The sequence below is a fragment of the Streptomyces sp. NPDC057271 genome (assembly GCF_042668715.1).
GTDB lineage: Bacteria > Actinomycetota > Actinomycetes > Streptomycetales > Streptomycetaceae > Streptomyces.
This window is the reverse complement of the sequence record NZ_JBHUYJ010000010.1, coordinates 51,567-135,366: the sequence shown is the minus strand read 5'-3', so window position 1 is coordinate 135,366 and position 83,800 is coordinate 51,567. Positions and strand designations below refer to the sequence as shown.

The following is an 83,800-nucleotide window of genomic DNA, read 5'->3' as shown; positions in this document are numbered from 1 at the left end:
CGCGCTGGTCCTGGCGGACGCGGTCGTGGAGAAGTTCGGCGGCGACAGCGTGCCGGAGACCCGCCGTAACGTGCGGTCCTACCTCGACAACCTCCGGATCCGGTGACGGGCGGCCGTACGCCCTGCGAGGTCGCGGACGCGGTACTCGATGCCCTGTCCGCTGCGGACGGGGCCGTACGGGCCTCCACCGGTGGGTGACCGCGCACCCGGCGGGCCCGTGTGGTGGTCCGGCCACACCCCCTCGGACCCCGCCGGATCCCTGCCGAAGCCCTGTCCGCCGCCGGGTTCTCCGACGCGCCGCATGGCCGAATCACCAGTGGTCCGGAACGCACGAGCGACGGGAGGCGGGTGCCGTGGACACCTCGTCCGCGGGCCCTTGCCGGAGCGATCGTGGGAGGGCAACAGAGCAGGCCACCCCCCATGGTTGGAGTGTCGTGAACACAGCTGTCATCAGGCGACGAGAACCGGTCCGACCGCTGACGGTGCCTCGCCGGAACCGGCGTCTCACCGACCCGGCCATGGCCGACGACGCCGTCTCCGAACTCTGCGCCACGCTGTTCTCCTCCTTCCCGAGGAAGGACCAGCGACAGCGCGGGGAGCAGTACCTGCGCGGGCTGCTCACCACCGAGGGACGCAAGACCGCGCGGAACATCGCGGCCCATCTGGGGTCGCCTGCCACGGAGCAGACTCTGCATCACTTCATCGCCGACTCCACCTGGAACTGGCAGCCGCTGCGCGCCGCGCTGGCCGCCCATCTGGAGCGGAAGACGGCGGTCCAGGCGTGGGTGGTGCGCCAGATGTCGATCCCGAAGACCGGTGAGCACTCGGTCGGTGTCGACCAGGGGTTCGCCCCGCACCTGCGCCAGACGTTCCGCGGGCAGCATGCCTTCGGCGTGTGGCTTGCCTCCCAGGAGCTGAGCGCGCCCGTCGACTGGCGTCTGGTCCTGCCGGACCAGTGGGTCCACGATCACAGGCTGCGCGACCGGGCGGGCGTGCCGGCGGAGGCGTGGGCCGAGAGCCCGGAGGAGTGCGCCGTCGCCGTCGCCCTGGAGGCCGCTCGGCGCTGGGGGCCGCGTAGACCGGTCCTGATCGATCTGCGGGACGGTGACCTGTCGGCGGCGGTGGCACCGCTCGCGGCGGCCGGTGTTCCCTTCCTCCTCCGGATCAGCGGCACCCAGCGGCTGTCCGTCGCGGACCGCGCCATGCCCGGCTTCCGGGGCGGCCCGCTGCCGGCTCAGCGGATCCTGCAGCTGGTCAGGGGGGTTCGCCGGCCGGTGCCGTGGCAGGACACGGCATCCGGACTCGCCCCGCGTACGTCGCTCGCCGCGATGGTCCCGGTGGCGCTGTCGGATCCTTCCGGGGCGACGCGCGGACTGTCCCTGCTCGGTGAGTGGGGCGACCCGTCCCGTCCGCCGTCCGCGCTGTGGCTGACGGGGATGACGCAGCCGGGCCCCGGTCCGCTGTTGCGCCTCACCAAACTCACGCGTCGCGTGGACGCGGACTTCGTCAGCGTCGGTGAGGAGACCGGGCTACGGGACTACGTGGGCCGTTCCTTCCGGGGCTGGCACCGGCACATGACGCTGGCCTCCGCCGCGCACGCGGCCGTCGTGCTGTCCGGTGGCGGGTACGAGGGCGGCTCGGAGGACGGCTCGGGCGAGGGGTACGGCGGTGGCGAGGGGTACGGCTCCGGCAAGGGGTACGGCGGTGGCTACCACGGCGATTCCGAGAGGGGGCGCCCGTCCGAACTCGCGTCCGCCTGAGCATCCGTGACGGTGACGTCCGTAACATCCGTAACATCCGTAACGTCCGTAACTTCCGTGAAGTCCGTGACGCCGGCGACGTCCGTGGTGTGCCTGGAGTCCGTGGCGTCCGCGGCCGTCCGGCGCTGTCGGCGCAGCACCTCGCGGGAGCGGTGCAGCCGCAGCGCGAGCTGCACCTCCAGTGTTCCGCCCGGCTGTTGCCACGCGTCGCCGAGGAGGTCGGTGACCCGGTCGAGTCGCCGGGACACCGTGTTGGGGTGGACGTTCAGCACCTCGGCCGCGCCGGCCTGGCTGCAGCCGGAGGCGAAGTACGCCTCCAGGGTGCCGGTCAGGTCGGTGAGCCGGTCGCGGTCGTAGCCGAGGACCGGGCCGATCGCGCACCGGATGAAGCCGTCCACGTCGTGGTCGTCGGAGAGCAGCAGGCCGAGGAAGCCGAGGTCCTTGGCGGAGGCGGTGCCGCCCGCGCCGTCGAGCGCGGTCAGCGCGTCCAGGCAGCGCACGGCCTCCTTGTGCATCCGGCCGATGTCGGCGGCGCCCCGGCCCGGTCCGGCCGCGCCCACCGACACCGGGTGGCCCAGCAACGGTGGGAGCTGGTCGGCCACGGCTCGGGCCGCTGCCGAGGCGTCCGTCCCGGGCAGCAGGAGCACGATGTTGCCGCTGTGGACCGTCTTGAGCCCGGTCATCCGGTGCGCGTAGGAGGAGGCCCACACCACGGCCCGTCCCTGTTCGCCGCCCTCGGGGTGGACGACGAGGAGGACGTGGGGCGCCTCCAGCTCGATGCCGAGGCGGCGCGCACGCTGCACGAGGTAGTGCGTCTGGTGCCCGCTGCGGGTGCCGGCCGCGAGGAGTTCGTCGAACAGGTCGTCGCGTACGGGCCCTTCGGCGACGGCCGTGCTGCGCCGCAGGAGGAGCTGGATCGCGAAGGTCTGCGCGGTGAGCTGGAGCAGCCCCTCGTCCTCCCCCACCAGCGCCGTGGTCGGGCGCAGCACCAGCACGCCCAGGTCCTCGGCGCCCGCGGTGACCGGGGCGACCCAGGTGCCCTGGGCGGTGACGACGGGCCGCAGATGGGCGTGGGCGTCCAGGGCCGCCTCGGCCACGGCCGACTCGTCCAGATCGCCGAGGTCACCGCTGGCGGCGAGCGGCCGCCCGGCCGGGTCGCGCAGTTGCAGCGCCGCGTCCAGCGCGTCGCCTGCCGCCTTCGCCACGGTGGTGAGGTCGGCGCCTGCGAGCAGCAGGCCGAGGGTGTGGCTGTGGGCCTCGTTGAGCTGTTGCAGTCTCACCAGGCTCGTACGGGTGCGGAAGCCGTCCAGTTCGAGTCGGCCGACCTCGCCCCTGGCCTGTTCGAAGCTGCCGGCCCGCTCGATGGCGACGGCGGCGAGCGCCGCCAGGGAGCAGACGAGGCCTATCTCGTCCGGGCTGAAGTGGCGTACGGAGCGCGCGGCGCCGTAGAGCACGCCGACTGTCTGGTCGCCGTTGCACATCGGCACGGCCATCATGGCGTGCAGGCCTTCGGCCCGTACGACCGCGTCGGCTCTCTCGTCGTGCGCGAGCGTCTCGTCGTCGAGGTAGTCGGCCGTCCACAGCGGCGCTCTGGCCGCGAGGGTGGGGTGGCCCAGGCCGTAGGGGGCGGGGATCGTGTGGCCGGTGGCGAGGGCGGTGGTCGAGCCGTCGGAGACGTAGACGCGCAGGTCCCCCTCCGGCTCCAGGAGGGCGATGGACGTCATGTCGAAGTTGAGGAGCCGTTTGACCCTCCGGGTGACCACGTGGAGCAGGGACTCGACGTCATGGGGGGACGTCAGGTCCCGTGCGGTGTCCACCAGGTCGGCCAGGCCGTCCTCGCGCTGGCGGCGCTGCCCCTGCCAGGCCTGTACGCCACGGGCCAGATGCACGGCGCGCTCCAGGCGGGCCAGCTCCTGGTCCGTGCCGCCGTCGCGCCGGGCTCGCTGCAGCACCTCGTCGAAACGGCCCGACGGAGCCTGCTCGGCGAGCAGTTCGAGGACGGCCATCAGGCCGGTGTCATGGGTACGTGAGACCGTCATGATGTGGGAGCCCCCAGCCCGTCGCGCGCGTTTCGCCCGTTATCGGTCAGAAGCTAGTTCGACGGTGATCTTCCGGTCAACTGGCGACGGGGAGGCGGCGACGGGCGGGAAGCGGGTGGCGCGTCGCTTGCAGAACGGTCCCGACCCGGACCCTCGCGGCCGCCTCCAGGTACGGCCGCGTCCCCCGCCCACGGTCGGCGCCGCGTTCCAGCTCCGCCACCATCGCCTCGTACCGGGACGGCGAGTTGCGGAACCGGGAGAGGAAGACGGACAGGCCGGTGTAGAGGTCGCGTCGGCGACCGAGCCTGCGCTGCGCCTCGACCCACTGGTCGAGGGCCCGCAGCCGCGACTGTTCGAGGCGGGCGATGTGGGCCCGCAGATGGGGTCCGGTCACCACTCCGGTGTACGCGTCGGCCGTCCACAACTCCAGTGCCTCGCCGAGCCGTTCGGCTGCCGTCTCGTAGTCCTCCAGCTCCATGGCGCGGTAGCCCGCACCGGCCGAGCGCTGGAAGACGCGCAGGTCGGAGGTGCCGCCTCCGGTGCCGAGCCGGTAGCCCCCGGACAGGGTGACGAGGACATCCCGCGCGGTGACGCGTCCGGAGGCGGCGGGCGTGCCCGCCGCCTCCTCGCGGCGGAGGCCCAGCGCCGTGTCGATCAGCTCACGCAGCCGCCGGACGTGGGTCTCGATCATCTCCCCCGCGTACTGCGGCGGGCCTTCCGGCCAGAGCTCCTGCGTCAGGACGGCCGTCGGCACGATGTGGTCGGCGTGGGCCGCGAGCAGTGCGAGCAGCTGACGGGCCGGCGCCTCGGCGGGAACGATGGGTGTTCCGCTCTCCTGGACTGTGAGCAAGCCCAGCACCTTCAGATCCATAGCGCCCCCTCCATGGTTCACGTCCTGCGACCATAAGATAATAATGACCACTTCTTTTTTAGGGAAGATAAATCTTGACGCCGAGGAACCACTCGGCGAACAGAAGTCGTCAGCAGTGAGCAGGCGGATCGCGCGGCCCAGACGCCGCGCGTCGTCCTCCGACAGGTCGGGCCCGCGTCAGGCCCCCGCGGCCTCCACTCCCAGCCATACGGCTCCGAGCCCCGCCGCCAGGCTCCCCGCCACGTTCGCCGCCGCGTACCCCTTCGCCCCGCTCTCGTACAGCTTCAGCGTCTCGTACGAGAACGTGGAGTACGTCGTCAGCGCCCCGCACAGGCCCGTGGCGAGGAGCAGCCGGGCGTGGGCCGAGGAGACTCCGGTGAGCAGGCCGAGGACGAACGAGCCGACGACGTTGACCGTGAACGTGCCCCAGGGGAAGACGGAGTCGTGGCGCGCCTGCACGGCCCGGTCGGTGAGGTACCGCAGGGGCGCGCCGACGGCCGCGCCGGCGACGACGAGCAGCCAGTTCACTCCTGCTCCTCCCGGCCCACGTACCGGATCACCTCGCAGTCGTCGAGGATCACCAGACCCTCCGTCACCAGCGTGTCGAGCTGGGGCAGGAACTCCCGGACCCGGTCCTCGGTGTCCACGATCACGATGGCGACGGGCAGGTCCTCGCTCAGCGAGAGCAGGCGCGTGGTGTGGACGCGCGAGGAGGCTCCGAAGCCCTCGATCCCCCGGAAGACGGATGCGCCGGCGAGCCCCGCCTCGTGGGCGCGATGCACGATCTCGGCGTACAGCGGCCGGTGGTGCCAGGTATCGCTCTCGCCGACGAGGATCGTCACGCGCAGGGCCCTCCCCACCAGTCTCGTCATCGTGTCCTCCTTGCCAGAGCGCCACGGGTCGCGAAGGTCGCGGCCCCTACGGCGGCCATCGCGGCCGCCACCGTCGCTCCCATGTATGCCACGCCGCGGGCCGCGTCCCCCGCGCTCAGCAGCCGCTGCGTGTCGAGGGTGTACGTGGAGAAGGTGGTGAAGCCGCCGAGGACGCCCGTACCGAGGAAGGGGCGGGCGAGCCGGTGGGGCGGGGTGGCGACCTCGATCACCAGGACCATCAGGACGCCGATGGCCGCGCAGCCGGACGCGTTCACGGCGAGCGTGGTCCAGGGGAACGCGCCGGCCGGGGTGGGCCACGCGAGCGAAGCGCCGTAGCGGGCCGCCGCCCCGACGGCCCCGCCGGCGGCCACGGCCCCGACGATCGGCAGCTCTCTGCGGAAGTCCATGGAGGTCAGGCTATGACGGAACGCGGCGCGGCACTCGGCCCGAGCGCACGGAACCGAGCGAGGCGGACAGGCTCGGCGCCCGGCCTGGGGCGTTCGACCGGGGCCGGCCCGCCGCCTCGTCCGCGCGACGGCCGGGCCGGGTCCCGCGCCGGTCGAAGTCCGGCCGGAGAATGTGTCAGATCCGTTCCTCAACCGAGGGTGGCGGCGATCAGCAGCCCGAACGCGGCGAGGATCAGCACCGTGCGGACCAGGTGGAAGCTGTTCCAGCGCTTCTCGAAGGCCCCCCGGACGGCGGACGCGGGCTCGCCCGTGCGCTCCGAGGCGGCCAGCGCGTTGTTGAGGGGGACGTTGCCCGCGACGGTGACCAGGTGGTTCGCGGCCGCGCAGACGAGGCCGGCCAGGATCAGCCACTTCTGGGTGTCGGAGCGGTCGTCGACCGGCACGAGGAACGCGGCCAGTGGGAAGGCGACGACACCCAGGAACACGAGCAGGAACACCGGCTTGGGCACGTACGTGTTGATCCGCCGCATGGCGTCCACGAACGCGACGTCGTCGAGCCGCGCGAGAGCGGGCATGATCCCGGTCAGGAAGATCAGCATGAACCCGGCGTAGAGGCCGGTGCAGGCGACGGCGAGGGCGAGCGACGTGGTGGCCATGAGGCCATCATGGCCGGACACCCGCCCTCGCGCAGGGCTTCCGGATCAGCCGCTGTACGGATCGCCCGAACCCTCGCCGGCCTCCCGGCCGAGCAGCCTGTCCGCCTGTCGGATCGCCTCGGTCAGCTCCCTCACGACCTTCGAGCCCGACCGGTCGGCGATCGCCCCGGAGCGCTCCGCGAGTACCGAGAGCCGGGGCGCGCCCGGCAGTTCGCCGCCCCGCAGCCGGTCGGCGAAGTAGGCGGCGACGGCGGTCAGTTGCAGGCTGTCGTGGCCCGGCGCCCAGAGCGAGCCGGTGAGCGCGTTCGTGGTGACGCTCCCGGAGTTCTCGTGGGGCGCGCGGCTCTTCGGGTCGAGCCAGCGGACCGTGGCCGTGGCCAGCCGCCCGGTGCGGCCGGGCCGGGTCTTCACGGCGTACAGCGCGGTGACGGTGTGGCCCGCGCCGACCTCGCCGCCGTCGACCCGGTCGTTGCGGAAGTCCTCGTCGGCGACGTCCCGGTTCTCGTAGCCGATGAGCCGGAACCGCTCGACGGTCTCCGGGTCGAAGGCGACCTGCGCCTTGGCGTCGCGGGCGAGCAGCTCGATGTTCGTGGGCAGCTGGTCCACGAAGACCTTGCGGGCCTGCTCGGTCGTGGAGACGTACGTGGTGTTCCCGTCGCCCTTGTCGGCGAGCTGCTCCATGAACGCGTCGCCGTACTCGCTGCCGACGCCGACCCCGAAGAGGGTGATGCCGTACTCCCGGCGTTCCTCGTCGATCCGGTTCAGGATCGACTGCGCTTCGGTGTCACCGGTGTTGGCCAGGGCGTCGGAGAGCAGGACGACCCGGTTGGTGGCGCCCTCGCGGTGGCCCTCGACGGCGACGTCGTACCCGGTCCGCACCCCCGCCCCCACGTTGGTCGAGGAGGCGGTCGCCAGCTCGTCGACGATGCCGTGGATGCGCTCGCGCTGTCCCTTGACGCGGGTCATGGGGAGTCGGGTCTCGGCCTCGTCGCTGAAGGTGACCACGGCCACGGAGTCGTCGTCGCGGAGCTCGTCGGTGAGGATGCCGAGGGACTCCTTCACCAGGTCGAGGCGGCCGGGCTCGGCCATCGAACCGGAGATGTCGACGACGAAGGTGAGGGCGGCGGGCGGGCGTTCGCCCTTCCGCTCGGCGGCCGCGGTGGCGAGCCCGACCCGGACGAGCGACCAGCCCTCGTCGTCGGTCCTGGCACCGTCGACGGTCACGCTGAACCCGGCGCCCTCGGGCCGCGGATAGTCCGGGCGGAAGCTGTTGACGAACTCCTCCGGCCGTACGGACGTCGGGGTGGGCAGCCGGCCCTCGGCGAGGGTGCGGCGGGCGTACCCGTACGAGGCGGTGTCCACGTCCAGGGCGAAGGTGGAGAGGTAGTCGGCGGACGGGCGGGGGGAGCGCTGCTCACCCTCGGCGGCGTCCTCACGGCCCGCGTCCGGGCGGGGTGCCTCGAACCTGGGCACGTCCGGCGCGTGGTTGCCGCCGCCCTCCCGGCTCGACGTCCGGTCGCCGTTCTGGCCGCCACCACAGCCCGTCAGGACCAGTCCGGCGGCCAGGGCCCCGGCCGCCAGCCGTGCGCGGTGTCGTCGGTTCATGTCGTCTCCCCCCTCGGTGTCCTTCACTTGTGAATGTGACGTCCGAGAGGCCGTGCCGGAGCCGACGAAGGAGTTGCGGATAGATCTCGATGCGGCAACGGAGGCCGGGTCCGAGGCGCGTGGCATGGACTCGCCATCCTTCTCAACAGGGGTTGTCACCGTGTGCAGTCGCATGCGTACATGGAGTGGCACACCGATGGGGCGGGGGTGGTCAGCGGTGGCAGAGACTGCGGGCTCCGTGATGCTCGCGCGATCGGCGATGAACAGAGCCGTGCCCGAGGCACAGCGACCTCCGGGGCGGCCCGTCCGTGGCACGAGACGGATCAGCGCGGCGCTGGCCGGGCTGGCCGCCTCGACGCGGCACGAGCTGCTGACCTTCGACGACCCGGCCGCGTCCGTGGGCCGTGCGATCCCCGAGCCGTTCCTGGAGTTGGCGGGAGCGTGCATGCGGGCCGCGGCGGAGCGGGCCCCGGAGGTCAGACGGATCGTGCCGCGCCACGCCCTGGCCCATGTGGCGGGGGCGGTCCGGAGGCCGGGCAGCGCCCGGCTCACGGACACGATCCCGTTCAAGATGATCGTCGTCGACCGCACGGTCGCGGCGGTCCCGCTCGATCTGGAGCTGCTGTACAACGGGGTGCTGCTGATCCGCGACCCGGTCGTCGTGGAAGCTCTGGTCCGCGCCCACCAGGCCAGTTGGGATGCGGGCGAGGAGCTGACCCGGGCGACGGAGGGAACGCGCGGCCAGCTTCCTCCTCAGCTCCGCCCGGTCCTCGAAGCGCTCCTCGCCGGGCTCACGGACGAGACGGCCGCCGCCCGCCTCGGCATGTCCGGCCGCACGTACAGCCGGCGAGTCGGTGAGCTGATGCACGCCCTGGGCACGACGAGCCGCTTCCGCGCGGGTGCGGAAGCGGCTCGAAGGGGGTGGCTGTGACCGGGTGCGGGCCGGCCTCCTGTGGGCCTACGACACGATGTCCTTGCGCGCGAAGCCCCGGAAGGCGAGGGCGAAGAGGATCAGCGCGTACGTCACCGAGATCGCGGTGCCCTTCAGCATCCCGCCCCACTCCAGTTGAGGCTGGAGCGCGTCCACCCAGGCGTACTGCCAGTGCGCGGGCACGTAGTCGCGCCAGGATCCGAGCGCCGTGACGGCGTCCAGGACGTTGCCGATGATCGTCAGTCCGACCGCGCCTCCGACGGCGCCAAGCGGCGCGTCCGTCTTCGTGGAGAGCCAGAACGCGAGCCCGGCGGTGACCAGTTGGGAGACGAGGATGAACGCGACGGCCAGACCGAGCCGGGGCAGGGTCTCGGCGGCGGGCAGAGCGCCGCCGGTGGGGAGCTGCAGCGGCCCCCAGCCGTAGGCGAACGTGCCCGCGACCAGTGCGACCGCGGGCAGCAGGACCATCGCCGCCGCGCTGAAGCCGAGCGCCACGGCCAGCTTGGACCACAGCAGCCGGGCCCGGGGCACGGGTGCGGCCAGCAGATAACGCAGCGAGGACCAGCTCGCCTCGGAGGCGACGGTGTCCCCGCAGAACAGGGCCACCGCCACCACGAGGAGGAAGCCTGCCGAGACGAAGAGACAGGTCGCGGCGAAGTTCGCCGCCGACGCCGTCGCCGTGTCCATCAGCGTGATGCGGCCGTTGCCGCCGTCACCGTCCTGGTCCCCGCCGATCGCGAAGGCGATGATCAGGATGAAGGGCAGTGCGGCGAGCACCGCGCCCATGACCAGGGTGCGACGCCGCTTCAGCTGCCGTACGGCCTCGACGCGCAGCGGCAGGGTGCGCCGTGCCCGGTAGCCGGGGGCGGTCTCCACGAGCGCCGCCGGTCCCGGGTCGCCCGTACCGGTGCTTGTGCCGGGGCGGGTGCCGGGGCCGGTTGTGCCTGTGCTCGTGCTCATGCGGAGCCACCTCCGATCAGGGTCAGGAACGCGTCCTCAAGGCGCCGGTGCGGTCCCACGCCGGTCAGGGGCACGTCCAGGCGGACGAGTTCGCCGATCAGGGCGGTCGCGTCGGCCCCGTCGAGACGGACCAGGAGCCCGCCCTCGGTCCGTGCGGCCGAACCGATCCCGGGCAGCGCGCCGATCTTGTCGACGAGCGGGTCGGGGACGGTGTCCCCGAGCGTGACGAGCAGGGTGTCCCCGCCGCCGGTGATCTCGCCGACCGGGCCGGCCTGCACGAGCTGCCCGCGGTCCATCACCACGAGGTGGGTGCAGGACTGCTCGACCTCCGAGAGGAGGTGGCTGGAGACGATGACGGTCCGGCCCTGCGCCGCGTACCGGATCATCACGTCCCGCATCTCGCGGATCTGTGGCGGGTCGAGTCCGTTGGTCGGCTCGTCGAGGATGAGCAGGTCCGGCAGGCCGAGCATGGCCTGGGCGATCGCGAGCCGCTGCCGCATGCCCTGCGAGTACGTCCGTACGGCGCGGGCCAGGGCGTCGCCGAGGCCCGCGATCTCCAGGGCCTCCTCGATGTGCGCGTCCTCGGCGGGGCGGCCGGTGGCCTTCCAGTACAGCTCCAGGTTCTCCCGCCCGGAGAGGTGCGGCAGGAAGCCCGCGCCCTCCACGAAGGCGCCGACCCGGGACAGGACCGGCGCGCCGGGGCGGATGGCCTGCCCGAAGACGCGGATCTCCCCGTCGTCGGGGGTGATCAGACCCATGAGCATGCGCAGGGTGGTGGTCTTCCCGGCGCCGTTGGGCCCGAGCAGGCCGAGGACCTGTCCCTGCTCGACACGGAACGAGAGGTCCCGCACGGCGTACCGATCCGAGGACCTGGCGTACTTCTTCGTCAGGCCCGTGATCTGCAGCGGTACGGCGGCGAGTTCGGGGTCGGGGGCGGGAGCCGCGGTCCGGCGCCGGGACGTCAGCAGCAGAGCGGCGGCGATCAGGGCGCCGGCGAGCGGAAGGCCCCAGACCCACCAGGGCATGGCGGCGGCCTGGGTGTCGACGGCGGGCGCCGTCGGCACGGTCAGCGGGGACTCGACGGCCACGGTGTAGCCGGCCGGTGTCGCCGGGGAGGCGTAGCCGAGGTCGGTGGCGGAGAGCACGAGCCGCAGCCGGTGGCCGGCCTCGATCTCGTGGTCGATCGCGGGCAGCGTCAGCGCGAGGCTCCGGCCCTTCGCGGCGCCTTCGACGCGGACGGGGGCGACGAGCTGCGCGGGCAGCACCTGCTGCCGTCCGTCCGGCGCGACGTCGTAGACCTTGGCGAAGAGGACGGCCGAGCCGTCCGGGCTGTCCGAGGTGACGTTGACGCGGACGGTCGGCGTGCCGGTGATCCGTACCGGCTCGGTCCGCGGCTTCGCGTCGAACCGGGCGTGCTGGCCGGGGAAGTCGAGCGACAGGCCGACGCCGAGGGAGGAGAGCTGGGAGAGCCCGCCGCCGATGCCGGGGACGGCCGAGATGGCGGGCGGGCCGGCTCCGGCGGGGTTGGCGAAGGTCTGCGGCCGGGCGGCGTCGAGCGGCACGGAGAGCGGGTCGCCCGTGAGTCCCGGGTAGCGGTCGGAGCTCGCCCCGCGGAGCTGTGCCCGGCCGTCGGTGGAGTCGACCCCACCGGTGCGGCTGACGCGGAACGCGGGTCCGGTGTCGGCTCCCTCGTCCTGCTTGAGGTGGCGGTCGAACCAGGCGCCGATCCGGGCCTCGACCCGGTCCGTCTCGCGGTCACCGCCGTCATGGCCGCCCGCGATCCAGTCGACGGCGACGGGCGCGCCGTTGGCGGCGATCGTCTTCGCCATGGCGTCGGCGTGCGTGAGCGGGAAGAGGGAGTCGCTCTGCCCCTGGACGATGAGGGCCGGGACCCTGATCCGGTCGCCGACGGCGGAGGGGCTGCGGGATTCGAGCAGCGCCCGGGCGGCGGCGTCGGGCTTCCCGGAGACGGCCACGCTCTCGTACATCGCGCACAGCTCGGCGGTGAACCGCCCACAGCCGGCCCCGCCGGTCCCGGCGGCGGCCGGGCGGGCGCCTGGCGGGGCGGCGCTCTCGGCACCCGGATCGGCACCCGGATCGGCACCCGCGCCGGTACCCGTTCCGGGGCGCGTCCCGGAGTCCGTCCCCTCGCCCGGATCGGCGCCGCGGCCGGCACCGTTCCCGGCGCCCGTCTCGGCGCCCGCGGAGAAGAAGAGCCCGGCCCAGAGCTTCTTGAAGACGCCGTCCGGGAAGAGGGCGTCGGCGAGGTTCCAGTACGTGATCTGGGGGGCGATCGCGTCGACGCGGGTGTCATGGCCGGCGGCGAGCAGGGCGATCGCCCCGCCGTAGGAGGCGCCGGTGACACCGACCCGCGGGTCACCTGCCTTGTCGAGCTGGACCTCGGGGCGCTCGGCGAGCCAGTCGACGAGCCGCCGGACGTCCTTGACCTCGTGGTCGGGGTCGTTGAGTCCGATCTCTCCCGTCGAGGCGCCGAAACCGCGCGCCGACCAGGTCAGGACGGCGTAGCCGTCGCGGGCGAGCTTCTCGGCCTGGGCGCGGACGTCGTCCTTGGAACCGCCGAAGCCGTGGCCGAGCAGGACGGCCGGCCTGCGGTCGGCGGCGGGTCCCGAGGTGAAGTACGAGGTGTCGATCCGCGCCCCGGGCATGTCGAGCACCTGGTCCGCGCGGTGCACGGGTGGCGATTCGTCGGAGGCGACGGCGGTCCAGGTACCGGCGCCCGCGAGCACGGCGAGGGCGGCGGCGACCGCGGCCCACCGGGGAAGTCGGAGTGGCATGGTCCCGAGCCTAGGCGGCCCGTCCGTGCGGCTCGGCTGTCCACGGGCGGAAATCGGCGGCCTCCTGGAGTCGTACGCCGTACCGTCCCGTACACCAGGCGCGGTATGCGCGGCGCGAGGAGAGGGGTCGTGGATGGAGATCAGGCGGGCGACGACGGTGGCCGAACTGCTCGCGGCGCGGCATCTCTACGACGGCCCGCCGAGGGAGTCGTGGGCGGAGGCGTTCCTCGCCGCCGCGGGGCATCTGATGCTGATCGCTTACACGGAGGACGGATTCCCCGCGGGGCTGGTGTCCGGGATCGAGATGCTCCACCCGGACAAGGGGGCGGAGATGTGTCTCTACGAGCTGTCGGTGGACGAGGGGTACCGGCGGCGGGGTGTGGGGCGGGCGCTGACGGAGGCGCTGGTGGCAGAGGCCCGGGAGCGCGGCTGTTACGACGTGTGGGTGGGCGTGGAGCCGGACAACGAGGCGGCGTTGCGGACGTACCGGTCGGCGGGGGCCGGGGACGAGGGCGGGTTCGCGATGCTGACCTGGGAGTTCGAGGTGAAGGACCGGTGAGGGGAGCCGGCCCGCCCTTGTACGACACATGACAACACGAGACTCTGTGGCGCACCACGCACACCCGTACTTGCCGGTAACCCGGGTGCCGAAAGGTTCAGGTGCCCCACCACATGACCCGTATACCCCGCCGCGCCGTGGCCGTCGTGCCCGTCCTCGCGCTCACCGCCGGTCTGCAGTTCGCCGCCTCCCCCACGGCACGGAGCGCGACCGTCGGCGACCTGCGCCTCGCCCCTGCCTCGCTCGCCGTCGACGACAGCTGGATCGTCGTCCTCAAGGACGGCTCGACCCGCGCCGCCGACCTGGGTGTGACGCCGAGGCACGAGTACCGCTCGGTCCTGAAGGGCTTCTCCGCCTCCATGTCCCAGGCCAGGGCCGCGGCCCTGGCCTCCGACCCTCGCGTCGCGTACGTCGAGCAGAACGCGACCGTACGGATGGCCGACACGCAGCCCGGCGCGACGTGGGGTCTCGACCGGATCGACCACACCGCCCTGGTGAACAACGCCACGAGCGGCAAGGTCCAGAACGCGTTGTCGGGCTCCCCGAACAAGCTGCTGCACTCGATCTTCTGGGCGGCTACCCCACCAGATGCCCGAGGAGCTCCGGCCCCGCCGGATAGGGCCGCTCCTCGGGCATCCGCGCCCGCGCCTCGTCCACCCGCCCCGCGCGCACGAGGGCGTGGAGCGCGTGCGCGAGCGGTGTGACGTCCCGTACCGAGACGGTCCACTCGTCCGCGTACCGCCGCGCCGCCTCCCTCGCGAGCCCCAGCTGGAGGGAGCGGTACGGAAGGGCCGCCAGTTGCGGATCGCGCTCGGGATCCCACTGCACCCGCGCCGGGGACCGGCACAACTGCCGCTTCCAGGCCGCCTGGTCGGGGTGGAAGCCCCGGACGTAGTGGGAGAGGCAGGCGTTGCGCAGCGCCCACTCGAACCCCTCGCGGGTGATCTCGATCGCGAGGACGGTCTGCTGACCTTCCTTCAGACCCCAGCCGCAGCGGTACATCATCCACAGGAACGACGGCTTGATCCACGTCATCCGGTCCCGCTTCCAGGCGGGCGGGAAGCGGCCCTCGCGGGCTGTCGGGAGGCCGATGGACGGGTCGTACGCCTGGTAGACGGTCACCGTCGAGTCGGTGTGCAGGGCGCGGATCTGGTACTTCGGCGGAACGACGGACATGGCCCCCAGGGTGCGCCGTCGCGCGCCCCGGGGGCCAGTCGTTTTACGGCGCCGCCGGGCGGTGTCGACGGAAGATTCCGGTGACGACAGGATGGGCCTCACCTCCGGGCACGCGGCCAGGATCCGTGAGGCCGTCGTCCACCGCCGAGAAGGAGAACCGGATGCTCGTCGCCGTCGACCATGTGCAGCTCGCCGCCCCAACCGGCAGCGAAGACCGGTTGCGGAGGTACTACGGGGAGGTGCTCGGCATGGTCGAGGTGGCCAAGCCCCCGGTTCTCGCGGCTCGGGGCGGCTGCTGGTTCCAGGCCGGCCCGGTCCAGCTGCACCTGGGCGTCGAGGAGGACTTCCGTCCCGCGAGAAAGGCTCACCCGGGGCTGCGCGTCACCGGGATCGAGGAGTACGCCGCCCGCCTGGAGGAACGCGGCGCCCTGGTCGTCTGGGACGACAACCTGCCCGGCCACAAGCGCTTCTACTCCGAGGACCCGGTGGGCAACCGGCTCGAGTTCCTCGAACCGGTGCAGCCGCCGGTGTCGTGACGGAGCGCGTGCGGCGGACAGCGGCAGAACCCCCGGCCGTCGAGGGACGACCGGGGTTCTGCCGCTGTGGCGGCGGTTGTGGCGCCGCTCGGACGCCGTCCGTCAGTGGTTGCGCGGGAAGCCGAGGTCCACGCCCGCCGGGGCCTCGGAGGGGTCCGGCCAGCGGGTGGTGACGACCTTGCCGCGGGTGTAGAAGTGGACGCCGTCGTTGCCGTAGATGTGGTGGTCGCCGAAGAGCGAGTCCTTCCAGCCGCCGAAGGAGTGGTAGCCCACCGGCACCGGGATCGGCACGTTCACGCCGACCATGCCCGCCTCGACCTCCAGCTGGAAGCGGCGGGCCGCACCGCCGTCACGGGTGAAGATCGCGGTGCCGTTGCCGAACGGCGAGGCGTTGATGAGGGCGACGCCCTCCTCGTACGTCTCGGTGCGCAGCACGCAGAGCACCGGGCCGAAGATCTCGTCCTGGTACGCCGCCGCGGTCGTGGGCACGTGGTCCAGGAGCGACAGGCCGATCCAGTGCCCGTCCTCGAAGCCGTCCACCGTGTAGCCGGTGCCGTCGAGGACGACCTCGCAGCCCTCGTCAGCCGCGCCCTTCACGTACGAGGCGACCTTGTCGCGGTGGACCGCCGTGATCAGCGGGCCCATCTCCGAGGTCGGGTCGTTGCCGGGGCCGATCTTGATCTTCTCGGCGCGCTCGCGGATCTTCTGCACCAGCTCGTCGCCGATCGCGCCGACCGCGACGACCGCCGAGATCGCCATGCAGCGCTCACCGGCCGAGCCGTACGCCGCCGAGACCGCGGCGTCGGCCGCCGCGTCCAGGTCCGCGTCCGGCAGGACCAGCATGTGGTTCTTCGCGCCACCGAGCGCCTGGACGCGCTTGCCCGCCGCGGAGGCGGTGGTGTGGATGTAGCGGGCGATCGGCGTCGAGCCGACGAAGGAGATCGCCGAGACGTCCGGGTGCTCCAGGAGCCGGTCGACGGCGACCTTGTCACCGTGGACGACGTTGAAGACCCCGTCCGGCAGGCCGGCCTCGGCGAGCAGCTCTGCGATCTTCAGCGACGGCGAGGGGTCCTTCTCGCTCGGCTTGAGGATGAAGGTGTTGCCGCACGCGATGGCGAGCGGGAACATCCACATCGGGACCATCGCCGGGAAGTTGAACGGCGTGATGCCGGCCACCACACCCACGGGCTGGCGGATCGCGGCCACGTCCACCCGGTTCGAGACCTGGGTGGACAGCTCGCCCTTGAGCTGCGTGGTGATCCCGCAGGCCAGGTCCACGATCTCCAGACCGCGGGCGACCTCGCCCAGCGCGTCCGAGTGGACCTTGCCGTGCTCGGCGGTGATCAGCTCGGCGATCGCGTCCCGGTTGGCGTCGAGCAGCGCGCGGAACTTGAAGAGGATCGTGGTGCGCTGCGCGAGCGACGCCGTGCCCCAGGTCAGATACGCGGTCTTCGCCGCGGCCACGGCCGCGTCGACCTCGTCGACCGACGCCAGCGCCACCTTCGTGGTCACGGCACCCGTGGCCGGGTCGGTGACCGGGCCCCAGTTGCCCGACGTGCCCTCGACGGTCTTGCCACCGATCCAGTGGTTGACGGTCTTCTCGGTGTTCGTCATGCCGGAATGCTCCTTCAGAGATGGCGGCGTCGGGCGGTGACGTGCCGGTCGTACTCCTCCCGGGCCTTGGCCGCCGACGCGCGGGTCGAGGTCTCGGCCACGGGCACATCCCACCACGCCTGGGCGGGGGGCGCGCCCGACACTGTGTCTGCCGTTTCGGTCTCGACATAGACACATGTGGGAACGGTCGACGCCCGCGCGTCGGTGAGGGCTTCCCGCAGGTCACGTGCGGTACGTGCAGTGAGCACCCGCATCCCGAGCGAGGCCGCGTTGGCGGCCAGGTCGACGGGGAGCGGGTCCCCGGTGAAGGTGCCGTCCGGCGCGCGGAAGCGGTATGCGGTGCCGTACCGCTCACCGCCCACGGCCTCGGACAGTCCTCCGATGGAGGCGTACCCGTGGTTCTGCAGGATCACCACCTTGATGGGCAGTCCTTCCTGCACGGCGGTGACGATTTCGGTGGGGTTCATCAGATACGTACCGTCGCCCACGAGCGCCCAGACCGGCCGCCCGGGCGCGGCGAGGGCCACCCCGATCGCCGCCGGGATCTCGTAGCCCATGCACGAGTAGCCGTATTCGACGTGGTACTGGTCGGCGGAGCGGGCCCGCCAGAGCTTGTGGAGGTCTCCGGGGAGCGAGCCGGCGGCGTTGATCAGGATGTCGTCCTCGGTGACCAGGGTGTCGAGTGCGCCGAGGACCTCCGGCTGGGTGGGCCGGGCCTCCTCGTCGGCCGGGGTGCAGGCTGCGGTGACGCGGGCCTCCCAGCGGTGCTTCTCCTCCGCGTACTCGCGCGCGTAGTGAGCGGTGACATGGTGCGGGTCGAGCAGCGCGTGGAGCGCCTCAAGGCCCTCGCGGGCGTCCGCGACCAAGGGCAGCGCGGACAGCTTGTGCGAGTCGAAGGCCGCGATGTTGAGGTTGACGAACCGCACGTCCGGGTGGGTGAACAGGGTTCCGGAGGCGGTGGTGAAGTCGGTCCAGCGGGTGCCGACCCCGATCACCACGTCGGCCGTACGCGCCAGGTGGTCGGCGGCGGCGGTGCCGGTGTGGCCGACGGCGCCGACGTCCTGCGGATGGTCGTGGCGCAGCGCGCCCTTGCCCGCCTGGGTGGAGGCGACCGGGATGCCGGTCAGGGAGGCGAAGGTGGCGAGCGCCTCCTCGGCGCCGCTGTACTTGACCCCGCCGCCCGCGACGATCAGCGGACGGGCCGCCCGGCCGATCGCCGCGACCGCCGCCTCCAGTTCGGCGTCGTCCGGCACCGGCCGCCGCACGCGCCAGACCCGCTCGGCGAAGAACTCCTCGGGCCAGTCGTACGCCTCCGCCTGGACGTCCTGCGGCAGGGCGAGCGTCACCGCCCCGGTCTGGACGGGGTCCGTGAGGACCCGCACGGCGGCGAGCGCTGCGGGGATCAGCGCCTCGGGGCGGGTGACGCGGTCGAAGTACGCGGAGACCGGCCGCAGACAGTCGTTGACCGACACGTCGCCCGCGTAGGGGACTTCGAGCTGCTGGAGCACGGGGTCGGCGGGGCGGGTGGCGAAGCTGTCGCCGGGCAGCAGCAGCACCGGGAGGCGGTTGATCGTGGCGAGCGCGGCGCCGGTGACGAGGTTGGTGGCGCCGGGGCCGATGGAGGTGGTCACGGCGTGCGCGGAGAGCCGGTTCGACTGGCGGGCGTAGCCGACGGCCGCGTGCACCATGGCCTGCTCGTTGCGCCCCTGGTGGTACGGCATCTCCTCGGCGTGCTCGACGAGCGCCTGGCCGATGCCGGCGACGTTCCCGTGACCGAAGATGCCCCAGGTCGCGGCGATCAACCGACGGCGTACGCCGTCGCGTTCGGTGTACTGCGCGGCGAGGAACCGCACCAGCGCCTGCGCGACGGTCAGAGTGCTCACGTGTACCCCTCCGAGTGGTCGGGGTGGAAGCAGATCTTCCACTCCCGCTCCGGTCCTGGTCCCGCCATCACGTTCAGGTAGTACATGTCGTGCTCCGGCTGCGCGATCGACGGGCCGTGCCAGCCGTCGGGCACGAGGACGGCGTCACCGGTGCGGACCTCGGCGAGGAGGTCGGCGCCGCCGGGACGGGAGGGGGAGATCCGCTGGTAGCCGACTCCGCCGCCGGCGATCTCGAAGTAGTAGATCTCCTCCAGCTCGGACTCGGCGCCCGGGCGGTGCTCGTCGTGCTTGTGGGGCGGGTAGGAGGACCAGTTCCCGCCGGGGGTGATCACCTCGACGGCGATGAGGCGGTCCGCCTCGAAGACGTCCGCGGCGGCGAAGTTCCGTACGTTCCGCGCCCGGTTGCCGGTGCCGCGGGCCTCGACGGGTACCTCCGGCGCGGGGCCGTAGCGAGCGGGGAGTCGTCGCTCGCACTTCGCTCCTGCCAAAGCGAAGCGGCCTCCCGCACCGGAGGCGATCTGGACTCGGGCGTCGCGCGGCACGTACGCGAAGTCGGACACTCCGCCGAACACGCCCTCGCGGCCCAGGAGTTGAAGCGTCTGGCCGTCGACGTGCACCGTACAGCCGCCGGAGAGCGGAAGCACGATCCACTCGCTGTCCCCGGTGTCCAGGAGATGGGTGGCTCCCGGGCCGAGTTCGAGGACGCGCAGTGCGGAGTGCGCCCAGCCGGCCCGGTCGGGGTCGACGTGGAGCGCGTACGACCCGTGGGAGGCGGTCCCTGCGGGCAGATGGAGATCGTTCATGGGTGGTGCGTACTCCTTCCTACCGCTTCCCGCAGCAACCGCGCAGCGGTATCGACGGCTCCGGCCACATCGCCGTCCGCGGGATAGAGGAGGGTACGGCCGACGGCCAGGCCCCGGACGGTGGGCAGGCGCAGCGCGTCGCGCCATCTCGCGTACGCGACGTCCTGGGCGTCCGGGCCCGGCCCGGGGTCTCCGCCGAGCAGGACGGTGGGCAGGGTGGTGGTCTCCAGGACACGGGCCATGTCGTCGGGGTGGTCGGTGACCGGGACCTTGAGCCAGGTGTAGGCGGAGGTGCCGCCCAGGCCGGAGGCGACGGCGAGGGAGGTGACGACGGCCTCGGCGGAGAGGTCGTTGTGGAGCCTGCCGTCGCGGTCACGGTGGCAGAGGAACGGTTCGACGAAGACGGGCAGCCGCAGGGCGGCCATCTCGTCGACGGCGCGGGCGGCGGTGTGGAGGGTGGAGAGCGATCCGGGGTCGTCGGGATCGATCCGCAGGAGGAGCTTTCCCGCGTCGAAGCCGAGCCGGGCGAGGTCCTGGGGGCGGTGGCCGGTGAACCGGTCGTCGAGCTCGAAGGAGGCCCCGGCGAGGCCGCCGCGGTTCATCGACCCGATGACCAGGCGGTCGTCCAGGGCGCCGAGCAGGAGGAGGTCGTCGAGGATGTCGGCGGAGGCGAGGACCCCGTCGACACCGGGCCGGGAGAGCGCGAGCCGGAGCCGGGCGAGGAGGTCGGCGCGATCGGCCATCGCGTAGGGCCGCGCCCCGACGCCGAGCGCGCCGCGGGCGGGGTGGTCGGCGGCGACGATCAGCAGCCGCTCGCGGCCCTCGAACCACGCCCGTCTCCGCCGTGTCGCCGCGGCCTCCGCCACGGCCTCGGGCCGCCGGGCCCGCAGTGAGACGAGCCGCTCGACGTCGACGGGCTCGGCCCCGTCGGACCCGCCGACGCCCCGCACGGCCCGGGCGAACCGCCGCGGAGGCGCGGGGTGCGCGGCGCGGCGAAGGGGGTCGGCGGCGGGAGACGTCTCGCGCGTGGGGCGGGGTGGCGCGGGCGGTTGCCCCGGACCGGACGGGACGGGCGCCTCGGACGGGACGGGCGCCTCGGACGTTGCCCCGCACGGGGCGGGCGTCGTCCCGGGACCCGGCGAGGTGGACGCGTGCTCGGCGCCCGGTGGGGTGGGGTCGGCGGTGGGCAGGCCGCCCGGTGGGGCCGAAGTGGGCGGCGGTGGGGCCGAAGTGGGCGGCGGTGGGGCCGAAGTGGGCGGCGGTGGGGCCGAAGTGGGGGGCGGTGGGGCCGAAGTGGCGGGCGTGGGCGGGCTCTTCGGGCCGCTCGCGCGGCGGTGAGCGGCTCGGGTACGCCAGCTGTCGGTGGGACGGGCGGTCATGGGGTGCGCTCCGGGAGGGTGCCGGTGCCGACGGACAGGGCGCGGTCGATCTCGTCGGCGTAGGGCATCGCCGGGGAGCAGGCGAGGCGACCCGCCACGATGGCGCCGGCCGCGTTGGCCCTGCGGAGAGTGCGGTCCAGGTCCCAGCCGGCGAGCAGCCCGTCGCACAGCGCCCCGCCGAACGCGTCGCCCGCGCCGAGGCCGTTCACCACGTCGACCGGCAGGGGCGCCACCTCCGCGCACTCCCCGTCGGCGGTCATCGCGAGGACCCCCTTGGGGCCCTGCTTGACGACCGCGAGCCGGACTCCGGCGGCGAGCAGCGCGCGGGCCGCGGCGTACGGCTCGCGCTCCCCCGTCGCGACCGCGCACTCGTCCAGGTTGCCGACCGCGACCGTGGCCGATCTCAGGGCCTCCCGGTAGAGCGGTCCCGCCTCGTCCGGGTCGGGCCAGAGCACCGGGCGCCAGTCCAGGTCGAGCACGGTCAGCTCCGCGCCGCCCCGCTCCCGCAGCGCGCCCAGCGTCGCCGCCCGGCTGGGCTCGGCGCTCAGCCCCGTCCCGGTCACCCAGAACGCCCTCGCCGCCCGGACCGCCCCGAGGTCCAGCTCCGCCGGATGGATCTCCAGGTCCGGCGCCCGGGGGCGGCGGTAGAAGTGGATCGGGAAGTCGTCGGGCGGGAAGATCTCGCAGAACGTGACCGGTGTCGGATACGCCTCCACCGCCGTCACCCAGCGGTCGTCGACCCCGAACGCGGCCAGCTCCTCGTGGAGGTACTCCCCGAACGGGTCCGCTCCGGTCCGGCTCACCAGGGCCGTGCGCCGTCCGAGCCGGGCCGCCGCGACCGCCACGTTCGCGGGCGAGCCGCCCAGGAACTTCCCGAAGGTCTCCACCCGGGAGAGCGGAACGCCGACCTGGAGGGGGTAGAGGTCCACGCCGAGTCGCCCCATCGTGATCAGCTCGTACGGCTCCGCATCCACGCGCGCCACCTCTCGCCTCGGCCCCGCACCCAGGTCTAGCCGTCCGCCCCGAACCCTGTCAACGCTATGTCCTTACATTCGGACGAGCGTCTTGACGCGTCGTTCCGGGCGTGGTCAAGGTGGCTCTCATGACGAAGCCGTCGCCGCTGTCCCGTATCCGTATCGGCTCCGCCCCCGACTCCTGGGGCGTCTGGTTCCCCGACGATCCCCGGCAGGTTCCCTGGCAGCGCTTCCTCGACGAGGTCGCCGGCGCGGGCTACGCGTGGATCGAGCTCGGACCGTACGGCTATCTGCCCACCGATCCCGCCGTCCTGGCCGAGGAGACGGGTCGCAGAGGTCTGCGGGTCTCGGCGGGCACGGTCTTCACCGGGCTGCACCACGGTCCGGCCGTCTGGGAGAAGACCTGGGCCCATGTCGCCGACAACGCGGCGCTGGCGCAGGCGATGGGCGCGGAGCATCTCGTCGTCATCCCCTCCTTCTGGCGGGACGACAAGACGGGCGAGGTCCTGGAGGACCGCACTCTCACCGCCGGACAGTGGCGCGATCTGACCGGTCTGACGGAGCGCCTCGGCCGCGAGGTCCGGGACCGCTACGGGCTGCGGATCGTCGTCCATCCGCACGCGGACACCCATGTCGACAGCGAGGAGAACGTGGCCCGCTTCCTGGACGCGACCGATCCGGAGCTGGTCTCGCTCTGCCTGGACACAGGGCACTACGCGTACTGCGGGGGCGACAGCGTCAAGCTGATCGAGACGTACGGCGAGCGCATCGGCTACCTCCACCTCAAGCAGGTCGATCCGGAGATCCTCGCCGGGGTCGTCGCCGACGAGGTGCCGTTCGGACCGGCCGTGGCGCGGGGGGTGATGTGCGAGCCGCCCTCCGGGGTGCCGGCTCTGGAGCCGGTCCTCGCGGCGGCACAGGCGCTCGACGTGGAGCTGTTCGCCATCGTCGAGCAGGACATGTACCCGTGCGAGCCCGACAGGCCGTATCCGATCGCGGTCCGCACGCGCCGCTTCCTGCGCTCCTGTGGAGCATAGAAGCCCCGATAACACCATTCGGCGCGCCGTTGTGACCATGCGTCACTTACGTCACGTCCATCCCCTTGTTGTCACAGATTTCTCCATTACGCGGGCTTCACGTCACAGCCGGTCGACAGCGCCTCCCTTTCCGTTGGAAGGGGTCGTTGCATGGGGCACAGGCTCAGTGATCGCCAGCGTTTGCCCCGCAGCTCCCCCGAACGGCACCCCCGCCGCCGCTGCGAGGCGCGCAGGGAGGTGCCACGCATGACGGACAGAAGGCTCTGGTCGTACAAGGACATCGCCGTACACATCAAGGTGCAGCCGGACACCGTGCGGTCCTACCGGAAGCACGGCCTCCTGCCGGCGCCCGACCATGTCGAGTCGGGCAAGCCCTACTGGTACGCGGACACGATCCACGCCTGGGTGGCCAACCGACCGGGCAACAGGACCCGTCGGGAATGACCTCCCGGCACGGGCTCGTGGCACCACCTCGTGCGCACGAGCCGCCGGCCCGCGGAGCCGCAGCACGAGGGCCCCGGCCCCGAGGGCCGCGCGAGGGCCCCGCACCCGGTGCGGGGCCCTCGGTCCGCCCATGGCGATCCGGCCTTCCGCGCCTACGACACGACCTAGCGGCCGACGGACTCCTTGTCCCGGACGTCCTCGTCCGCCCGCCCCGTCCGTTCCGCTCGGCTCGATCCTTCGGCCTGTTCCGACCCCCCGGCCCGCTCCGGCGCCGCGGTCGGGGCCTTCGCCGTGTCCTCGCCCTCGCTGACTCCGAACCGGTCGTGGAAGCGGCGCAGCGGACCCGGGGCCCACCAGGTGAGGCGGCCGGTCAGCTTCATCACGGCCGGTACGAGCAGGCTGCGGACGACCATCGCGTCCATCAGCACGGCGAGCGCGACGCCCAGGCCCAGCATCTTGGTGTTGGTCACCCGCGAGGTGCCGATGGCCACCATGACGACGGCGAGGATGACGGCGGCGGCGGTGATGAGGCCGCCCGTACGGCGCAGGCCGAACCGGACCGCGTGGTCGTGGTCGCCCGTCGCGTCGTACTCCTCCTTGATCCGGGATATCAGGAACACGCCGTAGTCCATCGAGAGGCCGAAGGCGACGCAGAACATCAGCACCGGAAGGGTGGTCTCGATGTCACCGGTCGGGGTGAAGCCGAGGAACCCGGAGAGATGGCCTTCCTGGAAGACCCAGACGACCGCGCCGAACATGGCGGTCAGGCTGAGGCCGTTGAGGACGACGGCCTGGATCGGGATGAGCACGCTGCCGGTCAGCAGGAAGACCAGGAGCAGCGTGACGACCACGATGATCGCCCCCGCCCAGGGGAGCCGGTCGCCGATGGCGTCCTTGGAGTCGACCAGGAGGGCGGCGGCTCCGGTGACGGACGTGTCGAACGGGGCTGTCTCGGCACGCAGTTCGCCCACCACGCGCTGGGCTGCCTCGCCGACGCCCTCACCCTCCGGGATCACCGTGAAGTACGCGGGCGTTCCGGCGCCGGGACCCGCGGTCACCGGTCCGTCCACCCGCATGACCCCGTCGAGGGCCGCTATCCGCTCGCGGTAGCCGGCGTACTCGGCGGGGGTGGCGGCACCCTCGGCGAGGACCGTGAGCCCGCCGCCCGGGCTGCCGGGGAAACCGTCGCGCAGTTCGTCCTGGACCACCCGGGACTCGGCGGTGGTGGGGAGCTGCCGGTCGTCGACCGTGCCGAACTTCGCTCCCAGGAAGGGGAGACCGAGCAGGACGAGACCCGCCGTGGTGGCTACGGCGAAGACCGGCGCGCGCCGCATCACCAGCGTCGCCGTCCTCGCCCAGCCTGCCCCGGGCTCCCTGGTATCCGCGCCTGCGGCGCCGCGCGGCTCGGCGCCTTCGGCGGTACGGCGACGGCGCTTGAACAGGCGCCGCAGGTCCAGCGCGTTGACCCGCTCCCCGAGCAGCATCAGGGCGGCGGGCAGCAGGGTCAGCGCGGCGGCCGCGGCGAGCAGCACCACCGCGATGCCCGCGTAGGCGAAGGAGCGCAGGAAGTACTGCGGGAAGACCAGCATCGCGGAGAGCGAGGCCGCCACGGTCAGGGCGGAGAAGAGCACCGTCCGCCCGGCCGTCCGCAGGGTCGTGGCGACGGCGGTCCGGGTGTCGGCCCCCCGGGCCAGCTCCTCGCGGAACCTGCGGACCACGAACAGGGCGTAGTCGATGGCGAGTCCGAGCCCGAGGGCTGTCGTCAGGTTCTGCGCGAAGACGGAGACGTCGGTGAGTTCGGTGAGGCCCCGCAGCACCGCGTTCGTACCCAGGATGGCCACGATGCCGACGCCCAGCGGCAGCATGGCCGCGACCGCGCTGCCGAAGACCATGACGAGCAGGACGAGCGTCACCGGCAGTGCGATCAGCTCGGCGCGCAGCAGGTCCTCCTCGACGGTCGACTGCATCTCGTGCTGCACGGCCAGCTGACCGCCGATCGAGACGTCGACGGGGCCGTGGGCGCCCCGGAAGTCCGGGGCGATCCGCTCCAGGATCTCGCCGGCCGCCTTCTCGTCGCCGTCGACCCTGGCGACGATCACGGCCTGCCGGCCGTCCTCGGAGCGCAGGGCCGGGGAGCCGGTCCCCCAGTAGGAACCGATGCCGCCGACACCGTGCTCGGCGTCGAGCCGCTCGGCGAGCCGCCGCGCCTCGGCGGCCACGGCGGGATCGTCGACCCCGCCCTCCCGGGCGCTCACGAGCAGGAGCAGATTGGGCTGGGAGGCGGGGAACTCCCGCTCCAGAACCTCTGTCGCATACGTGGATTCGGCGTCCGGGACCTCGAAGCCGCCGCTCCCCATCCTGTCGGCGACACCGCTGCCCGCGAGAACGGTGAGCGCGGTGATCACCAGCGCGACCAGCAGGGACAGGCGTGGCCTGGCCGTCACGAACCGGGTCCACCCCCCGCCCGGTGCGGGCCCTGAATTCTTGACTTCGGCCATGACGCGGTGTCCCCTTCACCATGACCCATGCGCTCGCTTCCCGGCAGGTCGCATGGGTCGCCCGTTGCCATAGACTGGCAAACACGAGTCATCGCTCGCGTTTCACAAGAATGCGAGCGACGTCTCGTGTTTGTCAAACATGCTGAGAGAGCTGGGGACAGTCATGTCCGAGGAGAGGTCCGAGAGTTCGGCGGAGCAGAAGCCCCGCCGTCGGCAGGCCCGCGGCGAGCGCCGCATCGCGCAGCTGCTCCAGGCGGCGGCAAGCGTCTTCTGCGCGAACGGCTACACGGCGGCCAGCACCAACGCGATCGCCCGTGAGGCCAGCGTCTCCCCCGGCACGCTCTACCAGTACTTCCCCAACAAGGAGGCGATCGCCGTCGAGCTCGGCGGCCGCCTGCTGCACCAGATGCGCGAGATGCACGGACAGGCGTTCACCCCGGCCAACCTCGCCCTGCCGCTGCCCGAGCTCGTGGACGCGGTGCTCGATCCGATGATCGAGTTCAACTGCTCGAACCCGGTCTTCCTCGCCCTGATGCACGGCTCCGAGATCCCGGGCCGGATCGCCGAGGAGCACGACGCCCTGCACGCCTCGCTCCTGGCCTCGGTCCAGAGCCTGTTCGACCACCATCTGCCGGACCACACACCCGAGGACCGCACCCTCAAGGCCGAGATGACCTTCGCGGTCGTCAAGGGCGGTCTCACCCTGATCCTCGCCGCCGACGAGGGGCCGGCACGGGACGCGGCGGTCGCCGAGCTGAAGACGCTGCTGCTGGGCTACCTCGGCCCGCTCATCGAGGGCTCCCCCGCCCCGGCCGGCAGCGGCGGCGCGCTCACCACGACTCCGCCCCGCTGACCGACTCCCCGACCGCGCCCCCGCGTCCCGCGCCCCCCTTCGCCCGGATCTTCATCGCGAGGATCGGGAAGGCGAGGACGGAGAGCATCCCCGCCCCCACGAGCGCCGCCGCCTCGCCCGCCGTCAGCGCCTTGTCGTCGACCCCGATGGTGGTGATCGCGACGACGAGCGGCAGGGCCGTGGACTGGTAGAGCACCAGCGCACTCCGGTCCCCGCGCCCCAGGTCGCCCGGGGCGAGGAACCAGACCGGTCCGCCCCGCACCACCACGAACAGCAGCAGGAAGACCGGCAGCAGGAGCAGCGTACGGCCGCCGTCGAGCAGTGAGTCCAGGTCGAACTCGATGCCGGTGACGACGAAGAAGACCGGGACGAGGAAGCCGAAGCCGACCGCCTCGACCTTCTCCAGGATCGCGGGGCCCGACTCGGGCGCGGCGCCGGTCAGGACGAGCCGGGTGATGAGTCCGGCGGCGAACGCGCCGAGCAGCACGTCGAGACCGAGGGCCTGCGAGGCGCCCAGCATCAGCGCGAGCAGCAGGAACACGAAACGGACCGCGAACTGGCCGCTGGTGTGCATGGTCCTGGCGATGATCCGGGAGAACCACGGCGGTCTCGGCCGCAACGCCCAGAGGACGGCCGCCGCCGTCAGGACGGCGAAGACCGCGAGGAGCACCGTGGACTGGGCCGCGCTGCGGCCGCTCAGGAGGAGGGTCATCGCGATGATGGGCCCGAACTCCCCCACCGCGCCGAAGGCCATCACCACCGTGCCGAACCGGCCGTGCAGATCGCCCGAGTCCCGCAGCACCGGCAGGACGGTGCCGAGCGCCGTGCTGGTCAGCGCCACCCCGATGAAGACACCGTGGTGGAATCCGTCGGCCAGCAGCGCCCCGGCGACGAGCCCGAGCGCCAGGGCGACCAGCCATGCCCCCACCGAGCGCTTGAGGGTGTCGCCCCGCACCTTGCCGAACTCGATCTCGTAGCCCGCGAGGAAGATCAGCATCGCGAGGCCGAGCTCCGAGAGGCCGTCGATCAGGGGGCCCGTGTGCGCCCAGCCGAGGACGTCGGGGCCGACGACGATGCCGAGCAGGATCTCGAAGATGACGAGCGGAACGGGCAGTCGACGCCCGACCGCGTAGGCCAGCAGCGGCGCCAGGACGGCGATCGCCATGATCAGGATCAGAGTGGTGCCGGAATGCGACATGTCGGGTATCTACCATGGGTCGCACCGCCTCACGAGACACAGCCCCGGCAGGGCGCCGGCGTACGACTGGATTCATACCCCCTAGGGGTATAGACTGTGTTTCAGTACGACCCCGCACCCGCACGCCCTCGAAGAGGAGACCGTCATGACCGCCGAGACGCCGACCGCACTCACCACCGTGTACCAGGTCAAGGGAATGACCTGCGGGCACTGCGAGGGCGCGGTCACCAGTGAGATCTCCGAGATCGCCGGGGTCTCCTCCGTCAAGGCTGTGGCCTCCACCGGCCAGGTCACCGTGGTGTCCCAGGCCCCGCTCGACGAGGAGGCCGTCCGCGCCGCCGTCGACGAAGCGGGCTACGAGCTCGTCGGCCAGGCCTGAGACACCCGGGGTCCCCTGCCCGGCGCCCGGGACTCGGGCATACGCCCCCGGCACGCACGGACGGGGCCGTACCGTTACCGGTACGGCCCCGCTCTGGTTTGGAACGGCACACATGACATCGAGCACCGCGCCCACCGTCACGACCGAGCTGGTCATCGGCGGGATGACCTGCGCCTCCTGCGCGGCCCGCGTCGAGAAGAAGCTCAACCGGATGGACGGCGTCACCGCGACCGTCAACTACGCGACGGAGAAGGCGAAGATCGCGCACCCGGCGGGGACACGGGTCGCCGATCTGATCGCGACGGTCGTCAGGACCGGCTACACCGCCGAGGAGCCCGTTCCCCCGGCCCCGGAGCCGCCGGAGACACCGCGCGAGGCGGATCCCGAGCTCGACGCGCTCCGCACCCGGCTGACCGTCTCGGCGCTGCTCGCCGCGCCGGTCGTCCTGCTCGCCATGATCCCCGCCCTCCAGTTCGACAACTGGCAGTGGCTCTCCCTCACGCTCGCCGCACCGGTCGTCGCCTGGGGCGGGCTGCCCTTCCACCGCGCCGCCTGGACCAACCTGCGGCACGGCGCGGCGACCATGGACACCCTGGTCTCGATCGGCACGCTGGCCGCGTTCGGCTGGTCGCTGTGGGCCCTGTTCCTCGGTGACGCGGGCATGACCGGCATGCGCCACGGCTTCGACCTCACCACCGGCCGCACCGACGGCGCCTCGACGATCTACCTGGAGGTCGCGGCCGGTGTCGTCACCTTCATCCTGCTCGGCCGCTACCTGGAGGCCAGGGCCAAGCGGAAGGCGGGCTCCGCGCTGCGCGCCCTGATGGCGCTCGGGGCGAAGGACGTGACCGTCCTGAGATGGGGGTCCCCCCTGCTCGAGCGAAGCCGAGTGCTTGGGGGAGGCACGGAGGTACGGATCCCGGTGGACGCGCTGCGGGTCGGCGAAGTCTTCGTCGTCCGCCCCGGCGAGAAGATCGCCACCGACGGAACGGTCGTCGAGGGCTCCTCCGCTGTCGACGCGTCCCTGCTCACCGGCGAGTCCGTCCCGGTCGACGTGACGGCCGGCGACCCGGTCACCGGCGGCTGCCTCAACACCTCGGGACGGCTCGCCGTCCGGGCGACCCGGGTCGGCGCCGACACCCGGCTCGCCCGGATGGCCAAGCTGGTCGAGGACGCCCAGAACGGCAAGGCCGAGGTGCAGCGCCTCGCCGACCGGATCTCCGCGGTCTTCGTCCCCGTGGTGCTCTACATCGCCCTCGGCACGCTGCTGACCTGGCTGTTCGTGGTCGAGGACACCACCGGCGCGTTCACCGCCGCCGTCGCCGTACTGATCATCGCCTGCCCCTGCGCCCTCGGCCTCGCGACCCCGACCGCGCTCATGGTCGGCACCGGCCGCGGCGCGCAGCTCGGCATCCTGATCAAGGGCCCGGAGGTACTGGAGTCCACCCGCCGTGTCGACACCGTCGTCCTCGACAAGACCGGGACGATCACCACCGGCCGGATGCGGCTGCGGAAGGTGTACGCGTACGAGGACGTGGACGAGGCCGAGCTGCTGCGCCTCGCGGGCGCCCTGGAGCACGCCTCCGAGCATCCGGTCGCCCGGGCGGTCGCGGCGGGCGCCGCCGAACGGCTCGGCCTGCCCGTGGGCGAGCTGCCCGTGCCGACGTCCTTCGAGAACGTGCCCGGCCTCGGTGTGCGCGGCACGGTCGACGGCCGCACCCTCCTGGTCGGCCGCGCGGCGCTCCTCGACGCGGAGGGGGTCGAGATCCCCGGGGTGCCGGAGCCGGGTGCCGTGCAGGTCGCCTGGGACGGCCGGGCGCGCGGGGCGCTGACGGTCGCCGACGCCGTGAAGGAGACCAGCGCGGAGGCGGTCGCCCGGCTGCGTGCCCTCGGCCTGAGGCCGGTCCTGCTGACCGGGGACGGGCGGGCGGTCGCCGAGACGGTGGCGGCGGAGGTGGGCATCGAGGCGGATCAGGTCTTCGCCGAGGTGCTGCCGCAGGAGAAGGTCGACGTGGTGCGGCGCCTCCAGGCGGAGGGCCGGGTGGTCGCGATGGTCGGCGACGGCGTGAACGACGCCGCCGCGCTGGCCACCGCCGACCTGGGTCTGGCCATGGGCACCGGCACGGACGCCGCGATCGAGGCGAGCGACCTGACGCTGGTCCGCGGCGATCTGCGGGTGGCGGCGGACGCCATCCGGCTCGCGCGCCGGACCCTGGCGACGATCAAGGGAAACCTCGCGTGGGCGTTCGGATACAACGTGGCCGCCCTGCCGCTGGCCGCGTTCGGGTTGCTGAACCCGATGATCGCCGGTTTGGCCATGGCATTTTCGTCCGTATTTGTCGTGACAAACAGCCTGCGACTTCGGAGGTTCGCGTGAATTCACCTACACGTGACGCACAGGACCTTCACAAAGAGACCTAGATCACAGATATTTGGGGGTAACCATTCGGGCCGTTCGCGGGTCTAAGTGGGCGATGCCAAGAACGTCTTGGGGGACGTTCATGGGATGTCTTGGGGGACGTCCCAGGCAAGCGTTGGCCGGGGCACGTGCACCGGGGAGCTTTGAGCGGCCCTCCCGTACGTACGTACCCCGGCAGACCGCGTAGACCCGCCTAGCTTCTGCTGAACCCGGCAGACGCCCGGCCCGGATCCCGTGGGGGGAATCCGCACCGGGGATATGGAAAGCGCCCCGCTCGCCGACCCGTGGGGGGATCGGAAGCGGGGCGCTTTTCGTTCAGCGGCGCGTGCGGCCTGTACGGCACCTCATCGGCACCGCGTACGGCGCCTCACCGGCACCGTATACGGCGCCTCGCGACGAGGAAGAGTGTCAGCGGCCCTCGACCGGGACGAAGTCGCGCAGGACCTCACCCGTGTAGATCTGGCGCGGGCGGCCGATGCGGGAACCCGGCTCCTTGATCATCTCGTGCCACTGGGCGATCCAGCCCGGGAGGCGGCCGAGCGCGAAGAGCACGGTGAACATCTCGGTCGGGAAGCCCATCGCGCGGTAGATGAGGCCCGTGTAGAAGTCCACGTTCGGGTAGAGGTTGCGCGAGACGAAGTAGTCGTCGGAGAGCGCGTGCTCCTCCAGCTTGAGCGCGATGTCCAGCAGCTCGTCGGACTTGCCGAGCGCGGAGAGCACGTCGTGCGCCGCGGCCTTGATGATCTTGGCGCGCGGGTCGAAGGACTTGTACACCCGGTGGCCGAAGCCCATCAGGCGGACACCGTCCTCCTTGTTCTTCACCTTGTTGATGAAGGAGTCGACATTGCCACCGTTGGCCTGGATGCCCTCGAGCATCTCCAGGACCGACTGGTTGGCGCCACCGTGCAGCGGGCCCCACAGGGCCGAGATGCCGGCGGAGATCGACGCGAACATGTTCGCCTGGCTCGAACCGACCAGACGGACGGTGGACGTCGAACAGTTCTGCTCGTGGTCCGCGTGCAGGATCAGCAGCTTGTCGAGCGCCGAGACCACGACCGGGTCGAGCTCGTACTCCTGGGCCGGGACCGAGAAGGTCATGCGCAGGAAGTTCTCGACGTACCCCAGGTCGTTGCGCGGGTAGACGAAGGGGTGGCCGATCGACTTCTTGTACGCGTACGCCGCGATCGTCGGCAGCTTGGCGAGCAGCCGGATCGTGGAGAGGTGACGCTGCTTCTCGTCGAACGGGTTGTGGCTGTCCTGGTAGAAGGTGGACAGCGCGGAGACCACCGAGGAGAGCATCGCCATCGGGTGGGCGTCCCGGGGGAAGCCGTCGAAGAAGCGCTTGACGTCCTCGTGCAGCAGCGTGTGCTGGGTGATCTCGTTCTTGAAGGTCGCGAGCTCGTCGACCTTGGGAAGCTCACCGTTGATCAGCAGGTACGCCACCTCAAGGAAGGTGGAGCGCTCCGCCAGCTGCTCGATGGGGTAGCCGCGGTACCGCAGAATGCCCTGCTCGCCGTCGAGGTAGGTGATGGCGGATTTATAGGCGGCGGTGTTGCCGTATCCGCTGTCCAGGGTGACCAGACCGGTCTGGGCTCGGAGCTTCCCGATGTCGAAGCCCTTGTCGCCGACGGTGCTCTCGACCACCGGGTAGGTGTATTCACCGTCCGCGTACCGCAGTACTACAGAGTTGTCGCTCACGTCATCCCTCACCGACGTAGTGCCTCTTCTTCGAGGTGCCCTGACTGTCTCTACCATCCCCCATTTGGCTCAGGAGAGTGCACTCGGGGTCGACCATTGGGCCATTTGGCGGCACTCAGTGCCGCCAACCTGCTCATCTTGCCCCCTTCGCCCCGTTCGGGGAAGTCCGGGGTGGCCTTTCACACGGCTGCCGAGAGCCGGTGGGCCAGGGCGGTGAAGCGTCTGCCTGCGGAAACCGTACGTACGGCCTGGGCGATCGCCTTGCGCGAACCGACCAGCACGACCAGCTTCTTCGCCCGGGTGACGGCCGTGTAGAGCAGGTTCCGCTGGAGCATCATCCAGGCGCTGTTGGTGACGGGGATCACGACGGCCGGATACTCGCTGCCCTGGGAGCGGTGGATCGTGACGGCGTAGGCGTGGGCCAGCTCGTCCAGCTCGTCGAAGTCGTAGCCGACCTCCTCGTCCTCGTCGGTGCGGACGGTCAGTCGCTGTTCGACGGCGTCGAGCGCGGTCACGACGCCGACGGTGCCGTTGAAGACGCCGTTGGCACCCTTCTCGTAGTTGTTGCGGATCTGGGTGACCTTGTCGCCGACGCGGAAGACCCGGCCGCCGAACCGCTTCTCGGGGAGGTCGGGACGGGCCGGGGTGATCGCCTGCTGGAGGAGCCCGTTGAGCGTGCCGGCGCCGGCGGGGCCGCGGTGCATGGGCGCCAGGACCTGGACGTCCCGGCGGGGGTCGAGTCCGAACTTGGCGGGAATCCGCCGTGCCGCGACCTCGACGGCGACCCGGGCGGCGTCCTCGGTCTCGTCCTCCGCGAAGAGGAAGAAGTCCGGCAGGCCGGTGGTGACGGGCGGCAGACCGGCGTTGATCCGGTGGGCGTTGGTGACGACCCCGGACTGCTGGGCCTGGCGGAAGATGCGGGTCAGCCGGACGGCCGGCACCGGACTGCCGGGGGCCAACAGATCCCCGAGCACCTCACCCGCGCCGACCGAGGGCAGCTGGTCCACGTCACCCACGAGGAGGAGGTGGGCACCGGGTGCCACGGCCTTCACGAGCTTGTTGGCGAGGAGCAGATCGAGCATGGACGCCTCGTCCACGACGACGAGGTCGGCGTCGAGCGGGCGGTCCCGGTCGTAGGCCGCGTCCCCGCCCGGCTTGAGCTCCAGGAGACGGTGGACGGTCGAGGCGTCGGTGCCGGTCAGCTCGGCGAGTCGCTTGGCGGCGCGGCCGGTGGGCGCGGCGAGGACGACCTTGGCCCGCTTGGCCCGGGCCAGCTCCACGATCGAGCGGACGGTGAACGACTTCCCGCATCCCGGGCCTCCGGTGAGGACGGCGACCTTACGGGTCAGGGCGAGCCGCACCGCCGCCTCCTGCTCGGGAGCGAGGGAGGCGCCGGTGCGGTCGGCGAGCCAGGCGAGGGCCTTGTCCCAGGCGACGTCCCGGAAGGCCGCCATCCGGTCCTCGGGGGCGTGCAGCAGGCGCCTGGTCTGGCCGGCGAGGGAGAGCTCGGCGCGGTGGAAGGGGATCAGGTAGACGGCCGTGACGGGCAGCCCCTCAGGCCCGGGCACCGACTCCCGTACGACCCCTTCCGGGTCCTCCGCCAGCTCGGCGAGGCACTCGATGACCAGCCCGGTGTCGACCTGGAGCAGCTTCACGGCGTCGGCGATCAGCTTCTCCTCGGGGAGGAAGCAGTGCCCCTGGTCGGTGGACTGCGACAGGGCGTACTGCAGCCCCGCCTTGACCCGGTCCGGGCTGTCGTGCGGGATGCCGACGGCCTGGGCGATCTTGTCGGCGGTGAGGAAGCCGATGCCCCAGACGTCGGCGGCCAGCCGGTAGGGCTGGTTCCGCACGACGGAGATGGAGGCGTCGCCGTACTTCTTGTAGATCCGCACGGCGATGGAGGTGGAGACGCCGACGCCCTGGAGGAAGACCATCACCTCCTTGATGGCCTTCTGCTCCTCCCAGGCGGCGGTGATGTTCTTCGTCCGCTTGGGCCCGAGCCCCGGCACCTCGATCAGGCGGGCCGGGGCCGCCTCCAGGATGTCGAGGGTGTCCACGCCGAAGTGCTGGGTGATGCGGTCGGCGAAGACGGGCCCGATGCCCTTGATCAGCCCGGAGCCGAGGTAGCGGCGTATGCCCTGGACGGTGGCGGGCAGCACGGTCGTGTAGTTCTCGACCGTGAACTGCTTGCCGTACTGCGGATGGGAGCCCCAACGCCCCTGCATCCGCAACGACTCGCCCGGCTGAGCCCCGAGCAGCGCCCCGACGACCGTGAGGAGATCGCCGCCACCGCGCCCGGTGTCGACGCGGGCGACCGTGTACCCGCTCTCCTCGTTGGCGTAGGTGATCCGCTCCAGCACCCCTTCGACGACCGCCTGAGCCTGACTCTGGTTGGACATGCCCCGACGGTATCGAAGGGCTCGGACAGTCGGGGGCGCGCCTGTGGTCGACCGCAGCGCCCCGGGGCGGCCCGTCGGCATGTGCGAGGCCACCCGAACCGAGAGCCCGTTGGTCCAGCAGCAGGACGTGCGTCATCCGAGCAGCTGACCGCCACAGCCCGCGCCACCCCGAGTCATCTGCCGAGTCGGGCGCCCCGGCTCTCGGCGACCCGCTTGACGTCCCGCAGCGACTCGGCGAGCCGGCCGGCGAGATAGCGCAGCTCGACGCCGCTCGCCCGGCGATCCGCGAGCAACTCGCCGGCATGGCCGAGCAGATCGCCCGCCATACCGAGCTGGACACTCTCGATGCCGTCCGCGAGCCGCGAGAGTTGACATGCTCCTCGCCCTGAAGGGCGAGGATTCTGGCCTTCCCTGACGGGTTGCCGTGCCGCTACGCGGCACGGTTTCCGGTCGGGAATCCGTGGCTTCCTGTTTCTTCGCGCTGTGCCGGGATCGCTCCTGGTCTTACCGGCGCTCCGCAGGCCGATGCCGCCAGTCCGGCGGCCGTCTTGACGTTGATCGCTGCGTTGGTGTCCCGGTCGTGGAGGGTGCCGCAGGCGCTGCAGATCCATTCCCGCACGCTCAGGGGTTTGGGGCCGTCGCGGTGGCCGCAGGTCGAGCAGATCTGGCTGGTCGGTTCGAACCGGCTGATTTTGATCAGAGTGCGGCCGTACCGCTCGGCCTTGTAGGTCAGCATGTTGATGAACTGTGACCAGCCCGCGTCGTGCACGGATTTGGCCAGCCTAGTGCGCGCCAGTCCCGCCACCGACAGGTCCTCCACGGCGATCCCTTGGTTCTCGGAGATCAGCTTGGTGGAGAGCTGGTGGTGGAACTCACGGCGCGCGTCAGCGACTTTGGCGTGGGCCCGGGCGACCTTGAGGCGGGCCTTGGCCCGGTTCTTCGATCCATTCTGCTTGCGGGACAGCTCCTTCTGGGCCTTCTTCAGCTTCTTCTCCGCGCGCCGCAGAAAGCGCGGGGAGTCGATCTTCGTGCCGTCGGACAGGACGGCGAAGTGGGTCAGGCCGAGGTCGATGCCGATGGTGTTCTCGGTCTGCGGCAGACGTTCCGCGTCGGTGGCGGGATCGGTGTCGATGACGAAGGAGGCGAAGAACCGTCCCGCCGCGTCCTTGATCACGGTCACCGAGGAAGGTGTGACGGGCAGGGCGCGGGACCATTGCACCTTCACCGCACCGATCTTCGGCAGGTCGAGGCGGCCCGCGTCGGTGATCTTCCAGCGGGCATTCGCGGTGAACCGAATCGACTGCCGGTGATCCTTGCGGGACTTGAAGCGGGGCGCTCCCAGTCTCGGGCCCTTTCGGGTGCCGCCCAGGGAGGCGAAGAAGTTGCGGTACGCGGTCTCGGCGTCCCGCAGGGACTGCTGGAGCACCACGGCGGAGACCTCGCCCAGCCAGGAGCGTTCCGGGGTGGTCTTGGCCTGGGTGATCAGCCGTGTGGACAGTTCCCCGATCTTCGGGAACGGCTCCCCGGCCGCTCGGGCGTCCTCGCGGGCGCGGACCGCGTCGTTGAACACGACGCGGGCGCACCCGAACGCCCTCGCCAACGCGGCCTGCTGGACGGCGTTCGGGTACAGGCGGAAGCTGTACCGAAGCTGCATGCCGACGACGATAGATACTTGGGTTATGGGTGAGATGCAGAAGATCAGAACTGGTCGGCACTGTACGTTCGCGATGCATGTCCACTTGGTCTTCGTGACCAAGTTCCGGCACAAGGTGTTCACCGATGCCCACCTGCGGCGCATGGAGGAGATCATGCGGTCGGTGTGTGGGGACTTCGAGTGCGAGCTGGTGGAATTCAACGGCGAGGACAACCACGTCCACTTGCTGGTGATCTTTCCGCCCAAGGTCGCCGTCACCAAACTGGTCAACTCTCTCAAGGGCGTCTCCTCCCGCCGCCTGCGCCAGGAGTTTCCCGACCTGGTGCGCCACTACTGGCGGGCCAACAAGCTCTGGTCCGGCTCCTACTTCGCCGGAACCGTCGGCGGTGCCCCGCTGTCCGTGGTCAGGCAGTACATCGACCAGCAGAACCGGCCGGGGTGAGCCGCGCCCGGCTCCGCCGGGAAAGCCTCCCGGCGCTCCGCGCCGCAGGCGGCATATCTCCGTCCGGCTCCGCCGGACCCGTTGCGGTGACGCTCCGCGTCACACCGGCAGATTCGCTTCACCCCCGGCCTGAAGGCCGGAGCACTGCGAATAGATCCCGGTAGCAGGGTTTGCCTTCTTCGCCCGTCCAGGGCAGCAGCCGAGCCTCGCCGGTCACGCGACCACCTCCACGTCGGGGCGGAGCTCCAGCCCGTGCGCGGCGAGCAGCAGCACCCGCCCTCGCCCCTGCCGCCTCTCGTACGCCAGGAGGTAGGGGCGGACGAGCGGACTGTCCTCACCGTGCGACGGACGCTCGCCGGTGTGGTGGCGGGTGGACCCGTCGGCGTAGGGACGGGAGTAGGGGTGGGTGTACGCGGGCGGGGCGGGGGGCGGATGCGGGCTGCCGGTCCGGCGCAGGAGCCGGTTGACGAGCCGGGCCAGGGAGTTCCTCACGTCGACACCTTCCGTCGCTATGTGTGGCGAATCCCTCACAGAGTGGGGTCGGGCCTGGCTACGCTTCCAGTACCGGAGGCTTGACAGCACACCCGTCAGGTTGGGGAGTTGGTCACATGGAGCAGCGCCGTAAGCCGCGTACACCGCGCGAGAAGTACGGGGAGGAGCTGAGACTGCGTCGATTGGCGGCCGGCCTCACCCAGGAGGCACTTGGTGATCTGGTCGTGTGCTCGCCCACGCTGATCAGTCACTTCGAGGCGGGCAGAAGGCTCCCCAAGCCGGACGACGCACGGCGGATCGACCGGGCGCTCGGGACGGACGGGTTCTTCGCGCGGTGGCTGGAGGACCTGGAGTCGAAGTACGCGGACCACTTCGCTTCGGCGGCCGAGCTGGAAAAGCAAGCCACGCTGATCGAACAGTTCGCGCTGTCGCTCGTTCCTGGCGTGTTCCAGACACCGGACTACGCTCGCGCCCTGTTCCAGGCGTACCGGCCGAACCACACAGCGGAGGAACTTGACGAGGCCGTCGTCATCCGAACAAAGCGTTCCCGGCTGCTCGACGGGCCGTTGAACCCTGCCATCTGGACACTGCTCGACGAGGCCGTGCTGCGACGCACGGTCGGGGGCGGCAGGTCATGGCGGAACAGCTGCGCAGGATCGCCGACTTGGCCGAGACCGGACGGATCCGGCTGCACGTGCTGCCGAACAGCGCCGGGGCACACGCGCTCCAACAGAGCCTGCTCACTCTCATGAGCTTCGAGGACTCCGCCCCGGTCGCGTACGTGGAAGCATTTCTCACGGGCAACCTGATGGATGATCCGTCCCTGGTGAACGCCAGTCGCACGGCCTACGCTCTTGCGCTGAGCGATGCACTGTCGCAACAGGAGTCACTCGCCCTGGTCAGGGCAGCAGCAGAGGAACACGCACATGGTCAGCAGTGAGCGCACCGTCGTCGACTCGTCCTCCCTCACCGGGTGGTACAAGTCGAGCTACAGCGGCGGCGATCAAGGCGAATGCGTCGAAGTCGCCCGTGGCCACGCCGGCGTACCCGTCCGCGACGGCAAGGCCGCCACGGGCCCGGCCCTGGTCTTCTCGGCGGACGGCTGGTCCTCCTTCGTCACGGCGGTCAAGCACGGCTGCTTCGACTGCCGTCGCGGCTGACTCGGCGAGGGCCCGCGCGGGTGTCGAGGATGCCGGACAGCGTGACGTGCCCGTAGGGCAGTTGACGCCTCGAAGGCAGCACGTAGAGTCCCGACGTGAGCGAGACAGACGATCTGACACCGGCCGAGTCACGTGTCTGGCGGGCCTTTCCGCGCGGAGAGTCCGTGGACTTCCGCGCCGACGAGAACGAGGATCCGGCGCTTGGCGCCACCTGGGGCGCCGAGCGGACCGTACGGGCGAGCGTGCTGCGGACGCTGCTGCTGACGTCTCCGCAGCGCGAGGGGGAGATCGCCGCGCTGAAGATCGCGGGGGCACGCATCACGGGCGTACTGGACCTGAAGTACGCCACGATCGACGCCGCCGTCCGGCTGAGCCACTGCCGGTTCGACGACGTTCCCAACCTGTACGGCGCCCAGCTGCGCCAGCTCAACCTGAGCGCGTCCGTCCTGCCGGGCCTGACCTCGGCGACCGTGCGGGTCGAGGGGGTGCTGCGGATGACGGACTGCCGTATGCGCGGGCCGGTACGGCTCAGCGGCGCTCAGATATCCGGGGCGCTGTTCATGGAACGGGCGGAGTTCACGGCACGCGACCACTCCGAGCCGGTGCTGCAGCTCAACCAGGTGGCGATCGGCGACGACTTGTGGGCGCCGGAGATGCGCGCACACGGGCAGGTACGTCTCACCGGCGCCACGGTCGCCGGGCGGATCAACGTTCAGGACGCCGAGTTCGACCGGCCCGGCGGCATCGCGCTGGACGCGCAGAACCTCACCGTGGGAGCCCACGTACGGGCGCGGTGCATTCGTGCGCAGGGCCGGATCGACCTCCGTGGCGCGCGCGTGTCGGGCCGTCTGGACCTGCTCCACGCCCGCCTGTCGCATCCCGGCGACACGGCGCTGCGGGCGAGCAGTTGTGTCATCGGCGAACTGTGGCTGCGTGGGGGCGATCGCATCGAGGGCGCCCTGAACCTGAGGCGCTCCCAGATAGAGATCCTGACCCTTGAACCGGAGATGCTGCCGGATCAGGTGTATCTCAGCAATCTCACGTACACCGTGCTCACCCCGCACGAGCCCGCCCAGCGCCGCCTCCCGATGCTGGAGCGGGAGGGCGACCTGTACGAGCCGTACGGCTACGAGCAGTTGACGGCGAGCTACCGCCACGCCGGTGACGACGACGCCGCCCGACTCGTCCAACTCGCCAAGCAGCGCCGCCGACGCGCCACACTGGCCTGGTACGGGCGCGTGTGGGGATACGTCCAGGACGCGACCGTCGGATACGGCTTCCGCCCGTTGCGCGCGGCCCTCTGGCTGCTGTCCTTCATGGCCGTCGGATCCGTCGCGTACGGCCTGGACCACCCACGTCCCCTCAAGGCGGACGAGGCACCCGAGTTCAACCCCGTCTTCTACACCCTCGACCTGCTCCTGCCGGTCGTCACCTTCGGCCAGGAGTCGGCGTTCGCCCCTGACGGCTGGCACCAGTGGCTGTCGTACGCCCTGATCATCACCGGCTGGATCCTGGCGACGGCGATCGTCACGGGCGTGACCCGCGCGGTCAGCCGCCAATGATCAATGGCGAAGCGGAGGCTCGCCGGGACCCTGGCCGCTTCCCGCACGGGAGCCCGAGCCCGCAGGGCCCGTCCCGGCGTGCCGAAAGACGCCGGGAGACGTGGCGTTTCCGGCATGAGTGACGACCGCTCCAGAACGGCGTACCGCACGAGCCGGGCGGGGTCGGCCCCATCCGCCACCCGTCGGCCACAGGCCCTCTCGCCGTTGGCGAGGTCGGGTCCGCCCTGCTCGCCCAAGGCAGATCGAGGGACGAGGTGCCGGCGGCAGCCCATGCGCCCGGTGACGCCGTTCATGGCGATACGGACTGTCCTGTGTGTCACGAAGGTGCCTCCATCAGGTACCCACTCCCCGACGGAAAGCGCTTTCTGCAAACGGAGACGCTAGCCTGCCGACATCACCGGCCAAGGGTTCCGCCCTCCCCACCCGGTGCCGCACGACTCGATCCACCGACACACTCCCCGGAGGTACGCGATGACCGTGACGCTGGCGGATGTGGCCGCGCGTGCCCAGGTCTCCCCCGCCACCGTCTCCCGCGTCCTGAACGGCAACTACCCGGTCGCCGCGTCGACCAGGGAGCGGGTGCTACGCGCGGTGGACGAGCTGGACTACGTCCTGAACGGGCCCGCGAGCTCGCTCGCCGCCGCGACGTCCGACCTGATCGGCATCCTCGTCAACGACATCGCCGACCCCTTCTTCGGGATCATGGCGGGCGCCGCGCAGAACGCGATCGGGGAAGGGGCCCCGGGCCGGGCGGGCGGCGAGAAGCTGGCCGTCGTCTGCAACACGGGCGGCTCGCCCGAGCGCGAGCTCACATACCTCACGCTGCTCCAGCGGCAGCGCGCCGCCGCCGTCATCCTGACCGGCGGATCCCTGGAGGCCCCGGACCACATGGCGGCCGTGTCGGCGAAGCTCGCGAAACTGACGGACGCGGGGACCCGGATCGTGCTGTGCGGACGGCCGGCGGCGCAGGCCGACGCGAGCGTGGCCGCGCTCACCTTCGACAACCGGGCGGGGGCGCGGCGGCTCGCCGAGCACCTGCTCTCGCTGGGGCACCGGCGGATCGGTTACGTGGCGGGGCCGGCGGACCGGACGACGACCCGGCACCGGCTGGAGGGCCACCGGGAGGCGCTGGCGGCGGCGGGTCTGCCGGAGGGGCCGACGGTGCACGGCCGGTACGACCGGCGGTCCGGTTACGACGCGACCCTCGAACTCCTGCGCAGGGAGCCGGCGCTGACGGCGGTCGTGGCGGCGAACGACACGGTGGCGCTGGGCGCGTGCGCGGCGCTGCGGGACCAGGGGCTGCGGATTCCGGAGGACGTGTCGGTGGCGGGCTTCGACGACCTCCCCTTCTCGATCGACGCGGTCCCGGCGCTGACGACGGTACGGCTCCCGCTCCACGACGCGGGCGCCCGTGCGGGCCGTCTCGCGGTGGGCTCGGAGGAGCCCCCGCCGGGCGGGGTGACGACGATCCCGGCGGAGCTGCTGGTACGGGAGTCGACGGCCCGCCCGCGGGGGTAGGCGCCCGCTATCGTAGGGAGTGACGGCATACGGAGGCCCGCATGACGACCATGGAGAGCGACGTACAGAGCGCCTGGGACGCACTGGACGGAGCCAACCTGCCCCGCGGCTACCGCGTGGAGATCACGGACGGAAAGATCATCATGACGCCGCAGGGCGAGAGCCAGTGGAAGGTCATCCTCCGGGCAGCACCGCAGATCGAGCAGCAGCTCGCCGGGCACGGGGACATTCTCTCGGACGTCATGATCGACTTCCCGTCGAGCCTCTACGGGTACGCCCCCGACCTGGCCATCGTCGCCCCCGGTTCCGAGCGCAACATGCGCGGCCGCTTCGAGTGGCACAGCCTGGAGGCCGTCCTGGAGGTCGTGTCGAAGAGCACCCAGGACAACGACTTCACCAGGAAGTTCCGCATGTACGCGGAGTGCGCCATCCCGCTCTACGTGATCATCGACCCGTCCGACGCCACCTGCACCATCCACAGCAGGCCGACCCGAACCGGCACCTACGACCAGCAGGTACAGATCCCCTTCGGCGAAGACCTGGTCCTGCCTCTTGAAGGCCGCGAGATCGTCGTGACGACCGACGGCTTCCCGCGCTCTTAGACCTCCAGGCCCGTCGCCGACAGCACCGCGTCCACCGTCTCCTCCACCGACAGGTCGGCGTTGTCGATCCAGAGGCCCTCGCCCGACAGTTCCTCACGCATCGCCGCGTCCAGCGGCGCCCAGTTCGTCGTCAGGCGCTCGCGGCGGGCGTTGTTGCGTTCCCAGGCCTTGACCAGGCCCGGGGCCAGGAAGACGGCGTGGAGGGGGCGGGCGTTCAGGGTCGCGCGGTAGAAGTCGAGGTGGCTGCGGCGGACCACGACGTCGTCGACGACCGGCAGGAAGCCGGCAGCCGTGAAGCTGTCAGCCAGCAGGCAGGCGTTGCGGGCGCGCAGGAAGATCTGGCGGTCGGCCTCGGGGTCGCCGTCCATCGTCGGCCAGAGGCAGCCGCTGACGATCAGCTTCTGGAGCCCGTCCACCTCGATGTGCGCGGAGCGCGCGAACCGGGCCGCGAGGGCCCCCGCGACCGTCGACTTGCCGCTGCCGGGGATCCCGCTCAGCAGCACCGCCGCGGGGGCGGGTTCACGGTCGACCGGTACCAGGCCGAAGGACATCCGGGGCTCCTCTCGATCAAGGAATCAAGGTTACGGTCGGCCCCGGCCGCACATCGCGGCCGGTCCGTCACCATCGCGGCCCGCCCCGCCCGCGCCGCCGCCTTCCGGCGCGGTCTCCGTCACACTCGCGCCGCCGCCCTTCCGGCGGCGGTCGGGGTCGACGCGCGCCCTCCCCCGCGCGACAGCGAGGTCAGCGCCACTCCCCCGACGAGCAGCGCCGCCGCGCACCAGCGCAGGGGGCTGATGCCCTCACCCAGGAAGAGCGCCGCCGAGGACATCCCGAACACCGGGACCAGGAGCGAGAACGGGGCCACCGAGGATGCCGGATAGCGGCGCAGGAGCCATCCCCAGGCGCCGAAACCGAAGATGGTGACGACCCAGGCGACGTAGAGGACGACGCCCACGCCCGCCCAGTCGAGCCCCCGCAGCGCCGCGAGGTCCCGGTCCGGTCCCTCCAGGAGGAGGGAGAGGGCCAGGAGCGGCAGGATGGGCACGACGCTGACCCAGACCATGAAGTTGAGCGCGTCCGGCGGGGACGCCTTACGGGTCAGGACGTTGGAGACGCCCCAGCAGGCCGCCGCCGCGACGCAGAGCGCGAAGCCCGCCAGCGGGCCGCTCGCGCCCTCGTCGACCGCCGCCAGGCCGATGCCCGCGAGCGCGACCGCCATGCCCGCGGTCTTCACCCTCCCCGGCCGTTCGCCGAGCGCGACGAAGGCGAACAGGGCCGTGAAGACCGCCTGGATCTGGAGGATCAGCGAGGAGAGCCCGGCGGGCGCGCCGAGGTCCATGCCCGTGAAGAGGAGGCCGAACTTGGCCACGCCCAGGGCGAGTCCCACCCCCACGATCCACTTCCAGGCGACCTTGGGCCGGCCGACCAGGAACACGGCCGGGAGCGCGGCCGCGAGGAAGCGGAGCGCCGAGAAGAGCAGTGGCGGGAAGTGGTCGAGGCCGACCTCGATGACGACGAAGTTGACTCCCCAGAGCGCGGCGACGAGCGCGGCCAGGGCGATGTGGGCAGGGCGCATACGAGAGAGCGTCACGCATGACGACCGTGTAGCACCAGCACGATTCTCTTCATGATTGGATGAAGCAACACTTCATCCAGGCCTGACCGCCAGACCTGGCATCCGCCCTCGACCCGCCCCGGGGAGCCCGCCGTGCTCGACCTCGGACGCCTGCGCGCCCTCCACGCCGTCGCCGTGCACGGCTCGGTGGGCGCGGCGGCCGCCGCCCTCGGCTTCAGCCCGTCGGCCGTCTCCCAGCAGATCGCCAAGCTGGAGCGCGAGACCCGTACGACCCTGCTCGAACGCCGGGGCCGCGGCGTGCGGCTCACCGACGAAGCCCATCAACTCGTGGCCACCGCAGGTCGGTTGCTCGCGATCGTGGAGGAGGCGGAGGTACGGCTCGAAGAGCGGCGCGGACTGCCCTCGGGGCGCCTGTCGATCGGGTGCTTCGCGAGTGCCGCGCGCGGTCTGATGCCCCGGGTCCTCGCCGAGCTGACCTCTCGCCACCCCGCTCTCGACGCCCGCCTCACGGAGGTCGACCCGCACATCTCGGTCGAGCTCGTCGAGCGCGGGGTGATCGACCTCGCCGTGGCCCACGACTGGGACATCGCCCCGATGCCGGTCCCGCCCGGGGTGGAGAGCGCGGTGATCGGCGACGACCTGTGCGACGTACTCGTACCGCGCGACCATCCGATGGCGACGCGCGCGTCGGTACGGCGGGAGGAGCTGGCGGACGAACGGTGGATCACGCAGCCACCCGGGTCGGTCTGCCACGACTGGCTGATGCGGACGCTGCGGGCCACCGGCTACGAGCCGCGCATCGTCCACCAGGCGGAGGAGAACCACACTCAGGTCGCCTTGGTCGCGGCGGGCCTCGGGATCGCGCTGGTGCCGCGCCTCGGCCGCGGCACGCTGCCGCCCGAGGTGACCCCCGTCCGGCTGGACCCGACGCCGACGCGCCGGCTGCACGCGCTCTGGCGCACCGGCGCGGCCCGCCGTCCCGCGATCACCGAGACCGTCCGCACGCTCCAGGAACTCTGGCCCGAGCTCTCCGCCCCGATCTGAACCGGCCGTCTCTCCACACCGCCGTTCGCGCCGTCTCTCCACACCGCCGTTCGCGCCGTCTCTCCACACCGCCGTTCGCGCCGCCCTCCACACCGCCGTTCGCGCCGATCCTTGCGCGGATCCTTGACCTGGCAGTTACTTTCGGGCTATCCGTTGCACCTTGGAAGTTTCCTTCAACGCTTCCGTCAACCCCGCACGGCCGGAAGGAGCATCAGTGCACCACCGCGCCCCCTCCCGACGCACCCTCCTCACCGTCACCGCCGCCGCGGCGGCCGCCGCCGTCACCGGTGTCGCCGCCCCGCTCGCCCACGCCGAACCCGTCGTCAGCGCCACGTCGGACGACAGCACCACGTCGGACGACAGCGCCACCTCGGGCGACAGCGCCACGTCGACCCGGAGCCTCCAGAGGGTCATCTCCCGTATGTCGCTGGAGGAGAAGGTCGGCCAGCTCTTCGTGATGCGGGTGTACGGCCACTCCGCCACCGCGCCCGACCAGGCCGACATCGATGCCAACTTCAAGGAGATCGGCGTCCGCACGGCCGCCGAACTCGTCGAGAAGTACCACGTCGGCGGCGTCATCTACTTCACCTGGGCACACAACACCCGTGACCCGCAGCAGATCGCCGAACTCTCCAACGGCATCCAGCGGGCGGGCCTCGCCCAGCCCACCCCGCTCCCCCTGCTCATCTCCACCGACCAGGAACACGGCATCGTCTGCCGGGTCGGCAAGCCGGCCACCCTGCTCCCGGGCGCGATGGCGCTGGGCGCCGGGGGGTCCCGCTCCGACGCCCGCGACGCCGCCCGGATCGCGGGCACCGAGCTGGCCGCCCTCGGCATCCGGCAGAACTACGCGCCCGTCGCCGACGTCAACGTCAATCCCGCCAACCCCGTCATCGGCGTGCGCTCCTTCGGCTCCGACCCGCAAGCCGTCGCCACCATGGTGTCCGCCCAGGTCAAGGGGTATCAGCGGGCCGGAATCGCGGCCACCTCCAAGCACTTCCCCGGCCACGGCGACACGGCCACCGACAGCCACTACGGCCTGCCGACCATCACGCACACCCGCGCGCAGTGGGCCGAGCTCGACGCCCCGCCGTTCCGGGCCGCGATCGCCGCCGGAATCGACTCGATCATGACCGCGCACATCGTCGTGCCCGCGCTCGACCCGAGCGAGGACCCGGCGACCCTCTCCCACCCGATCCTGACCGGCATCCTGCGCGAGCAACTCGGCTACGACGGCGTGGTGGTGACGGACTCCCTCGGCATGGAGGGCGTACGGACGAAGTACGGCGACGACCGCGTACCCGTCCTCGCGCTCAAGGCGGGCGTGGACCAGCTGCTCAACCCGCCGAAGCTGGACATCGCATGGAACGCCGTCCTCCAGGCCGTCAAGGACGGCGAACTGACCGAGGCCCGGATCGACGAGTCGATCCTGCGGATCCTGCGCCTCAAGGCCAAGCTGGGACTCTTCCGCCAACCGTACGTCACCGGCCGCGGAGTGAACCGGGCGGTCGGCACCGCCGCCCATCTGGCCCGCGCCGACCGGATCGCCGAACGGACCACCACCCTGCTCGTCAACCAGGGCGGGTTCCTGCCGGTCAGCCGCCGCAGCCACGGTCGCGTGCTGGTCGTCGGCGCCGATCCCGCCTCGCCGTCCGGCACCACGGGACCCCCGACCGGCACCCTGGCCGCCGCGTTCGCCGAACTCGGCTTCACCGCCACGGCGCTGTCCACGGGGATCACCCCGACGGCGACGAGGATCGAGGAGGCGGTGGCGGCCTCGGCGGGCATGGACCTGGTCGTCGTCGGTACGTACAACGTCTCGGCGACCAGCCCCCAGCGCACCCTCGTCGACCGGCTCGTCGCGACCGGGGTGCCCGTCGTGACGATCGCGATCCGCAACCCGTACGACGTCGCCTGGACCACCGGGCAGCGGGCCACCCTCGCCGCCTACTCCTGGACCGACGTCGAACTCCGGGCCGCCGTCCGGGTCCTCGCGGGCCATGCCCGGCCGCACGGCCGTCTGCCCGTCCCCGTACAGCGGGCGGACGATCCGACGCGGGTGCTGTTCCCGGTCGGCCACGGCCTGTCCTACGCGTGACGTAACTCGCGACGCGACCCCCCGTTCTCCCTGGCGTGCGCCCGCCCCTGCGGGCCACCCTGGACTCGGAGATCGGGGGGTCTTTTCATGCGCGTTCCCAGGAGCGGGGCGGGTCTTGCCCTGGCGTGCGTGGGTCTGCTGCTGGCGCTGACCGGCTGCCGGCAGACGGCGGACGGGCGGCCGCAGCGGCCCGTCACGTACCCGAGCTCGCCCACCGGCCACGGGGCGATGTTCCTCGGGGCCGGGGACTGTTCCACACGCGGGACGGTGTTCCGCGAGGTCCCGTGCACCAGCGAGAGAGCGGTCGCGCGGGTGACGACCCGGTACCAGGGCGCCACCTCGGGCGGTCCGACGTGCCCGGCGACCACGGACTTCGTGCTGCACGTCGCGGAGAGCCGGCCCGCGGCGGACGAGAACGGGGACGGGACCGTTCCGCGCGGGTACGCCTGCATGCGCAATCTTGAGCCGCCCCATCCGGGCGACCCCGGGGAGGGCGGCGGGCCGCACACGATCGTCGGGGACTGCCTCTCGGCTTCGAGCGAGGGCCGGGTGAAGGAGACGGCGTGCGACGGGTCGGGGGCGGATCGGCCCGCGTTCCGGGTCGCGTCGGCGGTCACGTGCCGCGACCGCTGCCCGCCTTCGACGGCGCTGTTCGTGGCGCTGGGCGGGGAGCGCCCGGTGGGCTGCGCCCGGCGGCTGTGAACCGCCGGACGCCAGCGACCCGCGCCGAGCGCCCGGTCGCCGTGCGGGCGCCCGGTCGCCCGGTCGCCCAAGCGCCAGGGTGGGCCGGTGCGCTGGCGCGCCGGTGCGCCCGAGGTGCCGGGGCGCCCGGGGGCCGAGGTGCCGGGGTCCCGGAGCACGGGGGCCAGGTGCCGGGGTCCCGGAGCACGGGGGCCGGTGCACGGGTGTTCCGGCGCCGGAACACCCGTGCGCCACGGCGTCGGCCCAAGCGCCGTTGTGCCCCGGCGCCGGAACGCCCGTGCGCCACGGCGTCGGCCCAAGCGCCGTTGTGCCCCGGCGCCGGAACGCCCGTGCGCCCGTGTGCCGGTGCGCCTACGCGCCTCCGCGCCTCCGCGCCTCCGCGCCTCCGCGCCTACGGGCGTACGCCGCGTTGCCGGTTCAGTTCGTCGTCCGCCGGCTTGTCGAGGCGGGCGTCGAAGCGGGCCAGGGGCTGCGCCGCCGACGCCGCCGGGGCGTCGACCCCGGCCCAGGCGAGGATGCGGGCCGTGGCCTTGGTGCGCTCGGCCTCGACGAGACCGGCGACCTGGGCGCCGTGGTTGGCTCCCGGGGCCGTGAAGACGTAGCTGTCACGGGCGCCCTTGCCGACGCGGAACGGCTCCGCTCCCCACGGGTCGTTGCCGCCGTACACGAACAGCATCCGGTTCGCGTTCTTGCGGACCCAGGTGTCCACGTCCCGCATCGCCGACGGCCTGAACGTCGTCGGGATCTCACGCGGTACGAAGTTCCGTGCCGGCTGGTAGCCGTAGCGCGTCAGGCCCTTGAGGTGCGGCAGCTTGATGCTCGGCGAGCCGAGTTGGGTGGCCGCCTGGTAGTAGTACGGCGTGTACGGGTCGAGGCCCTGGTCGGTGTAGAAGGACCAGCCCGAGTAGGCGTCGATCGTCTCGTAGACCTCGTCGTCGGTCGCGGTCGCGGCCTCCGGCACCGAACCGCAGACGTCCTCGCCGTAGTACTGCCAGAAGCCCCAGACGAAGTCGAGGACGACGGCCTCGTACGCCTTGTCGAGGGTGCCGACGGTGTTGAAGGTGGCGCCCTCGGACTCGGCCCACTCCTTGTACTTCTTCTGCAGCGGCTCGCGACGGACGAGCGCCTCGCGCTGCATCGCGTTGAGCCGGTCCCGGCACTCCTTGGTCCCGACGGTCTCGAAGAACCGGTCGTACGCCGAGTCCTCCTTGTTGACCACGTCGTTCGGCGCCACGTACGCGACGACACCGTCCATGTCGCGCGGGTAGAAGCGCTCGTAGTAGGTGGCGGTCATGCCGCCCTTGGAGGCGCCGGTGGAGAGCCACTTCTTCCCGTAGACCTTCTTCAGGGCGGTGAAGATGCGGTGCTGGTCGCTCGCGGCCTGCCAGATGTCGAGCTTCGACCAGTCGGCGGGCTGCGGCCGGGACGGCGTGAAGAACCGGTACTCCATGGAGACCTGGTTGCCGTCGACGATCCGGGTGGGCTCGCGGCGGCTGGGGTTGGTGCTCAGTCCGTAGCCGCTGGTGTGGAAGACGGTCGGCCGGTCCGTGTCCTTGTGGAGGACGGAGATCCGCTGCTTGAACGTGCCCTTCCACGGCCTGCGGTGGTCGATCGGCTGGGTGTAGTCGAGGACGAAGAAGCGGTAGCCGGCGTACGGCTTCTCCTCGATGAGGCTCATCCCGGGGATCGCCAGGAGGCGGTCCTTGATGTCCGTGCCGACGGCGCTGTCCGCGGCGGCGGTCGGGCTGCTGCCGGTGGCCGGCTCGGCGGCGGTAGCCGCGCCACTCGCGCCGACGGTGCCTATGAGCACCGTGAGCGACATCAGCCATCGAAGCGACTTGCGCATTCACCCTCCCCTTGATTCACAACGGTGTCGCGAACCTAGCGGGGGCAACGTGCGTACCGCCAGACCCAGTTGGCCCTTACCTCTGCAACGGCACAGGTTTCGGCCCGGGGCTCAGCAGAGGACCCAGCCCGTCGAGCCGCTCCGGCCGGCGATGGAACCCGTGGCGCGGACGCAGCGGTTGAGGGCGTGGACGGTGACGGGCCCGGCCTGGCGGGTGAACTGACCCCTGTCGACCACCGGCCGCCCGCCGCGTGGCTGCAAGGAGACGGACATCGTGCGGCGCACGCCGGGGCGCTTGGCGACGGCGAGGGCGCAGACGTACTGCCGGCTCCGGTAGAGGCGCAGCTCTCCGGTGGCGAAGGTGACCGTCTTGGCGGCTCTGCCGCCGCAGACCGAGGCGGCCTCGGCACGCGCGCCCCCCGGTCCGGCGAGGGTGAGGGCGCCCGCGGTGAGCAGTACCGCCAGGACATACCCGAGCAGCCGTGCGCCGCGCCCTGCCCTCGTCACCTTGGCCTGATCGAACACCCGGATCCCCTCCCGACACCTCTCCGTACATGCGTACGACGCAGAGGAGGCCCGTGTGGTTGCCTTCACGCGAACGAGGTGGCGACGAGCAGCAGGAAGACGGACTCGGCGCCGATCAGGGTCCAGAAGGCGGCCTTGCGGGAGGTGGCGGGCTCGGTGGGGGCGTCCGGGGTGCAGAGAGAGTGGATCCAGGCGGCAGCGATGACCAGGAAGGTGGCGAGGTAGAGCCAGCCCGGGGTCGAGCCGCAACCGTGGCCCTGGGCGACGCAGCGGGCAGCGTTCTCGGTGCTCAGGGCGAGGAATCCGGCGAGGACCGCGCCGGGCACGAGCAGCAGTCCGGCCCACAGCGCGCGGGTGCGCAGGCGGCGGGCCGCGGTCGCGGGTGGCGGGCCCAGGGCGGTGGGGGAGAGCCGGCCGGGAGACTCGTCGATCATGGACCGATTCAACCCCGGGGGGCGGGCGGCGGCATGAGCGGTGGTACTCATCCCGCCCCGCTCCCGTACTCACACCGCCGTGGCCGGCTCCTCCTCGCCGATGAACGCGCGCCAGAGCTCCGCGTACCGGCCGCCCCTGGCGAGGAGTTCGTCGTGCGTGCCGTCCTCGGCGACGCGGCCGTGGGCCATGAGGATCACGCGGTCCGCGCGGGCCGCCGTCGTCAGGCGGTGGGCGACGATCAGGGTAGTGCGCGCGTAAGCGCTCGATGAGGGGTGGTGGTCGGGCGACGGGCGGGGGGTGCGGCGGCCGGCCAGGCGGTCGGTGGCCTGGTTGACCTGGGCCTCGGTGGCCAGGTCGAGCGCGGCCGTCGCCTCGTCGAGGAGCAGGATGTCCGGGTCGACGAGCTCGGCGCGGGCCAGCGCGATCAGTTGGCGCTGTCCGGCGGAGAGGTTACGGCCGCGTTCGGCGACCTCGTGGAGGTAGCCGCCGTCCAGGGTCGCGATCATGTCGTGGGCGCCGACCGCGCGGGCCGCCGCCTCGACCTCGGCGTCGGTCGCGTCGGGACGGCCGTACGCGATGGCGTCGCGGATCGTCCCGGCGAAGAGGTACGCCTCCTGCGGGACGATGCCGAGCCGGTGGCGGTACGCGGTGAGGTCCAGGTCCCTGAGGTCGGCGCCGTCGGCGGTGACACGGCCGGAGGTGGGGTCGTAGAACCGTGCGACCAGCTTGACCAGCGTGGACTTTCCGGCGCCGGTCTCCCCGACGAAGGCGACGGTCTGCCCGGCCGGGATCCGCAGGTCGACGCCGGTCAGCGCCTCCTCCTCGGAGCCGTAGGCGAAGGACACGTCCTCGAAGGCGATCTCCCCGCGCAGCGACGGCACGTCCAGGGGTTCGGCGGCGGCGGCCGTCGACGTCGGCTCCTGGAGCAGCTCCTGCATGCGCCTCAGGGAGACGGTCGCCTGCTGGTAGCCGTCGAAGACCTGGGAGAGCTGCTGCACGGGCGCGAAGAAGAGGTCGATGTAGAGGAGGTAGGCGACCAGGGCGCCCGTGGTCAGCGTGCCGGCCTCGATCCGGTTCGCGCCGACGATCATCACGGCGGCCGCGGCCACGGAGGAGAGCAGCGTGACGAAGGGGAAGTAGACGGAGATCAGCCACTGGCCGCGGACGCGGGCCTCGCGGTACTCGTCGCTGCGGGCCGCGAACCGGGCGGAGCCGGAGCGCTCGCGGCGGAAGGCCTGGACGATGCGGAGGCCGGAGACCGACTCCTGGAGGTCGGCGTTGACGGCGCTGATCCGCTCACGCGCCAGCTCGTACGCCTTCACGCTGGAGCGGCGGAAGAAGTACGTGGTGACGGCGAGGACCGGGAGCGTCGCGAAGACGACCAGGGCGAGCTGGAGGTCGAGGACGAGCAGCGCGCCCATGATCCCGAAGAAGGTGGTGACGGAGACGAAGGCGGTGACGAGGCCGGTCTGGAGGAAGGTGGACAGCGCGTCCACGTCCGTCGTCATCCGGGTCATGATCCGGCCGGTCAGCTCGCGCTCGTAGTAGTCCAGGCCGAGCCGCTGGAGCTGGGCGAAGATCTTCAGGCGCAGGGCGTAGAGGACGCGTTCACCGGTCCGGCCGGTCATCTTGATCTCGGCGGTCTGCGCGACCCACTGGACGACGACGGTGAGCAGGCCGAGCGCGGAGGCGGCCCAGACGGCGCCCAGGGCGAGCTTGTTCACGCCGTCGTCGATGCCGTGCCGGATGAGGATCGGCAGCAGCAGGCCCATGCCGGCGTCGACGGCGACGAGCCCGAGGCTGATGAGGAGCGGGGTACGGAAGCCGCGCAGCAGGCGGCGCAGTCCGTACGACTCCTCGGCGGTGACCGCGCGCGCCTCGTCGACGTCGGGGGTGTCGGTGGCCGGCGGCAGCGCCTCGACGGCGGCGAGCAGCTCGGGGGTGGCTCCGGGGGCCTGGGACTCCTCGGTGGGTGTCTCCTCCCGTACCCAGAGCGTGGGGGTGATGCCGCGCTCGGCGTCGAACTCGGCGTCCAGCTCGGCGCGCAGGGTGCGGTCCTCGGGCACCTCGACGGGGACGGTGTGGCCGGGCGAGACCCCGCCCAGCTCGTCCGGGTCGGTGAGGAGCCTGCGGTAGAGCGGGGAGCGGCGTTCCAGTTCCTCGTGGGTGCCGATGTCGGAGAGCCGGCCGTCGTCGAGGACGGCGATCCGGTCGGCGAGGCCGAGGGTGGAGCGGCGGTGGGCGATGAGGAGCGTGGTGCGGCCCGCCATCACAGAGGCGAGGGCCTCGTGGATCTCGTGCTCCACGCGCGCGTCGACGGCGGAGGTGGCGTCGTCGAGGAGGAGCAGCCGGGGGTCGGTGAGGATGGCGCGGGCGAGCGCGATGCGCTGGCGCTGGCCGCCGGAGAGGGTGAGGCCGTGCTCGCCGACCGTGGTGTCGTAGCCGTCGGGCAGCTCGGCGATGAAGCGGTCCGCCTGGGCGGCGCGGGCGGCGGTCTCGATCTGCTCCCGCGTGGCGTCGGGGTGGCCGTACGCGATGTTGGCGCGGACGGTGTCGGAGAACAGGAAGCTGTCCTCGGGAACGAGCCCGATGGCGGCGCGCAGGGAGTCCTGGGTCAGCTCGCGGACGTCGTGGCCGCCGACGAGGACGGCGCCGTGATCGACGTCGTAGAAGCGCGGCAGGAGGAGGGAGACGGTGGACTTGCCGCTGCCGGAGGCGCCGACGACGGCGACGGTCTCACCGGCGCGGATCTCCAGGGAGAACCCGTCGAGGACGGGCCGGCCGTCCTCGTAGGCGAAGCCGACGTCGTCGAACTCGACGGTGGCCTCGGCGTCCGCCGGCAGCTCCTTCGTGCCGTCTTGGATGACCGGCTCGGTGTCGATGAGTTCCAGGACGCGTTCCACGCCGGCGCGGGCCTGCTGGGCGACGGTGAGGACCATGGCGAGCATGCGGACGGGGCCGACGAGGGAGGCGAGGTAGGCGGAGAAGGCGACGAAGGTGCCGAGGGTGATCTGGCCCCGGGTGGCGAGCCAGCCGCCGAGGGCGAGGACGGCGACCTGGCCGAGGGCCGGGACGGCCTGGAGGGCGGGGGTGTACCGGGCGTTCAGCCGGATGGTGCGCAGCCGCCCCGCGAAGAGCTTGCGGCTGGCGTCGCGGACCTTCCCGGTCTCCTGGTCCTCCTGCCCGAAGCCCTTCACGACCCGGACGCCGGTCACCGAGCCGTCGACGACCCCGGCGACGGCGGCGGCCTGCGCCTGTGCGTACCAGGTGGCGGGGTGGAGGCGGCTGCGGCTGCGCTTGGCGATGAACCAGAGGGCGGGGGCGACGGCGAGGGCGACAAGGGTGAGGGGCAGGGAGAGCCAGGCCATGACGGCCAGCGAGATCAGGAAGAGCAGGAAGTTCCCGATCGTCATCGGGAGCATGAAGAGCAGGCCCTGGATGAGCTGGAGGTCGCTGGTGGCCCGCCCGACGACCTGCCCGGTGGACAGCTCGTCCTGACGGCGGCCGTCCAGGCGGGTGATGGTGCCGTACATCTCGGTACGGAGATCGTGCTGCACGTCGAGGGCGAGACGCCCGCCGTAGTAGCGGCGGATGAACGTGAGCCCGTAGACGAGGAGGGCGGCGCCGATGAGAAGGCCGGTCCAGACGGTGAGGGACCGCGTCTTCGCGCCGATGACGTCGTCGATGATCACCTTGGTGATGAGCGGCACGAGCGCGAGCAGGGCCATCCCGCCGAGGGAGGATCCGAGGGCGAGCACGACATTGGCCTTGTACCGCCAGGCATACCCGGCGAGCCTGCGCGCCCACCCCTGCTCTTTTCGCCCCGCCGCGGTCACGTGGTGCCTCCCGTTCGTCCTGCTCTACCGGAAGGCTCCAACGCGACCGGGCTGCGTTTTCATCCCGCCGCGACGAACCGCGCCGCAGGACCGGTCGCGGTCCTAGGACCGCGACCGGTCCTCGTGCGTAGGCGCGAACATCCGCAGCAGGGCCGGGAGGACCACCACCGAGGGACCGGGGGTCGCCAGGGCCTTCGCGAGGTCGGCCGTCAGCCCGTCGGGGGTCGTACGGACCGCCGGGACGCCGAAGGACTCGGCGAGGGCGACGAAGTCCGGGCGGGCCAGCTCGGTGGCCGTGGCCTCGCCGAAGGCGTCCGTCATGTACGCGCGCAGGATGCCGTAGCCGCCGTCGTCGACGATCAGCCAGGTGACGTTCGAGCCGTACTGCTTCGCCGTCGCCAGCTCCGCGATCGAGTACATCGCGCCGCCGTCGCCCGAGACCGCGAGGACCGGGAGGGTCGGGTCGGCCGCCGCCGCGCCGAGGGCGGCGGGGAAGGCGTAGCCGAGGCCTCCCGCGCCCTGGGCGGAGTGCATCGTGTTGGGCCGGCGGGCGTCGAAGGCCGACCAGGCCCAGTACGCCAGGATCGTCATGTCCCAGAAGCTGGGCGAGTCGTCCGGCAGCGCCTCGCGTACCGAGGCCACGATCCGCTGCTCCAGGCCGAGGTCCTGCGCGGCGATCCGCTCCCGGACCTTGGCCAGGACGGCCGCGACCCGCTCGGGGGCGGTCTCGTCCGTGCGCTCCTCCACGGTCTCCAGGAGCGCCTGGAGGGCCAGTCGGGCGTCCGCGTGGATGCCGAGCGCCGTGTGGTTGGACTCCAGCTTGCCCGCGTCGGCCTCGATCTGGATCACCCGGCCGCGCGGGGCGAACGTGTGGTAGTTCGAGGACAGCTCGCCGAGGCCCGAGCCCACGACCAGCAGGACGTCGGCGTCCTCCAGGAAGTCGGTGGTGTGCCGGTCCTCCAGCCAGGACTGGAGCGACAGCGGGTGCTGCCAGGGGAAGGCGCCCTTGCCGCCGAAGGTGGTGACCACGGGCGCGTCGATCCGCTCGGCGAGCGCGCGCAGCTTGCCGGAGGCGTCGGAGCGGACGACCCCGCCGCCCGCGATGATCGCGGGGCGCTCGGCGTTCGCCAGGAGGTGGGCCGCCACCGCCGTCAGCTCGGGCCGCGGGGCGACGTCCTCCGGGGTGGCGTCCATCGCCGTGACGACCGGCAGGGTCGTCTCGGCGAGCAGCACGTCCTGCGGGATCTCCACCCACACCGGGCCGTGCGGGGCGGTCAGCGCCGACTCCCACGCCGCCGCGACGGCGGACGGGATCTGCGACTGGGTACGGACGGTGTGCACGGACTTCACGATGTCGCGGAACGACGCCTGCTGGTCGCGCAGCTCGTGCAGATAGCCGTGCCGACCGCCGCCGAGCCCGGCCACCGGGATCTGACTGCCGATCGCGAGGACGGGGGCGGAGGCGGCCGCCGCCTCCTGGAGCGCGGCGAGTGACATCAGCGCGCCGGGGCCGGTGGAGAGCAGCAGCGGGGCCGCCTCACCGGTCATCCGGCCGTACGCGTCGGCCGCGAAGCCCGCGTTGTTCTCGACGCGCAGTCCGACGTAGGAGAGGGAGGAGCGCCGGAGGGCGTCGAACATGCCGAGCGCGTGCTGGCCGGGGAGCCCGAAGACGGTGGTCGCGCCGAGCCCGGAGAGGGTCTCGACGACGAGGTCGCCGCCGTTCCGCCCGGCGGGCGGGTCGAGCGCGGCGGCGGTCTGCGCCGGGGTGGGCTTCAGCACGAGGTCGTGGTCGTGGGTCATGAGGTCCCTCTGCGCGTGCTCGGTGGTCGGGTGCGGCCCGGTGGTGGGGTTGCGCCCACCCGTTCCGCCCTGCGGAACGACTGCCCACAACCCGACTGGCTCCAGCGGGCGGGGCCGGTGACCCGACGCACCTGGGCGCGCCGGGTCGCCGGGCCCGACGGTGACGTTACTTCGCGCCCGAGGCGCGCTCGGCAGCGATCTGGCGGGACATGATCGTGGTCAGCTCGTACGCCGTGTGCGAGGCGGCGACCGCCGTGATCTCCGCGTGGTCGTAGGCCGGGGCGACCTCGACGACGTCGGCGGAGACCAGGTTGCAGGAGGACAGGCCGCGCAGGATCTCCAGGAGCTCGCGGGACGTCATGCCGCCCGCCTCCGGGGTACCGGTGCCGGGCGCGTGGGCCGGGTCGAGGCAGTCGATGTCGATGGAGATGTACAGCGGACGGTCGCCGATCCGCTGGCGGAGCTGGTCGGCGACCTCGTCGGCGCCGCGGCGGTAGATGTCCGACGAGGTGACGATGCCGAAGCCCATCTTCTCGTCGTCGGTGAGGTCCTGCTTGCCGTACAGCGGCCCGCGCGTGCCGACGTGCGACAGGGCGGAGGTGTCGAGGATGCCCTCCTCGACGGCGCGGCGGAACGGCGTGCCGTGGGTGTACTCGGCGCCGAAGTACGTGTCCCAGGTGTCGAGGTGCGCGTCGAAGTGGAGCAGCGCGACCGGGCCGTGCTTCTTGGCGACGGAGCGCAGCAGCGGCAGGGCGATGGTGTGGTCGCCGCCGAGCGTCATCATGCGGGCGCCGGTGCCGAGGATGTCGTCCGCCGCGGCCTCGATCGTCTCGACGGCCTCGTTGATGTTGAACGGGTTGGCGGCGATGTCACCGGCGTCGGCGACCTGGGCCAGGGCGAACGGCGAGGCGTCCTGCGCGGGGTTGTACGGGCGCAGGAGGCGGGAGGCCTCGCGGATGGCGTTGCCGCCGAAGCGGGCGCCGGGGCGGTAGGAGACACCGCTGTCGAACGGGACGCCGACCACGGCGATGTCGGCGGTGCCGACCTCGTCGAGTCGCGGCAGCCGGGCGAACGTCGCGGGGCCGGCGTACCGCGGGATGCGGGACGAGTCGGTCGGGCCGCGGAAGGCGTTCTGGTCGCTGCTCATGGTCGGGTCCTCCGGGGGGCGAGGGGGATGGTTCTCCGGCACGACGGTAGGCGCCGGGAAAGTCGGGCAGAAGTGTGCGTTTCCTCCACTGTACGAGCCGATGATGTACGAAGGATCCATGACGACGAGCCCCGCGCCCCCCGCCTCCACTCCCCCGGTCCCGCCGGTCCCGCTGGCCGCGCTGCTCGCCCGCCGGGACCTGGGCCTGCGGTTGCTCGCCGGGCCCGAGGACGTGCCGCTGCACTGGGTGCACACCTCGGAGATGGCCGACCCGTACCCGTACCTGCTCGGCGGCGAGCTCCTGATGACGGCGGGCGTGCAGCTCGCCGATCCGGCGCGGTACGTGGAGCGGGTGGCGGAGGCGGGCGCGGCAGCGCTCGCGTTCGGGGTGACGCCGGTGTACGACACGGTCCCGGCGGAGCTGGTCGAGGCCTGTGCCCGCCGGGGCCTCCCGCTCCTGGAGGTGCCGCCGCGGACCCCGTTCACGGCGGTGGCGCGGGCGGTGTGGCGGCTGATGGCGGAGGCGCGGCTGCACGAGCTGCGCCGGGTGACGGAGGCCCAGCGGTCCCTGGCGACGGCGGCGGCCCGCCCGGCCCCGGTCCCGGCGGTCCTCGGCGCGCTCGCCGCCCGGCTCGGCGGCCGGGCGGTCCTCCTCGCACCGGACGGCACGGAGTCGGCGGCGGCCGGCCGGGAGGTCCCGGCGGAGGCGTCCCGGGCGCTGCGGGACCTGGCGGGGGTCCTGGGCCCGCGCCCCGGCGGCCCGGCGTCGGCAAGCGGGGAGAGCGGGGGCCTGCGCCTCGCGGCGTACGCGCTCGGCGGCGGCGACGGGCTGACCCTGGGGGTGGCGACGGAGCGGCGGGACCCCGGCGACCGCACGATCGCGGGCGTCGCGGTGGTCCTGCTCTCCCTTCTGACGGCCCCGCACCGGGGCGCGGACGCGGCCGTACGGGACGGGGCCCTGGTCCGGCTGCTCCTGGGCGCCTCCCCGGCGGAGGCGGCGGCCGCCTTGGACCCGGGCCCCTGGACGGTGGTCCACGCGCGGGGCGGCGACGGCACCCCGTTCGCGGTGGCGGACCTGGCGGCGTCGCTGGGGACGGCGCTGGTGGAGACGGAGGGGGCCACCGGTGCCGAGGAGACGGACCCGACAGCAGCCCCGGGGAAGGCCCCCGGGGAGGCGGGAGCGGCCCGTGGTTCCGGGGCGGCCCCCGGGGAGGCGGGAGCGGCCCGTGGTTCCGGGGCGGCCCCCGCATCCGTACGACTCCTTCTGCCCGCTTCGTCCCCCGCCACCGCGCGACCCGGCTGGTTTCTCGGCGTCTCCGCCCCGGCCGCCGCCGGGGACCTTCCCGCCGCCGACAGGCAGGCGGCGCGGGCGCTGCGCCGGGCGGAGGCGACCAGGAAGCCCCTGGTCCACCACCGCCCGGGCGGGCTCGCGTCCCTCGTGGACCCGGACGAGGCCGCCGCCCACGCCCGGACCCTCCTCGCGCCCCTGAGCGAACCGCTCAGGGAGACCCTGCGCGCCTGGCTCTCACTACACGGCAACTGGGACCGGACGGCGGTGGCCTTGGACGTCCACCGCAACACCGTCCGCCAGCGGATCACCCGCTGCGCGGCGCTCCTCGACCGGGACCTGGACGACCCGGACGTGCGGATGGAGCTGTGGTTCGCGCTCGGGTGAGGCCGTGGATCAGCGGATCAGCGGATCAGCGGATCAGTAGAGCTTGTTGACGGCGGTCTTCGTCGTGGTGCGGAAGGCGGTCAGCGGGGCGTCTTCGATGTCGCCCATCTGGCCCCAGCGGACGAGGGTGACGGTGCGGCCGTCGCGGCCGACGGAGAAGAGGTGGATGTCGGTGATGCCGATCTGCGGGTCGGCGGTGTCCAGGCTGTAGACCCAGGCACCCTCCTCGACGGCGAGCTTGCCGTGGGAGGCGCTGACGGCCTGCAGGCCCGGGTTCTGCCGCTCCAGCAGGGGCCCGCAGCCGGCGAGGGCCTTCCGGAGGGTGGCGACCAGCTTCACGGCGTCGGCCTCGGTGCGGGCGACGGTGGTGATCTGGACGCCGTTGGTGTCGAGCTCGGTGTTGAACTCGCGGTAGCGGGTGTTCTGCGCCGGGATCTTGTACGGGGCGCAGAGGGCGCCGCCGTTCTCCGGGATGCCCGTGAAGACCTTGGTGGCGGTCCACGGCGTCGACGACGGCGGCATCTGGGAGGCGGCCAGGAAGGCGGGCTGGGCAGCGGCCTGCGCCGGGGCCGTGGCGAGGGCCGCGAGGCCCAGGGCGGCAGCGGCGGTGGCGGCGAATGCGGTACGGAGCTTGTTCATGGTGGTGGATCCCCCGTCGGGTCGTTCGGTCAGTGCTTCCACCAGCGTCGGGCCCCCGCCCGCCACGGGCAACGGCGACGCGCCCTCCGCCCGTCCCGGAACCATTCCACCCCTGCTGACGTGCAAGGACATGAAGCGTGGGAGGCAGGGTCGAGGGGGATGGAATGCCGAAGGACGCCGCCGTCGAGGAGTTCGCGCGGCTCGCGCGCGCGCTGAAGGCGCGGGACGGGCGCAGTTACGAGGCGCTGGGCCGGCGCCTGAGCGTCAGCGCGTCCACCCTCCACCGCTACTGCTCGGGCGCAACCGTCCCGGAGGAGTTCGCCGTGGTCGAACGCCTCGCCCTGCTGTGCGGGGCGGACGAGGAGGAGCGGCGGGCCCTGCGGGTGGCCTGGACCCGCGCGGACGGCGCCCGCCGCCCTCCCGCGCCGGAACCCGACGCGGAGCCAGAGCCCGGCCCGGAGCCCGAGCCGGCCCCGACGCCGGAACCGGAACCGGAGCCGGAACCGAAGCGGGAACCGGAACCGAAGCCGACGCCGGAGCCCGAGCCGGCCCCGACGCCGACGCCGAAGCCGGAACCGAAGCCGGAACCGGAGCCCGAGCCGGCCCCGGAGCCGACGCCCGACCCCGAGCCCGAGCTGGAACCCGTGCACGCGCGCGTGCCGGGCCTCCCGTCCGGGCGGCGGAGGCGCCGGTGGGGGTGGGTGGGCGTGGTCGTCGGGGCGCTGGCGGTCGTGGGGACGGTGACGCTCGGAGCCGTACTCCTGCCCGGGAAGACCCGGGAGCGGGCCGCCGAACCACCGGCGCCGCTGACGTGGACGGTCGCCTCGCACATCTACAAGGAGGGGTGCGGGCACACCTACCTCGTGGAGCGGACGCCCCCTCCCCCGCCGGGGTCGGCCGACGCGCGGAGCTGGGCGGCGACGCAGGGGGCCGTGGACGGCGGGGAGACGCTGGTGCGGGTGTCGGTGCAGGGGAAGAGCGCGGCGGCGGTGGTGCTCCAGGCGCTGCACGTCCGGGTGGTGGAGCGGGGCGCACCGCTGCCGTGGACCGCGTACCGGATGGGCGGCGGGTGCGGCGGGGCGGTGACGCCGCGCCGTTTCGAGGTGGACCTGGACCGGCCGCGGCCGGTGGCGCGGGCGCTGGACGGGTACGACGCCTCCGGGGAGGAGGGCCGGACGCTCCCGGCGGTCTCGTTCCCGTACGTGGTCAGCGCCGCCGAGCCGGAGGAGCTGCTGGTCTCGGCGGGGACGGTGGGGTGCGACTGCCGCTGGTACCTGGAGCTGGAGTGGAGTTCGGAAGGGCGCCGGGGCACGGTCCGGATCGGGGACGAGGACGGCGCACCCTTCCGCACGAGCGGTCTGCGGGGCCGTCCGGTGTGGGAGTACGACCCCGTCGGCCTCCGCTGGGTCCCCGGCGAGGCGCCCGGGGCGTGAGCGGACGTGATCTGGGCAACGCTGGGCGCCCCAGATCTGGACAGCGGCGAGAACCCACCGGTAACTTGACTGAGCAAGCGCTTAGGCATAGTGCGTCAGGTACGCAGGACTCCGAAGGAGGCGGCTCGTGCGCCGTACGGTATTCAACGAGGACCACGAGGCGTTCCGGGAGACCATCCGGGCCTTCATCGAGGCCGAGGTCGTCCCCGTCTACGACGAGTGGTTCGCCGCGGGCCAGGCACCGCGCGAGTTCTACGGCAAGCTCGGCGAGCTGGGCATCTTCGGCATCAACGTCCCCGAGGAGTTCGGCGGCGCGGGCCTGGACACCCACAAGTTCGAGGCCGTCCTCTACGAGGAGACCTCGCGCGCGGGCGTCCAGTTCGGCGGCTCCGGCGTGCACGTGCTGCTCGCCCTGCCCTACATCAAGATGCTCGCCACCGACGAGCAGAAGAAGCGTTACCTCCCGAACTTCGTCTCCGGCGACGAGATGTGGGCGCTGGCGATGACCGAGCCGGGCACCGGCTCCGACGTCGCGGGCATGAAGACCACCGCCAAGCTCTCCGAGGACGGCACGCACTACGTCCTCAACGGCGCCAAGACCTTCATCACCGGTGGCGTCCACGCCGACCGTGTGATCGTCTGCGCCCGTACGTCCGCCCCGACGGCCGAGGACCGCCGCTTCGGCATCTCCCTCTTCGCCGTGGACACCAAGTCCGAGGGCTACTCCATCGGCCGCAAGCTGGACAAGCTCGGCCTGCGCACCTCCGACACCGCCGAGCTGGCGTTCGTCGACGTGAAGGTGCCGGTCGAGGACCTGCTCGGCGAAGAGGGCAAGGGCTTCTACTACCTGGGCCACAACCTGGCCTCCGAGCGCTGGGGCATCGCCTTCGGCGCCTACGCGCAGGCCAAGGCCGCCGTCCGCTTCGCCCAGCAGTACGTGCAGGAGCGCACCGTCTTCGGCAAGCCGGTCGCGCACTTCCAGAACACCAAGTTCGAGCTGGCCGCCTGCCAGGCCGAGGTGGACGCCGCCGAGGCCGTCGCCGACCGCGCCCTGGAGGCCCTGGACGCGGGCGAGCTGACCCCGGCCGAGGCCGCGAGCGCAAAGCTCTTCTGCACCGAGGTCGCGCACCGCGTGATCGACCGCTGCCTCCAGCTGCACGGCGGCTACGGCTACATGAACGAGTACCCGATCGCGCGTCTGTACGCCGACAACCGCGTCAACCGCATCTACGGCGGCACCAGCGAGATCATGAAGTCGATCATCGCCAAGTCGATGGGTCTGTAAGTGCCCGAAGCGCACCACGCTGCACTGGATGACCTGCTCGATCTGCTCGACCTGGAGCGGATCGAGCAGGACATCTTCCGGGGACGGTCCCGCCCGTCGATCGTCCCCCGCGTCTTCGGCGGCCAGGTGGCCGCGCAGGCGCTGGTGGCGGCGGGCCGGACCGTCCCCGGTGACCGTCTCGCCCACTCGCTGCACGCGTACTTCCTGCGCGCCGGCGACCCGGGCGCGCCGATCGTCTACAACGTCGACCGCATCCGCGACGGCCGTTCCTTCACCACCCGTCGTGTGGTGGCGGTCCAGCACGGCCAGCCGATCTTCCACCTCTCGGCGTCGTTCCAGACGTACGAGGAGGGCCTGGACCACCAGTACGACATGCCGGCCGCACCGGACCCGGAGTCGCTGCCGACCCCGGCCGAGATGCTGCCCCGCCACCTTCCCCGCGAGGTCGCGGACCGGCTGATCGAGGCCCGGGCCGCAGTGGACCTGCGCTACGCCGAGGTGCCGCCGTGGGGATCCGTCGGGCAGCCCCGCGAGCCGCGCTCCCAGGTCTGGTTCCGCACCAACGGCAAGCTGGCCGACGACCCGCTCCTGCACGTCGTACTGGCCACCTACGTCTCCGACATGACGCTGCTCGACTCGGTGCTGCTCGCCCACGGGCGGGGCGGCTGGGCGGTCGGGGACGTCGTGGGGGCCTCGCTGGACCACGCGATGTGGTTCCACCGGCCGTTCCGGGCGGACGAATGGCTGCTGTACGACCAGGAGTCGCCGTCCTCGTCGGGCGGGCGCGGGCTCGGTCAGGCGCGGATCTACACCCAGGACGGGCGGCTCGCGATCTCCGTCATCCAGGAGGGTGTCGTCCGCGTCCCGCGCTGAGGCGTCGACGACGTGTGGTTCCGTCCCCGGCCGGGTCTCCAGCCGGGGACGGGTCCGTTCCCGGCCCTCCGGCGGCCACCGGGGCGATCACGTGTTACCAGCACCGAGGTGCGGGAGGAGCGGTGCCGTGGGCTTCCGCACCGGCACCCGCACCCGCTCCCCCTCCCGGCGGTCCGCCGGGTGTACCCGCCCCCCTCCCGGCGGTCCGCCGACGCACGTGACGGTCGCCCGGACAGGGGCGGGGCCCGCAAGATCAGTCCTGCGTCAGGCCCGCCGCGGACAGCAGGTACGCCGTCAGAGGCTCGTAGGAGCGGGGGTCGATGACGTGGTCGTCCAGCGGGATCGTGACCTGCATCGTTCCCTCCGCCTCGCCGATGAAGAGGGCGGGGTCGTTGCAGTCGGCGTACCCGACGGAGTCGATCCCGCGCTGACCGGCGCGGCCTGCCCAGCCGTGGTCGGCGACGACCAGGTCGGGCCGGGCCTCGCCCAGGGCTTCCAGGCCGTCCAGGATCGCGTTCATGGGCTCCGGCGAGTGGGTGTGCCAGAGGCTGGCACCCCGCTCGAAGACGGCGACGTCGGCGAACTGGACGACGTACCCCTCGTCGGCCGTGAGCCCGCCCGGGATCCGTACGATGTCGCAGCCCTGGGCCCGCAGCGCCGCGGCGACACGGCTGTGGGCGTCGATCAGCGCGCCCGGATGCCCGGTCGCGAAGAGCACCCGCTCCCGCCCGGCGGCGGCCTTGCGCAGGCGCGCCGCCGCCCGGTCGAGGGCGTCGACGGTCAGCTCGGGGTCGATGGTGTCCTGCCCGGTGCGGTGGGCGGGGTCGTCGTTCACCCCGCACCGCTCGGCCATCACGGCGAGGACGTCCTGCTCGTCCGCCCACCGGTCGCCCAGTTCCAGACCGAGCCAGTAGTGCCGGTCGCCGTTGGCGAGCTTGCGGTAGTGGGAGAGGTTGTTGTCGCGCGGGGTGGCGACATCGCCCGCGATCCGGGTCCGTACGAGGTGCTCGACAAGGGCGGGGCGACTGAGTATCGGCATGGGCCTCATTCTGCCGGGCCGCCGCGACACCGGCGGCCCGATTCACGGGCCGGTTCGCCTCCGGTCGCCCCTCTGCGTGCGCCGACGGTCGACCGTGCTCGGTCCTTCGTTCCTCAGGACCTGTGCGCTCCCCCTGCCTTCGGCGGGAGGTGCCCCCACTCCCTCTCGGCACCCGCGGGCGCCCTTCGGCTCACTCGCATTTCACCCCGTGGACCGGTGGCTACGCTTCCGCGAGCGCCCCGAACGCCCCGTGCGCCAGTCGCCGCAGCAGCTCCTCCATCGACTGGCGCCCCAGCGCCGCGAGGTGCGGCGTCGAGTTCAGAAGACCGAAGACGGCGTGGACCGCGGCCCGCGCCTCCGGCTCCCCGGCCGCCGGGTACAGCTCCCGCACCACCGCCACCCACAGCTCCACGTACTGCCGCTGGAGCTGACGCACGCGCTTGCGGTCCTCGTCCTTGAGCCGGTCCAGCTCCCGGTCGTGCAGGGTGATCAGCGGCCGGTCGTCGAGCGCGAAGTCGATGTGCCCGTCGATGAGCGAGCCGAGCAGCGCCCGCGGGCCGACCGACCCCTCGGCGACCCGCAGCCGGCCGCCGTCCAGGAGCCGCTCGCTGATCCCGACGAGCAGCTCGGCGAGCATCGCGTCCTTGCCGGGGAAGTGCCGGTAGAGCCCGGGGCCGCTGATGCCGACGGCCGCCCCTATCTCGTCGACGCCCACCCCGTGGAAGCCGCGCTCGGCGAAGAGGCGAGCGGCCTCTTTGAGGATCTGCTCGCGTCGCGTGGGTGCGTCGGTCCTGGCGGTGGTGGTCATGGAAGCGATTCTAGACAACCGGGTTAGCGGTCGTTAACCTGAACGACATACGTTAACGCTCATTAACCGAGCAAGGGAGCTCGAGAGATGCAGCAGGCACCTGTGCTGACGAGCGCGGCGGACCCCGCGTCGGCGGCCTGGCAGGCCAATGAGGCGGCGCACCACGAGCTCTCGGCCACACTCCGCGCCAAGCTCGCCGCGGCGGCGCTCGGCGGGGGCGAGAGGGCGCGCGCCCGGCACACCGCGCGCGGCAAACTGCTGCCGCGCGACCGCGTGGACACGCTCCTGGACCCGGGTTCCCCGTTCCTGGAGCTGGCCCCGCTCGCCGCGAACGGCATGTACGGCGACGCGGCTCCGGCCGCGGGGGTCATCGCGGGCATCGGGCGGGTCTCGGGCCGCGAGTGCGTGATCGTCGCCAACGACGCCACCGTCAAGGGCGGCACGTACTACCCGATGACGGTGAAGAAGCACCTGCGGGCCCAGGAGGTGGCGCTGGAGAATCGTCTCCCCTGCCTCTACCTGGTGGATTCGGGCGGCGCGTTCCTGCCGATGCAGGACGAGGTCTTCCCGGACCGCGAGCACTTCGGCCGGATCTTCTACAACCAGGCCCGGATGTCGGGTGCCGGCATCCCGCAGATCGCGGCGGTCCTCGGCTCCTGCACGGCCGGTGGCGCGTACGTCCCGGCGATGAGCGACGAGGCCGTGATCGTACGGAACCAGGGCACGATCTTCCTCGGCGGACCACCGCTGGTGAAGGCCGCGACCGGAGAGGTCGTCACGGCGGAGGAGCTGGGCGGCGGCGAGGTGCACTCCCGTACGTCCGGAGTCACCGACCACCTCGCCGAGGACGACGCCCACGCGCTCCGCATCGTCCGCAACATCGTCGCCACCCTGCCCGCCCGGGGCGAACTGCCCTGGTCGGTCGAGCCGGTGGAGGAGCCGAAGGTGGACCCGGCGGGGCTCTACGGCGCGGTTCCGGTGGACTCCCGCACCCCGTACGACGTCCGCGAGGTCATCGCCCGGATCGTGGACGCCTCCCGCTTCCAGGAGTTCAAGGCCGAGTACGGCCAGACGCTGGTCACCGGCTTCGCCCGGATCCACGGTCACCCGGTCGGGATCGTCGCCAACAACGGCATCCTCTTCGCCGAGTCCGCCCAGAAGGGCGCGCACTTCATCGAGCTGTGCGACCAGCGCGGCATCCCGCTGCTGTTCCTGCAGAACATCTCGGGCTTCATGGTCGGCAAGGACTACGAGGCGGGCGGCATCGCCAAGCACGGCGCCAAGATGGTGACGGCCGTGGCCTGTACGAGGGTGCCGAAGCTGACCGTGGTCGTCGGCGGCTCGTACGGCGCGGGCAACTACTCGATGTGCGGCCGGGCGTACTCGCCCCGCTTCCTGTGGATGTGGCCCAACGCCAAGATCTCGGTCATGGGCGGCGAGCAGGCCGCCTCCGTCCTCGCGACGGTCAAGCGGGACCAGCTCGGCGACGAGTGGAGCGCGGAGGACGAGGAGGCCTTCAAGGCCCCGATCCGCGCGCAGTACGAGACCCAGGGAAACGCCTACTACGCGTCGGCGCGGCTCTGGGACGACGGGGTCATCGACCCTATGGAGACCCGCCAGGTGGTCGGTCTCGCCCTGACGGCCTGTGCCAACGCGCCCCTGGGTGACCCCCAGTTCGGCGTCTTCCGGATGTGAGGGAGTCCATGTTCGACACAGTGCTCGTCGCCAACCGCGGCGAGATCGCGGTCCGGGTCATCCGCACCCTGCGGGCGCTCGGCGTGCGTTCGGTGGCGGTCTACAGCGACGCCGACGCCGACGCGCGTCATGTGCGTGAGGCGGACACGGCGGTACGGATCGGTCCGCCGGCGGCCTCGGAGTCGTACCTCTCGGTCGAGGCGCTCCTCGACGCGGCGCGCCGGACGGGCGCGCAGGCGGTCCATCCGGGCTACGGCTTCCTCGCCGAGAACGCGGGCTTCGCGCAGGCGTGCGCGGACGCGGGTCTGGTCTTCATCGGTCCTCCGGCGTCCGCGATCTCCCTGATGGGCGACAAGATCCGGGCGAAGGAGACGGTGAAGGCGGCGGGCGTGCCGGTCGTGCCCGGCGCGGCCGATCCGGAGCTGGCGGCGGCGGCGCGCGAGTTGGGCGCCCCGGTCCTGCTGAAGCCCTCGGCGGGCGGCGGCGGCAAGGGCATGCGGCTCGTCCGCGACCTGTCGACCCTCGACGACGAGATCGCGGCGGCCCGGCGCGAGGCGCGCTCCTCCTTCGGGGACGACACGCTGCTCGTGGAGCGGTGGATCGACCGGCCGCGGCACATCGAGATCCAGGTCCTGGCGGACGGCCACGGCAACGTGGTGCACCTGGGCGAGCGCGAGTGCTCGCTGCAGCGCCGCCACCAGAAGATCGTCGAGGAGGCCCCGAGCGTCCTGCTGACGCCGGAGATCCGTGCGGAGATGGGCGCCGCGGCGGTCGACGCGGCGCGCTCGTGCGGGTATGTGGGCGCGGGGACGGTCGAGTTCATCGTGCCCGGCGGGGACCCGTCCTCGTACTACTTCATGGAGATGAACACCCGTCTCCAGGTGGAGCACCCGGTGACGGAGCTGATCACCGGCATCGACCTGGTGGAGTGGCAGCTGCGCGTCGCGGCGGGCGAGAGGCTGGGCTTTGGCCAGCCGGACGTCCGGCTGGACGGCTGGGCGATCGAGGCCCGCATCTGCGCCGAGGACCCCGCGCGCGGCTTCCTCCCCTCGGGCGGCACGGTCCTGGCACTGGGCGAGCCCCAGGGCGAGGGGGCGCGCACGGACTCGGGCCTGAGCGTGGGCACGGAGGTCGGCAGCCTCTACGACCCGATGCTCGCGAAGGTCATCGTCCACGCGGAGGACCGCCCCACGGCTCTCCGCCGCCTCCGCGCGGCCCTCGCGGACACGGTCACCCTGGGCGTGCAGACGAACGCCGGCTTCGTCCGCCGCCTCCTCGCCCACCCGGACGTCATCAGCGGCGAGCTGGACACGGGCCTGGTGGAACGGGACGCGGCGAGCCTGATCGACGCGTCCGTACCGCCGGAGGTGTACGCGGCGGCGGCGCTGGTACGCCAGTACCCGCCGGCGGCGCTCCGGGCGGGCGCCTGGACGGACCCCTTCGACGCCCCCTCCGGGTGGCGCCTCGGCGGCCGGCCGGCCTGGACCCCCCACCACTTCCGCGTCCCGGGCCACGACCCGGTGACGGTCCGCGTCCGCGGTACGGCGTCCGAAGCCGAGCTGCTGCTCGGCGCAGCGGGCGGCACGACCACGCCCGGCGACGCCGGGGTGTCGGCCACCGACCCGACGGGCGAAGCCTCGTCGCCCGCCGCCGGCGGCGGGCCGTCGCGGCTCGCGCTCGTCGCGCGGCCGGAGACCGACCCGGCTGCTGCCGGCGGCCCGCTCGCCCCCGGCAGGGTTTCGGGGAAGGGCGGCGTGGGGGAGCTCTCCTTCCACCTCGACGGGATCGCCCACCGCTTCCACCTCGCCCCCTCCCCGGAGGGGATCTGGCTCGGACGCGACGGGGACTCCTGGCACGTCCAGGACCACGACCCCGTCGCCGCCGCCCTCACCGGCGCGCGTCACGGCGGTGCCGACACCCTGGCGGCGCCCATGCCCGGCACCGTCACCGTGGTCAAGGTCGCGGTCGGGGACGAGGTCGAGGCCGGGCAGAGCCTGCTCGTCGTCGAGGCCATGAAGATGGAGCACGTCATCTCCGCCCCGCACGCCGGCACCGTCACCGAGCTGGACGTCACCCCCGGCTCCACCGTCGCCATGGACCAGATCCTCGCCGTGGTGACCCCGAGGGAGGAATCATGACCACGGGCCTGCCCATGCACGTGCCCGCGCCCGGGCTTCCGGCCCGGGTCCGGATCCACGAGGTCGGCCCCCGCGACGGCCTGCAGAACGAGAAGACCGTGGTCCCGACCGCCACGAAGGCCGAGTTCGTGCGGCGGCTCGCCGCCGCCGGGCTCTCCACCGTCGAGGCGACCAGCTTCGTCCACCCCAGGTGGGTGCCCCAGCTGGCGGACGCCGAGGAGCTGTTCCCGCTCCTCAAGGACGTGCCGGCCCGGCTCCCGGTCCTCGTGCCCAACGAGCGCGGTCTCGACCGCGCCATGGCCCTCGGCGCCCGCGAGATCGCCGTCTTCGCCTCCGCCACGGAGTCCTTCGCGAAGGCCAACCTCAACCGGACCGTCGACGAGGCCCTCGCCATGTTCGAGCCCGTCGTCACCCGCGCCATAGAGCAGGGCCTCCGCATCCGCGGCTACCTCTCCATGTGCTTCGGCGACCCCTGGGAGGGGGCCGTCCCAGTCGAGCAGGTCGTCCGCGTCACCAGGGCCCTCGCCGAGATGGGCTGCGACGAGCTGAGCCTCGGCGACACGATCGGCGTCGCCACGCCCGGTCACGTCACCCGGCTCCTCCAGAGCCTGAACGAGGCCGGGGTGCCCTCCTCCCGCCTGGCCGTGCACTTCCACGACACCTACGGCCAGGCCCTCTCCAACACCCTCGCCGCCCTCCAGCACGGCGTCACCACGGTCGACGCCTCCGCCGGCGGCCTCGGCGGTTGCCCGTACGCCAAGAGCGCCACGGGCAACCTCGCCACCGAAGACCTCGTGTGGATGCTCGACGGCCTCGGCATCGAGACCGGGGTCGACCTGGCCGCCCTCACCGCCACCAGCGTGTGGATGGCCGAGCAACTGGGCCGACCGAGCCCGTCCCGTACCGTCCGCGCCCTCTCCCACAAGGAGTGACGAACCCCATGTCCCTCGACCACCGGCTCTCCGAAGAGCACGAGGAACTCCGCCGCACCGTGGAGGAGTTCGCGCACGACGTCGTCGCGCCCAAGATCGGCGACTACTACGAGCGCCACGAGTTCCCGTACGAGATCGTCCGCGAGATGGGCCGGATGGGCCTGTTCGGCCTGCCCTTCCCGGAGGAGTACGGCGGCATGGGCGGCGACTACCTCGCCCTCGGCATCGCGCTCGAAGAACTCGCCCGCGTCGACTCCTCCGTCGCCATCACCCTGGAGGCGGGCGTCTCGCTCGGCGCGATGCCGGTCTACCGCTTCGGCACCGAGGAGCAGAAGCAGGAGTGGCTCCCCCGGATGTGCTCGGGCGAGATCCTGGGCGCCTTCGGCCTGACCGAGCCCGGCGCGGGCAGCGACGCCGGCGGCACCCGCACCACCGCCGTCCGTGACGGCGACGAGTGGGTCATCAACGGCTCGAAGTGCTTCATCACCAACTCCGGTACGGACATCACGGGCCTGGTCACCGTCACCGCCGTGACCGGCCGCAAGCCCGACGGCCGGCCCCTGATCTCCTCGATCATCGTCCCCTCCGGCACGCCCGGCTTCACGGTCGCGGCGCCCTACTCCAAGGTCGGCTGGAACGCCTCGGACACCCGCGAGCTGTCCTTCGACGACGTCCGCGTACCGGCGGCGAACCTGCTCGGCGAGGAGGGCCGCGGTTACGCGCAGTTCCTCCGGATCCTCGACGAGGGCCGGATCGCGATCTCGGCGCTGGCGACCGGACTCGCGCAGGGCTGTGTCGACGAGTCCGTGAAGTACGCGAAGGAACGTCACGCCTTCGGCCGCCCGATCGGCGACAACCAGGCCATCCAGTTCAAGATCGCGGACATGGAGATGCGGGCGCACATGGCCCGGATCGGCTGGCGGGACGCGGCCTCGCGCCTGGTCCTTGGCGAGCCGTTCAAGAAGGAGGCGGCACTGGCGAAGCTGTACTCCTCCACGGTCGCCGTCGACAACGCCCGCGAGGCCACACAGATCCACGGCGGCTACGGCTTCATGAACGAGTACCCCGTGGCCCGCATGTGGCGCGACTCCAAGATCCTGGAGATCGGCGAGGGCACGAGCGAGGTCCAGCGCATGCTGATCGCCCGCGAACTGGGCCTCGTGTCGGCCTGACCCCCGCATCGCGATCCAGCGCCCGGCCTCCCTCGGTGTCCCGAGGGAGGCCGGGCGCGTTCGCGATGCGCGCACGGACGCGGCTACGCCACCGAGGCGGCTGCCGCGGTACTCGACGCCGCGATCGCGACCGGACGGAGACGGCTCTGGTTGACCGTCGGCACGTGGAACGCGCCGTCGCTCCGCGTCCTGGAGAAGCTCGGCTTCGAGCGGGACCGTGTGTCGATGGAGGAGAACGGCGAAGTGGCCTGGCTCACACGCACGTTGCCGTGACGGGCTCGCACCAGGGCTGCAACAGGGCTTCACGATCGCTTGACCTCGCCCCCGAGGGAACGGCGAGAGTGTCTCCTTAGATCAAACGAGCGAGCGGTCCGCGCTCACCAGCCGGGCAGGACGAAGAGGGGGCCGCGTGACTGCGACCTGCGTCATTCTCGATATCGGGGGCGTTCTGGAGATCACGCCGGCAACGGGGTGGGTGCAGCGGTGGGAAGAGACGCTGGAGTTGCCGCTCGGCACTGTGCATGAGCGGATGCGCGACGTGTGGCAAGCCGGGAGCGTCGGGAGTATCAGCGAACCAGAAGTTCACGAGCAGGTGGCAGCACGCTTGGGGCTCGACGCGCCCCAGGTGGAAGCCTTCATGGCTGATCTCTGGGCGGAGTACCTGGGAACGCCCAACGAGGAACTCATCGCCTATGTGAGGGGGCTGCGAGGAAGCTGCGGGCTGGGCATCCTCAGCAACAGCTTCGTCGGCGCGAGGGAGCGGGAGACGGCGCTGTACCGATTCGACGAACTGGTCGAGCACATCGTGTACTCGCACGAGATCGGCGTCGAGAAGCCGGACCCACGTGCCTTCGAGGCCGCGTGCGCCGGCCTTGAGGTGCGGCCGGAGAGCTGTCTGTTCATCGACGATTTCGCGGTGAACGTCGAGGCTGCCCAGGCGGCGGGCATGCAGGCGCATCTGTTCGAGGACAACGCCCGGACGATCACGCGCATCGCGGCTCATCTGGACGCTGGTCCCCGGGTCGCAGGGCCTGTCCCGCTCGGATGACGTCCGCCTGGCCGGCCTTCAGCGGTGCCGACCGCCGACGCCTCCGGGTCGTGTCGTTCCGCCGACGCGCTGTTCCCGATCGCCCGCCCAGGCCCAGGGGTGCCTTGTGGATCACGGCGGAGTCTCCCGATCCACAAGAACCGTCAAGACCCCCTAGCCTGGAGGTATGGCAGTGGTGCGGGTCGGTGGCGTCGACGTCGCCTATACGCGGAAGGGGCGGGGACCGCTCGTGGTCCTTGCTCACGGAGCCGGGGTCGACGGGCGGATGTGGCAGCCGCAAGTCGAAGCGCTGGCGGACGAGTTCACGGTGGTGGCCTGGGACGAGCCGGGTTCCGGGCGGTCCGGGGCGCTGCCGGCCGGCTTCGGGCTGGAGGACTTCGCGCGCGCCCTCGCCGCCGTGATCGAGGACGTGGGGCTCGGGCCCGCGCACGTCGCGGGGCTGTCCTGGGGCGGGACGGTGGTCCTGGAGCTGTACCGGTGGCGGCCGGACCTGGTGCGGTCGCTGCTGATGGTGGACACGTACGCCGGCTGGAAGGGCTCGCTGCCGCCGGAGGAGGTCGCGGCGCGGGTCGAGGGGGCACAGCGGATGCTCGCGGTGCCTCGGGAGGAGTTCGACCCGACGCTGCCCGGGCTCTACGCCGCCGGCCCGCCGGAGCGCTTCGCGGTGCTGCTGGACGCCATGAGCCGGGACGTTCGGCCGGAGAGCATGGCCGTCCAGCTCTCCCTGATGGCCGAGGCCGACGAGACGGACCTGCTGCCCCGGATCACGGTGCCGACCCTGCTGCTGTGGGGCGAGCGAGACGCCCGCTCCCCCCTGGAGGTCGCCCACGCCTTCCAGGACGCCATCCCGCATGCCGAACTGGTGACACTCCCCGCGGTGGGCCATATGAGCAACCTGGAGGCGCCGGAGGCTTTCACGGCAGCGGTGCGCGCCTTCTGCCGCGCACACGCCTGAGGACGTCCCGTAAATGATCTTCGGACGTTCCCGCACCGCTCTGATGCGGGAACGCGAAGACCGAGAGCCGGCCCCGCGTGGCCGGCCTCGGGGACATGGTCGGTCTGCCCGGTCGTAGTGTTCGCCCCCGGTCTACCACCAGGCGCTGTTGTCGGGTCCGAGCCGCCACGGACACGTTCACGTTGGTGGCAGGGCGCCATCCCACCAGCGGGTCTCGTTGTCCGTCCGGCACTGAACCTAGACCTCGGGAAGGGAAGGGTCGGGCGTCCACGGCGTCGGTGCGGTGATGGCCCACCGCTCGTGGTCGCGCCAGTCCCCGTCGATGAAGAGATAGGCGGGCGACAGGCCCTCATGACGAAAGCCCAGGCGTTGGACCAGGGCCAGGGACGCCTTGTTGCCGGGCTGGATGTTCGCCTCCAGCCGGTGGAGCCGCAGGTCGTCGAAGGCGTGTCGCAGGGTGACGGTAAGGCCTTCGGCCATGTACCCCCGCCCCGCGGACGGGGCGAAGGCCGCGTAGCCGAGGGACGCGCCCTGGTAACGGCCGCGGATGATCGAGTTGATGTTGACCATGCCGGCGGCCGCGCCGGTCTTCCGAACCCTGATCAGGTACCCCCGGTTGGTGCCGTCGTCGAAACGGCGCATCCACGCGTGGAACTCCTCCGCGCTCGCAGGCAGTTGCATCCACGGCGTGTGGAGCTCGGCGCTGGCCCGGACGAGCGAGCAGAACTCGCCCTGGTCGTCGAGGGTGAGCGGGCACAGTTCGACTCGTGAGGGCGTCTCCGACATGGCCCCATGCTAGGGCCGGGCGAGGTCCCCCCGGGCCGTGGCGGCCACGAACGCGGTGAACGCGGCGGGGCTCGCCAGGAAGGCGGGGCCCTCGGGGTTCTTGGAGTCCCGGACTGCTACGTGGGCGGCGCGGTCGGCGACCTCGACGCACTCCCCGCCGGTATCGCCACTGTAGGAGGACTTGCGCCAGGCGGCGGAGCCGAGGGGGGCGCACTCGACACACTGACCGCCGGTGTCGCCACTGTACGACGACCTACGCCAACTCACGCCCGGCCGGTTTTGGTTGGTCCCCATGACGTTCCTCCATTACGCGGGCAATCAGTGCGGTCGAGTCCTCCAGGGAGAACGCAGCGGCCTGAAGGTGATCGTAACGGAGCGAACCCTCCCTGATGGCTGCCGAGTTAGCGGTCATGTGCCCCTGAATGAAGTCCTCCGTATAGACGATGTCGGGATCACCGTCGAACCGCAGCAGGTTGAACGAGCCCATCAGCCCCGTGTGAGCCCCAGCCTCGAACGGCAGGATCTGGATCTTCACCCACTCCCGCTCCTGCATGGCCAACAAGTGCGCGAGTTGGTTTCGCATGACCGTGCGTCCGCCGACTTCCTGGCGTAAGACAGCCTCGCTCATCACGACCCAGATCAACGGCGGGGCGTCCCGCTCCAGGACGCGCTGGCGTTCGATCCGCGCGGCGACCTTGGCGTCGAGATCATCCTCGAACCGGGCGCCGAGCACCGCCCGCGCGTACGCCGAGGTCTGGAGCAGTCCGTCAACCAGCTGCGCCTGGAACGAGTAGATGCAGGTCGCTTTCGCCTCCAGCTCCGCATACGGCTGGAACCACGTCGGCAACTGGCTCTTCAGGACCAGCCCCACCAGCCGCGAGAACAGCCCGCCCGTCATCAGCGCCGCGTCGAGCCGTTCCGAGAACTCTCGCGTGGGGACCTTCTTCGCTGTCTCTATCTGGCCGATCAGCGACGCGGTACAGAAGACGATGTCGCCCAACTGCTGCTGGTTCAGCCCCGCCTCCTCCCTCAACCGCCGGAGTTCGGAGCCGTAGTAGTCCAGCGGCGAGGCGCTCGGATCCAGGCTGCGGATGTTGACCACGAGGAGTGTCACCCCCAAGCTCACGCCGCGAGGCGTTGTGTTCGGTCCGTAGCCGAGCGTAACGACCCGCGCCCACCCTGGTGGCATGAACCACGCAACCGACCTCCATCCACCCCGACTTCGGAACAGCTACCGCATGGGCTTCACCGTCGGTGAGCACTCCGCCGGTCACATGCGTCGCATCCTCCGCGTGTTCCTCGGCCGTTGGGGGCTCGCCCCTCTCGCCGACGACGCCGAGCTCGCCCTCACCGAACTCGTCGCCAACGTCGTACGGCACGTTCCCGGGCGGCGCTGCACCGTGCTGATCCTGCGGGAGCCGCACGGGCTTCGGGTGGAGGTCGCCGACACGGTGCCGGGAGTCCTGTACGCCAAGGCGGCCGAGCCGCTCGCGGAGGGCGGGCGGGGGCTCGCGCTCGTCGAGGCGGTGACCGATCGCTGGGGCGTGGAGCCGTCACCGAACGGCAAGAGCGTGTGGTTCGAGTGCGACGCACAGGACTGCCATATGCCTCTGGCATGTGATGTAGAGCCCAGCGATCACCCCTACTGATCGATCTGAGGTTAGGCTAACCTACCTTCGACTTCCCCAGGCCGAACGCCGTCCCCGGCACGTACCGAAAGCGACTTCGCCATGCCCAGCAACGCCCGAGCCACCTCCCTCACTCGTCGCGGCCTGCTCGCCGCCGGCGGCGCCCTCGGGCTCGGCGCCGCGCTCGCCGCCTGCGGCAGCGAGACCAAGGGCGGCGACTCCGCCGGCTCCTCGGAGAAGGCCGGTGCGTGGAAGTTCACCGACGACCGCGGTACGGCGGTCGAGGCGAAGTCCACCCCGAAGAACATCGTCGCCTTCACCGGAATGGCCGCCGCCCTCAAGGACTTCGGCATCGAGGTCAAGGGCGTCTTCGGCCCGACCTACGTCGAGGACCCGAAGACCAAGGAGAAGAAGCCGGACGTCCAGGCCGGTGACCTCGACATCGCCAAGGTCGAGATCATCGGCAACGTCTGGGGCGAGTTCAAGATCGAGGAGTACCTCAAGCTCAACCCGGACCTCCTCATCACCGACATGTGGGAGAAGAACGACCTCTGGTACGTCCCGGCCGAGCAGAAGGACAAGATCCTCAAGGTCGCCCCGAGCGTCGCCCTGTGGGCCGCCGACAAGTCGATGCCGGCCGTCCTCCAGCGCCACGCCGACCTCGCCGCCTCGCTGGGCGCCGATGTGAAGACCAAGCAGATCCTGGCCGACAAGGCCCGCTTCGAGGCCGCCGCCGAGCGCGTCCGCCAGGCCGCCAAGGGCAAGAAGGACATCAGGGTCCTGATCGGCTCCGGCTCCCCCGACCTGTTCTACGTCTCCACCCCGGTCCGGCCGACCGACACGCTCTACTTCCAGGAGCTGGGCGTCAACGTCATCACCCCCGACAAGCTGGACCAGGGTGGCTGGTTCGAGGGTCTGAGCTGGGAGAACGTCGACAAGTACAAGGCCGACGTCATCCTGCTCGACAACCGCACCTCGGCCCTGCAGCCGGAGGCCCTCAAGGCCAAGCCGACCTGGGCCGCGCTGCCCGCCGTCAAGGCCGGCCAGGTCTTCCCGCGCGTGACCGAGCCGATCTACTCGTACGCCAAGTGCGCTCCCCTCATGGAGGACCTGGCGAAGGCCCTGGAGAACGCGAAGAAGGTGGCCTGACCCATGACGAGCGCCGAGACCGCCCCGTTCCAGTTCTTCAGCCTTCAGGTCGACCGGACGCGGCGGCTCGGCCCGTCCCTGGTCCGCGTCACCTTCACGGGCGAGGACCTGAAGTCGTTCGCCTCCGGCGGACGTGACCAGTCGCTCTCCCTCTTCCTGCCGCACCCCGGCCAGGATGCCCCCGTCCTGCCACCGCTGGACGGCCCCGACATGTACGCGATCCTCGGGGCCTGGCGCGCGATGCCGGACGACGAGCGGGCCGTGATGCGCTCGTACACGGTCCGGGAGCAGCGCACGGAACCGCGGGACGAGGTCGACATCGACTTCGCGCTCCACACGGACGGTGGCCCCGCGTGCCGTTGGGCGCAGCGGGCCGAGCCCGGTGACCGGGTCGTCGTGCTCGGCCCGGCGACGCCCGCCAACACCGGCGTCCGCTTCCAGTTGCCGGACGACGCCGACTCCGTCCTCATCTGGGCGGACGAGACGGCCCTGCCGGCCGCCTCGGCGATCCTGGAGTGGCTGCCGGCCGAGACCCGCGCCCACGTCTACCTCGAAGTCCCGTACTCCGGTGACCGCCTGGAACTGGCGACGCGGGCCGACGCGACCGTCACCTGGCTGGTTCGCGAGGAGGGGGCGCCGTCCGCCGTGGAGGCGGTGCGCGCCGCGGAGCTGCCGGGCGATGCGCCGTACGTCTGGATCGCGGGCGAGTCCGGTTCGGTGAAGGAGCTGCGCCGTCACCTCGTGCGCGAGCGTGAACTCGACCGTCGCCGGGTCACGTTCGTCGGCTACTGGCGCAAGGGGCTGTCGGAGGACGCCCTGCGCGAGGCGCCCGAGGACGAATCGTGAGGTAGGGACGGCAACTCCCACTCCCCTGAGGGGCGAGGGCGCGTTGCGATGCGAAGTTAGGTTAGGCTAACCTTACTTACGCATCGCAACACCCCTCGTCCCTTTTCCGTCCGGAGGACCATCCCCATGCGTTCCCACCTGCTCAACGACGCCACGGCGGAGAGCTACCGGCGCTCCGTCACCGAAGGAGTCGAGCGGGTGGCGGAGAAACTCGCTTCGACGCGACGCCCGTTCAGCGGCGTCACCCCCGCGGAGCTGGCGCCGACCATCGACGCCGTCGACCTCGACAAGCCGCTCGGCGACTCCTCCGCCGCCCTCGACGAGCTCGAGAGCGTCTACCTCCGCGACGCCGTCTACTTCCACCACCCGCGCTACCTGGGCCACCTCAACTGCCCGGTCGTGATCCCCGCCGTACTCGGCGAAGCCGTCCTCTCGGCGGTCAACTCCTCGCTCGACACCTGGGACCAGAGCGCGGGCGGCACCCTGATCGAGCGCAAGCTCATCGACTGGACCACCGGCCGCATCGGCTTCGGTCCCTCGGCCGACGGCGTGTTCACCAGCGGCGGTTCGCAGTCCAACCTCCAGGCCCTGCTCCTCGCCCGCGAAGAGGCGAAGACCACGGACCTGTCCAAGCTGCGCGTCTTCTCATCCGACTGCAGTCACTTCAGCGTCCAGAAGTCGGCCGGCCTCCTCGGCCTCGGCCCCGACGCCGTCATCTCCATCCCGGTGGACCGGAACAAGCGGATGCAGTCCGTCGTCCTCGCCGCCGAGCTGGCGGCCTGCCGCGCCGAGGGCCTGGTCCCGATGGCGATCGTCGCCACCGCCGGCACCACCGACTTCGGCTCCATCGACCCGCTGCCCGAGATCGCCGCGCTGGCCGACGAGTACGGCGCCTGGATGCACGTCGACGCCGCCTACGGCTGCGGACTGCTCGCCTCGCTCACCCGCCGCCACCTCCTGGACGGCATCGAGCGCGCCGACTCGGTGACGGTCGACTACCACAAGTCCTTCTTCCAGCCGGTGAGTTCCTCCGCCGTCCTGGTACGCGACGGGGCCACCCTGCGCCACGCGACGTACCACGCGGACTACCTCAATCCGCGTCAGACCGGGGACAAGGGGGCACCTCCCACGTCCGAAGGAGTGTGGGGGAAGATCCCCAACCAGGTCGACAAGTCCCTCCAGACCACCCGCCGCTTCGACGCCCTGAAGCTGTGGATGACCCTGCGCGTGATGGGCGCCGACGGGGTCGGCGAACTCTTCGACGAGGTCTGCGACCTGGCCGGGGCCGGCTTCGCCCTGCTCGCCGCCGACCCGCGCTACGACGTGGTCGTCGAGCCGCAGCTCTCCACGCTGGTCTACCGCTACATCCCGGAGAACGTCACCTCGCCCGCCGAGATCGACCGCGCCAACCTCCACGCCCGGAAGGCGCTCTTCGCCTCCGGCGAGGCCGTCGTCGCCGGGACCAGGGTCGACGGCCGCCAGTACCTGAAGTTCACCCTGCTCAACCCCGAGACGACCGTGGCCGACATCGCCGCCGTCCTCGACCTGATAGCCGGCCACGCCGAGCAGTACCTGGGAGAGACCCTTGTCCACGCCTGATACCCCCGACACGTACGACTTCATCGGCATCGGGCTCGGTCCGTTCAACCTCGGCCTCGCCTGCCTCACCGAGCCGATCGACGAACTCAACGGCCTCTTCCTGGAGTCCAAACCCGACTTCGAGTGGCACTCCGGGATGTTCCTGGAGGGCGCGCACCTCCAGACCCCGTTCATGTCGGACCTCGTCACGATGGCCGACCCGACGTCCCCGTACTCCTTCCTCAGCTACCTGAAGGAGAAGGGCCGGCTCTACTCGTTCTACATCCGCGAGAACTTCTATCCGCTGCGGACCGAGTACAACGACTACTGCCGCTGGGCCGCCGACAAGCTGCGCGGCATCCGCTTCTCCACGACCGTCTCCTCCGTCGCGTACGACGAGGCCGGCGAGGAGTACGTGGTGACGACCGAGGCCGGAGAGACCTTCCGCGCCCGCCGGATCGTGCTCGGCACCGGCACGCCGCCGTACGTCCCCGACTCCTGCCATGGCCTCGGCGGCGACCTGATCCACAACTCGCGCTACCTCCAGAGCAAGGCGGCGTTCCAGAAGAAGAAGTCGATCACCCTGGTCGGCAGCGGGCAGAGCGCGGCGGAGATCTACTACGACCTCCTCTCCGAGATCGACGTCCACGGCTACCGGCTCAACTGGGTGACCCGCTCCCCGCGCTTCTTCCCGCTGGAGTACACCAAGCTCACGCTGGAGATGACCTCGCCGGAGTACGTGGACTACTTCCACGCGCTGCCCGAGCAGACCCGGTACCGCCTGGAGAGCGGGCAGAAGAACCTGTTCAAGGGCATCGACGGCGAGCTGATCGACGCCATCTTCGACCTGCTGTACCAGAAGAACCTGGCCGGCCCGGTCCCCACCCGTCTGCTCACCAACTCGGCGCTGCACTCCGCCGCGTACGACGACACGAGCGGCACGTACACGCTCGGCTTCCACCAGGAGGAGCAGGAGAAGGACTTCACGGTGGAGACCGAGGGCCTGATCCTCGCCACCGGCTACAAGTACGCCGTCCCCGCCTTCCTGGAGCCGGTCAAGGACCGCCTCATGTGGGACGGACGGGGCCGCTTCGACGTGGCCCGCAACTACTCGATCGACACGACGGGTCGCGGCGTCTTCCTGCAGAACGCCTCCGTGCACACGCACTCCATCACCTCGCCCGACCTGGGCATGGGCGCGTACCGCAACGCGTACATCATCGGAGCGATGCTGGGCTACGACTACTACCCCGTCGAGAAGACCATCGCGTTCCAGGAGTTCGCAGTATGAGCATCCGCTTCCGCCCCCTCGATCCGCTCGCGGACGCCCAGCTGATCCACCCCTGGGTCACGCACCCCAAGGCCGCCTTCTGGATGATGCAGGACGCGAGACTGGAGGACGTCGAGCGCGAGTACATGGCGTTCGCCGCCAACCCGCACCACGAGGCCTTCATAGGCCTGGTGGACGGGGAGCCCGCGGTCCTCATGGAGCGGTACGACCCCTCCCGGCTGGAGCTGGTCGGGCTCTACGAGCCGCAGCCCGGCGACGTCGGCATGCACTTCCTGGTCGCGCCCACCGACACCCCCGTCCACGGTTTCACCCGCGCCGTGATCACCGCCGTGATGCACGAGCTGTTCGCCGACCCGGCCACCGAGCGCGTCGTCGTCGAGCCGGACGTGGCCAACAAGGCCGTCCACGCGCTCAACGAGGCCGTCGGCTTCGTGCCCGAGCGGGAGATCCAGAAGCCGGAGAAGAAGGCCCTGCTGAGCTTCTGCACCCGCGCCCGGTTCGAGGCCGCCGTGGGAGTCGCCGCGTCCGGCGAACTCCCGGGGGAGGACCCCCGGACCCCCGGCGAGAACGACGGCGGGTCGAGCGTCCGGAACCTGCTCGTCGGAAGTGAGTCCCAGTGAACCCCGTCGCCCACCTCACCCCCGCCCGCTGGGCGGACGCCAACCGCGCGCTGATCCGCAAGGGCCTCGCCGAGTTCGCCCACGAGCGGCTGCTCGACCCGCAGGAGCTGGAGAAGGACCGCTACCGGGTCCTCAGCGACGACGGCGCCGTCGAGTACCGCTTCACCGCCGACCGGTACGCCCTGGACCACTGGCAGATCCACGCCGACTCCATCAGCCGCCACCGGGGCGACGAGGACCTCCCGCTCGACGCGCTCCAGTTCGTCACCGAACTGCGCGGCTCGCTCGGCCTGAACGACGAGATCCTGCCCGTCTACCTGGAGGAGATCTCCTCCACCCTGGCCGGTACGGCGTACAAGTCGACCAAGCCTCCGGTCACCTCCGCCGAACTGGCCCGCGCGGACTTCCAGGCCGTGGAGACCGGGATGACCGAGGGCCACCCCTGCTTCGTCGCCAACAACGGCCGGCTCGGCTTCGGCGTCGACGAGTACCGCGCGTACGCCCCCGAGGCAGCCGCCCCGATCCACCTGATCTGGCTGGCCGCGCGGCGCGACCGCACCACCTTCACGGCCGGCGCGGGCATCGACTACGACGCGTTCATCCGCGCCGAGCTGGGCGACAAGGCGGTCGACGGCTTCGCCGCGATCCTCGCCGAGCGGGGCCTGGACCTGGCCGACTACCTGCTGATGCCGGTCCACCCCTGGCAGTGGTGGAACAAGCTGTCGGTCACCTTCGCCGCCGAGGTCGCCCAGGAGCGCCTGGTCTACCTGGGAGAGGGCGACGACGCCTACCTGGCGCAGCAGTCGATCCGTACCTTCTTCAACACCGCGGATCCCGCCAAGCACTACGTCAAGACGGCGCTGTCGGTCCTCAACATGGGCTTCATGCGGGGCCTCTCGGCCGCGTACATGGAGGCGACCCCGGCGATCAACGACTGGCTGGCCGGGCTGATCGAGTCCGACTCCGTCTTCACGGCGGCCCGCTTCTCGATCATCCGCGAGCGGGCGGCGGTCGGCTACCGTCACCTGGAGTACGAGGCCGCCACCGACCGCTACTCCCCCTACCGCAAGATGCTCGCCGCGCTCTGGCGCGAGTCCCCCGTGGCCTCCCTGGCACCGGGTGAGCGGCTCGCGACGATGGCCTCGCTGCTCCACGTCGACCACGAGGGCGCGTCCTTCGCGGGCGCCCTGATCAAGGACTCGGGCCTGGCCCCGACGGAGTGGCTGCGCGGCTACCTGGACGCGTACCTGCTGCCGGTGCTGCACAGCTTCTACGCCTACGACCTGGTCTACATGCCGCACGGCGAGAACGTGATCCTGGTCCTCGACGAGCGGGGCGCGATCGTCCGGGCGGTGTTCAAGGACATCGCCGAGGAGATCTGCGTGATGGACCCGGCCGCGGTACTGCCGCCGGCGGTGGAGCGGGTCCGGGCCGACGTCCCCGAGGACATGAAGCTGCTGTCGATCTTCACCGACGTCTTCGACTGCTTCTTCCGCTTCCTGGCCGCGACGCTGGCGGCGGAGGGCACGCTCGACGAGGAGGCGTTCTGGCGGACGGTCGCGGATTGTGTGCGCGACTACCAGGAGTCGAAGCCGGAGCTCGCGGAGAAGTTCGCGCGGTACGACATGTTCGCGGAGACGTTCGCGCTCTCCGCCCTCAACCGCCTGCAGCTGCGCAACAACAGGCAGATGGTGGACCTGTCGGACCCGTCGGCGGCGCTCCAGCTGATCGGCGACCTGGTGAACCCGATCGCGCGGTTCGTCTGACCTCCCCCGGACCGGTGTGAGCCCCGACGGAGTACGGTCCTCCGTCGGGGCTCACATCTCTTCCCCACCGCATCATCCGGGAGGGTTCGCGTGCTCGAAGAGGAAGTAGAACCGGTAATGGCCACGGTCCCCGGCGTCGTCGACCCCGGTGACATCGAGAAAATCACTGAAAGCAGGGATGACCTGAGGCTCGCCCGGTCGCTGGTAACTGCCGAGGGAAGGGAACCTGGCCAGCGTCTCCCACTGCACGAGCTTTGCGGCAGGTAGGTAGGCGTCGTCCCCGATGCCGAACAGATCGTCCAGCACGAGACCCACGATGGACCCGATACCGTCCTTGTACCAGGTCTGATTGTTCACCGCCTCTGCCGGCACCCCCGTCAGCCCGCTCAGGAGCGACGCACTCGCCTCCGTGATCTTGTCGGCCACTTCTCTGGAGATCTCCTCGACGTCTCCGGAGTCGTTCTCGAGCAATGTGACCCCGAGAGTCACGTTCACGAGCGGTCCCTCGTAGAGCAGCTCGTTCGTCAGGGCTACACGCGCGCCAGGCTTTCCCATGTTCAGGGTTTCGTTGCCACCGGGGAAGATGGCGACCTTCGCCGGCGCGAAGCGCCCGGGCGCATGGCAGTACACGGTCCCGTAGATCTCGTCCTCGGCCTCCTGCCGGATACCGCACTCGACCCCCACCCACCAGACGCGTACCCAGTCGCCGGGTACGTCTTCGACGACGAGCGGGTGACCGGCCTCGTGGATGAAGGCTTTGACGACACCGGACCGGAAGTCGGCCTGGTATCCACCGTTGACACCGCGCACGGCGATCGTGTTTCCAACCGGAAGGCCGATCTTCGACAGATGGGCGCCCTGCGCGTTCCAGTGGTCCTCGATGGCGCGGAGGGCGAACTGTGCCGGATCCACCCAGAAGGTGCTGTACACCTTGTTGTCGAACCCGACCACGAACAGGTCGAGCTGGTGCGGGTTGCGCGACACCGCCGCGACCCGCTGTACCTGATGATCGAACACATGCTGCCCCGGCAGCGGGAACCACTCCCCGTTCCAGCCGTGCCCAGGATTCCAGAACGTGCTGTACACCTTGTTGTCGAACCCGACCACGAACAAGTCGAGCTGTTCAGGATTGCGCGACACCGCCGCAATCCGCTGCTTTTGGTGATCGAACACATGCTGCCCCGGCAGCGGGAACCACTCCCCGTTCCAGCCGTGCCCAGGATTCCAGAACGTGCTGTACACCTTGTTGTCGAACCCTAC

General features: G+C 71.7%; 70 protein-coding genes and 5 pseudogenes. 37 read left to right on the top strand and 38 right to left on the bottom strand.

Annotation, left to right across the window (positions count from 1 at the left end; all coding sequences use genetic code 11):
• The first annotated feature begins 518 nt into the window (after positions 1 to 518).
• The gene (locus tag ACFUJR_RS07950) at positions 519 to 1,760 is read left to right on the top strand and encodes an IS701 family transposase (protein WP_383177343.1); all 1,242 of its coding nucleotides are present in this window, start codon (positions 519 to 521) and stop codon (positions 1,758 to 1,760) included.
• Here the strand turns inward: ACFUJR_RS07950 and ACFUJR_RS07945 are convergent.
• From ACFUJR_RS07945 to ACFUJR_RS07915, 7 genes are all read right to left on the bottom strand, one after another.
• Positions 1,709 to 3,799 carry a helix-turn-helix domain-containing protein gene (locus ACFUJR_RS07945; RefSeq protein WP_383177340.1) on the bottom strand — a complete coding sequence of 697 codons (2,091 nt, stop codon included), beginning with the start codon at positions 3,797 to 3,799 and terminating at the stop codon, positions 1,709 to 1,711. The genes ACFUJR_RS07950 and ACFUJR_RS07945 overlap by 52 nt on opposite strands.
• Before the next feature lie 76 nt (positions 3,800 to 3,875).
• A complete protein-coding gene (locus ACFUJR_RS07940; RefSeq protein ID WP_383177337.1) occupies positions 3,876 to 4,670 on the bottom strand; it encodes a BTAD domain-containing putative transcriptional regulator in 795 nt (264 codons plus the stop codon).
• A 177-nt stretch (positions 4,671 to 4,847) separates the two neighbouring features.
• Complete coding sequence (crcB, locus tag ACFUJR_RS07935; protein ID WP_383177334.1) at positions 4,848 to 5,198, bottom strand: fluoride efflux transporter CrcB; 351 nt, start codon at positions 5,196 to 5,198, stop codon at positions 4,848 to 4,850.
• On the bottom strand, positions 5,195 to 5,542 hold the full coding sequence (locus ACFUJR_RS07930; RefSeq protein WP_383177331.1) for a DUF190 domain-containing protein: 348 nt from the start codon (positions 5,540 to 5,542) through the stop codon (positions 5,195 to 5,197). Before ACFUJR_RS07930 ends, crcB begins: the two co-directional genes overlap by 4 nt.
• On the bottom strand, positions 5,539 to 5,949 hold the full coding sequence (locus ACFUJR_RS07925) for a CrcB family protein (RefSeq protein WP_383177328.1): 411 nt from the start codon (positions 5,947 to 5,949) through the stop codon (positions 5,539 to 5,541). Before ACFUJR_RS07925 ends, ACFUJR_RS07930 begins: the two co-directional genes overlap by 4 nt.
• Positions 5,950 to 6,137: 188 nt before the next feature.
• The gene (locus ACFUJR_RS07920) at positions 6,138 to 6,605 is read right to left on the bottom strand and encodes a DUF1772 domain-containing protein (protein ID WP_383177325.1); all 468 of its coding nucleotides are present in this window, start codon (positions 6,603 to 6,605) and stop codon (positions 6,138 to 6,140) included.
• Between the two features lie 45 nt (positions 6,606 to 6,650).
• On the bottom strand, positions 6,651 to 8,210 hold the full coding sequence (locus ACFUJR_RS07915) for a von Willebrand factor type A domain-containing protein (RefSeq protein WP_383177324.1): 1,560 nt from the start codon (positions 8,208 to 8,210) through the stop codon (positions 6,651 to 6,653).
• A 217-nt stretch (positions 8,211 to 8,427) separates the two neighbouring features.
• On the opposite strand from ACFUJR_RS07915, the gene ACFUJR_RS07910 reads away from it, so the two are divergent.
• Entirely contained in the window at positions 8,428 to 9,141 is a 714-nt protein-coding gene (locus tag ACFUJR_RS07910) for a DNA-binding response regulator (protein ID WP_383177322.1), read from the top strand.
• Positions 9,142 to 9,168: 27 nt separating this feature from the next.
• Here the strand turns inward: ACFUJR_RS07910 and ACFUJR_RS07905 are convergent, their stop codons facing one another.
• Complete coding sequence (locus ACFUJR_RS07905) at positions 9,169 to 10,101, bottom strand: ABC transporter permease (RefSeq protein WP_383177319.1); 933 nt, start codon at positions 10,099 to 10,101, stop codon at positions 9,169 to 9,171.
• Entirely contained in the window at positions 10,098 to 12,896 is a 2,799-nt protein-coding gene (locus ACFUJR_RS07900) for an alpha/beta fold hydrolase (RefSeq protein ID WP_383177316.1), read from the bottom strand. Before ACFUJR_RS07900 ends, ACFUJR_RS07905 begins: the two co-directional genes overlap by 4 nt.
• A 133-nt stretch (positions 12,897 to 13,029) precedes the next feature.
• On the opposite strand from ACFUJR_RS07900, the gene ACFUJR_RS07895 reads away from it, so the two are divergent.
• The gene (locus tag ACFUJR_RS07895; protein ID WP_383177313.1) at positions 13,030 to 13,455 is read left to right on the top strand and encodes a GNAT family N-acetyltransferase; all 426 of its coding nucleotides are present in this window, start codon (positions 13,030 to 13,032) and stop codon (positions 13,453 to 13,455) included.
• 113 nt (positions 13,456 to 13,568) lie between these two features.
• Positions 13,569 to 13,880, top strand: a pseudogene (locus ACFUJR_RS07890) (protease inhibitor I9 family protein); the annotation flags it as partial.
• A 151-nt stretch (positions 13,881 to 14,031) separates the two neighbouring features.
• On the opposite strand, the gene ACFUJR_RS07885 reads toward ACFUJR_RS07890, so the two are convergent.
• Positions 14,032 to 14,631 (bottom strand): DUF4291 domain-containing protein, encoded by a 600-nt coding sequence (locus tag ACFUJR_RS07885; RefSeq protein WP_383177310.1) that lies wholly within the window; start codon positions 14,629 to 14,631, stop codon positions 14,032 to 14,034.
• A gap of 161 nt (positions 14,632 to 14,792) precedes the next feature.
• On the opposite strand from ACFUJR_RS07885, the gene ACFUJR_RS07880 reads away from it, so the two are divergent.
• A complete protein-coding gene (locus ACFUJR_RS07880; RefSeq protein WP_383177345.1) occupies positions 14,793 to 15,167 on the top strand; it encodes a VOC family protein in 375 nt (124 codons plus the stop codon).
• Positions 15,168 to 15,269: 102 nt separating this feature from the next.
• Here the strand turns inward: ACFUJR_RS07880 and mmsA are convergent, their stop codons facing one another.
• From mmsA to iolC, 5 genes are all read right to left on the bottom strand, one after another.
• A complete protein-coding gene (gene mmsA / locus ACFUJR_RS07875; protein ID WP_383175042.1) occupies positions 15,270 to 16,781 on the bottom strand; it encodes a CoA-acylating methylmalonate-semialdehyde dehydrogenase in 1,512 nt (503 codons plus the stop codon).
• 14 nt (positions 16,782 to 16,795) lie between these two features.
• Positions 16,796 to 18,664, bottom strand: a complete 1,869-nt coding sequence (gene iolD / locus ACFUJR_RS07870; protein WP_383175045.1) for a 3D-(3,5/4)-trihydroxycyclohexane-1,2-dione acylhydrolase (decyclizing) — start codon at positions 18,662 to 18,664, stop codon at positions 16,796 to 16,798.
• Positions 18,661 to 19,467 (bottom strand): 5-deoxy-glucuronate isomerase, encoded by an 807-nt coding sequence (gene iolB / locus ACFUJR_RS07865; RefSeq protein WP_383175048.1) that lies wholly within the window; start codon positions 19,465 to 19,467, stop codon positions 18,661 to 18,663. Before iolB ends, iolD begins: the two co-directional genes overlap by 4 nt.
• Positions 19,464 to 20,417, bottom strand: a complete 954-nt coding sequence (locus ACFUJR_RS07860) for a deoxyribose-phosphate aldolase (RefSeq protein ID WP_383175051.1) — start codon at positions 20,415 to 20,417, stop codon at positions 19,464 to 19,466. Before ACFUJR_RS07860 ends, iolB begins: the two co-directional genes overlap by 4 nt.
• 425 nt (positions 20,418 to 20,842) lie before the next feature.
• A complete protein-coding gene (gene iolC, locus ACFUJR_RS07855; RefSeq protein ID WP_383175084.1) occupies positions 20,843 to 21,790 on the bottom strand; it encodes a 5-dehydro-2-deoxygluconokinase in 948 nt (315 codons plus the stop codon).
• 158 nt (positions 21,791 to 21,948) lie between these two features.
• On the opposite strand from iolC, the gene ACFUJR_RS07850 reads away from it, so the two are divergent.
• Positions 21,949 to 22,857 carry a sugar phosphate isomerase/epimerase family protein gene (locus tag ACFUJR_RS07850; RefSeq protein WP_383175053.1) on the top strand — a complete coding sequence of 303 codons (909 nt, stop codon included), beginning with the start codon at positions 21,949 to 21,951 and terminating at the stop codon, positions 22,855 to 22,857.
• A 246-nt stretch (positions 22,858 to 23,103) separates the two neighbouring features.
• Entirely contained in the window at positions 23,104 to 23,301 is a 198-nt protein-coding gene (locus tag ACFUJR_RS07845; RefSeq protein ID WP_383175056.1) for a helix-turn-helix transcriptional regulator, read from the top strand.
• Positions 23,302 to 23,465: 164 nt separating this feature from the next.
• Here the strand turns inward: ACFUJR_RS07845 and ACFUJR_RS07840 are convergent, their stop codons facing one another.
• A complete protein-coding gene (locus tag ACFUJR_RS07840; protein WP_383175059.1) occupies positions 23,466 to 25,799 on the bottom strand; it encodes an MMPL family transporter in 2,334 nt (777 codons plus the stop codon).
• Positions 25,800 to 25,962: 163 nt separating this feature from the next.
• On the opposite strand from ACFUJR_RS07840, the gene ACFUJR_RS07835 reads away from it, so the two are divergent.
• Positions 25,963 to 26,652: a TetR/AcrR family transcriptional regulator gene (locus ACFUJR_RS07835; protein ID WP_383175062.1), complete on the top strand. Its 690-nt coding sequence runs from the start codon at positions 25,963 to 25,965 to the stop codon at positions 26,650 to 26,652.
• Here ACFUJR_RS07835 and ACFUJR_RS07830 read toward each other — a convergent pair.
• Complete coding sequence (locus tag ACFUJR_RS07830) at positions 26,630 to 27,850, bottom strand: cation:proton antiporter (protein WP_383175065.1); 1,221 nt, start codon at positions 27,848 to 27,850, stop codon at positions 26,630 to 26,632. The two genes, ACFUJR_RS07835 and ACFUJR_RS07830, sit on opposite strands and share 23 nt — an antisense overlap.
• A gap of 145 nt (positions 27,851 to 27,995) precedes the next feature.
• Between ACFUJR_RS07830 and ACFUJR_RS07825 the strand changes: the two genes are divergently transcribed.
• Positions 27,996 to 28,229: a heavy-metal-associated domain-containing protein gene (locus ACFUJR_RS07825; RefSeq protein ID WP_383175068.1), complete on the top strand. Its 234-nt coding sequence runs from the start codon at positions 27,996 to 27,998 to the stop codon at positions 28,227 to 28,229.
• A gap of 112 nt (positions 28,230 to 28,341) precedes the next feature.
• Positions 28,342 to 30,606: a heavy metal translocating P-type ATPase gene (locus ACFUJR_RS07820; RefSeq protein WP_383175071.1), complete on the top strand. Its 2,265-nt coding sequence runs from the start codon at positions 28,342 to 28,344 to the stop codon at positions 30,604 to 30,606.
• A gap of 450 nt (positions 30,607 to 31,056) precedes the next feature.
• Here the strand turns inward: ACFUJR_RS07820 and ACFUJR_RS07815 are convergent, their stop codons facing one another.
• The 4 genes from ACFUJR_RS07815 to ACFUJR_RS07800 form a co-directional block, all read right to left on the bottom strand.
• The gene (locus ACFUJR_RS07815) at positions 31,057 to 32,346 is read right to left on the bottom strand and encodes a citrate synthase (RefSeq protein WP_361439808.1); all 1,290 of its coding nucleotides are present in this window, start codon (positions 32,344 to 32,346) and stop codon (positions 31,057 to 31,059) included.
• A gap of 179 nt (positions 32,347 to 32,525) precedes the next feature.
• Positions 32,526 to 34,745 carry an ATP-dependent RecD-like DNA helicase gene (locus ACFUJR_RS07810; protein ID WP_383175075.1) on the bottom strand — a complete coding sequence of 740 codons (2,220 nt, stop codon included), beginning with the start codon at positions 34,743 to 34,745 and terminating at the stop codon, positions 32,526 to 32,528.
• A gap of 173 nt (positions 34,746 to 34,918) precedes the next feature.
• Complete coding sequence (locus ACFUJR_RS07805; RefSeq protein ID WP_383175088.1) at positions 34,919 to 35,203, bottom strand: hypothetical protein; 285 nt, start codon at positions 35,201 to 35,203, stop codon at positions 34,919 to 34,921.
• Positions 35,176 to 36,399, bottom strand: a complete 1,224-nt coding sequence (locus tag ACFUJR_RS07800) for an RNA-guided endonuclease InsQ/TnpB family protein (RefSeq protein WP_383175078.1) — start codon at positions 36,397 to 36,399, stop codon at positions 35,176 to 35,178. The genes ACFUJR_RS07805 and ACFUJR_RS07800 overlap by 28 nt, the downstream gene beginning before the upstream one ends.
• A gap of 25 nt (positions 36,400 to 36,424) precedes the next feature.
• On the opposite strand from ACFUJR_RS07800, the gene tnpA reads away from it, so the two are divergent.
• On the top strand, positions 36,425 to 36,841 hold the full coding sequence (gene tnpA / locus ACFUJR_RS07795; RefSeq protein ID WP_383175081.1) for an IS200/IS605 family transposase: 417 nt from the start codon (positions 36,425 to 36,427) through the stop codon (positions 36,839 to 36,841).
• 213 nt (positions 36,842 to 37,054) lie between these two features.
• Here tnpA and ACFUJR_RS07790 read toward each other — a convergent pair whose 3' ends face one another.
• Positions 37,055 to 37,333: a hypothetical protein gene (locus tag ACFUJR_RS07790; RefSeq protein WP_383178840.1), complete on the bottom strand. Its 279-nt coding sequence runs from the start codon at positions 37,331 to 37,333 to the stop codon at positions 37,055 to 37,057.
• 116 nt (positions 37,334 to 37,449) lie between these two features.
• On the opposite strand from ACFUJR_RS07790, the pseudogene ACFUJR_RS07785 reads away from it, so the two are divergent.
• From ACFUJR_RS07785 to ACFUJR_RS07775, 3 genes and pseudogenes are all read left to right on the top strand, one after another.
• Positions 37,450 to 38,273: pseudogene (locus ACFUJR_RS07785) on the top strand (Scr1 family TA system antitoxin-like transcriptional regulator).
• Positions 38,260 to 38,493, top strand: a complete 234-nt coding sequence (locus ACFUJR_RS07780) for a DUF397 domain-containing protein (RefSeq protein ID WP_383178837.1) — start codon at positions 38,260 to 38,262, stop codon at positions 38,491 to 38,493. The pseudogene ACFUJR_RS07785 and the gene ACFUJR_RS07780 overlap by 14 nt, the downstream one beginning before the upstream one ends.
• A 95-nt stretch (positions 38,494 to 38,588) precedes the next feature.
• The gene (locus ACFUJR_RS07775) at positions 38,589 to 40,055 is read left to right on the top strand and encodes a membrane-associated oxidoreductase (RefSeq protein WP_383178834.1); all 1,467 of its coding nucleotides are present in this window, start codon (positions 38,589 to 38,591) and stop codon (positions 40,053 to 40,055) included.
• 197 nt (positions 40,056 to 40,252) lie between these two features.
• On the opposite strand, the pseudogene ACFUJR_RS07770 reads toward ACFUJR_RS07775, so the two are convergent.
• Positions 40,253 to 40,375, bottom strand: a pseudogene (locus ACFUJR_RS07770) (gfo/Idh/MocA family oxidoreductase); the annotation flags it as partial.
• 151 nt (positions 40,376 to 40,526) lie between these two features.
• Here ACFUJR_RS07770 and ACFUJR_RS07765 point away from each other — a divergent pair.
• Together ACFUJR_RS07765 and ACFUJR_RS07760 are read left to right on the top strand one after the other, a co-directional pair.
• Positions 40,527 to 41,573 (top strand): LacI family DNA-binding transcriptional regulator, encoded by a 1,047-nt coding sequence (locus ACFUJR_RS07765; protein ID WP_383178831.1) that lies wholly within the window; start codon positions 40,527 to 40,529, stop codon positions 41,571 to 41,573.
• 41 nt (positions 41,574 to 41,614) lie between these two features.
• Positions 41,615 to 42,175, top strand: coding sequence for a Uma2 family endonuclease (locus tag ACFUJR_RS07760; protein WP_383178828.1), 561 nt, complete (start codon positions 41,615 to 41,617; stop codon positions 42,173 to 42,175).
• Here the strand turns inward: ACFUJR_RS07760 and ACFUJR_RS07755 are convergent.
• Both ACFUJR_RS07755 and ACFUJR_RS07750 read right to left on the bottom strand, forming a co-directional pair.
• Complete coding sequence (locus ACFUJR_RS07755) at positions 42,172 to 42,726, bottom strand: zeta toxin family protein (RefSeq protein WP_383178825.1); 555 nt, start codon at positions 42,724 to 42,726, stop codon at positions 42,172 to 42,174. The genes ACFUJR_RS07760 and ACFUJR_RS07755 overlap by 4 nt on opposite strands.
• A gap of 119 nt (positions 42,727 to 42,845) precedes the next feature.
• The gene (locus ACFUJR_RS07750; RefSeq protein ID WP_383178822.1) at positions 42,846 to 43,751 is read right to left on the bottom strand and encodes an EamA family transporter; all 906 of its coding nucleotides are present in this window, start codon (positions 43,749 to 43,751) and stop codon (positions 42,846 to 42,848) included.
• A gap of 132 nt (positions 43,752 to 43,883) precedes the next feature.
• Between ACFUJR_RS07750 and ACFUJR_RS07745 the strand changes: the two genes are divergently transcribed.
• From ACFUJR_RS07745 to ACFUJR_RS07735, 3 genes are all read left to right on the top strand, one after another.
• A complete protein-coding gene (locus ACFUJR_RS07745) occupies positions 43,884 to 44,795 on the top strand; it encodes a LysR family transcriptional regulator (RefSeq protein ID WP_383178819.1) in 912 nt (303 codons plus the stop codon).
• A gap of 214 nt (positions 44,796 to 45,009) precedes the next feature.
• Entirely contained in the window at positions 45,010 to 46,893 is a 1,884-nt protein-coding gene (locus ACFUJR_RS07740) for a glycoside hydrolase family 3 protein (RefSeq protein WP_383178816.1), read from the top strand.
• 87 nt (positions 46,894 to 46,980) lie between these two features.
• The gene (locus tag ACFUJR_RS07735) at positions 46,981 to 47,595 is read left to right on the top strand and encodes a hypothetical protein (protein WP_383178813.1); all 615 of its coding nucleotides are present in this window, start codon (positions 46,981 to 46,983) and stop codon (positions 47,593 to 47,595) included.
• Positions 47,596 to 47,986: 391 nt separating this feature from the next.
• Here ACFUJR_RS07735 and ACFUJR_RS07730 read toward each other — a convergent pair whose 3' ends face one another.
• The 6 genes from ACFUJR_RS07730 to speB form a co-directional block, all read right to left on the bottom strand.
• Positions 47,987 to 49,441, bottom strand: coding sequence for an aminopeptidase (locus ACFUJR_RS07730; RefSeq protein WP_383180500.1), 1,455 nt, complete (start codon positions 49,439 to 49,441; stop codon positions 47,987 to 47,989).
• 111 nt (positions 49,442 to 49,552) lie between these two features.
• Positions 49,553 to 49,966, bottom strand: coding sequence for a hypothetical protein (locus ACFUJR_RS07725; RefSeq protein WP_383180503.1), 414 nt, complete (start codon positions 49,964 to 49,966; stop codon positions 49,553 to 49,555).
• A gap of 65 nt (positions 49,967 to 50,031) precedes the next feature.
• Entirely contained in the window at positions 50,032 to 50,400 is a 369-nt protein-coding gene (locus tag ACFUJR_RS07720) for a hypothetical protein (RefSeq protein WP_383180505.1), read from the bottom strand.
• 69 nt (positions 50,401 to 50,469) lie between these two features.
• A complete protein-coding gene (locus ACFUJR_RS07715; protein ID WP_383180508.1) occupies positions 50,470 to 54,237 on the bottom strand; it encodes an ABC transporter ATP-binding protein in 3,768 nt (1,255 codons plus the stop codon).
• A 102-nt stretch (positions 54,238 to 54,339) separates the two neighbouring features.
• A complete protein-coding gene (locus ACFUJR_RS07710; RefSeq protein WP_383172715.1) occupies positions 54,340 to 56,037 on the bottom strand; it encodes a thiamine pyrophosphate-binding protein in 1,698 nt (565 codons plus the stop codon).
• A 166-nt stretch (positions 56,038 to 56,203) separates the two neighbouring features.
• Positions 56,204 to 57,184 (bottom strand): agmatinase, encoded by a 981-nt coding sequence (speB, locus tag ACFUJR_RS07705; RefSeq protein WP_383172717.1) that lies wholly within the window; start codon positions 57,182 to 57,184, stop codon positions 56,204 to 56,206.
• Positions 57,185 to 57,302: 118 nt separating this feature from the next.
• On the opposite strand from speB, the gene ACFUJR_RS07700 reads away from it, so the two are divergent.
• Positions 57,303 to 58,859: a PucR family transcriptional regulator ligand-binding domain-containing protein gene (locus ACFUJR_RS07700; RefSeq protein ID WP_383172719.1), complete on the top strand. Its 1,557-nt coding sequence runs from the start codon at positions 57,303 to 57,305 to the stop codon at positions 58,857 to 58,859.
• Positions 58,860 to 58,892: 33 nt separating this feature from the next.
• Here ACFUJR_RS07700 and ACFUJR_RS07695 read toward each other — a convergent pair whose 3' ends face one another.
• Positions 58,893 to 59,498, bottom strand: a complete 606-nt coding sequence (locus ACFUJR_RS07695; protein ID WP_383172721.1) for a hypothetical protein — start codon at positions 59,496 to 59,498, stop codon at positions 58,893 to 58,895.
• A 164-nt stretch (positions 59,499 to 59,662) separates the two neighbouring features.
• Here ACFUJR_RS07695 and ACFUJR_RS07690 point away from each other — a divergent pair, with 164 nt between their 5' ends.
• The 3 genes from ACFUJR_RS07690 to ACFUJR_RS07680 all read left to right on the top strand — a co-directional run bounded on the left by ACFUJR_RS07690 (position 59,663) and on the right by ACFUJR_RS07680 (position 63,089).
• Complete coding sequence (locus ACFUJR_RS07690; protein ID WP_383172723.1) at positions 59,663 to 60,931, top strand: helix-turn-helix domain-containing protein; 1,269 nt, start codon at positions 59,663 to 59,665, stop codon at positions 60,929 to 60,931.
• A 127-nt stretch (positions 60,932 to 61,058) separates the two neighbouring features.
• On the top strand, positions 61,059 to 62,216 hold the full coding sequence (locus tag ACFUJR_RS07685) for an acyl-CoA dehydrogenase family protein (protein ID WP_361851611.1): 1,158 nt from the start codon (positions 61,059 to 61,061) through the stop codon (positions 62,214 to 62,216).
• Entirely contained in the window at positions 62,217 to 63,089 is an 873-nt protein-coding gene (locus ACFUJR_RS07680; RefSeq protein WP_383172725.1) for an acyl-CoA thioesterase, read from the top strand.
• 253 nt (positions 63,090 to 63,342) lie between these two features.
• Here ACFUJR_RS07680 and ACFUJR_RS07675 read toward each other — a convergent pair whose 3' ends face one another.
• Positions 63,343 to 64,128, bottom strand: a complete 786-nt coding sequence (locus ACFUJR_RS07675; protein WP_383172727.1) for a phosphatase — start codon at positions 64,126 to 64,128, stop codon at positions 63,343 to 63,345.
• Positions 64,129 to 64,348: 220 nt separating this feature from the next.
• On the bottom strand, positions 64,349 to 64,936 hold the full coding sequence (locus ACFUJR_RS07670) for a TetR/AcrR family transcriptional regulator (RefSeq protein ID WP_383172729.1): 588 nt from the start codon (positions 64,934 to 64,936) through the stop codon (positions 64,349 to 64,351).
• An 87-nt stretch (positions 64,937 to 65,023) separates the two neighbouring features.
• Between ACFUJR_RS07670 and ACFUJR_RS07665 the strand changes: the two genes are divergently transcribed.
• From ACFUJR_RS07665 to ACFUJR_RS07635, 7 genes and pseudogenes are all read left to right on the top strand, one after another.
• Positions 65,024 to 66,631 (top strand): carboxyl transferase domain-containing protein, encoded by a 1,608-nt coding sequence (locus tag ACFUJR_RS07665; protein ID WP_383172731.1) that lies wholly within the window; start codon positions 65,024 to 65,026, stop codon positions 66,629 to 66,631.
• Positions 66,632 to 66,639: 8 nt separating this feature from the next.
• On the top strand, positions 66,640 to 68,769 hold the full coding sequence (locus tag ACFUJR_RS07660; protein WP_383172733.1) for an acetyl/propionyl/methylcrotonyl-CoA carboxylase subunit alpha: 2,130 nt from the start codon (positions 66,640 to 66,642) through the stop codon (positions 68,767 to 68,769).
• Entirely contained in the window at positions 68,766 to 69,701 is a 936-nt protein-coding gene (locus ACFUJR_RS07655; protein ID WP_383172735.1) for a hydroxymethylglutaryl-CoA lyase, read from the top strand. Before ACFUJR_RS07660 ends, ACFUJR_RS07655 begins: the two co-directional genes overlap by 4 nt.
• Before the next feature lie 8 nt (positions 69,702 to 69,709).
• The gene (locus ACFUJR_RS07650; protein ID WP_383172737.1) at positions 69,710 to 70,873 is read left to right on the top strand and encodes an acyl-CoA dehydrogenase family protein; all 1,164 of its coding nucleotides are present in this window, start codon (positions 69,710 to 69,712) and stop codon (positions 70,871 to 70,873) included.
• Between the two features lie 69 nt (positions 70,874 to 70,942).
• Positions 70,943 to 71,146: pseudogene (locus tag ACFUJR_RS07645) on the top strand (GNAT family N-acetyltransferase); the annotation flags it as partial.
• 136 nt (positions 71,147 to 71,282) lie between these two features.
• Complete coding sequence (locus ACFUJR_RS07640) at positions 71,283 to 71,921, top strand: HAD family hydrolase (RefSeq protein ID WP_383172739.1); 639 nt, start codon at positions 71,283 to 71,285, stop codon at positions 71,919 to 71,921.
• A 166-nt stretch (positions 71,922 to 72,087) separates the two neighbouring features.
• Positions 72,088 to 72,876 (top strand): alpha/beta fold hydrolase, encoded by a 789-nt coding sequence (locus ACFUJR_RS07635; protein ID WP_383172740.1) that lies wholly within the window; start codon positions 72,088 to 72,090, stop codon positions 72,874 to 72,876.
• A gap of 237 nt (positions 72,877 to 73,113) precedes the next feature.
• Here the strand turns inward: ACFUJR_RS07635 and ACFUJR_RS07630 are convergent, their stop codons facing one another.
• Genes ACFUJR_RS07630 through ACFUJR_RS07620 form a run of 3 tightly spaced genes read right to left on the bottom strand, consistent with a single transcriptional unit; the run spans position 73,114 to position 74,764 of the window.
• Entirely contained in the window at positions 73,114 to 73,662 is a 549-nt protein-coding gene (locus ACFUJR_RS07630) for a GNAT family N-acetyltransferase (RefSeq protein WP_383172742.1), read from the bottom strand.
• A 9-nt stretch (positions 73,663 to 73,671) separates the two neighbouring features.
• Positions 73,672 to 73,956: a DUF397 domain-containing protein gene (locus ACFUJR_RS07625; RefSeq protein WP_383172743.1), complete on the bottom strand. Its 285-nt coding sequence runs from the start codon at positions 73,954 to 73,956 to the stop codon at positions 73,672 to 73,674.
• Entirely contained in the window at positions 73,916 to 74,764 is an 849-nt protein-coding gene (locus ACFUJR_RS07620; RefSeq protein ID WP_383172745.1) for a Scr1 family TA system antitoxin-like transcriptional regulator, read from the bottom strand. The genes ACFUJR_RS07625 and ACFUJR_RS07620 overlap by 41 nt, the downstream gene beginning before the upstream one ends.
• Before the next feature lie 85 nt (positions 74,765 to 74,849).
• Between ACFUJR_RS07620 and ACFUJR_RS07615 the strand changes: the two genes are divergently transcribed.
• The 7 genes from ACFUJR_RS07615 to ACFUJR_RS07585 all read left to right on the top strand — a co-directional run bounded on the left by ACFUJR_RS07615 (position 74,850) and on the right by ACFUJR_RS07585 (position 82,540).
• A complete protein-coding gene (locus tag ACFUJR_RS07615) occupies positions 74,850 to 75,311 on the top strand; it encodes an ATP-binding protein (RefSeq protein ID WP_383172746.1) in 462 nt (153 codons plus the stop codon).
• A gap of 81 nt (positions 75,312 to 75,392) precedes the next feature.
• The gene (locus tag ACFUJR_RS07610) at positions 75,393 to 76,439 is read left to right on the top strand and encodes an ABC transporter substrate-binding protein (RefSeq protein WP_383172748.1); all 1,047 of its coding nucleotides are present in this window, start codon (positions 75,393 to 75,395) and stop codon (positions 76,437 to 76,439) included.
• Between the two features lie 3 nt (positions 76,440 to 76,442).
• Positions 76,443 to 77,285, top strand: a complete 843-nt coding sequence (locus ACFUJR_RS07605; RefSeq protein WP_383172749.1) for a siderophore-interacting protein — start codon at positions 76,443 to 76,445, stop codon at positions 77,283 to 77,285.
• 126 nt (positions 77,286 to 77,411) lie between these two features.
• Positions 77,412 to 78,884 carry a pyridoxal phosphate-dependent decarboxylase family protein gene (locus tag ACFUJR_RS07600; protein ID WP_383172750.1) on the top strand — a complete coding sequence of 491 codons (1,473 nt, stop codon included), beginning with the start codon at positions 77,412 to 77,414 and terminating at the stop codon, positions 78,882 to 78,884.
• Positions 78,871 to 80,154 carry a lysine N(6)-hydroxylase/L-ornithine N(5)-oxygenase family protein gene (locus ACFUJR_RS07595; RefSeq protein WP_383172752.1) on the top strand — a complete coding sequence of 428 codons (1,284 nt, stop codon included), beginning with the start codon at positions 78,871 to 78,873 and terminating at the stop codon, positions 80,152 to 80,154. Before ACFUJR_RS07600 ends, ACFUJR_RS07595 begins: the two co-directional genes overlap by 14 nt.
• A complete protein-coding gene (locus tag ACFUJR_RS07590; RefSeq protein ID WP_383172753.1) occupies positions 80,151 to 80,774 on the top strand; it encodes a GNAT family N-acetyltransferase in 624 nt (207 codons plus the stop codon). Before ACFUJR_RS07595 ends, ACFUJR_RS07590 begins: the two co-directional genes overlap by 4 nt.
• Positions 80,771 to 82,540 carry an IucA/IucC family protein gene (locus ACFUJR_RS07585; RefSeq protein WP_383172755.1) on the top strand — a complete coding sequence of 590 codons (1,770 nt, stop codon included), beginning with the start codon at positions 80,771 to 80,773 and terminating at the stop codon, positions 82,538 to 82,540. The genes ACFUJR_RS07590 and ACFUJR_RS07585 overlap by 4 nt, the downstream gene beginning before the upstream one ends.
• 72 nt (positions 82,541 to 82,612) lie before the next feature.
• On the opposite strand, the pseudogene ACFUJR_RS07580 reads toward ACFUJR_RS07585, so the two are convergent.
• A pseudogene (locus tag ACFUJR_RS07580) lies at positions 82,613 to 83,800 on the bottom strand (hypothetical protein); the annotation flags it as partial.

What these genes read in the sequence shown, in the direction of transcription:
- ACFUJR_RS07950 (WP_383177343.1), top strand. Translation starts at nt 519, where the DNA reads ATGGCCGACGACGCCGTCTCCGAACTCTGCGCCACGCTGTTCTCCTCC.
- ACFUJR_RS07945 (WP_383177340.1), bottom strand. Translation starts at nt 3,799, where the DNA reads ATGACGGTCTCACGTACCCATGACACCGGCCTGATGGCCGTCCTCGAA.
- ACFUJR_RS07940 (WP_383177337.1), bottom strand. Translation starts at nt 4,670, where the DNA reads ATGGATCTGAAGGTGCTGGGCTTGCTCACAGTCCAGGAGAGCGGAACA.
- ACFUJR_RS07930 (WP_383177331.1), bottom strand. Translation starts at nt 5,542, where the DNA reads ATGACGAGACTGGTGGGGAGGGCCCTGCGCGTGACGATCCTCGTCGGC.
- ACFUJR_RS07925 (WP_383177328.1), bottom strand. Translation starts at nt 5,949, where the DNA reads ATGGACTTCCGCAGAGAGCTGCCGATCGTCGGGGCCGTGGCCGCCGGC.
- ACFUJR_RS07920 (WP_383177325.1), bottom strand. Translation starts at nt 6,605, where the DNA reads ATGGCCACCACGTCGCTCGCCCTCGCCGTCGCCTGCACCGGCCTCTAC.
- ACFUJR_RS07915 (WP_383177324.1), bottom strand. Translation starts at nt 8,210, where the DNA reads ATGAACCGACGACACCGCGCACGGCTGGCGGCCGGGGCCCTGGCCGCC.
- ACFUJR_RS07905 (WP_383177319.1), bottom strand. Translation starts at nt 10,101, where the DNA reads ATGAGCACGAGCACAGGCACAACCGGCCCCGGCACCCGCCCCGGCACA.
- ACFUJR_RS07900 (WP_383177316.1), bottom strand. Translation starts at nt 12,896, where the DNA reads ATGCCACTCCGACTTCCCCGGTGGGCCGCGGTCGCCGCCGCCCTCGCC.
- ACFUJR_RS07895 (WP_383177313.1), top strand. Translation starts at nt 13,030, where the DNA reads ATGGAGATCAGGCGGGCGACGACGGTGGCCGAACTGCTCGCGGCGCGG.
- ACFUJR_RS07885 (WP_383177310.1), bottom strand. Translation starts at nt 14,631, where the DNA reads ATGTCCGTCGTTCCGCCGAAGTACCAGATCCGCGCCCTGCACACCGAC.
- ACFUJR_RS07880 (WP_383177345.1), top strand. Translation starts at nt 14,793, where the DNA reads ATGCTCGTCGCCGTCGACCATGTGCAGCTCGCCGCCCCAACCGGCAGC.
- mmsA (WP_383175042.1), bottom strand. Translation starts at nt 16,781, where the DNA reads ATGACGAACACCGAGAAGACCGTCAACCACTGGATCGGTGGCAAGACC.
- iolB (WP_383175048.1), bottom strand. Translation starts at nt 19,467, where the DNA reads ATGAACGATCTCCATCTGCCCGCAGGGACCGCCTCCCACGGGTCGTAC.
- iolC (WP_383175084.1), bottom strand. Translation starts at nt 21,790, where the DNA reads ATGGGGCGACTCGGCGTGGACCTCTACCCCCTCCAGGTCGGCGTTCCG.
- ACFUJR_RS07850 (WP_383175053.1), top strand. Translation starts at nt 21,949, where the DNA reads ATGACGAAGCCGTCGCCGCTGTCCCGTATCCGTATCGGCTCCGCCCCC.
- ACFUJR_RS07845 (WP_383175056.1), top strand. Translation starts at nt 23,104, where the DNA reads ATGACGGACAGAAGGCTCTGGTCGTACAAGGACATCGCCGTACACATC.
- ACFUJR_RS07840 (WP_383175059.1), bottom strand. Translation starts at nt 25,799, where the DNA reads ATGGCCGAAGTCAAGAATTCAGGGCCCGCACCGGGCGGGGGGTGGACC.
- ACFUJR_RS07835 (WP_383175062.1), top strand. Translation starts at nt 25,963, where the DNA reads ATGTCCGAGGAGAGGTCCGAGAGTTCGGCGGAGCAGAAGCCCCGCCGT.
- ACFUJR_RS07830 (WP_383175065.1), bottom strand. Translation starts at nt 27,850, where the DNA reads ATGTCGCATTCCGGCACCACTCTGATCCTGATCATGGCGATCGCCGTC.
- ACFUJR_RS07825 (WP_383175068.1), top strand. Translation starts at nt 27,996, where the DNA reads ATGACCGCCGAGACGCCGACCGCACTCACCACCGTGTACCAGGTCAAG.
- ACFUJR_RS07820 (WP_383175071.1), top strand. Translation starts at nt 28,342, where the DNA reads ATGACATCGAGCACCGCGCCCACCGTCACGACCGAGCTGGTCATCGGC.
- ACFUJR_RS07810 (WP_383175075.1), bottom strand. Translation starts at nt 34,745, where the DNA reads ATGTCCAACCAGAGTCAGGCTCAGGCGGTCGTCGAAGGGGTGCTGGAG.
- ACFUJR_RS07800 (WP_383175078.1), bottom strand. Translation starts at nt 36,399, where the DNA reads ATGCAGCTTCGGTACAGCTTCCGCCTGTACCCGAACGCCGTCCAGCAG.
- tnpA (WP_383175081.1), top strand. Translation starts at nt 36,425, where the DNA reads ATGGGTGAGATGCAGAAGATCAGAACTGGTCGGCACTGTACGTTCGCG.
- ACFUJR_RS07780 (WP_383178837.1), top strand. Translation starts at nt 38,260, where the DNA reads ATGGTCAGCAGTGAGCGCACCGTCGTCGACTCGTCCTCCCTCACCGGG.
- ACFUJR_RS07765 (WP_383178831.1), top strand. Translation starts at nt 40,527, where the DNA reads ATGACCGTGACGCTGGCGGATGTGGCCGCGCGTGCCCAGGTCTCCCCC.
- ACFUJR_RS07760 (WP_383178828.1), top strand. Translation starts at nt 41,615, where the DNA reads ATGACGACCATGGAGAGCGACGTACAGAGCGCCTGGGACGCACTGGAC.
- ACFUJR_RS07755 (WP_383178825.1), bottom strand. Translation starts at nt 42,726, where the DNA reads ATGTCCTTCGGCCTGGTACCGGTCGACCGTGAACCCGCCCCCGCGGCG.
- ACFUJR_RS07750 (WP_383178822.1), bottom strand. Translation starts at nt 43,751, where the DNA reads ATGCGCCCTGCCCACATCGCCCTGGCCGCGCTCGTCGCCGCGCTCTGG.
- ACFUJR_RS07735 (WP_383178813.1), top strand. Translation starts at nt 46,981, where the DNA reads ATGCGCGTTCCCAGGAGCGGGGCGGGTCTTGCCCTGGCGTGCGTGGGT.
- ACFUJR_RS07730 (WP_383180500.1), bottom strand. Translation starts at nt 49,441, where the DNA reads ATGCGCAAGTCGCTTCGATGGCTGATGTCGCTCACGGTGCTCATAGGC.
- ACFUJR_RS07720 (WP_383180505.1), bottom strand. Translation starts at nt 50,400, where the DNA reads ATGATCGACGAGTCTCCCGGCCGGCTCTCCCCCACCGCCCTGGGCCCG.
- ACFUJR_RS07710 (WP_383172715.1), bottom strand. Translation starts at nt 56,037, where the DNA reads ATGACCCACGACCACGACCTCGTGCTGAAGCCCACCCCGGCGCAGACC.
- speB (WP_383172717.1), bottom strand. Translation starts at nt 57,184, where the DNA reads ATGAGCAGCGACCAGAACGCCTTCCGCGGCCCGACCGACTCGTCCCGC.
- ACFUJR_RS07700 (WP_383172719.1), top strand. Translation starts at nt 57,303, where the DNA reads ATGACGACGAGCCCCGCGCCCCCCGCCTCCACTCCCCCGGTCCCGCCG.
- ACFUJR_RS07695 (WP_383172721.1), bottom strand. Translation starts at nt 59,498, where the DNA reads ATGAACAAGCTCCGTACCGCATTCGCCGCCACCGCCGCTGCCGCCCTG.
- ACFUJR_RS07690 (WP_383172723.1), top strand. Translation starts at nt 59,663, where the DNA reads ATGCCGAAGGACGCCGCCGTCGAGGAGTTCGCGCGGCTCGCGCGCGCG.
- ACFUJR_RS07675 (WP_383172727.1), bottom strand. Translation starts at nt 64,128, where the DNA reads ATGCCGATACTCAGTCGCCCCGCCCTTGTCGAGCACCTCGTACGGACC.
- ACFUJR_RS07670 (WP_383172729.1), bottom strand. Translation starts at nt 64,936, where the DNA reads ATGACCACCACCGCCAGGACCGACGCACCCACGCGACGCGAGCAGATC.
- ACFUJR_RS07665 (WP_383172731.1), top strand. Translation starts at nt 65,024, where the DNA reads ATGCAGCAGGCACCTGTGCTGACGAGCGCGGCGGACCCCGCGTCGGCG.
- ACFUJR_RS07660 (WP_383172733.1), top strand. Translation starts at nt 66,640, where the DNA reads ATGTTCGACACAGTGCTCGTCGCCAACCGCGGCGAGATCGCGGTCCGG.
- ACFUJR_RS07655 (WP_383172735.1), top strand. Translation starts at nt 68,766, where the DNA reads ATGACCACGGGCCTGCCCATGCACGTGCCCGCGCCCGGGCTTCCGGCC.
- ACFUJR_RS07650 (WP_383172737.1), top strand. Translation starts at nt 69,710, where the DNA reads ATGTCCCTCGACCACCGGCTCTCCGAAGAGCACGAGGAACTCCGCCGC.
- ACFUJR_RS07635 (WP_383172740.1), top strand. Translation starts at nt 72,088, where the DNA reads ATGGCAGTGGTGCGGGTCGGTGGCGTCGACGTCGCCTATACGCGGAAG.
- ACFUJR_RS07630 (WP_383172742.1), bottom strand. Translation starts at nt 73,662, where the DNA reads ATGTCGGAGACGCCCTCACGAGTCGAACTGTGCCCGCTCACCCTCGAC.
- ACFUJR_RS07625 (WP_383172743.1), bottom strand. Translation starts at nt 73,956, where the DNA reads ATGGGGACCAACCAAAACCGGCCGGGCGTGAGTTGGCGTAGGTCGTCG.
- ACFUJR_RS07615 (WP_383172746.1), top strand. Translation starts at nt 74,850, where the DNA reads ATGAACCACGCAACCGACCTCCATCCACCCCGACTTCGGAACAGCTAC.
- ACFUJR_RS07610 (WP_383172748.1), top strand. Translation starts at nt 75,393, where the DNA reads ATGCCCAGCAACGCCCGAGCCACCTCCCTCACTCGTCGCGGCCTGCTC.
- ACFUJR_RS07605 (WP_383172749.1), top strand. Translation starts at nt 76,443, where the DNA reads ATGACGAGCGCCGAGACCGCCCCGTTCCAGTTCTTCAGCCTTCAGGTC.
- ACFUJR_RS07600 (WP_383172750.1), top strand. Translation starts at nt 77,412, where the DNA reads ATGCGTTCCCACCTGCTCAACGACGCCACGGCGGAGAGCTACCGGCGC.
- ACFUJR_RS07590 (WP_383172753.1), top strand. Translation starts at nt 80,151, where the DNA reads ATGAGCATCCGCTTCCGCCCCCTCGATCCGCTCGCGGACGCCCAGCTG.